Source organism: Methylobacterium sp. HMF5984 (genome assembly GCF_045033435.1).
In the GTDB taxonomy this organism is placed as follows: Bacteria; Pseudomonadota; Alphaproteobacteria; order Rhizobiales; family Beijerinckiaceae; genus Methylobacterium.
Map to the genome: position 1 here is coordinate 3,797,514 of NZ_JBJFLN010000001.1, position 110,098 is coordinate 3,907,611.

Annotated in this window: 111 protein-coding genes, 1 tRNA gene and 1 pseudogene (2 of these 113 only partly in view); 59 read left to right on the forward strand and 54 right to left on the reverse strand. The window is 70.6% G+C overall.

The genetic code is table 11. The annotated features are described in order from the left end of the window. From ACFZ8E_RS18435 to folK, 5 genes are all read left to right on the forward strand, one after another. Positions 1-21 carry the 3' portion of a hypothetical protein gene (locus tag ACFZ8E_RS18435; protein WP_147725786.1) on the forward strand. The gene continues 708 nt to the left of window position 1, outside the view, so 21 of the gene's 729 nt are visible here — the last part of the coding sequence; the start codon falls outside the window, past its left edge; its stop codon occupies positions 19-21. After that, a complete protein-coding gene (locus tag ACFZ8E_RS18440) occupies positions 2-367 on the forward strand; it encodes a hypothetical protein (RefSeq protein WP_405043440.1) in 366 nt (121 codons plus the stop codon). Before ACFZ8E_RS18435 ends, ACFZ8E_RS18440 begins: the two co-directional genes overlap by 20 nt. Before the next feature lie 206 nt (positions 368-573). After that, a complete protein-coding gene (folP, locus tag ACFZ8E_RS18445) occupies positions 574-1,353 on the forward strand; it encodes a dihydropteroate synthase (RefSeq protein WP_243934691.1) in 780 nt (259 codons plus the stop codon). Further along, positions 1,350-1,724: a dihydroneopterin aldolase gene (folB, locus tag ACFZ8E_RS18450; RefSeq protein WP_147725789.1), complete on the forward strand. Its 375-nt coding sequence runs from the start codon at positions 1,350-1,352 to the stop codon at positions 1,722-1,724. Before folP ends, folB begins: the two co-directional genes overlap by 4 nt. Then, complete coding sequence (folK, locus tag ACFZ8E_RS18455; protein WP_243950346.1) at positions 1,721-2,194, forward strand: 2-amino-4-hydroxy-6-hydroxymethyldihydropteridine diphosphokinase; 474 nt, start codon at positions 1,721-1,723, stop codon at positions 2,192-2,194. The genes folB and folK overlap by 4 nt, the downstream gene beginning before the upstream one ends. Positions 2,195-2,271: 77 nt before the next feature. On the opposite strand, the gene xoxJ is transcribed toward folK, so the two are convergent. From xoxJ to rnd, 5 genes are all read right to left on the reverse strand, one after another. Beyond that, a complete protein-coding gene (gene xoxJ / locus ACFZ8E_RS18460) occupies positions 2,272-3,126 on the reverse strand; it encodes a rare earth element methanol dehydrogenase accessory protein XoxJ (protein ID WP_405043441.1) in 855 nt (284 codons plus the stop codon). Further along, on the reverse strand, positions 3,126-3,671 hold the full coding sequence (locus ACFZ8E_RS18465) for a c-type cytochrome, methanol metabolism-related (RefSeq protein WP_210247496.1): 546 nt from the start codon (positions 3,669-3,671) through the stop codon (positions 3,126-3,128). The genes xoxJ and ACFZ8E_RS18465 overlap by 1 nt, the downstream gene beginning before the upstream one ends. A gap of 206 nt (positions 3,672-3,877) precedes the next feature. Further along, complete coding sequence (gene xoxF1, locus ACFZ8E_RS18470; RefSeq protein WP_405043442.1) at positions 3,878-5,680, reverse strand: lanthanide-dependent methanol dehydrogenase XoxF1; 1,803 nt, start codon at positions 5,678-5,680, stop codon at positions 3,878-3,880. 684 nt (positions 5,681-6,364) lie between these two features. Beyond that, positions 6,365-6,655, reverse strand: a complete 291-nt coding sequence (locus ACFZ8E_RS18475) for a hypothetical protein (protein ID WP_243949454.1) — start codon at positions 6,653-6,655, stop codon at positions 6,365-6,367. 127 nt (positions 6,656-6,782) lie between these two features. Then, positions 6,783-7,937 carry a ribonuclease D gene (gene rnd, locus ACFZ8E_RS18480; protein WP_147728090.1) on the reverse strand — a complete coding sequence of 385 codons (1,155 nt, stop codon included), beginning with the start codon at positions 7,935-7,937 and terminating at the stop codon, positions 6,783-6,785. 230 nt (positions 7,938-8,167) lie between these two features. On the opposite strand from rnd, the gene aspS reads away from it, so the two are divergent. The 4 genes from aspS (at position 8,168) to ACFZ8E_RS18500 (ending at position 12,331) form a co-directional block, all read left to right on the forward strand. Beyond that, a complete protein-coding gene (gene aspS / locus ACFZ8E_RS18485; protein WP_147728091.1) occupies positions 8,168-9,982 on the forward strand; it encodes an aspartate--tRNA ligase in 1,815 nt (604 codons plus the stop codon). Between the two features lie 68 nt (positions 9,983-10,050). Continuing rightward, positions 10,051-10,920, forward strand: coding sequence for a glycosyltransferase family 2 protein (locus tag ACFZ8E_RS18490; protein WP_243949455.1), 870 nt, complete (start codon positions 10,051-10,053; stop codon positions 10,918-10,920). Further along, positions 10,917-11,996, forward strand: coding sequence for an acyltransferase family protein (locus ACFZ8E_RS18495; protein WP_405043443.1), 1,080 nt, complete (start codon positions 10,917-10,919; stop codon positions 11,994-11,996). The genes ACFZ8E_RS18490 and ACFZ8E_RS18495 overlap by 4 nt, the downstream gene beginning before the upstream one ends. Beyond that, on the forward strand, positions 11,993-12,331 hold the full coding sequence (locus ACFZ8E_RS18500) for a hypothetical protein (protein WP_243949457.1): 339 nt from the start codon (positions 11,993-11,995) through the stop codon (positions 12,329-12,331). The genes ACFZ8E_RS18495 and ACFZ8E_RS18500 overlap by 4 nt, the downstream gene beginning before the upstream one ends. Here the strand turns inward: ACFZ8E_RS18500 and ACFZ8E_RS18505 are convergent. Together ACFZ8E_RS18505 and ACFZ8E_RS18510 are read right to left on the reverse strand one after the other, a co-directional pair. Further along, positions 12,301-12,552 (reverse strand): DUF3297 family protein, encoded by a 252-nt coding sequence (locus ACFZ8E_RS18505; protein ID WP_147726094.1) that lies wholly within the window; start codon positions 12,550-12,552, stop codon positions 12,301-12,303. The two genes, ACFZ8E_RS18500 and ACFZ8E_RS18505, sit on opposite strands and share 31 nt — an antisense overlap. Positions 12,553-12,605: 53 nt before the next feature. Continuing rightward, the gene (locus ACFZ8E_RS18510; protein WP_187274811.1) at positions 12,606-13,226 is read right to left on the reverse strand and encodes a CatB-related O-acetyltransferase; all 621 of its coding nucleotides are present in this window, start codon (positions 13,224-13,226) and stop codon (positions 12,606-12,608) included. Between the two features lie 54 nt (positions 13,227-13,280). Here ACFZ8E_RS18510 and ACFZ8E_RS18515 point away from each other — a divergent pair, with 54 nt between their 5' ends. Both ACFZ8E_RS18515 and ACFZ8E_RS18520 read left to right on the forward strand, forming a co-directional pair. Then, positions 13,281-15,611, forward strand: a complete 2,331-nt coding sequence (locus tag ACFZ8E_RS18515; RefSeq protein ID WP_279603731.1) for an NADP-dependent malic enzyme — start codon at positions 13,281-13,283, stop codon at positions 15,609-15,611. Between the two features lie 65 nt (positions 15,612-15,676). After that, complete coding sequence (locus tag ACFZ8E_RS18520) at positions 15,677-17,122, forward strand: acetamidase/formamidase family protein (RefSeq protein WP_405044408.1); 1,446 nt, start codon at positions 15,677-15,679, stop codon at positions 17,120-17,122. Between the two features lie 42 nt (positions 17,123-17,164). On the opposite strand, the gene ppx is transcribed toward ACFZ8E_RS18520, so the two are convergent. The 4 genes from ppx to ACFZ8E_RS18540 all read right to left on the reverse strand — a co-directional run bounded on the left by ppx (position 17,165) and on the right by ACFZ8E_RS18540 (position 23,171). After that, entirely contained in the window at positions 17,165-18,706 is a 1,542-nt protein-coding gene (gene ppx / locus ACFZ8E_RS18525; protein ID WP_147726092.1) for an exopolyphosphatase, read from the reverse strand. A gap of 109 nt (positions 18,707-18,815) precedes the next feature. Next, a complete protein-coding gene (locus tag ACFZ8E_RS18530) occupies positions 18,816-21,176 on the reverse strand; it encodes an RNA degradosome polyphosphate kinase (protein ID WP_243938422.1) in 2,361 nt (786 codons plus the stop codon). A gap of 145 nt (positions 21,177-21,321) precedes the next feature. Beyond that, entirely contained in the window at positions 21,322-22,032 is a 711-nt protein-coding gene (locus ACFZ8E_RS18535; RefSeq protein ID WP_405043444.1) for a hypothetical protein, read from the reverse strand. 47 nt (positions 22,033-22,079) lie between these two features. Beyond that, a complete protein-coding gene (locus ACFZ8E_RS18540) occupies positions 22,080-23,171 on the reverse strand; it encodes an AI-2E family transporter (protein WP_243938412.1) in 1,092 nt (363 codons plus the stop codon). Between the two features lie 182 nt (positions 23,172-23,353). Here ACFZ8E_RS18540 and purM point away from each other — a divergent pair, with 182 nt between their 5' ends. Both purM and purN read left to right on the forward strand, forming a co-directional pair. After that, a complete protein-coding gene (gene purM, locus ACFZ8E_RS18545; RefSeq protein WP_243949458.1) occupies positions 23,354-24,421 on the forward strand; it encodes a phosphoribosylformylglycinamidine cyclo-ligase in 1,068 nt (355 codons plus the stop codon). Continuing rightward, positions 24,421-25,077, forward strand: a complete 657-nt coding sequence (gene purN, locus ACFZ8E_RS18550; protein WP_147841662.1) for a phosphoribosylglycinamide formyltransferase — start codon at positions 24,421-24,423, stop codon at positions 25,075-25,077. Before purM ends, purN begins: the two co-directional genes overlap by 1 nt. A gap of 55 nt (positions 25,078-25,132) precedes the next feature. Here the strand turns inward: purN and ACFZ8E_RS18555 are convergent, their stop codons facing one another. Together ACFZ8E_RS18555 and ndk are read right to left on the reverse strand one after the other, a co-directional pair. Continuing rightward, a complete protein-coding gene (locus ACFZ8E_RS18555; protein ID WP_147726087.1) occupies positions 25,133-25,495 on the reverse strand; it encodes a hypothetical protein in 363 nt (120 codons plus the stop codon). 178 nt (positions 25,496-25,673) lie between these two features. Then, a complete protein-coding gene (gene ndk / locus ACFZ8E_RS18560) occupies positions 25,674-26,096 on the reverse strand; it encodes a nucleoside-diphosphate kinase (protein WP_147726086.1) in 423 nt (140 codons plus the stop codon). Positions 26,097-26,326: 230 nt separating this feature from the next. On the opposite strand from ndk, the gene ACFZ8E_RS18565 reads away from it, so the two are divergent. Continuing rightward, complete coding sequence (locus ACFZ8E_RS18565; protein ID WP_147841661.1) at positions 26,327-26,833, forward strand: DUF2147 domain-containing protein; 507 nt, start codon at positions 26,327-26,329, stop codon at positions 26,831-26,833. A 64-nt stretch (positions 26,834-26,897) separates the two neighbouring features. Here ACFZ8E_RS18565 and ACFZ8E_RS18570 read toward each other — a convergent pair whose 3' ends face one another. Next, positions 26,898-27,533: a glutathione S-transferase N-terminal domain-containing protein gene (locus ACFZ8E_RS18570; RefSeq protein ID WP_405043445.1), complete on the reverse strand. Its 636-nt coding sequence runs from the start codon at positions 27,531-27,533 to the stop codon at positions 26,898-26,900. A gap of 243 nt (positions 27,534-27,776) precedes the next feature. Between ACFZ8E_RS18570 and ACFZ8E_RS18575 the strand changes: the two genes are divergently transcribed. The 6 genes from ACFZ8E_RS18575 (at position 27,777) to ACFZ8E_RS18600 (ending at position 32,485) form a co-directional block, all read left to right on the forward strand. Next, entirely contained in the window at positions 27,777-28,076 is a 300-nt protein-coding gene (locus ACFZ8E_RS18575) for a hypothetical protein (RefSeq protein WP_405043446.1), read from the forward strand. A gap of 59 nt (positions 28,077-28,135) precedes the next feature. Then, positions 28,136-28,576 carry a DUF4345 domain-containing protein gene (locus ACFZ8E_RS18580; protein WP_243938404.1) on the forward strand — a complete coding sequence of 147 codons (441 nt, stop codon included), beginning with the start codon at positions 28,136-28,138 and terminating at the stop codon, positions 28,574-28,576. Continuing rightward, a complete protein-coding gene (locus tag ACFZ8E_RS18585) occupies positions 28,573-30,606 on the forward strand; it encodes an FUSC family protein (protein WP_405043447.1) in 2,034 nt (677 codons plus the stop codon). The genes ACFZ8E_RS18580 and ACFZ8E_RS18585 overlap by 4 nt, the downstream gene beginning before the upstream one ends. A 25-nt stretch (positions 30,607-30,631) precedes the next feature. Next, positions 30,632-30,826 (forward strand): DUF1656 domain-containing protein, encoded by a 195-nt coding sequence (locus ACFZ8E_RS18590; RefSeq protein WP_147729829.1) that lies wholly within the window; start codon positions 30,632-30,634, stop codon positions 30,824-30,826. Further along, positions 30,826-31,884, forward strand: a complete 1,059-nt coding sequence (locus ACFZ8E_RS18595; protein WP_405043448.1) for a biotin/lipoyl-binding protein — start codon at positions 30,826-30,828, stop codon at positions 31,882-31,884. Before ACFZ8E_RS18590 ends, ACFZ8E_RS18595 begins: the two co-directional genes overlap by 1 nt. Positions 31,885-31,987: 103 nt before the next feature. Continuing rightward, positions 31,988-32,485, forward strand: a complete 498-nt coding sequence (locus tag ACFZ8E_RS18600) for a DUF3280 domain-containing protein (protein ID WP_405043449.1) — start codon at positions 31,988-31,990, stop codon at positions 32,483-32,485. A 447-nt stretch (positions 32,486-32,932) separates the two neighbouring features. Here the strand turns inward: ACFZ8E_RS18600 and gatB are convergent, their stop codons facing one another. The 5 genes from gatB to ACFZ8E_RS18625 all read right to left on the reverse strand — a co-directional run bounded on the left by gatB (position 32,933) and on the right by ACFZ8E_RS18625 (position 36,970). After that, complete coding sequence (gene gatB / locus ACFZ8E_RS18605; RefSeq protein WP_405043450.1) at positions 32,933-34,405, reverse strand: Asp-tRNA(Asn)/Glu-tRNA(Gln) amidotransferase subunit GatB; 1,473 nt, start codon at positions 34,403-34,405, stop codon at positions 32,933-32,935. A 64-nt stretch (positions 34,406-34,469) separates the two neighbouring features. Continuing rightward, complete coding sequence (locus tag ACFZ8E_RS18610) at positions 34,470-34,772, reverse strand: hypothetical protein (protein WP_405044409.1); 303 nt, start codon at positions 34,770-34,772, stop codon at positions 34,470-34,472. Then, the gene (gatA, locus tag ACFZ8E_RS18615) at positions 34,769-36,259 is read right to left on the reverse strand and encodes an Asp-tRNA(Asn)/Glu-tRNA(Gln) amidotransferase subunit GatA (RefSeq protein ID WP_405043451.1); all 1,491 of its coding nucleotides are present in this window, start codon (positions 36,257-36,259) and stop codon (positions 34,769-34,771) included. Before gatA ends, ACFZ8E_RS18610 begins: the two co-directional genes overlap by 4 nt. A 97-nt stretch (positions 36,260-36,356) precedes the next feature. Then, complete coding sequence (gene gatC / locus ACFZ8E_RS18620; RefSeq protein WP_147727679.1) at positions 36,357-36,644, reverse strand: Asp-tRNA(Asn)/Glu-tRNA(Gln) amidotransferase subunit GatC; 288 nt, start codon at positions 36,642-36,644, stop codon at positions 36,357-36,359. A 134-nt stretch (positions 36,645-36,778) separates the two neighbouring features. Beyond that, a complete protein-coding gene (locus tag ACFZ8E_RS18625; RefSeq protein ID WP_243983520.1) occupies positions 36,779-36,970 on the reverse strand; it encodes a hypothetical protein in 192 nt (63 codons plus the stop codon). 117 nt (positions 36,971-37,087) lie between these two features. On the opposite strand from ACFZ8E_RS18625, the gene ACFZ8E_RS18630 reads away from it, so the two are divergent. Continuing rightward, positions 37,088-37,669 carry an SMI1/KNR4 family protein gene (locus tag ACFZ8E_RS18630; protein WP_405044410.1) on the forward strand — a complete coding sequence of 194 codons (582 nt, stop codon included), beginning with the start codon at positions 37,088-37,090 and terminating at the stop codon, positions 37,667-37,669. A gap of 22 nt (positions 37,670-37,691) precedes the next feature. Beyond that, a complete protein-coding gene (ruvX, locus tag ACFZ8E_RS18635; protein WP_405043452.1) occupies positions 37,692-38,183 on the forward strand; it encodes a Holliday junction resolvase RuvX in 492 nt (163 codons plus the stop codon). 29 nt (positions 38,184-38,212) lie between these two features. Here ruvX and dprA read toward each other — a convergent pair whose 3' ends face one another. From dprA to ACFZ8E_RS18655, 4 genes are read right to left on the reverse strand one after another with little or no spacing between them, the layout of a single operon-like run. Further along, the gene (gene dprA / locus ACFZ8E_RS18640; protein WP_147841650.1) at positions 38,213-39,391 is read right to left on the reverse strand and encodes a DNA-processing protein DprA; all 1,179 of its coding nucleotides are present in this window, start codon (positions 39,389-39,391) and stop codon (positions 38,213-38,215) included. Between the two features lie 21 nt (positions 39,392-39,412). Then, positions 39,413-40,033 carry a glycerol-3-phosphate 1-O-acyltransferase PlsY gene (gene plsY, locus ACFZ8E_RS18645; RefSeq protein ID WP_147841649.1) on the reverse strand — a complete coding sequence of 207 codons (621 nt, stop codon included), beginning with the start codon at positions 40,031-40,033 and terminating at the stop codon, positions 39,413-39,415. Continuing rightward, entirely contained in the window at positions 40,030-41,340 is a 1,311-nt protein-coding gene (locus ACFZ8E_RS18650; protein WP_405044411.1) for a dihydroorotase, read from the reverse strand. The genes plsY and ACFZ8E_RS18650 overlap by 4 nt, the downstream gene beginning before the upstream one ends. 5 nt (positions 41,341-41,345) lie before the next feature. Continuing rightward, complete coding sequence (locus ACFZ8E_RS18655) at positions 41,346-42,293, reverse strand: aspartate carbamoyltransferase catalytic subunit (protein WP_147859268.1); 948 nt, start codon at positions 42,291-42,293, stop codon at positions 41,346-41,348. A gap of 143 nt (positions 42,294-42,436) precedes the next feature. Between ACFZ8E_RS18655 and ACFZ8E_RS18660 the strand changes: the two genes are divergently transcribed. The 3 genes from ACFZ8E_RS18660 to topA all read left to right on the forward strand — a co-directional run bounded on the left by ACFZ8E_RS18660 (position 42,437) and on the right by topA (position 47,169). Continuing rightward, positions 42,437-43,291 carry a cytochrome b/b6 domain-containing protein gene (locus ACFZ8E_RS18660; RefSeq protein ID WP_405043454.1) on the forward strand — a complete coding sequence of 285 codons (855 nt, stop codon included), beginning with the start codon at positions 42,437-42,439 and terminating at the stop codon, positions 43,289-43,291. Beyond that, on the forward strand, positions 43,288-44,199 hold the full coding sequence (locus ACFZ8E_RS18665; RefSeq protein ID WP_405043455.1) for a molybdopterin-binding protein: 912 nt from the start codon (positions 43,288-43,290) through the stop codon (positions 44,197-44,199). Before ACFZ8E_RS18660 ends, ACFZ8E_RS18665 begins: the two co-directional genes overlap by 4 nt. Before the next feature lie 207 nt (positions 44,200-44,406). Continuing rightward, entirely contained in the window at positions 44,407-47,169 is a 2,763-nt protein-coding gene (gene topA, locus ACFZ8E_RS18670) for a type I DNA topoisomerase (RefSeq protein ID WP_405043456.1), read from the forward strand. Between the two features lie 51 nt (positions 47,170-47,220). On the opposite strand, the gene ACFZ8E_RS18675 is transcribed toward topA, so the two are convergent. Next, entirely contained in the window at positions 47,221-47,406 is a 186-nt protein-coding gene (locus tag ACFZ8E_RS18675) for a hypothetical protein (RefSeq protein WP_147729298.1), read from the reverse strand. A 278-nt stretch (positions 47,407-47,684) separates the two neighbouring features. Here ACFZ8E_RS18675 and parE point away from each other — a divergent pair, with 278 nt between their 5' ends. Continuing rightward, positions 47,685-49,805 (forward strand): DNA topoisomerase IV subunit B, encoded by a 2,121-nt coding sequence (gene parE / locus ACFZ8E_RS18680; RefSeq protein ID WP_405043457.1) that lies wholly within the window; start codon positions 47,685-47,687, stop codon positions 49,803-49,805. 155 nt (positions 49,806-49,960) lie between these two features. Here the strand turns inward: parE and ACFZ8E_RS18685 are convergent, their stop codons facing one another. Then, complete coding sequence (locus ACFZ8E_RS18685) at positions 49,961-50,854, reverse strand: outer membrane protein (RefSeq protein ID WP_405043458.1); 894 nt, start codon at positions 50,852-50,854, stop codon at positions 49,961-49,963. A 399-nt stretch (positions 50,855-51,253) separates the two neighbouring features. Between ACFZ8E_RS18685 and ACFZ8E_RS18690 the strand changes: the two genes are divergently transcribed. The 3 genes from ACFZ8E_RS18690 to ACFZ8E_RS18700 all read left to right on the forward strand — a co-directional run bounded on the left by ACFZ8E_RS18690 (position 51,254) and on the right by ACFZ8E_RS18700 (position 54,478). After that, positions 51,254-51,520, forward strand: coding sequence for a hypothetical protein (locus ACFZ8E_RS18690; protein WP_405043459.1), 267 nt, complete (start codon positions 51,254-51,256; stop codon positions 51,518-51,520). A 204-nt stretch (positions 51,521-51,724) separates the two neighbouring features. Continuing rightward, the gene (locus ACFZ8E_RS18695; protein ID WP_405043460.1) at positions 51,725-53,305 is read left to right on the forward strand and encodes a DEAD/DEAH box helicase; all 1,581 of its coding nucleotides are present in this window, start codon (positions 51,725-51,727) and stop codon (positions 53,303-53,305) included. A gap of 111 nt (positions 53,306-53,416) precedes the next feature. Next, positions 53,417-54,478 (forward strand): GGDEF domain-containing protein, encoded by a 1,062-nt coding sequence (locus tag ACFZ8E_RS18700; RefSeq protein ID WP_147726386.1) that lies wholly within the window; start codon positions 53,417-53,419, stop codon positions 54,476-54,478. Positions 54,479-54,486: 8 nt separating this feature from the next. On the opposite strand, the gene sufA is transcribed toward ACFZ8E_RS18700, so the two are convergent. The 8 genes from sufA to ACFZ8E_RS18740 all read right to left on the reverse strand — a co-directional run bounded on the left by sufA (position 54,487) and on the right by ACFZ8E_RS18740 (position 62,016). Then, positions 54,487-54,864: a Fe-S cluster assembly scaffold SufA gene (sufA, locus tag ACFZ8E_RS18705; RefSeq protein ID WP_147726385.1), complete on the reverse strand. Its 378-nt coding sequence runs from the start codon at positions 54,862-54,864 to the stop codon at positions 54,487-54,489. Between the two features lie 105 nt (positions 54,865-54,969). Then, a complete protein-coding gene (locus ACFZ8E_RS18710; RefSeq protein WP_147726384.1) occupies positions 54,970-55,353 on the reverse strand; it encodes an SUF system Fe-S cluster assembly protein in 384 nt (127 codons plus the stop codon). A 52-nt stretch (positions 55,354-55,405) separates the two neighbouring features. Continuing rightward, positions 55,406-56,650: a cysteine desulfurase gene (locus tag ACFZ8E_RS18715; protein WP_405044412.1), complete on the reverse strand. Its 1,245-nt coding sequence runs from the start codon at positions 56,648-56,650 to the stop codon at positions 55,406-55,408. 226 nt (positions 56,651-56,876) lie between these two features. Next, positions 56,877-58,199 (reverse strand): SufB/SufD family protein, encoded by a 1,323-nt coding sequence (locus tag ACFZ8E_RS18720; protein ID WP_405043461.1) that lies wholly within the window; start codon positions 58,197-58,199, stop codon positions 56,877-56,879. Between the two features lie 4 nt (positions 58,200-58,203). Further along, on the reverse strand, positions 58,204-58,956 hold the full coding sequence (gene sufC / locus ACFZ8E_RS18725) for a Fe-S cluster assembly ATPase SufC (protein WP_147726382.1): 753 nt from the start codon (positions 58,954-58,956) through the stop codon (positions 58,204-58,206). A gap of 50 nt (positions 58,957-59,006) precedes the next feature. Next, positions 59,007-59,297 (reverse strand): DUF1640 domain-containing protein, encoded by a 291-nt coding sequence (locus ACFZ8E_RS18730; RefSeq protein WP_405043462.1) that lies wholly within the window; start codon positions 59,295-59,297, stop codon positions 59,007-59,009. Between the two features lie 10 nt (positions 59,298-59,307). Next, entirely contained in the window at positions 59,308-60,777 is a 1,470-nt protein-coding gene (sufB, locus tag ACFZ8E_RS18735) for a Fe-S cluster assembly protein SufB (protein WP_147726380.1), read from the reverse strand. Between the two features lie 69 nt (positions 60,778-60,846). After that, a complete protein-coding gene (locus ACFZ8E_RS18740) occupies positions 60,847-62,016 on the reverse strand; it encodes a cysteine desulfurase family protein (RefSeq protein ID WP_405043463.1) in 1,170 nt (389 codons plus the stop codon). A 294-nt stretch (positions 62,017-62,310) separates the two neighbouring features. Between ACFZ8E_RS18740 and ACFZ8E_RS18745 the strand changes: the two genes are divergently transcribed. Then, on the forward strand, positions 62,311-62,967 hold the full coding sequence (locus ACFZ8E_RS18745; RefSeq protein WP_147726378.1) for an alpha/beta hydrolase: 657 nt from the start codon (positions 62,311-62,313) through the stop codon (positions 62,965-62,967). Positions 62,968-63,052: 85 nt separating this feature from the next. Here ACFZ8E_RS18745 and ACFZ8E_RS18750 read toward each other — a convergent pair whose 3' ends face one another. Both ACFZ8E_RS18750 and ACFZ8E_RS18755 read right to left on the reverse strand, forming a co-directional pair. After that, positions 63,053-67,141 carry a Pls/PosA family non-ribosomal peptide synthetase gene (locus ACFZ8E_RS18750; RefSeq protein WP_405043464.1) on the reverse strand — a complete coding sequence of 1,363 codons (4,089 nt, stop codon included), beginning with the start codon at positions 67,139-67,141 and terminating at the stop codon, positions 63,053-63,055. 206 nt (positions 67,142-67,347) lie between these two features. Continuing rightward, positions 67,348-67,944, reverse strand: a complete 597-nt coding sequence (locus tag ACFZ8E_RS18755; RefSeq protein ID WP_147728844.1) for a histidine phosphatase family protein — start codon at positions 67,942-67,944, stop codon at positions 67,348-67,350. A gap of 189 nt (positions 67,945-68,133) precedes the next feature. Between ACFZ8E_RS18755 and ACFZ8E_RS18760 the strand changes: the two genes are divergently transcribed. After that, positions 68,134-69,132, forward strand: a complete 999-nt coding sequence (locus tag ACFZ8E_RS18760) for a polyphosphate kinase 2 family protein (RefSeq protein ID WP_405043465.1) — start codon at positions 68,134-68,136, stop codon at positions 69,130-69,132. Positions 69,133-69,156: 24 nt separating this feature from the next. Beyond that, positions 69,157-69,438, forward strand: coding sequence for an AAA family ATPase (locus ACFZ8E_RS18765; RefSeq protein WP_405043466.1), 282 nt, complete (start codon positions 69,157-69,159; stop codon positions 69,436-69,438). A gap of 95 nt (positions 69,439-69,533) precedes the next feature. Here the strand turns inward: ACFZ8E_RS18765 and fabI are convergent, their stop codons facing one another. From fabI to ACFZ8E_RS18780, 3 genes are all read right to left on the reverse strand, one after another. Continuing rightward, on the reverse strand, positions 69,534-70,400 hold the full coding sequence (gene fabI / locus ACFZ8E_RS18770; protein ID WP_405043467.1) for an enoyl-ACP reductase FabI: 867 nt from the start codon (positions 70,398-70,400) through the stop codon (positions 69,534-69,536). Between the two features lie 139 nt (positions 70,401-70,539). Then, the gene (locus tag ACFZ8E_RS18775; RefSeq protein ID WP_243932344.1) at positions 70,540-71,442 is read right to left on the reverse strand and encodes a DnaJ C-terminal domain-containing protein; all 903 of its coding nucleotides are present in this window, start codon (positions 71,440-71,442) and stop codon (positions 70,540-70,542) included. 171 nt (positions 71,443-71,613) lie between these two features. Continuing rightward, on the reverse strand, positions 71,614-72,144 hold the full coding sequence (locus ACFZ8E_RS18780) for an RT0821/Lpp0805 family surface protein (protein WP_405043468.1): 531 nt from the start codon (positions 72,142-72,144) through the stop codon (positions 71,614-71,616). A 167-nt stretch (positions 72,145-72,311) separates the two neighbouring features. Between ACFZ8E_RS18780 and pdxH the strand changes: the two genes are divergently transcribed. Then, entirely contained in the window at positions 72,312-72,890 is a 579-nt protein-coding gene (gene pdxH, locus ACFZ8E_RS18785; protein WP_279603455.1) for a pyridoxamine 5'-phosphate oxidase, read from the forward strand. A gap of 7 nt (positions 72,891-72,897) precedes the next feature. Here pdxH and ACFZ8E_RS18790 read toward each other — a convergent pair whose 3' ends face one another. Further along, entirely contained in the window at positions 72,898-73,449 is a 552-nt protein-coding gene (locus ACFZ8E_RS18790) for a carboxymuconolactone decarboxylase family protein (protein WP_244030504.1), read from the reverse strand. Between the two features lie 260 nt (positions 73,450-73,709). Between ACFZ8E_RS18790 and ACFZ8E_RS18795 the strand changes: the two genes are divergently transcribed. From ACFZ8E_RS18795 to ACFZ8E_RS18815, 5 genes are all read left to right on the forward strand, one after another. Beyond that, a complete protein-coding gene (locus tag ACFZ8E_RS18795; protein ID WP_147728807.1) occupies positions 73,710-74,432 on the forward strand; it encodes an SDR family NAD(P)-dependent oxidoreductase in 723 nt (240 codons plus the stop codon). Further along, positions 74,425-75,531, forward strand: a complete 1,107-nt coding sequence (locus tag ACFZ8E_RS18800) for a hypothetical protein (protein ID WP_405043469.1) — start codon at positions 74,425-74,427, stop codon at positions 75,529-75,531. Before ACFZ8E_RS18795 ends, ACFZ8E_RS18800 begins: the two co-directional genes overlap by 8 nt. A gap of 26 nt (positions 75,532-75,557) precedes the next feature. Then, positions 75,558-75,992 (forward strand): NUDIX hydrolase, encoded by a 435-nt coding sequence (locus ACFZ8E_RS18805; protein ID WP_405044413.1) that lies wholly within the window; start codon positions 75,558-75,560, stop codon positions 75,990-75,992. A gap of 26 nt (positions 75,993-76,018) precedes the next feature. Beyond that, positions 76,019-76,456, forward strand: coding sequence for a TIGR02301 family protein (locus ACFZ8E_RS18810; protein ID WP_243932991.1), 438 nt, complete (start codon positions 76,019-76,021; stop codon positions 76,454-76,456). Between the two features lie 160 nt (positions 76,457-76,616). Further along, positions 76,617-76,871: a hypothetical protein gene (locus ACFZ8E_RS18815; protein WP_147728485.1), complete on the forward strand. Its 255-nt coding sequence runs from the start codon at positions 76,617-76,619 to the stop codon at positions 76,869-76,871. Between the two features lie 25 nt (positions 76,872-76,896). Here the strand turns inward: ACFZ8E_RS18815 and ACFZ8E_RS18820 are convergent, their stop codons facing one another. After that, positions 76,897-78,234 (reverse strand): dihydroorotase, encoded by a 1,338-nt coding sequence (locus tag ACFZ8E_RS18820; RefSeq protein ID WP_405043471.1) that lies wholly within the window; start codon positions 78,232-78,234, stop codon positions 76,897-76,899. A 118-nt stretch (positions 78,235-78,352) separates the two neighbouring features. On the opposite strand from ACFZ8E_RS18820, the gene ACFZ8E_RS18825 reads away from it, so the two are divergent. The 6 genes and pseudogenes from ACFZ8E_RS18825 to dxs form a co-directional block, all read left to right on the forward strand. Then, entirely contained in the window at positions 78,353-79,201 is an 849-nt protein-coding gene (locus tag ACFZ8E_RS18825) for a YgfZ/GcvT domain-containing protein (RefSeq protein WP_405043472.1), read from the forward strand. Next, a complete protein-coding gene (locus tag ACFZ8E_RS18830) occupies positions 79,202-79,837 on the forward strand; it encodes a DNA-3-methyladenine glycosylase I (RefSeq protein WP_147859691.1) in 636 nt (211 codons plus the stop codon). 29 nt (positions 79,838-79,866) lie between these two features. Continuing rightward, positions 79,867-80,427 (forward strand): hydrolase, encoded by a 561-nt coding sequence (locus tag ACFZ8E_RS18835; protein WP_405044414.1) that lies wholly within the window; start codon positions 79,867-79,869, stop codon positions 80,425-80,427. 26 nt (positions 80,428-80,453) lie between these two features. After that, positions 80,454-80,966 carry a tyrosine phosphatase family protein gene (locus ACFZ8E_RS18840; protein WP_147728481.1) on the forward strand — a complete coding sequence of 171 codons (513 nt, stop codon included), beginning with the start codon at positions 80,454-80,456 and terminating at the stop codon, positions 80,964-80,966. Between the two features lie 144 nt (positions 80,967-81,110). Then, positions 81,111-81,371 (forward strand): exodeoxyribonuclease VII small subunit, encoded by a 261-nt coding sequence (locus tag ACFZ8E_RS18845; protein ID WP_147728480.1) that lies wholly within the window; start codon positions 81,111-81,113, stop codon positions 81,369-81,371. A gap of 9 nt (positions 81,372-81,380) precedes the next feature. Further along, positions 81,381-83,429 (forward strand): annotated as a pseudogene (dxs, locus tag ACFZ8E_RS18850) (1-deoxy-D-xylulose-5-phosphate synthase); the annotation flags it as partial. An 18-nt stretch (positions 83,430-83,447) separates the two neighbouring features. Here the strand turns inward: dxs and ACFZ8E_RS18855 are convergent. Further along, positions 83,448-85,295: a chloride channel protein gene (locus tag ACFZ8E_RS18855; protein WP_405044415.1), complete on the reverse strand. Its 1,848-nt coding sequence runs from the start codon at positions 85,293-85,295 to the stop codon at positions 83,448-83,450. A 131-nt stretch (positions 85,296-85,426) separates the two neighbouring features. On the opposite strand from ACFZ8E_RS18855, the gene ACFZ8E_RS18860 reads away from it, so the two are divergent. Further along, positions 85,427-85,503: transfer RNA gene (locus ACFZ8E_RS18860), tRNA-His, on the forward strand. A 153-nt stretch (positions 85,504-85,656) separates the two neighbouring features. On the opposite strand, the gene ACFZ8E_RS18865 is transcribed toward ACFZ8E_RS18860, so the two are convergent. The 3 genes from ACFZ8E_RS18865 to ACFZ8E_RS18875 all read right to left on the reverse strand — a co-directional run bounded on the left by ACFZ8E_RS18865 (position 85,657) and on the right by ACFZ8E_RS18875 (position 89,673). Further along, positions 85,657-86,703, reverse strand: coding sequence for an SIS domain-containing protein (locus ACFZ8E_RS18865; RefSeq protein ID WP_405043475.1), 1,047 nt, complete (start codon positions 86,701-86,703; stop codon positions 85,657-85,659). Positions 86,704-86,854: 151 nt separating this feature from the next. Next, positions 86,855-88,270: a cytochrome P450 gene (locus ACFZ8E_RS18870; RefSeq protein WP_243948881.1), complete on the reverse strand. Its 1,416-nt coding sequence runs from the start codon at positions 88,268-88,270 to the stop codon at positions 86,855-86,857. A 152-nt stretch (positions 88,271-88,422) separates the two neighbouring features. Continuing rightward, complete coding sequence (locus tag ACFZ8E_RS18875; protein ID WP_405043476.1) at positions 88,423-89,673, reverse strand: NupC/NupG family nucleoside CNT transporter; 1,251 nt, start codon at positions 89,671-89,673, stop codon at positions 88,423-88,425. Positions 89,674-89,884: 211 nt separating this feature from the next. Between ACFZ8E_RS18875 and ACFZ8E_RS18880 the strand changes: the two genes are divergently transcribed. The 3 genes from ACFZ8E_RS18880 (at position 89,885) to ACFZ8E_RS18890 (ending at position 91,533) form a co-directional block, all read left to right on the forward strand. Beyond that, complete coding sequence (locus tag ACFZ8E_RS18880; RefSeq protein WP_405043477.1) at positions 89,885-90,763, forward strand: alpha/beta hydrolase; 879 nt, start codon at positions 89,885-89,887, stop codon at positions 90,761-90,763. Between the two features lie 120 nt (positions 90,764-90,883). After that, positions 90,884-91,012, forward strand: a complete 129-nt coding sequence (locus ACFZ8E_RS18885; RefSeq protein WP_147726177.1) for a TFIIS helical bundle-like domain containing protein — start codon at positions 90,884-90,886, stop codon at positions 91,010-91,012. An 89-nt stretch (positions 91,013-91,101) separates the two neighbouring features. Then, the gene (locus ACFZ8E_RS18890) at positions 91,102-91,533 is read left to right on the forward strand and encodes a CsbD family protein (protein WP_147841036.1); all 432 of its coding nucleotides are present in this window, start codon (positions 91,102-91,104) and stop codon (positions 91,531-91,533) included. 76 nt (positions 91,534-91,609) lie between these two features. Here the strand turns inward: ACFZ8E_RS18890 and ACFZ8E_RS18895 are convergent, their stop codons facing one another. The 4 genes from ACFZ8E_RS18895 to pdxY all read right to left on the reverse strand — a co-directional run bounded on the left by ACFZ8E_RS18895 (position 91,610) and on the right by pdxY (position 94,984). Further along, on the reverse strand, positions 91,610-92,395 hold the full coding sequence (locus ACFZ8E_RS18895) for a 3-hydroxybutyrate dehydrogenase (protein WP_405043479.1): 786 nt from the start codon (positions 92,393-92,395) through the stop codon (positions 91,610-91,612). An 85-nt stretch (positions 92,396-92,480) separates the two neighbouring features. Further along, the gene (locus ACFZ8E_RS18900) at positions 92,481-93,236 is read right to left on the reverse strand and encodes an NUDIX hydrolase (RefSeq protein ID WP_405043480.1); all 756 of its coding nucleotides are present in this window, start codon (positions 93,234-93,236) and stop codon (positions 92,481-92,483) included. Beyond that, positions 93,229-94,113 carry a PhzF family phenazine biosynthesis protein gene (locus ACFZ8E_RS18905; protein ID WP_405043482.1) on the reverse strand — a complete coding sequence of 295 codons (885 nt, stop codon included), beginning with the start codon at positions 94,111-94,113 and terminating at the stop codon, positions 93,229-93,231. The genes ACFZ8E_RS18900 and ACFZ8E_RS18905 overlap by 8 nt, the downstream gene beginning before the upstream one ends. A gap of 22 nt (positions 94,114-94,135) precedes the next feature. Continuing rightward, positions 94,136-94,984, reverse strand: coding sequence for a pyridoxal kinase PdxY (gene pdxY / locus ACFZ8E_RS18910; protein ID WP_147726182.1), 849 nt, complete (start codon positions 94,982-94,984; stop codon positions 94,136-94,138). Between the two features lie 93 nt (positions 94,985-95,077). Here pdxY and ACFZ8E_RS18915 point away from each other — a divergent pair, with 93 nt between their 5' ends. The 6 genes from ACFZ8E_RS18915 (at position 95,078) to ACFZ8E_RS18940 (ending at position 99,717) form a co-directional block, all read left to right on the forward strand. Continuing rightward, complete coding sequence (locus ACFZ8E_RS18915; protein WP_243934627.1) at positions 95,078-95,599, forward strand: DedA family protein; 522 nt, start codon at positions 95,078-95,080, stop codon at positions 95,597-95,599. Then, the gene (locus ACFZ8E_RS18920; RefSeq protein ID WP_405043484.1) at positions 95,599-96,387 is read left to right on the forward strand and encodes a cobalamin-binding protein; all 789 of its coding nucleotides are present in this window, start codon (positions 95,599-95,601) and stop codon (positions 96,385-96,387) included. Before ACFZ8E_RS18915 ends, ACFZ8E_RS18920 begins: the two co-directional genes overlap by 1 nt. 83 nt (positions 96,388-96,470) lie before the next feature. Then, positions 96,471-96,998, forward strand: coding sequence for an MmcB family DNA repair protein (locus tag ACFZ8E_RS18925; RefSeq protein WP_243936545.1), 528 nt, complete (start codon positions 96,471-96,473; stop codon positions 96,996-96,998). Between the two features lie 143 nt (positions 96,999-97,141). Further along, entirely contained in the window at positions 97,142-98,248 is a 1,107-nt protein-coding gene (locus ACFZ8E_RS18930; protein WP_405043485.1) for a branched-chain amino acid ABC transporter substrate-binding protein, read from the forward strand. 235 nt (positions 98,249-98,483) lie between these two features. Beyond that, entirely contained in the window at positions 98,484-98,759 is a 276-nt protein-coding gene (gene infA / locus ACFZ8E_RS18935; protein ID WP_147025743.1) for a translation initiation factor IF-1, read from the forward strand. 55 nt (positions 98,760-98,814) lie between these two features. Further along, positions 98,815-99,717 (forward strand): DMT family transporter, encoded by a 903-nt coding sequence (locus ACFZ8E_RS18940; RefSeq protein WP_405043486.1) that lies wholly within the window; start codon positions 98,815-98,817, stop codon positions 99,715-99,717. 37 nt (positions 99,718-99,754) lie between these two features. On the opposite strand, the gene ACFZ8E_RS18945 is transcribed toward ACFZ8E_RS18940, so the two are convergent. After that, positions 99,755-100,057 (reverse strand): hypothetical protein, encoded by a 303-nt coding sequence (locus ACFZ8E_RS18945; protein WP_147841045.1) that lies wholly within the window; start codon positions 100,055-100,057, stop codon positions 99,755-99,757. A 174-nt stretch (positions 100,058-100,231) separates the two neighbouring features. Next, positions 100,232-100,981 carry a class I SAM-dependent methyltransferase gene (locus tag ACFZ8E_RS18950; RefSeq protein ID WP_405043487.1) on the reverse strand — a complete coding sequence of 250 codons (750 nt, stop codon included), beginning with the start codon at positions 100,979-100,981 and terminating at the stop codon, positions 100,232-100,234. A gap of 128 nt (positions 100,982-101,109) precedes the next feature. Between ACFZ8E_RS18950 and ACFZ8E_RS18955 the strand changes: the two genes are divergently transcribed. Continuing rightward, positions 101,110-101,715, forward strand: coding sequence for a sulfite oxidase-like oxidoreductase (locus ACFZ8E_RS18955; RefSeq protein WP_405043488.1), 606 nt, complete (start codon positions 101,110-101,112; stop codon positions 101,713-101,715). Next, positions 101,708-102,424, forward strand: a complete 717-nt coding sequence (locus tag ACFZ8E_RS18960) for an FAD-binding oxidoreductase (protein WP_243948902.1) — start codon at positions 101,708-101,710, stop codon at positions 102,422-102,424. The genes ACFZ8E_RS18955 and ACFZ8E_RS18960 overlap by 8 nt, the downstream gene beginning before the upstream one ends. Positions 102,425-102,487: 63 nt before the next feature. Here ACFZ8E_RS18960 and ACFZ8E_RS18965 read toward each other — a convergent pair whose 3' ends face one another. Both ACFZ8E_RS18965 and ACFZ8E_RS18970 read right to left on the reverse strand, forming a co-directional pair. Beyond that, positions 102,488-102,700 (reverse strand): hypothetical protein, encoded by a 213-nt coding sequence (locus tag ACFZ8E_RS18965; RefSeq protein ID WP_243936550.1) that lies wholly within the window; start codon positions 102,698-102,700, stop codon positions 102,488-102,490. Between the two features lie 189 nt (positions 102,701-102,889). Further along, complete coding sequence (locus tag ACFZ8E_RS18970) at positions 102,890-104,002, reverse strand: calcium:proton antiporter (RefSeq protein ID WP_405043490.1); 1,113 nt, start codon at positions 104,000-104,002, stop codon at positions 102,890-102,892. 225 nt (positions 104,003-104,227) lie between these two features. Here ACFZ8E_RS18970 and ACFZ8E_RS18975 point away from each other — a divergent pair, with 225 nt between their 5' ends. Further along, positions 104,228-105,964 (forward strand): DEAD/DEAH box helicase, encoded by a 1,737-nt coding sequence (locus ACFZ8E_RS18975; protein ID WP_147841051.1) that lies wholly within the window; start codon positions 104,228-104,230, stop codon positions 105,962-105,964. Between the two features lie 48 nt (positions 105,965-106,012). On the opposite strand, the gene ACFZ8E_RS18980 is transcribed toward ACFZ8E_RS18975, so the two are convergent. Both ACFZ8E_RS18980 and ACFZ8E_RS18985 read right to left on the reverse strand, forming a co-directional pair. Then, complete coding sequence (locus ACFZ8E_RS18980; RefSeq protein WP_405043491.1) at positions 106,013-106,999, reverse strand: hypothetical protein; 987 nt, start codon at positions 106,997-106,999, stop codon at positions 106,013-106,015. 283 nt (positions 107,000-107,282) lie between these two features. After that, on the reverse strand, positions 107,283-108,179 hold the full coding sequence (locus ACFZ8E_RS18985) for a DUF6925 family protein (protein WP_405044416.1): 897 nt from the start codon (positions 108,177-108,179) through the stop codon (positions 107,283-107,285). Between the two features lie 132 nt (positions 108,180-108,311). Between ACFZ8E_RS18985 and ACFZ8E_RS18990 the strand changes: the two genes are divergently transcribed. Next, entirely contained in the window at positions 108,312-109,775 is a 1,464-nt protein-coding gene (locus ACFZ8E_RS18990) for an ATP-binding protein (RefSeq protein WP_405043492.1), read from the forward strand. A gap of 46 nt (positions 109,776-109,821) precedes the next feature. Beyond that, positions 109,822-110,098: the beginning of a response regulator transcription factor gene (locus ACFZ8E_RS18995; protein ID WP_147726003.1), read on the forward strand. The gene runs 398 nt beyond the window's last position; the window shows 277 of its 675 coding nt (coding positions 1-277); the start codon lies at positions 109,822-109,824; its stop codon lies beyond the right edge, outside the window.

A 110,098-nucleotide genomic window follows, 5' to 3' on the forward strand; every position in this document is an offset into this window, starting at 1 on the left:
TATGATCAGAAAGCTGGTTGAGGGCTTTGCCCTGTCCGGTTTCGCGCTGACGATGCTGGCGATGCCGGTCGTCGCGGCGGATGCCGAGAACGACTACCCGACCGACGCGCGCGTCGATTACGTCTTCGGCTGCATGGCCGCCAACGGCCAGACCCGCGAGGCGATGCAGCGCTGCACCTGCTCAATCGACCAGCTCGCGGCGATCCTGCCCTACGACAAGTACGTGCAGGCGAGCACCGTGCTCTCGATGCGCCAGGGCATCGGCGCGCGCTCGAACGAGTTCAAGTCGACCAAGGTGTTCGACGACAAGGTCGCCGACCTCCGCCGCGCCCAGGCCGAGGCCGAGATCCGCTGCTACCGCGGCTGAGGCGTCGCCCAGGAACCTTGGAGAGGCCGCCCGGTACCGGGCGGCCTTTTCTCATGGCAACGGGCGCCGTTGCTTCGCCCGGAAAAACCGGCCACATCGACGCGGCGGGAGCCGCCCGCGACGAGCCAGAGAAGCGACGCCCCTTGAGCCATCGACCCGCCGCCCTCGCCGGCTTGCTGCCCGAACTGGGCCGGCGGACCCTCGTGATGGGCATCCTCAACGTCACGCCAGATTCCTTCTCGGATGGCGGCCGCTTTGTCGGCGAGGAAGCCGCCTGCCGGCAGGCCGACGCGCTGGCTGCCGAGGGCGCCGCGCTGGTCGATATCGGCGGCGAGTCCACCCGCCCCGGCCATGTTCCGGTGCCGGCCGAGGAGGAGCAGGCCCGCGTCCTTCCGGCGATCCGGGCCCTGGCGAACCGGCTCTCCGTCCCGATCTCGATCGACACCTACAAGGCCTCGACCGCCGAGAGCGCGCTGGCGGCCGGCGCCCGCATCGTCAACGATGTCTGGGGCCTGCAGCGCGAGCCCGACATCGCCCTCGTCGCCGCCGACCACGGCGCGCCGGTGATGATCATGCACAACCGCGAGACGATCGACGCCGGCCTCGACATCGTCTCGGACATGCTGCGCTTCTTCGAGGTCTCGCTCGGCATCGCCCGCCGGGCCGGCATCCCCGACGGCGACATCGTGCTCGATCCGGGCATCGGCTTCGGCAAGAGCTGGAACCAGCACCTCGAAGCACTGCGGCGCCTGCCCGAGATCCGCGCCCTCGGCTTCCCCATCCTCGTGGGCGTCTCGCGCAAGTCGCTGCTCGGCCGGCTGCACGACCGCGAGACCGCGCCGGCCGACCGGCTCAACGGATCGCTCGCGGCGCATGCGCTTGCCGCGACGCTCGGCGCCGACATCGTCCGCGTCCACGACGTCGCCGCCCATGTCGACGCGATGCGCGTGGTCGACGCCGTCCTGCGCCCGGGAGACCGCCGATGAGCGACCGCATCCTCGTCGAGCGCATCGCGGTCTTCGCCCATCACGGCGTGCTGCCCGAGGAGACGCGCCTCGGGCAGCGCTTCTACCTGTCGCTCGATGCGGCCCTCGACCTGGCGCCCGCCGGCCGCTCCGATGACGTGACGCGGACGGTGAGCTACGCCGACCTCGCCGCCATCGCGGTCTCGATCGCCACCGAGCGGCGCTTCGACCTGATCGAGGCGCTGGCCGAGGCGATCGCCGGCGAGATCCTGGCGCGGTTTCCGGCTCTCGAGGCGATCACCGTCCGGGTCGACAAGCCGAGCGCGCCGGTTCCCGCGAACCTCGACGGGATCGCGGTCCTGATCACCCGCAGGCGGGAGGCCCGGGCATGATGCAAGCCTATCTCGGCCTCGGCAGCAACATCGGCGACAAGGCCGGGCATCTCGCCGCCGCGGTGCGGGGGCTCGCGGCGGTTCCCGGCATCCGGATCACCGCGCGGTCGTCCGACTACCGCACCCCGCCCTGGGGCGAGACCGATCAGGACTGGTTCCTCAACGGCGCCCTCGCCATCGAGACCGACCTCGACCCGCACGCCCTCCTCGATGCCTGCCTCGGCGTCGAGCGCGATCTCGGCCGCATCCGCGAGCGCCGCTGGGGGCCGCGCGTGATCGACATCGACGTGCTGTCCTATGCCGGCGCCGAGGTCTCGGACGAGCGCCTCGTCCTTCCGCACCGCTACGTCCGCGAGCGCGCCTTCGTGCTGGTGCCGCTCGCCGAGATCGCGCCCGACCTCGTCATCGGCGGCGAGACCGTCGCCGACGCGCTGGCCAAGCTCGACCGCAGCGGCATCGAGCGGAACTGAACGCATCCCGGAACGACGAAGGGCCGGGCGTTCGCCCGACCCTTCGCGAGTGTTATGATATCCTGTCGACGATGCGTTCAGTGCGCGTTCGGCGCGAGCAGCTTGTTCTCTTCCTCTTCGAGCAGCGGCACGTCGAAGTCGCGAAGCACCGCTTCGATGTCGGAGCGGCGCTTGCGCAGGATGGTGTTCAGCGACCGCTTCCAGTCGTTCTCGCCGATCCGTACCGCCATGGCGATGCGGTAGCTCATCGGCGGGCGATCCGGCTCCTTCAGGAGCGGGATCACGTCCATCGCCGTGCCGCTCTGCTTGGCCAGCCACCCGGCGGACGGTCCCCAGAGCACCGCGGCGTCGATCTGCCCGGCCGCGAGGTCGGACACGATCTCGGCACCCACCGTCTGGTTCTTGCGGGCCGGGTCGAGCTGATACGGCGCGTAGGCCTTCATGCTCGAGATCAGGCCGAGGTCGCCCATCCGGTTGACCGGCGGCGTCCCGGCGATGACGCCGATGCGCTTGCCCTTGAGCTTGGGGTCGTCGAGCCCGGTCACCCCCGCCAGATCGCCCTGCTTCACGATGAGCGTGTAGACCGAGCGATAGTACGGATTGGTGTTCTGCACGCCCTCGCTGCCGAGAGCCGACCCGACGATCAGGTCGCACAGGCCGGTGCCGAGGGTGTTGCGGACGAAGCCGGGCCCCTGGGTCAGCCAGTAGTAGCGGACCTTGATCTTCAGCTCGTCGGCGATGATCGCCGCGATGCGGTACTCGAAGCCGTCCTCCTTGCGCTCGGAGAACGGCATGTTGCCCGGGTCGCCGCAGACGCGAAGCACGTCGGCAGTGACGAGATCGGGGACGTTCTGCGCCGCCGCGTCCCGCACCCCTGCCAGGAGAGGCAGGAGCGCGATCGCGACGGCGGCGTGGGTGCGTGCGCGGCGCATCAGCCGCCCATGCACTCCTTCTCGGCTTTCTTGGCGGCTTCGGGCTTGTCTTCCTTGTCGCCCGGGCGGACGCGACCCATCGCGCCGGAAGCGCGGGCCTTCAGGTAGACGTAGAGGTCGTCCGAGTAGCACATGACGTTCTTGTTATCGCCGAAGGCGGGCATGACCTTCTGGTCGGACGAGCTAACGTCCTGCTTGCCGCCGGCCAGGATGCCGATGAACTCCTCGTAGGAGAGGTGCTTGAGCGAGTCCTTGAGCGCCGGCGCGTAGGTCGAGCCCATGCCGTCCGGGCCGTGGCAGACGTGGCACTCGGCGTGATAGCGGCGGTAGCCGGAGTAAGTGTACCAGTCGAACTTCTTGCCCGCGTCGGTGATGTGGAAGGTCGGGTGACCTTCGGCATCGAAGTACTTGCCCTCTTCGACCTTCACCGCGGCATCCTTCTTGAGGAGCTTGTCGTCGGGCTCGGCCGACTTGTCGTCGGTGTTCAGCGAGTTGGCGAGGGCGGGATCGGCGGGCTTGGCATCCTCAGCATGTACGGCGACCATCGAGACGGACGCTAGGGCGAGGGCGGCCAGGAACGGCCGCGTGACGGATTTGCTGAGGTAATGCAACGCAAAAATCTCCCTGGGACCTGAAGGTCGAGCCGCTCTCAGGCGGCCTTTCGCAGCCTTCTTGAGGGCATTCTAATCATAAGAATGCCGGCGCGGAAACCCGCGCCGGCACTCATTTCAGAGCGGCTTCGTGCGACCGATTAGTTCGGCAGCGCGAAGACGGTGAGCTGACCACCGAGGTTGGTGTAGCTCGAGAGGGCGGCGTAACCACCCACCGCGCCGAGACCGGCGTTCGGGTCGGTCAGGCCGGCCGCGAGGCCGATGCCGGCCCAGCCACCGACACCCGACAGGATGCCGACGTACTGCTTGCCCTTGTGCTGGTAGGTCATCACGTTGCCGATGATGCCCGACGGGGTCTTGAACTTGTACAGTTCCTTACCCGTCTTGGAGTCGACGGCCTTCAGGTAGCCCTCGAGCGTGCCGTAGAAGACCACGTCGCCGGCGGTGGCGAGAGCGCCCGACCAGACCGAGAACTGCTCGGCGTTCGACCACTTGATCTTACCCTCGACGCCGTCCCAGGCGATGAAGTTACCCATGCCGCCATGGCTGTTCGGCGCGGGGTACATCGACAGGGTCGCACCGACGTAGGGCTGGCCCGGGGTGTAGGTCACCCGGAACGGCTCGTAGTCCATGCAGACGTGGTTGGTGGGCACGTAGAACAGGTTGGTCTTCGGCGAGAACGCAGCAGGCTGCTGGTCCTTGGTGCCGAGGGCCGCCGGGCAGATACCCTTGGAGTTGGTATCCTCGCCGTTCTGCTCGGTGGAGTACTTGGCCTGGACGAGGGGGCGACCGTAGGTCTTGGAGCCCTTGTCCATGTCGACCTTGGAGGCCCAGTTGACGACCGGGTCGAACTTCTCGGCGACGAGGAGCTCGCCGGTGGCGCGGTTGAGGGTGTAGCCGAAGCCGTTGCGGTCGAAGTGGGTCAGCAGCGGGGTCTCCTTGCCGCCGACCTTCTGATCCGTGAGGATCATCTCGTTGATGCCGTCGTAGTCCCACTCGTCGTGGGGGGTCATCTGGTAGACCCACTTGGCCACGCCCGTGTCGGGGTTACGCGCCCAGATGGTCATCGACCAGCGGTTGTCGCCCGGACGCTGCTTGGGGTTCCAGGTCGAGGGGTTGCCCGAGCCGTAGTACATCAGGTCGAGCTTGGGGTCGTAGGAGAACCAGCCCCAGGTGCAGCCGCCGCCGGTCTTCCACTGGTCGCCTTCCCAGGTCTTGGTCGACGAGTCCTTGCCCACCGGCTTGCCGAGGTAGGTGGTCTTCTCCGGGTCGACCAGCATCTGGTCGTCCGGGCCGATCGAGTAGCCGCGCCAGACCTTCTTGCCGGTCTTGGCGTCGTAGGCGGTCACGTGGCACTGCACGCCGAACTCGCCGCCCGAGATGCCGACGATGATCTTGTCCTTCACCGGCAGGACCGTGGCGGTGTTGGTCTCGCCCTTCTTGGGGTCGCCGTTCACCACCGACCAGTTCACCTTGCCGGTCTTGGCGTCGAGCGACACCACCGTGGTGTCGGCCTGGTGCAGGATGATCGCGTTGTCCGAGTAGGCCAGGCCGCGGTTGACCGTGTCGCAGCACATCACCGGGATCACCGACGGGTCCTGCTTGGGCTCGTACTTCCACACGATCTTGGCCTCGTGGTCGAGGTCGAGCGCGTAGACGATGTTCGGGAACGGCGTGTGGACGTACATCATGTTGCCGACGACGAGCGGCGAGCCCTCGTGGCCGCGCAGAACGCCCGTCGAGAAGGTCCAGGCCACCTGGAGGTTCTTGACGTTGCCCGCGTTGATCTGGTCGAGCTTCGAATAGCGCGTGTTGGCGTAGTCGACCGTCTGCAGCACCTGCTCGGCCGGGTTCGCCAGATGCTTCATCAGATCGTCGTTCGCGATCGCCGGGGCGGCAACCGCAAGGCTCGCGCCAAGCGCGAGAAGATGAACCGCTCTCATGTGTGTTCCTCCGACAAGTCTTGATGCCTTCCAGACACGACGCAGACCGCGTCGAGAAGACCTGACCTGACTCTTTGCGACAGGGATCGATTTGCTTCGGTAGCGGGCAGGAAATCGACGACTTTGGGTCGCCGAGCCAGAGGCCGCCATCCCTGAGGCGGCCCCCTCGAAACCGAAGCTTGAACGAACTCTAAGAGATTTTTGAGCCTCGTCAACTCGGTTCGGGCGCCTCCGATAGGGTTGTGCGCAAGTCGCCGCACCCTCGCGGGAAGACCAGGGTCGTTGACGCGCCGCAAAAACTTATTGTGCATCGCACAATAAGAGGTCGTGCCCAGGTGTTGTGCTTCGGCGTGAGCGGCAAACACATGCGCCGTTTGCAGCTTGAGCTTCGGCATTCGCGTTTTTCATGCGTTCGGTGCACGGTGCGCTGCCGCTTCGCGCGGCATGACGCGGCATCGCCTTGGCAATGGGCAGATGCGCTGCAAAATCCGGTCGCGACACCGCTGAGGATGCTTCGCGGTCAAGCTTCGGTGATTTCCTGCCGCTTCTGCGCGCTCTGGTCGCACGAAACCGCCGTCGGCGACCCAGAACGGCATTTTTCTGCGCCGAGCGATGTCGAGAATCGCCGTCTCGACGGTGGTCATCCGGGAAGGAGGATTGCCTCGCGGGCCGGCCGCGACGATCTCAGGCGAGGGTCCCGACGGCGCCGGTGCTCTCGAACTCGGCAGCGTCGCCGACGAGGTCGGTGAGCGAGATCGCGAGGGTCCGGCCGGTCTTCAGGCGCAGGGTGGAGTCCGGGATCAGCCAGATCGGGCGCAGGCCGGCATGGCTTCCGTGAAGGCTGCCATGGGCCGTGACGACGGATGCCCGCCGTTCCACGATCACCCGGTAGCGGACGCGGACGGTTCCGCAGCCCTCCGCCGAGACGGTGCCCCGCCCGGTCAGCGTCTGGAGGACTTCGTTGCGTTCGTGCATCGGATGCGACGTGGGGCCCTGGGACGTTTCGGCAATCGCATTGCCATTTAGTCCCGGTCCGTCCCGGTGTCACGGGTTCGCCTGCGATGGTCTCGCGTCGATGACCGGATGCCGGCCGATCGCCGGTTCAGGCCAGCGACCGCACCACGATGCGCCCGCCCTCGGCGGAGAGCGCGAGGCGACCGTGCTTCAGGTCGAGCGCCTTGCTGCCGAAGAGCTCGCGGCGCCAGCCCTGGAGCAGCGGCACGTCGGCCGCGTCGTCGTCGGCCACCGCTTCGAGATCGTCCACCGTGGCGATGATCTTCGGCGCGACGCCCTCGGTCTCGCACACCGCCTTCAGAAGCACCTTGAGCAACTCGACCAGCGCCCCGTTGCCGCCGCTGCGGCCGCGGCCGCGCTCGGGCAGCGCGATCTCGCCGACGTCGCGGGCGAACCCGCGCTCGACGGCGGCGAGGATGTCGGTGCCGGTGCGCGAGCGCTCGAAGCCCGCCGGGATCGAGCGCAACCGCCCGAGCGCCTCGACGCTGCGCGGCGCCGAGGTCGCGACGTCGATCACCGCCTCGTCCTTCAGGATGCGCCCGCGCGGCACGTTGCGCGTCTGCGCCTCGCGCTCGCGCCAAGCCGCCACCTCCATCAGCACCGCGATCTCGCGCGGCTTGCGCATCCGCCCCGACAGGCGGCGCCAGGCCTGAGCCGGGTCGGCGCGATAGGTGTCGGGCGAGGTCAGCACCGCCATTTCCTCGTCGAGCCACTGCCCGCGGTCGTCGCGCACGAGGTCGGCGACCAGCTTCTCGTACACGGTCACCAGATGGGTGACGTCCGACAGGGCGTAGGAGAGCTGCGCGTCCGAGAGCGGGCGCCGCGACCAGTCGGTGAAGCGCGAGGACTTGTCGATCTTCGCCTTGGCCACGTCGTTGACCAGCTGCTCGTAGGACACGGAGTCGCCGTAGCCGCAGACCATCGCCGCGACCTGGGTGTCGAAGAACGGCTGCGGCAGCAGCCCGCCCATCAGCCAGATGATCTCGAGATCCTGGCGGGCGGAATGGAACACCTTCACCACGCCCTCGTCCGCCATCAGGTCGACGAAGGGCTGGAGGTCGATGCCGTCCGCCAGCGGATCGACCAGCACGCCGGTCCCGTCCGGCGCCGCCATCTGGATCAGGCAGAGCTTGGGGTAGTAGGTCGTCTCGCGCATGAACTCCGTGTCCACGGTGACGAAGCTCTGCGCGGCGAGGCGGTCGCAGGCGTCGCGGAGCGCCTGCGTCGTACTGATCAGATCCATGCCCCCGGCTATATCGGAGGTTTCTTGTAAAGTGGAGCCGGATGCGCCGGCATCCCCATCGATCCTCAGGTTCGACGTCCCCGAGGACCTGCGCCGTCTTCGCTGGGCCCGCGGTTCCGCCGGGCATCCGCGACGGCGAGGCTCGGCACCCGGCCGCCCGGTCCCGCGGCGCGCCTTGACTTCGCCCCCCTCGCGTGAATGGTGCCGCGCTTCCATTCCAAGGTTTTGCGATGCACCGTTACCGGACCCATACCTGCGGGGCGCTGCGCCCATCCGATGTCGGCGCATCCGTCCGCCTCTCCGGCTGGTGCCACCGCATCCGCGACCATGGCGGCGTGCTCTTCATCGACCTGCGCGACCATTACGGGCTGACGCAGTGCGTGGTCGATTCGGATTCCCCGGCCTTCAAGGCGGCCAACACCGTGCGCTCGGAATGGGTCGTGCGCCTCGACGGGCGCGTCCGCACCCGGCCGGCCGGGACCGAGAACGCCGAGCTGCCGACCGGCGCGGTCGAGGTCTACATCGACGAGCTCGAGGTGCTGGGCGCGGCCGCCGAGCTGCCGCTGCCGGTCTTCGGCGACCTCGAGTACCCCGAGGAGACCCGCCTGCGGTACCGCTTCCTCGACCTGCGCCGCGAGAAGCTGCACGCTAACATCATGAAGCGCGGCGCGATCGTCGACTCGCTGCGTCGGCGCATGCGCGAGGGCGGGTTCTTCGAGTTTCAGACGCCGATCCTCACGGCATCGAGCCCCGAGGGCGCACGCGACTACCTCGTCCCCTCCCGCGTCCATCCCGGGAAATTCTACGCGCTGCCGCAGGCGCCGCAGCAGTTCAAGCAGCTGACGATGATCGCCGGCTTCGACCGCTACTTCCAGATCGCGCCCTGCTTCCGCGACGAGGATGCGCGCGCCGACCGCTCGCCGGGCGAGTTCTACCAGCTCGACATTGAGATGAGCTTCGTCACGCAGGAGGACGTGTTCCAGGCGGTCGAGCCGGTTCTGCACGGGGTGTTCAAGGAGTTCGCCGGCGATAAGCGCGTCACCGACGTGTTTCCGCGCATCACCTACGCCGACGCGATGCTGAAGTACGGCGTCGACAAGCCCGACCTGCGCAACCCGCTGCTCATCGCCGACGTCACGGCCGAGTTCGCCGAGGACGCGGTCGAGTTCAAGGCGTTCAAGGGCGTGATCAAGTCCGGCGGCGTGGTCCGCGCGATCCCGGCGACGGGCGCGGCGACGCAGCCGCGCTCGTTCTTCGACAAGCTCAACGACTTCGCCCGCGCCGAGGGCGCGCCCGGGCTCGGCTACGTGGTGTTCGAGGAGGTCGACGGCGCCCTCACGGGCAAGGGCCCGATCGCCAAGTTCATCCCCGCGCCGATCCTGGCGCGGATCGCCGAGAAGACCGGGACGAAGGCGGGCGACGCGGTCTTCTTTTCCGCCGGCACCGAGGCGAAGGCCGCGGCGCTCGCCGGCAAGGCGCGCATCCGCATCGGCGACGACCTCGGCCTGTCCGACAAGGACCAGTTCGCGTTCTGCTGGATCACCGACTTCCCGATGTTCGAGTGGAACGAGGACGAGAAGCACATCGACTTCTCGCACAACCCGTTCTCGATGCCGAACTTCGACCACGACGCCTTCCTGGCGCTCGGCGAAGGCGACGACGCCAAGATCCTCGACATCAAGGCGTTCCAGTACGACATCGTCTGCAACGGCATCGAGCTGTCGTCGGGCGCGATCCGGAACCACAAGCCCGAGATCATGGAGAAGGCCTTCGCGATCGCGGGCTACGGGCGCGACGTGCTCGAAGCCAAGTTCGGCGGCATGCTCAACGCGCTGCGCCTCGGCGCCCCGCCGCACGGCGGCATCGCGCCGGGTGTCGACCGCATCGTGATGCTGCTCTGCGAGGAGCCGAACATCCGCGAGGTGGTGCTGTTCCCGATGAACCAGCGCGCCGAGGACCTGATGATGGGCGCGCCGTCCGAGGCGACCCCGAAGCAGCTTCGCGAGCTGCACATCCGCCTGAACCTGCCTGAGAAGAAGGCGTGACCCCACGCGTCCTTCCCTCCCCCCGCAGAGGGGGGAGGGAAAAGCGGTCGCCCCGGGGAGTCCGTTAAGTGCCCAGCCTCGTCGCCGTCGTCGTCGCGCATGACAGCGCCGAGGCTCTGCCGGCCTGCCTGTCGGCGCTCGCGGCCGAGCATGTGCCGGCGATCGTCGTCGACAATGCGAGCCGCGACCGGTCGGCGGAGATCGCGGAGGCGGCCGGCGCGCAGGTGGTCCGCAACGCCCGGAACGAGGGCTACGGCCGCGCCAACACCCTCGGCGTCCGCGCCGCCGCGCAGGCCCGCTACGTGCTGATCCTCAACCCCGACGTGATCCTGCGGCCGGGCGCGGCCGACGCCCTGCTCGCCGCCGCCGAGCGCTGGCCGGAGGCCGGATTGTTCGCGCCGCGCATCGTCGAGCCGGACGGCCGGTTCTTCTACCAGTCGCGCTCCCTGCTGGCGCCGTACCTCACCAACCCGCGCGGGCGCCGCGACCTGCCCGCGGGCGATGCCTGCGCGCCGTTCCTGTCCGGCGCGTGCCTGATGATCGAGCGGACGTTCTTCCTGGCGCTCGGCGGCTTCGACGAGCGGATCTTCCTGTTCTACGAGGACGACGACCTCTGTCGCCGCATCGCCGATGCGGGCCGCGCCCTCGTCCACGTGCACGGCGCCGAGGTCCTGCACGGGCGCGGGCGTTCCTCGGCGCCGGAGCGCGGCCGGGTGTTCCGCACCCGCTGGCACCAGGCGTGGTCGCGCGCCTACGTCGCCCGCAAGTACGGGCTCGCCGACCCCATCCTGCCGGGGCTCGCGGCCAACGCGCTCAAGGCCTGCCTGTCCCTGCTGGTCCTGCGGCCTGCCGGCGTCGAGCGCTACGGCGGCTCGGCCGCGGGCGCCTGGGCCGCGCTGCTGGGACGGTCCGCGCTGGCCCGCGAGGGCCTCGAATGACCCGCGCCGCGACGGTGGCGGACGCGCTGGCCCGCCCGCACAACGGCTTCTCCGGCCTTCGCCTGGCGCTCGCGCTGGCGGTGGTGGTCTCGCATGCCTTCAGCGTCACCAACGGCAACGCCCTCGACGAGCCGCTGGCGCGGGCGACCGGCTTCACTCTCGGCGAGCACGCGGTGAACGGCTTCTTCGCGGTGTCGGGTTTCCTCGTGACGATGAGCTTCGACCGGCGCGGCCTCGTCGACTACCTCATCGCCCGGACCCTGCGCATCCTGCCGGGGCTCGTCGCCGCGACGCTGGTGGTCGCCCTCGTCCTCGGCGCCGCGATGAGCACGCTGCCGCTCGGCGAGTATCTGCGCGATGGCGGCGTCTGGCGCTTCGTGCGGGGCACGCTGACCACCTTCAAGAGCAACGCGTCGCTGCCGGGCGTCTTTCCCGACAACCCGTATCGCAGCCCGCTCGGCACGGTCTGGACCCTGAAATACGAGACCCTGTGCTATCTGGGCGTCGCCGCCGCCGGCCTCGTCGGCGCGTTGCGGACGCGCTTGGTGGTGCCGCTGATCGCCGCCGGCTTCGCGATCGCGCTCCTGATCGCGGATGCGAGGCATCCCGACCTGCCGAAGGGCCTTGAGACGGCGTTGCGGCTGCCGCTGATCTTCGCGATCGGCGCGGCGCTCTACGCCGGAAGGGCATCCGTGCGCCTCTCGGTCGTCCCGCTCGCGATCCTGGCGCTGTCCTGCCTCCTGGCGCGCCACACCCCGCTCTACCGCACGCTGCTGTTCACGGCGGAAGGCTACGGCGCAATCTGGCTCGGGCTGTCGCCCTGGCTGGCGCGCAAGGCCTTCGACCCGGCCGCGGACCTCTCCTACGGGATCTATCTCTACGGCTGGCCGGTGCAGCAGAGCCTGCATGCTTCGTGGCCCGGTGCTTCCCCGGCGCTGCTGCTGATCCCGGCGCTCGCGCTCACGATCCCGGTGGCCGCGGCCTCGTGGTACGCCATCGAGCGGCCGGCGCTGCGGCTGAAGACGCGGACCCTGGGACGCCGCGCCCTCGGCACCATCGAGCCGGCCGGTCCGTGACCGGCTCGGGCGCACGCGCCCTGCCCCCGGCCGCGGCGCTCGCGCACGCGGCGCGGCTTCTCGCCGAGCACGGTTTCCGGGTGACCGCGCGCAACGAGCGCGGCGACAGCCTGTACCTCCAACGCGCGGGATGCGGCTTCGCCCTGCGGCTCTCGAACCACGCGCGGACGGCCAAGCAGCGGCAACGCCGCACCGACGTGCTGGCGAGCCTCGTGGTCCGGGATGCGCGCCGCCCGGAGCAGGTCGCGGCCCTGGTCGCGGGTGCCCTGCGCGATTTCGACCTGGCGCGCGGCCGGCGCGAGGCTCAGGCCTCGGGTGCGGCGTCGCGGAAGTAGGGCTCGACCGTGCCCTTGAGCTTCACCGTCATCGGGTTGCCGGCGCGGTCCAGGGTCTTGCCGGCGCTGAGGCGGACCCAGCCCTCGCTGACGCAATATTCCTCGACGTTGGTCTTCTCGACGCCCTTGAAGCGGATGCCGATGCCGCGCTCCAGAATGGTTTCGTCGTAGAATGGGCTGTTCGGGTTCACGGCGAGGCGGTCGGGGGGCGTCTGGGACATCGGTCGGACCTTCGGGCGGGCGCTCAAGTGCGATCGGCCCGCGCGTAAGGGATTCAGGCAGGCGGTGCAACGGCGCGGGCGGCGGCGATCAGCTCGGGGATGCGCCCGCTCTGCAGCAGCGGCACCAGCGTCGCCACCGCCGCATGCGGCAGGTCCCACCAGGCGCAGGCGACGAGGTCCGCCACCGTCGCCGCGTCGAAGCGGGTGCGCACGACCCGGGCCGGGTTGCCGGCGACGATTGCGTAGGGCGGCACGTCGCGCGTGACCACGGCGTGCGCCGCCACCACCGCGCCGTGCCCGACCGTGACCCCGGACAGGATCAGGCAGCCCGAGCCGAGCCAGACGTCGTGCCCGATCGACACGTCCCCGCGCGAGGCGTGGTACCCGGCCGGCGCGTCCGCATCCGGCCACAGCCCGCGCATCGCGGCGAAGGGATAGGTCGAGGCCCAGTCGAGGCGATGGTCGCCGCCGAGCAGGATCTCGACCTTGTCGGCGATGGAACAATAGCGGCCGATCGTCAGCCTCCGCCCGGATTCGGCGAATCGCACCTTCGGGCGGCCGTACGAATAGGCACCGATGGAGAATCCGTGGGCGCGCACCAGCTTTTCCAGGTGGATCCGCGTCTCGTTGTTCGGGTTGCGCCCGCTGCGCAGCCGGTGCAACAGGGCCTTCATGCGAGGGCGTTCGGCGCCACACGACGTACGCGCCTGATCGAGGGAGAATGGGCCATGGGCGACAACATGTCCGAGGATCTCAAGTCAGGGGCTCTCGTCTATCACCGCCTCCCGCGCCCCGGAAAGCTCGAGATCCAGGCGACCAAGCCGCTCGGCAACCAGCGCGACCTGGCGCTGGCCTACTCGCCCGGCGTCGCCGCCGCCTGCGAGGCGATCGCGGCTGACCCGCAGGAGGCTGCGACCCTCACCATCCGCCAGAACCTCGTCGCCGTGCTCACCAACGGCACCGCCGTGCTCGGCCTCGGCAACATCGGCCCGCTCGCCTCGAAGCCGGTGATGGAGGGCAAGGCGGTCCTGTTCAAGAAGTTCGCCGGCATCGACGTGTTCGACATCGAGGTCGACCAGCTCGACGTCGCCAAGCTCGTCGACGTGGTGTGCTCGCTGGAGCCGACCTTCGGCGGCATCAACCTGGAGGACATCAAGGCGCCGGAATGCTTCGAGGTCGAGGAGCAGTGCCGCGCCCGTATGAACATCCCGGTCTTCCACGACGACCAGCACGGCACCGCGATCATCGTGGCGGCGGCCGTGCTCAACGCGCTCGAGCTCGCCGGCAAGCAGCTGTCGGACGTCCGCATCGTCACCTCGGGCGCCGGCGCGGCGGCCCTGGCCTGCCTCAACCTGCTGGTCTCGCTCGGCGCGACCCGTGAGAACATCACGGTCACCGACATCAAGGGCGTGGTCTACAAAGGCCGCACCGAGCTGATGGACCGGTGGAAGGACGTCTACGCCCAGGAAACCGAGGCGCGGACGCTGGCCGAGGTCATCCCCGGCGCCGACGTGTTCATCGGCCTCTCGGCCGGCGGCGTGCTCAAGCCCGAATACCTCGAGAAGATGGCCGAGAAGCCGCTGATCATGGCGCTGGCCAACCCCTATCCCGAGATCATGCCCGACCTGGCGCAGGAGAAGCGCCCCGACGCGATGATCTGCACCGGGCGCTCGGACTTCCCGAACCAGGTCAACAACGTCCTGTGCTTCCCCTACATCTTCCGCGGCGCGCTCGACGTCGGCGCGCGCAGCATCAACGAGGAGATGAAGAAGGCGGCGGTGAAGGCCATCGCCGCGCTCGCCCGCGAGACCCCCTCCGACGTGGTGGCCCGCGCCTATGGCGGCGAGGCCCGGCCGTTCGGGCCGCGCTCGCTGATCCCGAGCCCGTTCGACCCGCGGCTGATCCTGCGCATCGCGCCGGCCGTCGCCCAGGCGGCGATGGATTCCGGCGTCGCCGGCCGCCCGGTGGAGGACATCGCGGCCTACGCCGAATCCCTCGATCGGTTCGTCCACCGCTCCGGCTTCATCATGAAGCCGCTGTTCTCCAAGGCGAAGGAGAATCCCAAGCGCGTGATCTACGCCGAGGGCGAGGACGAGCGCGTGCTGCGCGCGGTCCAGGCCATCGTCGAGGACGGCGTCGCCAAGCCGATCCTCGTCGGCCGCCCGCGGGTGGTCGAGACCCGGCTCAAGCGCTTCGGCCTTTCGATCCAGGAGGGCCGCGACTTCGAGCTGATCGATCCCGAGGACGATCCGCGCTACCGCTCCTACGTCCAGACCTACCTCGACATCGCCGGGCGCCGCGGCATCACGCCGGATGCGGCCCGCACCCTGGTGCGCACCAACACCACGATCATCGGCGCCATCGCCGTGCGCCGCGGCGAGGCCGACGCGCTGATCTGCGGGCTCGAAGGCCGGTTCGAGACGCGACTGCGCATCATCCGCGACATAATCGGGCTGTCGCCCGGCGTGACGCAATGCGCCGCGATGAGCCTGATCGTCACCAAGAAGGGCGCCTACTTCCTCGCCGACACGCATGTGCGCCAGGATCCGAGCGCGGAGGAGATCGCCGAGCTCGCCGTCGCCTGCGCCGGGCACGTCACGCGCTTCGGCATCACCCCGAAGATCGCGCTGCTCAGCCATTCCGACTTCGGCCAGTCCGACACGCCCTCGGCGATGAAGATGCGGGCGGCTCTGGGCCTGATCAACGACCGTGCGCCCGAGCTTCAGGTCGACGGCGAGATGCAGGCCGATTCCGCGCTGTCCGAGATCGTCCGCGATCGGGTGCTGCCGGGCTCGCGCCTGAAGGGCGCGGCCAACGTGCTGATCTTCCCGAACCTGGACGCGGCCAACATCGCCTACCAGTTCGCCAAGGTGCTCGCCGACGCCCTCCCGGTCGGCCCGCTGCTGATCGGCCCGGCCAAGCCCGCCCACATCCTGACGCCGTCGGTCACGGCGCGCGGCATCGTCAACGTGACGACCGCGGCGGTGGTCGAGGCCCAGGCGGGCGGCGGCCAGATGCTCGACTCGGCCGAGCCCGGCGCGGGCATGCTGTCGGAGTAGCGGCCCGGGACTCTGGCCGTGTCCTTGCATTTCCCGATCCGAGTGGGATGCCGGGGGTCGAGACGATGTGCCAGGGCGACGATCCGAACTGCGCGGCGTTCGCGGAGCACCGCCGCCGCTTCCTCGGCGATCTCGCGCCCGAGCGACGCGCCTTCCTGAAGAGCGGCTTCGTCGCCACGGGCGGCGCTGCCGCGCTCGCGGCCGGCGGCTTGTCCCTGGTCACGCCCGCGCTCGCCCAGACCAGCGCGGCGCGCGGACCGCGGCAGGCGACGCACCAGGTGCTTCCGGCCAACGCCGACACGGTGCACTGGGGCTACTTCAGCAAGAACCTGAAGCCGCAGGTCGAGATCGCGTCGGGCGACTTCGTCACGATCGAGACCCTCACGCACCAGGCCAGCGACGATGCCGAGCGGATGATCCAGGGCGATCCGGGTGCCGAGAGCGTCTATCTGTGGACCAAGGACAAGAAGGGCGTCGCGCGGCGCGGGGCGGGCCCGGAGGATGCCAAGCTCGGGCCGGGCGGCGGTCTCGGCGTCCACATCTGCACCGGCCCGGTGGCGATCCGCGGAGCTGAGCCGGGCGACGTGCTGGAGGTCCGCATCCTCGACGTCGCGCCGCGGCCCTGCGCCAACCCGAAGTTCAAGGGCCTAGCGTTCGGAAGCAACGCCGCCGCCTGGTGGGGCTACCACTACAAGGACCTCATCACCGGCGACCGGCCGCGCGAGGTGGTGACGATCTACGAGGTCGACGCCACCGGCACGCGCGACTGGGCGAAGGCGGTCTACAGCTTCCGCTGGCCCGGCGTGACCGACCCGAACGGGATCGCGCACCCGACGATCGACTATCCGGGGCTGCTGGTCGATCACACGAAGACCGAGCGCAACTTCGACGTCCTGAAGGGCATCCGCGTGCCGATCCGCCCCCATTTCGGGACGATGGGCCTGGCGCCGGCCGAAGCCGACATGGTGAACTCGATCCCGCCGAGCTACACCGGCGGCAACATCGACAACTGGCGCATCGGCAAGGGGGCGACGATGTACTATCCGGTCGCCGTGCCGGGTGCGCTGTTCTCGGTCGGCGATCCGCATGCCAGCCAGGGCGATTCGGAACTCTGCGGCACCGCGATCGAGTGCTCGCTCACCGGCACGTTCCAGTTCGTGCTGCACAAGAAGCAGGACCTGCCCGGCACCGCGCTCGAGAGCCTCGACTTCCCGATGATCGAGACGCGCGACGAGTGGGTCCTCTCGGGCTTCAGCTATCCGAACTACCTCAAGGACCTCGGGCCGGCCGCGCAGGACGCGATCTTCCAGAAGTCCTCGATCGACCTCGCGATGCGCGACGCCTTCCGCAAGATGCGGCAGTTCCTGATGCACGCGAAGGGACTGACCGAGGACGAGGCGATCTCGCTGATGTCGATCGCGGTTGATTTCGGCATCACGCAGGTGGTCGACGGCAACTGGGGCGTCCACGCCATCGTGAAGAAGGCGATCTTCGCCGAGCGAACGGCTTGAGCCCCGACCGGAGCGCCACGCTCCGGTCCCGTACTCGGATTGTCACCCGACGCGGACGCGCCCTTCCAGGCCGGCGATGCGGGCGAGGCCCCGGACGCGGTTGAGCAGGCGGTCGCCGTTCAGCGCGTCCCATTCGGGCGGCAGGCTCAGGACGACGCGGCCGTCCTCGATGCTGAGCGGCATGCGGCGGAGCGCGCCTTCCATGCCGGCGGTCATCGGGAAGGCGACGCGCAGCAGCGCGCCGATGAGGCGGGCGCGCTCGAACAGGCGCGGGCCTGCGAGCGCCCGCAGCATCGGGTTCGCCTTCTCAGGGGCGACGCCCTCGTGGCGGAAGTAGATCGCCAGGGCGAGGAAGCCGCGGCCGGGATGGTCGATGCCGACGAAGGCCGCGTTCTGGATGATCGCGATGCTCTGCTCGCCGCGGTAGTCGGGATGCGCCCGCCAGCCGATGTCGGACAGGAGGCAGGCGGCGTGGCGCAGCCGGCGCTCGTCGGCGGTCTCCGGCCCGTCCAGCGCCGCCACGAACCGATCGGTCCAGGCGATCAGCTCGTCGGCGTGGCGCGGCGAACGCGCGCGCAGCTGATTCAGCTCGGCGCAGGAGGCGAGCAGCGGATCGAGCGCCCGGGTCTCGCGGTCGACCTGCTCGTAGAGCAGGCCCTCGCGCACGCCGGAGGCCGAGATCGCGACCTCGCGCGGGCGGCCGACGCGGATGATCTCCTCCAGCACCACCGCGCCGTAGGCCAGGAGCGGTCGCCGCGCCTCGGAGATCGCCTCGACGTCCTGCAGCGTCGCGGCGTCGGATTGCTCGACGACCTGGAGGAAGCTCAGCTCGTCCGTCGGCTCGACGCTGTAGCCGTGCATCACGTGGACGGGATATTGCCGCGCGGCCTGGTGCAGGCGGGCGAGCGCCCGCCAGGTGCCGCCGACCGCGTAGAAGGTGCGGCCGCGCAGGGTCTCGAGCTGCGGCGCAGCCTTCTTCATGTGCTCGCGCACGATCTTGCCGGCCTTCTTCAGCGAGCCGCCGGAGAGGTCCTGCAGCGCGAGGCCGCCGAGCGGCATCGTCACGCCCTGCCCGACCACGGCGCCGCGCACGTCGACGAGTTCCAGCGAGCCGCCGCCGAGGTCGCCGACGACGCCGTCCGGCGCATGGAAGCCCGAGACCACGCCGAGCGCCGACAGCTCGGCCTCGCGCCGCCCCGACAACAGCTCGATGCGCGTGCCGCAGGCCGCCTCGGCGGCCTCGAGGAAGGCGGGCCCGTTGGAGGCGTCGCGGGCCGCGGCGGTGGCGAGCACGAACAGGCGCGAAACCCGCATGGTCTCGCACAGCACCCGGAAGCGGGCGAGCGCGGCGAGCGCCCGGCGCACCGCCTCGTCGTTGAGGCGGCCGGTGGTGAGGACGTTGCGGCCGAGCCCGCACAGGACCTTCTCGTTGTAGAGCGGCGTCGGGGCCCGGCTCAGGCCGTCATAGGCGACGAGGCGGACCGAGTTCGAGCCGATGTCGATGATCGCGACGGGCGCGTTGACCAAGGCCGGCTCCCGGTCGGCGGAATGGGCGAGCGTGAGGTTGGCGCGATGGGGACCCAAGCAACGACCTCGCTGTATGATACCGATCGGCTCGTCGAACGCACGTCTGGATGACCCGGCGGCGCGATCCGCACCGCCCGATCCGTGTATCCGGCCGGGGGCCGGACGATCAGCCCCGCTGCGCGCGACGGCTGAGAGCCCGCGGGCTCGACTTCTTCGACGACTTGCCGCGACCGGACAGGCTCGGGTTCGTCATGAAGTACTTGTGCGCGTTGAACGGTTCCTCGCCCTCGGCGGGGTGGATGCGCTCGGCGCCGCCAGATGCCAGTACACGCCAGCTCTGGCGGTTGTCGAGAAGGTTGGCCAGCATGATCTGGTCGAGAACCTGTTGATGGACCGTCGGGTTGCTGATCGGCAGCAGCGACTCGACGCGGCGGTCCAGGTTGCGGCTCATCAGGTCGGCCGAGGAGATGTAGACCGTCGCCTTCGGGTGCGGCAGCCCGACGCCGTTGCCGAAGGCGTAGATGCGCCCGTGCTCGAGGAAGCGCCCGACGATCGACTTCACGCGGATCGTCTCGGACAGGCCAGGCACGCCCGGCCGCAGGCAGCAGATGCCGCGGACCACGCAGTCGATCTGCACGCCCTCCTGCGAGGCATCGTAGAGCGCGTCGATGATCTGCGCGTCGACCAGCGAGTTGCACTTGATCCAGATCGCGGCCGGCCGGCCCGCCCTGGCGTGGGCCGCCTCCGCCTCGATGTCGGCCAGCAGCCGCGCCTTGGCGGTCAGGGGCGAGACCGACATCCGCTCCAGCTGCGCCGGCTCGGCGTAGCCGGTGATGAAGTTGAAGATCCGCGAGACGTCGCGCGCCACCGCCGGGTCGGCGGTGAAGAACGACAGGTCGGTGTAGATGCGGGCGGTGATCGGGTGATAGTTGCCGGTGCCGACGTGGCAGTAGGTCACGAGCTTGTCGCCCTCGCGCCGCACCACCATCGACAGCTTGGCGTGGGTCTTCAGCTCGACGAAGCCGAACACCACCTGCGCGCCGGCCTTCTCGAGGTTGCGCGCCCAGCGGATGTTGGCCTCCTCGTCGAAGCGCGCCTTCAGCTCGACCAGCGCGGTGACCGACTTGCCGAGCTCGGCGGCCTCGGCGAGCGCCGCGACGATCGGCGAGTTCGACGAGGTGCGGTAGAGCGTCTGCTTGATCGCGACGACGTTCGGGTCGCGCGCGGCCTGGGCCAGGAACTGCACCACCGAATCGAACGATTCGTAAGGGTGGTGGACGCAGAAATCCTTCTGGCGGATCGCCGCGAACACGTCACCGCCGCTCTCGCGGATGCGCTCGGGGAAGCGCGGATTGTACGGCTTGAACTTGAGGTCGGGCCGGTCGATCCCGACGATCTGCGACAGCTCGTTGAGCGCCAGCATGCCCTCGACGATGAACACCGCGTCCGCGCCGATCTCGAGCTCGTCGCAGACGAAGCTGCGCAGGTCCTCCGGCATGCCGGACTCGACCTCGAGGCGGATGACGATGCCGCGGCGGCGCTGCTTCAGCGCGGTCTCGAAATGCAGGACGAGGTCCTCCGCCTCCTCCTCGATCTCGAGGTCCGAATCCCGGATCACCCGGAAGGCGCCCTGCCCCTTCACCAGGTAGCCCGGGAACAGGCGCCCGGTGAACAGCACGATCACCTGCTCGATGGCGATGAAGCGCGCGACCGTGTCGTCCTCGATCGCCGGAAGCCGCACGAAGCGGTCGAGCACGCCCGGCATGCGGATCAGCGCGCGCAGCACGCGGCCGTCGCGCGGACGCATCAGCATCAGCGCGATGGTGGTGCCGAGGTTCGGGATGAACGGGAACGGGTGGGCCGGGTCGATCGCCAGCGGCGTCAGCACCGGGAAGACGTGGTTGAGGAAGTACTCCTCCAGCCACGCGGCGTGCTCCGGGCGCAGGGCGTCGGGCTCGACCAGGGCGACGACGCCGTCGAGCTCCTCGCGCAGCTCGCGCCAGCGCGCCTGCTGGTCCTCCGCGAGCTTCGACACGCCGGTGCCGATGCGCGCAAGCTGCTCGGACGGCGACAGCCCGTCCTGCGACGGCAGCGTCAGCCCGGCGCGGACCTGATCGTGCAGGCCGGCGACGCGGACCATGAAGAACTCGTCGAGGTTGTTGGCGGAGATCGAGAGGAAGCGCAGCTTCTCCAGCAGCGGATGCGACGGGTTCGCGGCCTCTTCGAGAACGCGCCGGTTGAACTGCAGCCACGACAGCTCGCGGTTGACGAAGCGCTCCGGCGAAAGCCGCAGGGCGCGGCCGGCCTCGAGGATCGTCTCACGCGCGGCCTTGTCGTCGTCGGCCGCCGGCGGCTCGGGGATCTCGGCGGTGGTCGGCCACTCGTCGCCGGCGGCCTCGGACGCTGAGGGACGGCGCGAGGTCCGTGCGGATGCCGGCGCCCGGCGCGGCGCGCGCTTCGGCGCCGCGTCGTCTCCGGCTTCGGTGACGTCGTCCGCACGATCGAGGGCGTCCACGTTCGATTCGATGTCCGACAACCCTGCCACTCCTCACCTGCCGCCTGTCGCGGCGTCCCTAACATGGGTGCTCTGCCGGAATGCGACACTGCCGTGACGGTCGGCGACGGGCGAGCCCGTTCCTCGGCGATGGCCGGCGGCGTCCGACCGATCGCGATCAGTCGTCCTCGTCGTCGCCGCCATCCGCGATCCCGAGGCGTTCGAGGACCGCGAGCGCCAGCGGCCGCGTGATGCGGCGGCCGCGGCCGAGGGCGTCGCGGTCGAGCTCGGTCACCACCTCGCGGGCGCGCCCGAGGGAGCGGTCGATGCGCAGGGCGACGGCGTCGATCACCCGGAGATCGACCACGAGCTGCCGATCGACGAACAGCTTGACGATGACCGCGCGCAGCAGGGCGTCGTCGGGCTCGCGGATCGCGACGCCCGGCGCCAGCCTCAGGCGCGAGCGCAGGTCGGCCACCGTCAGGCCGATCTGGTCGACCGCCGCGCCGCTGGTCAGCAGCACCGGGCATTTTCGCTCGCGGGCGAGGTTGAGCAGGTGGAACAGGGCGGCCTCGTCGCGGCCCGGGCGGTCGATGTCCTCGATCACCAGGGCACCGTTCGAGATGCAGTGGGTCACGGTCTCCGCCGTGACCTCGGCCGCCGGCACGGTCCAGGCATGGGCCCGCGTCGCCCAGATCGAGGCGAGATGGCTCTTGCCGCTGCCCGGCGGGCCGGTGAGCACGAGCACGGTGTCCGGCCAGTCGGGCCAGGCCTCGATCGACGCGTAGGCGGCCTCGTTGGCGGTGCCGACCAGGAAATCCTCGCGGCCGTAGCGCGGATCGAGCGGCAGGTCGAAGGCCAGTTGCTTCGGGGGGGCGTTCTCGCGCATGCGGCGCCCAGGGTGACCGTGCCGGCCCGACAGTCAAGCGCCAAGGCTCAAGGCCGCGGCACCTCGATCAGCACCGGCTGCTCGGCGTGGTAGAGCCGGCTCTGCAGGTAGCGCGACAGGGCGAAGCGCACGACGACGCCGATTGAGGCCGCAACCGGCACTGCGAGCAGCAGCCCGAGGAAGCCGAACAGCGAGCCGAAGGCGAGCAGCGCGAACATCAGCCAGACCGGATGCAGACCGACGGATTCGCCGACGAGCTTGGGCGCGATCACGTTGCCCTCGAGGAACTGCCCGACGAGGAACACGCCCACCGTCAGCCCGAGATGCAGCCAGTCCGAGCCCGGCCAGAACTGCACCAGCGCGACGCCGACCGAGAGCAGGAAGCCGGTGAGCGTGCCGACATACGGGATGAAGGTGAGGAAGCCGGCGATCAGCCCGATCAGCACGCCGAAGTTCAGACCGACGAGCCAGAGGCCGACCGCGTAGAAGGTGCCGAGGATCAGGCAGACCAGCGTCTGGCCGCGGACGAAGCCGATGATCGCGCGATCGATCTGCGCGGCGAGCCGGCGCACCGTCGTGCGGTGGCGCGGCGGCACCCAGGTGTCGAGCGTCGCGATCATCCGGTCCCAGTCGACGAGGATGTAGAACGCGACCACCGGCGTCACCACCAGCAGCGAGATCACCGAGATCACGGCCTGCGAGCCGGACCAGATCGACTTGAGGAAGGCGAGCAGCCACGCGCCGCCCTGCGTCGCGAGGGTCCCGACGGAGGATTGCAGCTCGTTGACCACGTCGGCGCCGCCGAGCCGCTGCAGCACCGGGCCGGCCCGCTCGGCGATGATGCCCTGCAGCCGCCCGATCATGCCGGGCAGGCTGTTGATCAGCGCCGCCACCTGATTGGCGGCGAGCGGCACCAGGATCAGCAGCGACACGATCAGGCCGGCGACGAACATCGCCAGGATCAGCAGGCTCGCCGTCAGCCGACCGAGGCCGAGGCGCTCGAGCCGGTCGGCCAGCGGATCGAGCAGGTAGGCGAGCGCGATGCCAGCCACGAAGGGCAGCATCACCTCCCGCAGCAGGTAGACCACGATGCCGAGGGCGACGAGCGCCGCCAGACCGATCACAGCCCTGCCGCGCATCGACGCCCTCCCCTGCGAACTCGCGTGGGGACAGTGGGAAGGCGGTTCCAAACGGTCAAGGCGGCCGCCGGTGTCCGCCGTGCCACGGAGCGGCCGCAGTGCGTCATTTTCTTGTGGCCCGACGGGTTCGGTCGGCGCGAATCTCGGCTAAAGCAGCCCCGGACCACAGGAACGGAACGCCGATGACGGCCGAGACCACGAACGGGCTGACCTACGCGCATGCGGGCGTCGACATCGATGCCGGCAACGCGATGGTCGAGACCATCAAGCCGCTGGTGCGCGCCACGCGCCGGCCCGGGGCCGACGCGGAGATCGGCGGGTTCGGCGGCCTGTTCGACCTCAAGGCCGCGGGCTTCAAGGACGCGATCCTGGTGGCCGCCAACGACGGCGTCGGCACCAAGGTGAAGATCGCGATCGAGACCGGTCGGCACGACACGATCGGCATCGACCTCGTGGCGATGTGCGTCAACGACATCATCGTCCAGGGCGCCGAGCCGCTGTTCTTCCTCGACTACTACGCCACCGGCAAGCTCGTGCCGGGCGTCGGCGCCGACATCGTCCGCGGCATCGCCGAGGGCTGCCGCCAGGCCGGCTGCGCCCTGATCGGCGGCGAGACCGCCGAGATGCCAGGCCTCTACGACGGCGCAGACTACGACCTCGCCGGGTTCTCGGTCGGCGCGGCCGAGCGCGGCACCCTGCTGCCGAAGCCCGGCATCCGCGCCGGAGACGCGGTGCTCGGCCTGCCCTCCTCCGGCGTGCACTCGAACGGCTTCTCGCTGGTCCGCCGCATCGTCGCGCGCACCGGCCTGGCCTGGGACGCGGCCGCGCCGTTCGCCCCCGGGAGGACGCTGGGCGAGGCGTTGCTGGAGCCGACGCGGATCTACGTGAAGCCGCTGCTCGCGGTGTTGAAGGCGACCGACGGGATCAAGGCGCTCGCCCACATCACCGGCGGCGGCTTCCCGGACAACCTGCCCCGTGTCCTGCCCGACGACGTCGGCATCACGATCGACCTCGACGCGGTCCGCCCGCCGCCGGTCTTCGGCTGGCTCGCGCGGGAGGGCGGCGTCGCCGAAGCCGAGATGCTGCGCACCTTCAACTGCGGCATCGGCATGGTGCTGGTGGTCGCCGAGGAGCGCGCCGAGGCGGTGATTCGGGCCCTCGCCGAGGCCGGCGAGGCACCGGTGCGGCTCGGGGCGATCACCGCCCGCGGCCCGGAGCCCGTCGCGTTCACCGGCCGCCTCGCGCTTTAATGGCGGCGAAGCCCAGAACGCGCGTCGCCATCCTGATCTCGGGCCGCGGCTCGAACATGGTCTCGCTGATCGAGGCGGCGAAGGCGCCGGATTACCCGGCCGAGATCGTGCTGGTGCTCTCGAACCGGCCGGAGGCCGGCGGCCTCGCCCATGCGCGTTCCGTCGGCATCCCAGCGCACGCGATCGACCACACCACGTTCTCCGACCGCGCGACCTTCGACGCCGCGCTCGACGCCGAGCTGCGCGCGGCCGGCGTCGAGCTGGTGTGCCTCGCCGGCTTCATGCGGATCTTCTCGGCGGGCTTCGCCGAGGCCTGGGCCGGGCGGATGATCAACATCCACCCGTCCCTGCTGCCGCTGTTCAAGGGCACGCACACCCACGCGCAGGCGCTCGCCGCCGGCGTCCGCCTCCACGGCTGCACGGTGCATTACGTGGTGCCGGAACTCGATGCCGGCCCGATCGTGGCGCAGGCGGCGGTCCCGGTGCGTTCGGGCGACGATCCCGACAGCCTCGCGGCGCGGGTGATCGTGCAGGAGCACAGGCTCTACCCGGCAGCGCTCGCGCTGGTGGCTGGGGGGCGTGCCCGGTTGGAGGGCGAGCGCGTCGTGATCGACGACGATCGCGGCGCGGCCGACGCGGCCCTGCTGAGCCTGTAGCGTTCCGCGCCTTCCCTCCCCCGCAGAAGGGAGAGGGAAAGCCTCGTACTTGTTTCTAGACCGGCCGCTGCAGCTTGCACGAATCCAGTGCGTTCAGCGCCTTGGCGCGGGCGGAATCGTTGAAGTAGCCGGTGGCGCGGTAGGCCTCGATCTCGGACTCGTCGAGCGAGCGCATGGTCTGCTTCGCGTAGCAGCCGCAGGGGCGCTCCAGCGAGGCTTCCGGCGCGTTGGTGATGCGGGCCTGGACCACGGCGCAGGCGTGGCGCACGCGGCCTTCGAGGTTGGCCTTCGGCACCGTGCGCAGCGCCGGGTCGGGCTGGTACTGATCGAACGGCGCGGAGGACCCGCTGGCGAGGGCGGCGGTCGCGGCGAGCGAGAGCAGGCCGGCGGCGATCAGGGACAGGCGGCGGGTCGTCATGGCAGGTCCATTGGCGAGATCTGGAAATCCGACGCCGTTGGACTCTCTGGCCGCCTGCTTCGTCAATGACGGTGCGGCCACACCGCCCTCCATTCCGGGCGATGTGGCGTTCTACCGAGCCGAAGGCGTCCCCGGTGTGTTCCGGCGACCACCCTCGGGCACGCGGTTCCCGCGTTCCTCAGCCGACGATGTCGGAATCCTGGAAGAACTGCGCGATTTCCATCTTGGCGTTGTCGGCACTGTCAGAGCCGTGGACGGTGTTCTCGCCGACCGATTCCGAGAAGGTCTTGCGGATGGTGCCCTCGGCGGCCTGGGCCGGGTTCGTCGCACCCATCACTTCACGGTACTTCGCGACGGCGTTCTCGCCCTCGAGCACCTGAACCACCACCGGGCCCGAGGTCATGAAGGTCACGAGCTCGCCGAAGAACGGGCGCTCCTTGTGGATCTCGTAGAACTTCTCGGCCTGGGCCTGGCTCATCTGGATGCGGCGCTGGCCGACGATCCGCAGGCCCGCCTTCTCGATGACCGCGTTGACGGCGCCGGTGAGGTTCCGCTTGGTCGCGTCGGGCTTGAGGATGGAGAAGGTGCGCTCGGTGGCCATGGTCAGTCCGCTTCGGATGAAAATAAAAAACGCCAGCAAGCGCGTCGCGAAAAACGCTTTGGCGCCGGGCTTATAGCGAGGGCGCCGGACACCCTCAACCCGAGCCTGCCCGATGCTTGGCCATGGCAACGCTGCAACACTGCCGAAAAATCGCCCGAATGCGGTGGCTGAGTGATCTCACGAACTCCACCCGCCCCGCGCCGTCAGGCGCCAGCTTCGGAGCTACCTGCATGCGTCTCGCCCTCGCCGCCACCCTCCTCCTCGCCGGCATCGCCTCGGCGCACGCCCAGTCGAGCAAGGATCCCTCCGGCACCTGGCTGACCGAGGACGGCCGCGCGAAGATCCGCATCGACCGCTGCGGCGCCGGCCAGGCTCAGGTCTGCGGCAAGGTGGTGTGGCTCAAGGTCGCCACCACGGAAGCCGGCGCGCCGCGCACCGACATCAAGAACCCCGATCCGAAGAAGCGCTCGCGCCCCGTACTCGGCCTGCCGCTGATCGAGGGCCTGCAGCCGGACGAGGCGAAGTTCTCCGGCAGCATCTACAACATCGAGGAAGGCAAGATCTATCAGGTCAGCCTCGAGCGCGAGAACGCCTCGGAGCTGTCGGTCTCGGGCTGCCTGCTCAAGGTGCTGTGCGGCTCGCAGACCTGGACCAAGGTGCCGGACGTGAACCAGCAGGCCGCGAATGTCGGCGCCGAGCCGGCGCCGCAGAAGCCGGCCAAGCCCGCCGCCAAGTAGGCGGGACCGCTCTCCTGCGGACGCCGTCGATGGCGGCGTCCGATCAGCATGCCGGCGCACCCGATCAGATCGCGGAGAGGCCTCTCTGCACGGCGGGCCGTGCCAGGACCCGGTCGAGCCACGCCTTCACGTTCGGCAGCGCCCCGAGGTCGACGCCCTGCTTGCCGGTGAACTTCGCCCACGGCACCGTCGCCATGTCGGCGATGGAGTAGTCCCCGGCGAGGTACTCGCGATCCGCCAGCCGCCGGTCGAGCACGCCGTAGAGCCGGTTGGTCTCGGCGATGAACCGCTCGATCGCGTAGGGGATCTTCTCCTTCGCGTAGATCTTGAAATGGTGGGTCTGGCCGAGCATCGGCCCGAAGCCGGCGCATTGCCAGAACAGCCACTCGTCGACCGCGACGCGCGCCCGCTCGTCGGCCGGATAGAAGCGGCCGGTCTTTCGCCCGAGGTATTGCAGGATCGCGCCGGATTCGAAGATCGAGACCGGCTCGCCGCCCGGCCCGTCGTGATCGACGATCGCCGGGATCTTGTTGTTGGGCGAGATTTCGAGGAACGCGGGCGCCATCTGCTCGCCCTTGGCGATGTCGACCGGGACGACCCGATACGGCAGGCCGCACTCCTCCAGCATGATCGGGATCTTCCAGCCGTTCGGCGTGCTCCAGGTGTGGAGATCGATCGGTTTGCCGGTCACGGCCGCCATCGCTTGCCTTCGCTCTCAACGGATCGGCCGGCCGTCACGACGGGCCCCGTCTGCCGACGGTAGCTACCTCGGAACTCGGCGCGTACTCAAGGGCGGCCGATCACCGCTCAAGTTTTTGAGAGATCACCGGGTCGCCTGTTGCCGCTCGGTCGTTCGGCCTTGTCCTCGGCCAAGCTTGGCGATGTGGTGGGGCGAGGTAGCGCACGTCGCGATTCGACGTGCCGCCCCGGAGGGTCCGCCGTCATGTTCGCCCGTTTCCTCGCGATCGCCGCCTTCGCCGTTCCGCTGGCCCTCGCCCAGCCGGTCCTGGCCAAGGATCCGCCCCCGGCCAAGCCGACCGAGACGCCGATGGCCGCGCCGGCCGCGCCAGCGGCCAAGCCCGACGCCGCCCCGAGCGCGGGGCAGATGGCGGCGGGCCAGCGCCAGAAGACCTGCGGCGCGCAGTGGCGGGCGCTGGCCGACGCCGAGAAGGTGTCGCAGGGCCCGAAGTGGCCGCAATACTGGAGCAAGTGCAACAAGCGCCTTAAGGGCGAGAAGGCCTGACGGATCGTCCTGCGTTCCGGCGGGTTGTGCGTTCTGGTACCCAAGCGTAACCGAACGCGATGATGACGGAACGACAGGCGCTGCAGCGCACGGTGGCGGTGGCGGCGATCGTTCCGATCGCGGCCGGATTGTATGGCGTGGTCTTCGGCATGAACGGCCTGGAGGCCGGCCTGCCCGACATCTCGGCCGACAGCCATTTCCGCTACCTGTCCGGCCTGCTCACGGGCATCGGCATCCTGTTCCTGACCTGCGTCGCCGGGATCGAGGAGAAGGGCCGGCTCTTCCGGTTCCTCACCCTCGTCGTCGTGCTCGGCGGGCTCGCGCGCCTGCTTGGCCTGTGGCTCACCGGCGTCCCGTCGCTGACGATGCTCGCGGCGCTCGGCATGGAGCTCGGCGTCACGCCGCTGCTCTGCCTGTGGCAGGCGCGGATCGCCGGGCGGGCGCGGGACGCCGCCGCGACCGTGGAGACAGGGGCCGCCCCCGGCACGCCGGCGCGATGAGCGAGGCCGCCACCGAAACCACGCCCTGGCTCGGCCGGATGGTCGACCGGCTCGACGCGATCGTGCCGAAGCCGGCCGCCTGGGCCTTCGCCCTACGGATCTGGCTGGCGATGATGCTGGCGCTCTACGCCGCGTTCTGGTTGCAGCTCGACAGCGCGTCGTCGGCCGCCACCGGCGTGGCGATCCTGGCGCAGCCGAAGCGCGGGCAGGCGATCTCGAAGGCCGCCTACCGCTTCCTCGGCACCGTGATCGGCGGCATCGTCGCGATCGTGTTCATGGCGCTGTTCGCGCAGGACCGGGTGACGCTGCTGGTGGCGTTCGCGGTTTGGATCGGGGTCTGCGTCTTCATCGCCCAGTACCTGCAGGACACCCGCGCCTACGGCGCGATGCTGTCCGGCTACACCGTGGCGATCATCGCGCTCGCGCATATCGATGCGCCGCAGACGACGTTCGACGCGGCGGTCGGGCGCCTGGCCGCGATCACGGTCGCGATCGTCACCATCACCTTCATCAACGACGCCCTCGCCTCCCCGAGCACGTGGCGAACGTTGCTGCCGACGCTGGCCTCGGCCTATGCGGGCACCAGGACCTTCGCCCGCGAGGCGTTCACCTCGGGCGATCCCGGGCCGCTGCGGACCGCCGCGCTGATCCGGACGATCGCGCCGATGCGGGCGGATGCCAGCGCCATCGCCGGCGAGCTCGACGACGGCCCCTACCGGGCGGCCGGCGCCCGCAGCGCCATCGCGGCGCTCTACGTGATGGCGGCGGCGAGCCGTGCCGCGGCGAACGCGGCCGCGTCCCTGCGCCATCCGAGCTCGGCGGTCGAGGAGGCGATCGGGCTGTGCCGCGAGGTCGCGTCCGGCGGGGTCGGCGAACCGGATGCCGGCCGCCTCGACCGGATCGATGCACGCCTGCGCGACCTCGTCGATGCGGCGGTCCGCGATGGGCGCCGGCCGCTGGACGAGCTGGTGGCGCTCCAGCGCTGCCTCGACTTCGTCAACGCCGCGACTTTCGCTGACGACGGCCTGCGCGCCCTCGCGGACGGCCACGTGCCGCTGCGCGACGTCAAGCTTCCGACGCACCGTGACTTCCCCGTGGCCCTGCGCGCCGCGTTGCGGGTGGCGATCGGCTTCGGGCTCACAGCCGCCTTCATGGTCCTCTCGGGCCTGCCGCAGACCTCGTTCGCGCTGGTCCAGGTCGCCTCGACCTGTGCGCTGTCCTCGACCGCGCCCGATCCGAAGAAGTTCGCCGTCGGCGTCCTCATCGGCATGCCGCTGGCCTCGCTGTTCGCCGGCATCGTGCTGTTCGGCTTCCTCAACGGGAACCAGGGTTTCCCGTTGCTCGCGATCGCGATGATCGTGCCGGTGTTCGTCGCCTGCTTCCTGTCGCTGAACCCGTCCACCTTCGGCATCGGCTTCATCGCGCTGGTGTTCACGCCCGTGCTGATCGCGCCCGAGAACCCGCAGAGCTACGACCCGCAGACCTTCCTGATGAACGCGGTGCTGGTGATGGCCTCCGCGGTCATCCTGTTTCTCGCCGTCCGGCTGGTGCTGCCGATCTCGGCCTCGCAGCATCGCGCCTTTGCCCTCGATTCCGCCAAGCGCGCCCTGGCGGAAGCGCTGGCGGGCGAAGGCGGCGACGCGACCACGCGGACCAGCCTGAACGCCGACCGCTTGTTCCAGTTCGCGGGATACACCTCCGGCAGCCGTGCCGTGCGGCACATGGCGATGGTGCACGCCTTCGCCCTGTCGCAGCTCGAATCCGCGGCGGCGCGCGCCCACGCCCAGATGCGGCTGCTGAGCGGCACCGAGGCGATGCGTGCCCCCGTCGCGAAGGGCCGCGAGGCTTTGGCGCGCGGCGATGCCTGGCGCCTGCAGGACGCGGCCCGCGACCTCCTCCGCGCCGCCGCCGATCACGAGCGCGGCACGTGCATGACGGTCGCGCGCGCGGCGACCGACCTGGTGGCCGCCGCACGCGTTATCGAGCGTCATCGGCGCTTCCTCGTGCGCCTCGACATGCCCGGTTTTTGAAACGAAGGGGTCCCGGAAGGCGACGATGCGTCACGAACTGCAAATCGGCGGGATCCTGGTCTCGCCCTTCGTCGCCTATGCGCTCGGCGCCTTCGCGATCCTGATCGCGCTACGCTTCGTCTTCGCGCGCATCCGCTTCAGCCGCTACGTCGCCAACCCGCCGCTCGCCGAGGCCGGGATCTACGTCTGCGTGCTCGCCCTCCTGATCGTGTTGCTGTGATGGCCGACGAGGACGACCCCAAGGCCTCGACGGCCGATCGCGCGGACGCGACGCGCGCCGACCCGCCGGCGCTCGCCGACGACCGCCCGGCCCGTGCCCGGCGCGGGCGCATCGGAAAGGTCCTTCGGCTCGCCGCGACCGGGGTGATCCTGCTGCTCGCCTTCCTCGCCGCGGCGGTCGTCTGGTCGTACTACGTCACCGCGCCGTGGACGCGCGACGGGCGGGTGCGGGTCCAGGTCGCCAGCATCGCTCCGCAGGTGTCGGGGCAGATCGTCGAGCTTCGCGTCGGCGACAACCAGACCGTGAAGCGCGGCGACGTTCTCTACGTGATCGATCCGTTCGACTTCGAGGTGAACGTCGCCTCGGCCGAGGCCGAGGTGAAGAACCGCGAGGCCGACCTTTCCGTCAAGAACGCCCAGTCGGCGCGGCGGCAGGCGCTGACCACGGTCTCGACCTCCGTCGAGGAGAAGCAGCAATACGCGGGCACCGCCAAGATCGCCGAGGCGGCCTTGGAGACCGCCAAGGCGCAGCTGTCGCAGGCCAAGACCAACCTCACGCGCACCCAGGTGAAGTCCACCGTCAACGGCCGGGTGACCAACCTGCTGCTGCGCACCGGCGACTACGCCTCGACGGGCACCTCGAACATCTCGGTGATCGACACGGACTCGTTCTGGGTCGACGGGTATTTTGAGGAGACCAAGATGGAGAACATCCATGTCGGCGATCCGGCCGAGATGGCGCTGATGGGCTATTCCGGGCACCTGCGCGGCACAGTCGAGAGCATCACGCAGGGCATCTCCACCGCGAATGCGGCACCGAGCACGCAGGGCCTCCCCAACGTCGATCCGGTCTACACCTGGGTGCGGCTGGCGCAGCGGGTGCCGGTGCGGATTCGCATCGGCCACGTGCCGCCGGGCGTTCCCCTGGTCGCCGGCATGACCGCGACGGTCGTCGTCGGCGAGGGCGGCACGCCGCCGCCGGCCTGGTTCATGGATCTGCGCCGGCGCATCACCGGCGAGCCGGCGCCGACCCGGGAGGCGGAGGCCGAGAAGCGCTGAGGCCGGCGCCGTCCGAGCCCGCCGGGCCGTGTTGCAGAGAACCGCGGCCTGCCGCGTATCCCTGTACCGGCGCGCCCGGATGCGCGGGCTCGCGAGGAACGCCATGACACGCCGCCCCCTGCACGTCCTCATCGCCGCCGCCGGGCTGGCGCTGGCGGCGACCGGCGCCCGGGCCGCGCCAGCCAAGGCGGCGGTGTTCGACATCCAGTTCGCGAACCTGTCGCCCGTCGCCCCCGACGCGGCCGAGATGGGGCGCCTGAAGCGCATCAGCACCGAGTTTCGCGACTTTCTGCAGAAGGAGGGCCTGTTCACGGTGGTCTGGGCCGAGCCGGACCACGAGGTGGCCGCCAGGAGCGCGGACCTGCCTCGCCGCAACGGCTGCGCCGTCACTGTCGCGAAAAGGCTCGGGGTCGACACCGCGATCACCGGCGAGGTCCAGAAGGTCTCGAACCTGATCCTCGACCTCGATGCCTACGTGAAGCCGGTCGCCGACGACGCGCCGAAGCAGGCCTGCAGCGTCGACCTACGCGGCAACACCGACGAATCGTTCAATCGCGCCGTGCCCCACATGGTCGAGAACAACATGAGCGCCGGGCCGTAGGACCGGTCGATTTTAATGATCTCGCAGAGCTTGCGACGCCGACCCGATCGATGTCGCGACGCATCAAGAGGTCGCCCATCATCGTCCAGGCGATCTTTTGCGGTGCGATCGACTATTCGCAAATGCGAAGACTGAAAAGAGCAGCCGAAATGCACGCTTGACGTCGTGGTCTGTCGGGATCAGTCTATCTCCGTGCTTCGCCGATGGCGAAGCCGAGGCCGACCGGTGGGGTGAGCCTTCCGCCGGAGCAGGCAGGAGGAGACGAGCATGACTCCACCGCAGCGCGACGCCGCCACGACGACTTCGTGACCCGTTCGGCCCGAGGTCCAGCGGCATCAGGCGGACGACGGACGGAAGCGGCCTCAGGGGCGCAGAAGCGGCCGGCACGGCTCGCCTTCGAATGCGCGAAATGCCCCGGCTCGGCCGCTTCCGCCCGGTTCTCAGATTCTACTCGATCCCGAGCTTGCTCTTGAGCAGGGCGTTGACCGCCGCCGGGTTCGCCTTGCCGCCGGTGGCCTTCATGGTCTGGCCGACGAACCAGCCGAGCAGCGTCGGCTTCTCCTTCGCCTGCTGAACCTTGTCGGGATTCTTGGCGATGATGTCGTCGACCGCCGCCTCGATCGCGCCGGTATCGGTGACCTGCTTCATGCCGCGGGCCTCGACGACCGCGCGCGGGTCTCCGCCTTCCGTCCAGACGATCTCGAACAGGTCCTTGGCGATCTTGCCCGAGATGACGCCCTCGCCGATCAGGTCGATGATCCGGCCGAGCTGGTCGGCGGAGACCGGCGTCGCGTCGATGCCGAGGCCTTCCTTGTTGAGGCGGCCGAACAGCTCGTTGATCACCCAGTTCGCGGCCGCCTTGCCGTCACGCCCGCGCGCCACCGCCTCGTAGTAGTCGGCCGACGCCCGCTCGGCCACGAGCACGTTGGCGTCGTAGGCGCTGAGCCCGAAATCGGCGACGAAGCGCGCCTTCTTGGCGTCCGGCAGCTCGGGCAGGCCCTCGGCGAGGGCGTCGACGTAAGCCTGGTCGAACTCGAGCGGCAGCAGGTCCGGATCGGGGAAGTACCGGTAGTCGTGCGCCTCTTCCTTGGAGCGCATCGAGCGGGTCTCGCCCTTGGCCGGATCGTACAGGCGGGTCTCCTGGGAGATCGTGCCGCCATCCTCGATGAGCGCGATCTGGCGCCGCGCCTCCGACTCGATCGCCTGGCCGATGAAGCGGATCGAGTTGACGTTCTTGATCTCGCAGCGGGTGCCGAGCGGCTGGCCGGGACGGCGCACCGAGACGTTCACGTCGGCGCGCAAGCTGCCCTTCTCCATGTCGCCGTCGCAGGTGCCGAGGTAGCGCAGGATGGTGCGCAGCTTGGTCACGTAGGCGCGGGCCTCCTCGGAGGAGCGCAGGTCCGGCCGCGAGACGATCTCCATCAGCGCGACGCCGGAGCGGTTGAGGTCGACGAAGCTCTGGGTCGGGTTCTGGTCGTGCAGCGACTTGCCGGCATCCTGCTCGAGGTGCAGCCGCTCGATCCCGACGGTGATCGACTCGCCGTCGAGCAGGTCGACGACGACCTCGCCCTCGCCGACGATCGGGTCCTTGTACTGCGAGATCTGGTAGCCCTGCGGCAGGTCCGGGTAGAAGTAGTTCTTCCGGTCGAACACCGAGCGGTGGTTGATCCGCGCCTTGAGGCCGAGGCCGGTGCGCACCGCCTGGGCCACGCATTCCTCGTTGATCACCGGCAGCATGCCGGGCATCGCCGCATCGACCAGCGAGACGTGGTCGTTCGGCTCGGCCCCGAACTCGGTGGAGGCGCCGGAGAACAGCTTCGAGCGGCTGGTGACCTGGGCATGGATCTCCATGCCGATCACCACCTCCCAGTCGTGCTCGGCGCCCTTGATGAGCTTCTTCGGGTTCACGGGAGCCGTCATGCTCGGACTTTCATGCAACGGGGCGCCGGGGCGCCGCGGAGTGTCGTGGCGGTGCGGGGACCGGTCAAGGCGCGTGCGGCCGCAGGATCCGCCGGGCGGTGAAGCCGAGGATCGACCACAGGATGGCCGCGCCCACCCGCACCGGAAAGAAGGTCGGCCCGTCGTGGCTGACCGGCGCCGGCCACGGGACGCCGATCGCGGTGACCGCCCAGGAGAACAGCACCGCGGCGACGAAGCCGGCGATGACCGCGACGAACAGCTTGCCGAACTGATCGGCCGACCAGCCGAGATAGAGGCAGACCGCGATCAGGACCGGGTCGAACCCGGCCCAGATCCAGACCGTCCAGGTATAGTAGGGGACCGTCACCACCAGGCCTTCGGCAGCACCGTGCGTCCGGCGGCGCGCTCGATCGCCTCGGCGGTGGCGAACAGGGTCTCCTCGTCGAAGGGGCGGCCGATGAGCTGGAGCCCGAGCGGCAGGCCCTGGCCGTCGAGGCCGGCCGGCACCGCGATGCCGGGAAGACCGGCCATGTTCACCGTCACGGTGAAGACGTCGTTGAGGTACATCTCGACCGGGTCGGCCGAGGCCTTCTCGCCGACGCCGAAGGCGGCCGACGGCGTCGCGGGCGTCAGGATCGCATCGACTCCGGCCGCGTATACCTCCTCGAAGTCGCGCTTGATCAGCGTGCGGATCTTCTGGGCGCGGACGTAGTAGGCGTCGTAGTAGCCGGCGGAGAGCACGTAGGTGCCAATCATGATCCGGCGCTTGACCTCGCGGCCGAACCCCGCCGCGCGGGTGTTCTCGTACATCGCGGCGATGTCCTTGCCGGGCACCCGCAGGCCGTAGCGCACGCCGTCGTAGCGGGCGAGGTTCGAGGAGGCCTCGGCCGGCGCGACGATGTAGTAGGCCGGCAGCGCCAGCTTGGTGTGGGGCAGCGAGATCTCGCGGATCGTCGCGCCGGCATCCTTCAGCCAGGCGGCGCCGTCGTCCCAGAGCTTCTGGATCTCGGCGGGCATGCCCTCGACCCGATACTCCTTCGGGATGCCGATGGTCAGGCCCTTTACCCCGCGCGAGACCGCGGCCTCGAAATCCGGCACCGGGAGGTCGACGCAGGTGGTGTCGCGCGCGTCGGGGCCGGCCATCGAGCCGAGCAGGATCGCGCAGTCGCGCACCGTGCGGGCGATCGGGCCGGCCTGGTCGAGAGAGGAGGCGAAGGCCACCGTGCCCCATCGCGAGACGCGGCCGTAGGTCGGCTTGATGCCGACGGTGCCGGTGAAGGCGGCAGGCTGCCGGATCGAGCCGCCGGTGTCGGTCGCGGTGGCGCCGAGGCAGAGATGCGCGGCGACCGCCGCCGCCGAGCCGCCCGACGAGCCGCCCGGGACGATCTTGGCGTCGGAGAGGACGCCCATTTCCTGCCGGCGCCACGGCGAGATCACGTCGCCGTAGGCGCTGGTCTCGTTCGAGGAGCCCATCGCGAACTCGTCGAGGTTGAGCTTGCCCAGCATCACCGCGCCGTCGCGCCAGAGGTTGGCCGAGACGGCGGATTCGTAGTGCGGCTCGAAGGTCTCGAGGATCCTGGAGCCTGCGGTCGTGACGACGCCCTCGGTGCAGAACAGGTCCTTGATGCCGAGCGGCAGCCCTTCGAGCGGGCCGGCGTCGCCCTTGGCGATCTTCGCGTCGGAGGCGTCCGCCATCGTCAGGGCGCGGTCGGGCGTCTCCAGCAGGTAGGCGTTGAGGACCCGCGCCTTCTCCAGCGCCGCGATGTGCGCCTGCGCGATCTCGCGGGCGGAGAAGGTCTTGGCCTTCAGGCCGTCGCGCGCCTCGGCGAGGCTGAGTTCGTTGAGGTCTGTCACGCTGTTCGTCCTCGGCCGTTCGGCCGCGATGCGGGTCGGGGGCGTTCCGTCGGGCGGGGCCGGCGGGCGCGGCAGGCGTCCTTCGCGGAAGGGGCGCCTACTCGACGACTTTCGGGACCAGGAAGTAGTGGTCCTCCGTCTCGGGCGCGTTGGCGACGACGTCGACCGCGCGGCCGCCGTCGGTGACCACGTCCTTGCGCTTCTTCATCGCCATCGGCGTCACCGAGGTCATCGCCTCGACGCCGGTCACGTCGACCGCACCGAGCTGCTCGACGAAGGCGAGGATGGCGTTCAGCTCGCCCTGCAGCGGCGCGACCTCGTCTTCGGCGACCGCGATGCGGGCCAGATGCGCGATGCGCCGGACTGTCTTCTCGTCGACCGACATGCTGCCTGTTCGTCTCGGCTGTTCGTCCCGAAGGACCCGGCGCGCTGCGGCGGAGATGCGCCGCGTCGGCCCGGTCCCTCGACGGTCCGGGCGCTATAGCACCGGGCTTCGCGACGCCGCAACGCGCCGGGGCGTCAGGTGACAACGTGGTTCGGCGTCACCGTCGTCTCGACCACGATGCCGGCCGGGCGGATCGGGAAGCACGCGGCCAGGGTGAAGCCGAGCACCAGGACCTCGAAGGCGACGAGCAGCATCACCTTGTGCCGCCGCGGCAGCGGGCGGCGAGGAGGGGACGCGTGGGGGACGAGAGAACCGATGGCGCGCACGATTGCCTCCGCAGCGGGCTTAACGAAACCTTAACCATCGTTATGAGGGAAGCGCTGCGTTGTCGGCTACGGCAAGCTCGCGACGCGGTTAACGGTTGTGGATGGAGCGTGAGCGCGATGTGGAACACGGTGTTCGAGCGGCTTCATCCGGGCGCACGCTCGAGCGACGCCGAGATCGCGCGGGCGGAGGCCGAGCTCGGCTTCGCGCTGCCCGAATCGTATCGCAGCTTCTGCCGCGACTGCGGCGCCGGCCTCGCCAACGGCCATTTCCGGATCGCCACGCCCCAGCCCTACCCGGCGGCCGACCTGGTGACGCGGGCGGAGATCATCGCCGACAGCATCAACGCGGCGATCGCGGCGCTCTCGGCCGCCGACGCGCCGCACCGGTTCGCGATCGAGGACGACGACCTGTCGCGGCTCGCACGCGCCTGCTTCTTCGGCGAGGGCGAGGACGGCAGCTTCCTGTTCTGGGACGTCGCCGGCGCGGGCGAGTACCCGATCTGGGTGATGGCCGCGGATCTCGAAACCGTCCGCTTCGGCGGCGACAGCCTCGACGCGTTCTTCCGGCGCACGCAGGGCCTGGCGATCCTCGACGTGCTCGGCGACGGCACCCCGCCGCTGGCCTCGACCTTCGAGGGCATCGAGGCGGCGGTGCTGGCGCGGGCCGGCGAGGCGAGCCCGCCCGGCGAGCCGGCATAGGGCGCGAGCGGAACGGGATACGATGGACACGGACACCTTACGCGCCTTCGCCGAGGCCTCGCGCGGCGGGCCCCGGCTGATCGGCATCGATCTCGGCACCAAGACGATCGGGCTCGCCCTGTCGGATCTCGGCCGACAGATCGCGTCGCCCTTGGAGACGATCAAGCGGGTGAAGTTCACGCCCGACGTCGCGCGGCTGCGCTTCCTCTGCGAGCAGCACGCGGTCGGCGGGCTGGTGATCGGGCTGCCGCTCAATATGGACGGCAGCGAGGGCGTGCGGGTGCAATCGACGCGCTCGTTCGTGCGCAACCTCAAGCCGCTCCTCGACCTGCCGGTCCTGTTCTACGACGAGCGCCTTTCGACCGCCGTCGTGACGCGTGCGCTGATCGCGGCCGACACCTCGCGGGCCAAGCGCGGCGCGCTCGTCGACAAGCTCGCCGCCGCCTACATCCTGCAGGGCTGCCTCGACCGGATGCGGGGGCTGGTCGAGTCCGAGGACGACGACTCGTTCTGAGCGCTTGCGCGCGTCTCGCCGGCCGCGGCTCAGCCGATCAGCGACACCATCCCGCTGCCGTGCCGCTCGATCCGCCCGTCGAGTTCGAGCTCGAGCAGCGTGGTCTGGACGCGGCGCACGGAGAGCCCGGTGGCACGCGCAAGCTCGTCCGTGCCGACCGGCGTCGGGCTGAGCGCGGCGACGAGCGTCTCCCGGTCGCCCACCGGCTCTGCCGGTTCCGGCGCCTCGAACGGCGCAGCCGGCATCGGCGCGGCGCCGTCATCGAGGTCGATCTCGTCCCAGAAGTCCGGCTGGTCGGCGAGGTCCGGTCGCGGGAGCGCCGGCACCCGGTCGGGGTCGTCGCCGCGCTCGATCAGCGGTGCGATGGCGGCGAGGACGTGCTCGACCTCGGCGACGAGCGTCGCCCCCTGTCGGATCAGGTCGTTGGTGCCCTCCGCCCGCGGGTCGAGCGGAGAGCCCGGCACCGCGAAGACCTCGCGACCCTGCTCGAGGGCGAAGCGCGCGGTGATCAGCGAGCCCGAACGGCGTGCCGCCTCGACCACCACGGTGCCGTAGGCCAGCCCCGAAATGATGCGGTTGCGCCTCGGGAAGTCGCGCCCGCGCGGCACCCAGCCCATCGGCATCTCGGCGATCACCGCTCCGCCCGCCTCCAGGATCGCCTCGACGAGGCCGGCATGGTTGGCCGGATAGATCTTGTCGTGGCCGCCCGCGAGCACCGCGACGGTGCCGGTCGCGGCGGACGCCTTGTGCGCGCGGGCGTCGATCCCGCGGGCCAGGCCGGAGACGACGACGAGCCCCGCTTCGCCGAGACCGCGAGCCAGCCGCTCGGTGAAGGCGAGCCCGGCGGCCGAGGCGTTGCGCGAGCCGACGATCGCCACCGCCGGCCTTGAAAGCGCGTCGGCGGATCCGCGCACCGCGACGAGGGGCGGCGCGGAATCGGCCGCCTGAAGGATCTTCGGGTAGCCCGCCTCGCCCATCGCGACGATGCGGGCACCGAGGCGGCACGCTGCCGCGATTTCCGCCTCGGCCTCGGCCCGCGCCGGCGGCACGACGCGCCGTCCCCGGCGCGCGGTCAGGTCCGGCAGGGCCGCGAGGGCGCCGGCCGCGCCGCCGAAGCGGTTGATCAGGCTGCGGAACGTGCGCGGCCCGACCCCTTCGGTTCGGATCAGGCGGAGCCAGTCGAGCCTTTGTGCGTCGGTGAGCTGCACGGGCCTTCCCCCGAAGGGGTCTCAGCCCTTCTGACCGATCCGTCCCTCGGTGCCGTCGACCAGCCGGCGGATGTTGGGCGCGTGCTTCCACCATAGCAGCAGGCCGAGGACGAGGAAGAGGCCCGCGCGCGCCGGATCGTTCAAGGCCCACAGAATGATAGGGGTCGCGGCCGAGGCTGCGAGCGCCGCGAGCGACGAGTAGCGCAGGGCGAAGGCGAGGCCGAGCCAGATCGCCGCGAAGGCGAGCAGCGCCGGCGGGCTCAGGGCGAGCAGCACCCCGAGGAAGGTCGCGACGCCCTTGCCGCCCCTGAACCCGAGCCAGACCGGGAAGAGATGCCCGAGGAAGGCGCCGAGCCCGGCCGCGAGCGCCGGCCACGCGCCGGTCCCTTCGCCGAACCGCTGCGCGATCAGCACCGCCGCGGTGCCTTTCAGGGCGTCGCCGAGCAGCGTCGCGGCGGCGAGCCCCTTGCGGCCGGTGCGCAGCACGTTGGTCGCGCCGATGTTGCCCGACCCGATCGCCCGCACGTCGCCGAGGCCGGCAAGCCGCGTGAAGACGAGCCCGAACGGGATCGAGCCGAGGGCGTAGCCGAGCGCCAGGCAGCCGAGGACGACCGGCCAGGCCATGTCCGACAGCGCGCTCATGCGGCCCCCGCGAGGTCGGCCGAGCGGTGGACGATCCGGCCGCCGACGAGCGTCAGCACCGCGGCGCCCTGCATCCGCGCCTCGTCGAACGGCGAGTTCTTCGAGCGCGACTTCAGGGTCCGCTTGTCGAGCACGTAGGGCACGTCCGGATCGATCAGCACGAGGTCGGCCGGGGCGCCGACCGCGAGCCGACCGGATTCGCGCCCGAGGATGCGCCCCGGATTCGCCGACAGCGCCGCGAGCAGGCGCGCGAGCGTGACGTCGCCGGCGCGCACGAGGCGGAGCGCGGCGCCGAGCAGGGTCTCGATCCCGAGCGCGCCGTCGGCGGCCTCGGCGAAGGGCAGGCGCTTGGTCTCGACGTCCTGCGGGTTGTGATCGGAGACGACGACGTCGATCACACCCTCGTTCAGCGCCGCCGCCAGCGCCTGCCGGTCGGCCTCGCCGCGCAAGGGCGGCGAAAGCTTGCAGAAAGTGCGGTAGTGCCCGATGTCGCCCTCGTTCAGGACGAGGTTGTTGATCGAGGCGGCGCAGGTCACCGGCAATCCGTCGTGCTTGGCCCGGCGCACGATCTCGACCGAGTCGGCGCAGGATATCATCGCCGCGTGGTAGCGCGCGCCGGTGAGGCGGACGAGGCGGAGGTCGCGCTCCAGCATCATCGTCTCGGCCTCGCGCGGGATGCCCATCAGCCCGAGCCGCGAGGCCAGCTCGCCCTCGTTCATCACGCCCTCGCCGACGAGGTCGGGCTCCTCGACGTGCTGCATCAGCAGCGCGCCGAAGTCGCGGGCGTAGGTCATCGCCCGCCGCATCACCTGCGCGTGCGTCACGGCGCGGAGTCCGTCGGTGAAGGCGACGGCGCCGGCTTCCTGGAGCAGGCCGAACTCGGTCATCTCGTGGCCGGCAAGCCCCTTGGTGATCGCCGCCGCCGGCAGGACGTTGACGCAGGCCGTGTCGCGGGCGCGGCGCAGCACGAAGTCGACGATCGCCGGCCCGTCGATCAACGGATTGGTGTCCGGCATGCAGACCAGCGTCGTGACCCCGCCGGCTGCCGCCGCAGCGCTGGCGCTCGCCAGGGTCTCGCGGTGCTCGGCGCCGGGCTCGCCGACGAAGGCGCGCATGTCGATCAGGCCCGGCGCCAGCACGTGGCCGGCGCAGTCGATCGTCCGCGCGCCCTCCGGCAGGCCGGGCGCCGCGCCCCAGGCGATGTCGGCAATGCGGCCGTCGCGGATCAGGACATGGCCCGGCCCTTCGCGGCCGTCGGCCGGGTCGAGGAGGGTGGCGTTGGTGAGGATCTGAGCTTGTTCGGTCATGGCCATCACGCGTTCGGCAGATGCGAGGCCAGCGCTTCCATCACCGCCATGCGCACGGCGACGCCCATCTCGACCTGCTCGCGAATCAGCGACTGCGCCCCGTCGGCGATGTCGGAGGCGATCTCGACGCCGCGGTTCATCGGGCCGGGATGCATCACCAGGGCGTCGGGAGCGGCGAGCGCGAGCTTGTCGGCGTCGAGGCCGAAATAGCGGAAATACTCCTTCACCGAGGGCACGAACGAGCCGTTCATGCGCTCGCGCTGCAGGCGCAGCATCATCACGATGTCGCAGCCGTCGAGGCCCTTGCGCATGTCGGTGAAGACCTCGACGCCGAAGCGCTCGATGCCGGCGGGCAGGAGCGACGACGGGGCGATCACGCGGACGCGCGCACCCATCGCCTGCAGCAGGATCAGGTTCGAGCGCGCGACGCGGCTGTGCAGCACGTCGCCGCAGATCGCGACGCGAAGCCCCTCGATCCGCCCCTTGTTGCGGCGGATGGTCAGCGCGTCGAGCAGCGCCTGCGTCGGGTGCTCGTGGGCGCCGTCGCCGGCATTGACCACCGAGCAGTCGACCTTCCGCGCGAGCAGGTGCACGGCGCCGGCCGAATGGTGGCGCACCACGATGATGTCGGGCCGCATGGCGTTCAGCGTCGCCGCGGTGTCGATCAGCGTCTCGCCCTTCTTCACCGAGGACGAGGCCACCGACATGTTCATCACGTCGGCGCCGAGGCGCTTGCCGGCGAGCTCGAACGAGGATTGCGTGCGGGTCGAGGGCTCGAAGAACAGGTTGATCTGGGTGCGACCGCGCAGCGTCGCGCGCTTCTTCTCGACCTGACGGGAGATCGCCACCGCCGCGTCCGCTCGGTCGAGCAGCCCCTCGATGTCGGGGCGCGACAGGCCCTCTATCCCGAGGAGATGCCGGTGGGGATAGTTCGGGTGCGTCGGCTGGCTCATCGCCTCGCGTGATAGGTCGCGCCCGATGCGACGGCAAGCGCGCGGCGCGGGACCGGGCTGGCAACTTTCGGCGGCGGCGATACGTAACCAGCCGAGACGAGGTGGCGAAGTGGTCGCCACGCGGACAATCAGGTGACACTCCCTTGGCAGCTTCCCCGGCGATTCCCTCCGGCACCGCGACGCCCCGCCGCGAGGCGATCTACCGGCATCCGCTGGTGATCCGCGTCGCGCACTGGCTCAACGCCGCCTCCCTGCTGATCCTGCTGATGAGCGGGCTGCAGATCTTCAACGCGCATCCGGCCCTGTACTGGGGCGCGAAGTCGACCTTCGACACCCCGGCGCTGGCGATCACCAGCGACACCGACGCCAAGGGCAACGCCCGCGGCATCGTGACGATCGGCGGCCGCACCTTCGACACCACCGGCGTGCTCGGGCTCTCGAAGGACCAGGGCCAGATGGCCGACCGGGCCTTCCCGTCGTGGAGCACGATCCCCTCGGGGCAGGATCTCGCCACCGCGCGACGCTGGCACTTCCTGTTCGCCTGGGCGCTGGTGATCAACGGGGCGATCTACCTGCTCTACGGGCTGGTGACGGGGCAGCTTCGCCGGCGGGTGATCCCGGACGGCGACCAGATCCGCGACTTCGGCGGCTCGGTGCGCGAGCACCTCACCCTGCACTTCCCCAAGGGCGAGGAGGCCAAGCGCTACAACGTGCTGCAGAAGCTGACCTACCTCGCCGTGATCGCCGGCCTTCTGCCGGTGATGGTGCTGGCCGGCCTCGCGATGTCGCCGGGCATGGACGCCGCCTGGCCCTGGCTGGTCGACGTGTTCGGCGGCCGGCAGTCGGCGCGCACGATCCACTTCATCGTGGCCAACCTCCTGGTGCTGTTCGTGATCGTGCACGTGGTGCTGGTGCTGGTGTCGGGCTTCTGGAACAACATGCGCGGCATGGTCACCGGCTGGTTCGCGATCGAGAAGGACGGAGCGACCCCGCGATGAGCAACCTCGACCGCCGCCGCTTCCTCACCACCGTCGCCGCGCTCGGCGGCACCGCGATGCTCGCCGGCTGCGACCGCTTCGCCGGGTCCGCCTACGGCCCGCGGACGCTGAAGGCCGGCGAGGACGCCAACCTGTTCGTGCAGCGCTTGCTGCTCTCGAACGCCTCGCTGGCGAAGGAATTCCCGGATTCCGAGATCTCGGCGGTGTTCAAGCCGAACGGCACGATCGACCCGCCGGACAAGGCCTACAAGGCGCTTGCGGCCTCGAACTTCTCGACCTTCAAGCTCGAGGTCGGGGGCCTCGTCGAACGACCGCAGAGCTTCGGCCTCGCCGACCTCCGCGCGCTGCCGTCGCGGACGCAGACGACCCGGCACGATTGCGTCGAGGGCTGGAGCTGCATCGGAAAATGGTCCGGCGTGCCGCTGGCCGAGGTGCTGAACCGCGCCGGGCTGAAGCCGCAGGCGCGCTACGTCGTGTTCCACTGCGCCGACACGCTCGAATATGCCGGCGGCGGCCTCGAAGCCGGCAAGGACGGCGCGTTCCTGCAGCCGGAGAACCCGAGCGCGGTGCGCCACGTCCAGGTGGCGGCCGCGGGCAACGATGCCGACGCCTGGGGCGGTGCCCCGGCCGAGGAGCCCGAGGAGACGCGCACGCCGATCCGCTACTACGAGAGCATCGACCTCACCGACGCCTTCCACCCGCAGACGATCCTCGCCTACGACCTCAACGGAAAGCCGCTCCCGGTCTCGAACGGCGCGCCCCTGCGCCTGCGGCTCGAGCGGCAGCTCGGCTACAAACAGGCCAAGTACGTGATGCGGATCGAGGTGGTCGAATCGCTGGCCAGGATCGGCGACGGCCAGGGCGGCTACTGGGAGGACCGCGGCTACGAATGGTACGCCGGCATCTGAGACCGGCCCCCTCCCCCCCCGCAGAGGGGGGAGAATGCCCACCCGTACGCGCCTCCCGGCAGGCGCCCCGAACAGCCCCCCATTTGACAACCCGCGGGGCATGAACCACTTCATGCCCCGCGCAGGTCCGGCCCGGCCGCGGCGCGAAACCCAACAATTGGTGCGTTCCTGCCGCTGCTCGGGCTTTGACGAGAGGCTGTTTCGTCCATGAAAGTCGTCGTCGTCGAGTCGCCGGCCAAAGCCAAGACCATCAACAAGTATCTTGGCCGCGACTATGAAGTCATCGCCTCGTTCGGGCACATCCGCGACCTTCCGGCCAAGGACGGGTCGGTCGATCCCGAAGCCGATTTCAACATGATCTGGGAGCTCGACGCCCGCGGCTCGAAGCAGGTGTCCGAGATCGCCCGCGCCGTGAAGGGCGCGGACAAGCTGATCCTGGCGACCGACCCGGATCGCGAGGGCGAGGCGATCTCCTGGCACGTGCTGGAGGCGCTGACCGCCCGCAAGGTGCTGAAGGGCATCCCGGTCGAGCGCGTCACCTTCAACGCGATCACCAAGGCGTCGGTCGAGACGGCGATGCGGCAGCCGCGCCAGATCGATCAGGCGCTGGTCGACGCCTACCTGGCGCGCCGGGCGCTCGACTACCTCGTCGGCTTCAACCTGTCGCCGGTGCTGTGGCGCAAGCTCCCCGGCGCCCGCTCGGCCGGCCGCGTGCAGTCGGTGGCCTTGCGGCTCGTCTGCGAGCGCGAGGTCGAGATCGAGCGCTTCAAGCCGCGCGAGTACTGGTCGCTGGTCGCGACCCTCTCGACCGCAGACGGCGGCGTGTTCGAGGCTCGCCTCGTCGGGGCCGACGGCAAGCGCATCCAGCGCCTCGACGTCGGCAACGGCGAGGATGCGGCCGCGTTCAAGCGCGACCTCGAGCTCGCGACGTTCCAGGTCGCCTCGGTCGAGGCGAAGCCCGCCAAGCGCCATCCCCAGCCGCCCTTCACGACGTCGACGCTGCAGCAGGAGGCGTCGCGAAAGCTCGGGATGGCGCCGGCGCAGACCATGCGCGTCGCCCAGAAGCTCTACGAGGGCGTCGACATCGGCGGCGAGACGGTGGGCCTGATCACCTACATGCGGACCGACGGCGTCGACATGGCGCCCGAGGCCATCGCCGACGCGCGCCGGGTCATCGGACGCGAGTTCGGCGACAAGTACGTCCCGGGCGTGCCGCGCCGCTACAGCGCCAAGGCCAAGAACGCGCAGGAGGCCCACGAGGCCGTGCGCCCGACCGACATGGGCCGGCTGCCGAAGCAGGTCGCGCGGATGCTCGATCCCGAGCAGGCCAAGCTCTACGACCTGATCTGGACGCGGACCGTCGCCAGCCAGATGGAGTCGGCCGAGCTGGAGCGCACCACGGTCGACGTGACCGCCAGCGTCGGCCCGCGCCGGATCGACCTGCGCGCGACCGGTCAGGTCGTGAAGTTCGACGGCTTCCTCACCCTCTACCAGGAGGGCAAGGACGACGAGGAGGACGAGGACGGCAAGCGCCTGCCGCCGATGAAGGCCGGCGAGGCGCTGAAGCGCGAGCGCATCGCCTCGACCCAGCACTTCACCGAGCCGCCGCCGCGCTTCTCCGAGGCCAGCCTCGTCAAGCGCATGGAGGAGCTCGGCATCGGCCGGCCCTCGACCTACGCCGCGGTGCTCCAGACCCTGCGCGACCGCGAATACGTCAAGATCGAGAAGAAGCGCCTGCAGCCCGAGGACAAGGGCCGGCTCGTGACCGGCTTCCTCGAGAGCTTCTTCAAGCGCTACGTCGAGTACGACTTCACCGCGGACCTCGAAGGCCAGCTCGACCGGGTCTCGAACGCCGAGATCGACTGGCGCGACGTGCTGCGCGACTTCTGGCGCGACTTCTCGGCCGCCGTCGGCGGCACCAAGGAGCTGCGCGTCACCGAGGTGCTGGAGGCGCTGAACACGCTTCTCGGCGACCACATCTTCCCCGAGAAGGCCGACGGCTCGAACCCGCGCACCTGCCCGACCTGCGGCTCGGGCCAGCTCTCGCTGAAGCTCGGCAAGTTCGGCTCCTTCGTCGGCTGCTCGAACTACCCGGAATGCAAGTTCACCCGGCAGCTCTCGGCCGCGGGCATCGAGGGCGAGGGCGACGGCTCATCGCCGGACGGCAGCCCGCCCGGCACGCGGGTGCTCGGCAACGATCCGGTGAGCGGATTGCCGGTGACGATCCGCGACGGCCGGTTCGGCCCGTTCGTCCAGCTCGGCGAGGCCTCGACCGAGAAGGACGCGGCCAAACCCAAGCGCTCGTCGCTGCCGAAGGGCGTGACGCCGTCGATGGTCGACCTGGAGAAGGCGCTGCGGCTGCTGTCGCTGCCGCGCGAGGTCGCCCGGCACCCGGAGACCGGCGAACCGATCCTGGCCAATCTCGGCCGGTTCGGGCCCTACGTCCAGCACGGCAAGACCTACGCGAACCTGGGCAAGGACGACGACGTGCTCGAGGTCGGCGCCAACCGGGCGATCGACCTGATCGTCGCCAAGGAACAGGGCGGCGGCCGCGGCCGCCCGTCCTCGGATCCCGGCCGACCGATCGGCAAGGACGAGGCGACGGGTCGCGAGCTGGTGGTGAAGGCCGGCAAGTACGGCGCCTACGTCACCGACGGCGAGGTCAACGCGACTCTGCCGAAATCGATGGCCGCCGAGGCGCTGACGCTCGCCGAGGGCATCGACCTCGTCAACGCCAAGCGCGCGGCCGGCGGGGGCAAGCCGAGCCGCGGCCGCAAGGTCGCGCCGGCGCGGGGTGCGAAGGCCACGGCGCGCAAGCCGGCGAAGGCGGCCAAGGACGGCGAGGTCGGGACGGTGAAGACCGCTTCCAAAACCTCCGCCAAACCCGCCGCGAAGAAGCCCGCCACGCCGAAGGCCGCTGCGGGCAAGGCCGCTGCGAAGCCGGCTTCGAGCAAGAAGGCCAACGGCTGAACCGCCGGCGGCGCGGCTTGCCGGCGGTCCGCGCCAGGCGCGTCGCAGGTCTCAGACGAGGTAGCTGATCGTCGCGGCGAAGGCCGTCGCGAAGGTCGCCAGGGCGACCGTCGTCGGATTGACGAAGGCCGCGCGAGAGACGGGTGCCGCGTCCTGCTCGCATCCGAAGGCTTGCCCGGCGGCGCGCTCGAGGCGGGCGAGGATCAGGGTTCGGGCTTCGATCGAAGCAGTCGTCATCGTCGGCGTCCCAGCCATCGTTACGGCAAAGATCTTGTGATATAATGCATGATCATGCCGCCGGTTCCGCGCGAAATTGCAGCGTGAGGCGATCTTAACCGGATCTGCGCATCACCCCGATGACGGTTGCATCGCAGCGTTTGGAGGGTTCGCGCGGCACATGCGAAGCTGCATAACGGATTCGGCCTGCGATCGCCTTTGATGTTTCCGTTTTGTTCCGGTATCGTGAGCGGATGAAAGCCCATGCGAGACGTGACCCGAAGCCTGGAGCCCGTCGGTTGAGCGACGCCCCCATCGACCTGTTCGGGCCGGGCGCGAAGGCCGCTGCCCATTCTTCGCCCGCCCATTCTTCGCCGGCCAAGCCTTCGGCCACGGATCCCTCGCCCGCCGCGCCCCTGCCCTCGTCCGAGCGCCGGCGCAAGCCGATGGCGCCGATGGCGGCGCTCGAGCCGCTCGCCGGTCCGGAGGCCGGCTACACCGCATCCGATATCGAGGTGCTGGAAGGGCTGGAGCCGGTGCGGCGCCGGCCCGGCATGTATATCGGCGGCACCGATGAGCGGGCGCTGCACCACCTGTTCTCGGAGGTGATCGACAATTCGATGGACGAGGCGGTGGCGGGCCACGCCAGCTTCATCGAGGTCGAGCTGGAGGAGACGGGTGCGCTCGTCGTCACCGACAACGGCCGCGGCATCCCGATCGACCCGCACCCGAAGTTTCCCGGCAAGTCCGCGCTCGAAGTCATCATGACGACGCTGCATGCGGGCGGGAAGTTCGACTCGAAGGTCTACGAGACCAGCGGCGGCCTGCACGGCGTCGGCATCTCGGTGGTGAACGCGCTGTCCGACCTCCTGGAGGTCGAGGTCGCGCGCAACCAGACGCTCTACCGCCAGAGTTTTTCGCGCGGTCATGCGCAGGGCGGGTTGGAAACCGTCGGGCGGGTGCAGAACCGGCGCGGCACGCGCATCCGCTTCCATCCCGACGCGCAGATCTTCGGCTCGCTGGCGTTCGACCCGCGCCGCCTGTTCAAGATGGCGCGCTCGAAGGCCTACCTGTTCGGCGGCGTCGAGATCCGGTGGCGGTGTGCGCCGGCGCTGATCGAGGGCACCGACATCCCGGCCGAGGCGGTGCACCGCTTCCCCGGCGGCCTGCGCGACTACCTCGCCCGCGACATCGAGGGCAAGGAGCTCGTCACCGACGCGATCTTCTCCGGCAAGATCACAAAGCCCGGCTCGCACGGCTCGCTCGAATGGGCCGTGGCCTGGATGGTCCACGACGACGGCGTCTCCGCCTCGTACTGCAACACCATCCCGACGCCCGAGGGCGGCACCCACGAATCCGGCCTGCGCGTCGCGCTGCTGCGGGCGCTGCGCGAGCACGCCGAGCGGGTGAACCAGGCCAAGCGCATGACGGCGGTGACCACCGACGACGTGATGGCGACCTGCGCCTCCATGCTGTCGGTCTTCATCCGCGAGCCGGAGTTCCAGGGCCAGACCAAGGACAAGCTCGCCACCGTCGAGGCGTCGCGCATCGTCGAGACCGCGATCCGCGACGCCTTCGACCATTGGCTCGCCGCGTCGCCGGCCCAGGCCAACAAGGTGCTCGACTGGGTGATCGACCGGGCCGAGGAGCGCCTGCGCCGACGCCAGGAGAAGGAGGTCGCGCGCAAGACCGCGACGCGCAAGCTGCGGCTCCCCGGCAAGCTCGCCGATTGCTCGGCCGCCGGCACCGCGGGCTCGGAGATCTTCATCGTCGAGGGCGACTCGGCCGGCGGCTCGGCCAAGCAGGCGCGCGACCGGGCCACGCAGGCGATCCTGCCGCTGCGCGGCAAGATCCTGAACGTCGCCTCGGCCAGCCGCGACAAGCTCGGTGCGAACCAGCTCATCGGCGACCTGACCCTGGCGCTCGGCTGCGGCACGGGCGGTCAGTACCGCGACGAGGAGCTGCGCTACGACAAGGTGATCATCATGACGGACGCCGACGTCGACGGCGCCCATATCGCCTCGCTGCTGATCACCTTCTTTTACCGGCAGATGCCGAAGCTCATCGACAAGGGCCACCTCTACCTCGCGATGCCGCCGCTCTACCGGCTGCAGCAGGGCACCAAGACGGCCTACGCCCGCGACGACTCCCACAAGGAGCAGCTGATCAAGACGGTGTTCAAGAACGGCAAGGTCGAGATCAGCCGCTTCAAGGGACTGGGCGAGATGATGCCGGCGCAGCTGAAGGAGACGACGATGGACCCGAAGAAGCGCATCCTGATGCGCGTCGCCGTCCTCGACGAGGCGCGCGAATCGACCGGCGACGCGGTCGAGCGCCTGATGGGCAACAAGCCGGAAGCCCGCTTCACCTTCATCTCCGAGCGAGCCGCCTTCGCCGAGAAGACCGACCTCGACATCTGAGCGGCCCGGCACGGCGGTCCGATCGGAGCCCGGCCGCGAGGCCGAGCTTTTTCTTGCCCGCGATCCGACGACGAAAAAAGCCCGGCCTTTCGGCCGGGCTTCTCGGGTCGGGTCGAACCGCGGCTCTGGGCGAGCCGCGGCCGATCCGGCAGGTCCTAGTACGAGCCGAACTTGTAGTTCAGGCCGGCGCGCACGACAGCGAACTCGGTGCTGTTGTTGCGGTTCAGGCCGCTCTGCACGACGGTCACGCCCGGCGAGGTCAGGGTCACGGTGCCGGTCGAGTTGGAGGCGAAGGCGCCGTTGTTGCGGCCGCCCTGGTCGAGGTTCACGTACAGGCCTTCCACCTTCAGCGTCACGGCCGAGGAGCGGAAGAAGTTCAGGAACGAGTCGGTCGGCAGGGCGTACTCGACGCCGGCGCCGGCGGCCCAGCCGGTCTGGAAGTCGTTGCGGGACACGCCCGAACCGAAGTCACGGCCGCCGCCGCTGCCGTAGGCGAAGCCGCCGGTGCCGTACACGAGGGTGCGGTCGAAGGCGTAGCCGAGGCGACCGCGCACGGTGCCGAAGTAGTCGAGGCTGGAAAGGCCCGACGGGTTGTAGATCAGGTTGCCGGGCAGGATGCCGCCGCCGACGACGCCGGGGGTGGCCGAGAAGCGGTTGCGGTTCTGGCCGAAGTCGACGTACTGCGCGTCGGCCTCGATGCCGATCACGACGCCCGAGCCCGGGGTGAACTGGTAGTTGTAGCCGACCTGGCCACCGCCGGTGAAGCCGTCGTTGCCGCGGCTGCCGCCGAAGGCAAGCACGCCGCCGGTGTTGCCGCCGGCCGGGCCGGCGAAGATCGCGTTGCCGGGCGAGACGCCGACGACGGTGGCGCCGCGGCGATCGCTGGCATCGAAGCCGTAGCCGGCGTTGATACCGAAGTACGCGCCCGTCCAGGTGAACACCGGAACCGGGGTGAACACCGGCGGCGGAGCGCGACGCGGAAGGTCGGCGGCGGACGCGACGGCGGTGAGGCCGGCGAGAACGGTGGTGGCGAGGAGAAGGCTCTTCATTTTTTTCCAGGTCCTGGTTGGCAAAGCCGAGTTTGTTCTAAGCCGGGTTGCCCGCTCGGTCTGTCGCTTTCCTGCAACAAGCTCGCTCAGATGACCCGGAAGCGGTCAACGAAAGATGAAGGTTACGCCCGGCTTACGCGATGTCGTTCGCAGGTGTGTCTTGGCGCACATGGTTCGGCAGGAAAGATCAGGGTTCGCCCCACGCCTCGTTCTGTTGTCCGGGATTCACGATCGATTTACCGAAGACCGGAGCCGTGCTTATCATATGTCATGACCCTGCTCGGGCGGTGGCATTTTATTTCCTCCCTCGGAAGCCGTTGCGGCCGTAAGGCGAAGATTAACCACGAGCCTTCACCGTCGATCTCCGAGAGGGGCCGGAATTCGGCGGAAAGGTGCGTGATGAGCGAAGGCATCGGGTCGGCGAAGTCGCACGGCATCCTGCGCTGGACGATCCAGACCACCGGCATCGCCGCGATCGTCGCCCTCGCGGCGGCCCATCACTTCGCGCGGGCCGATCGGAACGCCGAGCCGACCCGTATGGCCCAGGCGACGTCGAGGGGGACGATCGCCGATCCGGAGACGACCGGCTCGATCGCGCAGGGTGTTCGCGCCGTGAGGCTCGATCCCTGCAACCTCCCTTCGGGCATGCGTGGCCTCCGCCCATAGGGGGCAGTCTTCGCGGCTTTCGGAGGGGGAAACCCCGGCTCGTCCGGGTGCATCAGATTGACAAGTGGTTGCAAGGGCCTAAGTGTCCCGCGCACTCGCAGGCGCGGCGGGCCGTCGACCCGACCGGCCGTCGCTGCCGTCGCCGCGACGATGTCCTCCGCGCCGGCCCTGCCCGACCCCGCGCGCAACGGTTCTCAAAAGATTATGTCATTTGCCGATCTCGGATTGAGCGACAAGGTCCTCCAGGCCGTCACCGCCGCCGGCTACACGGAACCGACGCCGATCCAGAGCCAGGCGATCCCGCACGTGCTCGCCCGGCGCGACGTCCTGGGCATCGCACAGACCGGCACCGGCAAGACGGCCGCGTTCACCCTGCCGATGCTGACGATGCTCGAGAACGGGCGGGCGCGGGCGCGGATGCCGCGGACGCTGATCCTCGAGCCGACCCGCGAGCTGGCGGCGCAGGTGGTCGAGAACTTCGATCGCTACGGCACCAACCACAAGCTCAACGTCGCCCTGATCATCGGCGGCGTCTCCTTCGCCGACCAGGACGCCAAGCTGACCCGCGGCACCGACGTGCTGATCGCGACGCCGGGGCGCCTGCTCGACCATTTCGAGCGCGGCAAGCTGCTGCTCAGCGGCGTCGAGCTCCTGGTCATCGACGAGGCCGACCGCATGCTCGACATGGGGTTCATCCCCGACATCGAGCGCATCGTGAAGATGGTGCCGTTCACCCGCCAGACGCTGTTCTTCTCCGCGACCATGCCGCCGGAGATCGAGCGGCTCGCCGACATCTTCCTGCACAATCCCGAGCGGATCGAGGTGGCGCGCGCCGCCTCCACCGCCTCGACCATCGTGCAGCGTCTGGTCGCGACCTCGTCGGACGGCAGCGCCAAGCGCGAGCGCCTGCGCAAGCTGATCCGCGGCGAAGCGGACCTGAAGAACGGCATCATCTTCTGCAATCGCAAGCGCGACGTCGCGCTGCTGCAGAAGTCGCTGGTGAGCCACGGCTTCGATGCCGCCGCGCTTCATGGCGACATGGACCAGCGCTCGCGCACCACCGCCCTCGATGCCTTCCGCGGCGGCGAGACGGCCTTGCTGGTCGCGAGCGACGTCGCGGCGCGCGGCCTCGACATCCCCGCGGTGAGCCACGTCTTCAACTTCGACGTTCCGAACCATCCCGAGGATTACGTCCACCGCATCGGCCGCACCGGCCGCGCCGGCCGCTCGGGGGCGGCCTTCACCCTGGTCAGCCGCAGCGACGACCGCTCGCTCCAGGCGATCGAGTCGCTGATCGGGCAGCCGATCCCGTGGATGGACGGGGACCTCGACACCGCCGCGCCGAGCCAGGAAGGCACCGACGAGGGCGAGACGCGCACCCGCCATCGCGGACGCGCCGGCGATTCCGCGCGACGCGGCCGAAAGGTCCCCGCCGAGGCCGAGGCGCCGCGGGAGGCGCGGTCGTCGCGTGGACGGAGGGATTCCTTCAAGACGGAGCCTTCCGCCAACCTAGAGTCCGACTCGGTTGCGGAGACCTCGCCTCGGCGCGAGCCTCAGCGGCGACCGGACGAGGCGCGGCGGGAGGCACCGCGCCGTCCGGCAGCCGAGGCGCGGCCGCGTCCCGAGCGAACTCCCGCCCCCGCGGCTCGCCCGCCGCAGGAGCGGTCGCGCGACGAGCGCGGCTATGGGCGCCGCCGCGACGAGGACGGCGATACGCCGGTCGGTCTCGGCGAGCACGTTCCGGCCTTTATGCTGCGGCCGGCGGTGATCAAGAAGCAGGATTGAGCCGCAGATCGCGACCTCGGCCTTAACCCTCTGTCCACGCTCCTTAAGGTAGCTTGCGGCGGCCGACCCGAACGCCGACGCGACGGGGCGGCGATGGACGATGGGGATCGGATGAGCGAAGGGCTTTATGCCGACCGCGATCGCAGCTTCGCCCTGGCGCGCCGCGCCCAGGAGCTGATGCGCGATTACGGGCCCTCGGCGACACCGCGGGCCTACGCCGTCTGGTACACCTACGTCTCCGGCGATCAGCCGCTGATGAACGACGCGATCAAGCGTCTCACCGCGACGAACGCGGGATTGTCCGCCTCGGACGTCGACGATCTCTACGACAGCTATCTCGGCGGCTCGCGCTACGTCACCGCCGCCGGAGAGACCGGCGCGACGATGCTGACCGAGATCGAGGGCGTCATGGAGATGCTCGACCTCTCGCTCGGCTCGGCCGCGCAGTACGGCGAATCGTTGCGTGCGCTGAGCCACGACCTCTCGGTCTCGACGCTGAACCGGGCGCGCCTGCGCGAGATCGTGGCCACCCTGGTCGCGACGACGCGGGAAGTCGCCTCGAACAACCGGACCCTCGAGGCGCGGATGCGGGAAAGCCGCACCGAGGTCGAATCCCTGCGCGAGAAGCTCGAGGCGACGCGGATCGAGAGCCTGACGGATCCCCTGACCGGGCTGGCGAACCGCAAGCATTTCGAGGAGATGCTGCACAAGGCGCTCGATCGCGCCTCGCTCGGCACGTCCTCGAGCCTCGTCGTGCTCGACATCGATTTCTTCAAGCGCTTCAACGACCTATACGGCCACCTCACCGGCGATCAGGTGCTGCGCCTGGTCGCCGTCGTCATGCGAGAAAGCGTCGAGAAGGGCGCGATGCTCGCCCGTTTCGGCGGCGAGGAGTTCGGCATCCTGCTGCCCGGCACGAACCGGGAAACGGCCTACGCCATCGCGGAGAAAGTCCGAACCAGCGTGATGGGTCGGGAGCTGATCAAGCGCTCGACCGGGGAATCGCTCGGGAAGGTCACGATCTCGCTCGGCGTGGCGTGCTACCGCCGCGGCGACACGCCGGTCTCGTTGCTGGAGCGTGCGGACCTGTGCATGTTCGCCGCCAAGCGCGCCGGCCGCAACCGCACGCTCGACGATGCAACCACGGCGGACCTCGTCGCCGCGGTCGCCTGATCGTGGGTTCAGGCCGAGGCGAGCAGCCGCTCCGGGCCGACCGGCGTGATCGCGACGGACTCGCCGCAGCCGCAGGCCGAGGTCTGGTTCGGGTTGTTGAACACGAACTGCGAGGCGAGCTTGCTGGACTGGAAGTCCATCTGCGTGCCGAGCAGGAACAGCAGCGCCTTCGGATCGACGAAGACCTTCACGCCGCGATCCTCGACCATGTCCTCGCCGGGCTTGCGATCCTCGGCATATTCCATCGTGTAGGACATCCCGGCGCAGCCGCCGTTCTTCACGCCGACCCGCAGGCCCGCGATCGGCCGGTCGGCGTCGGCGATGATCGCCTTGATGCGGTCGGCTGCCGCATCCGTCAGCGACATGACCTTGAAACTCGTGGACATCGGTGTCTCTCCGGCAGCCGGGTTCAAGGCCCGGGCGGTTGAGGGTGCGCGTACGGTCTTAAGATAAGGATCGCGCGGAGCACGGTCCATACCGCTCGGTGACGCTCACCACATGTCGAGGGCGACGCGGGCCTCGTCGGACATGCGGCTCTGATCCCACGGCGGATCGAACACCATCGTCACCGCGCAGGATTGGACGCCCGGGACCTTGGCGACCGCATCCTCGACCCAGCCCGGCATCTCGCCAGCGACCGGGCAGCCCGGAGCCGTCAGCGTCATGTCGATCGCGACCTTGCGGTCGTCGTCGATGTCGACCTTGTAGATCAGGCCGAGCTCGTAGATGTCGGCTGGGATCTCGGGATCGTAGACCGACTTCAGCGCGGCCACGATATCGTCGGTCAGCCGGTCGAGCTCGGCGGGCGGCACGCCCTCGGCTCCGGCGACCTTCGGCGTGTTGGCGCCTCCGGTGATCGTCGCGTCGCTGCTCATGTCCATCTCCTCATCGGGCCGCCGCGGCGGGGCGGCGACCCAGTCCAAACGCTCAGGCGAACATCATCTCGGCGCGGGCGAGCGCCTCGGCCAGCACGTCGATCTCGGCCAGGGTGTTGTACATCCCGAACGAGGCGCGGCAGGTCGAGGTGACGCCGAAGCGGGTGAGCAGCGGCATCGCGCAATGCGTGCCGGCCCGGACCGCGACGCCCGAACGGTCGATCACCGTCGCGATGTCGTGGGCATGGGCGCCCTTCATCTCGAAGGCGATGACGCCGCCCTTGCCCTTCGCGGTTCCGATCTGCCGGATCGCATTCATCGCGCCGAGCCGTTCCTGGGCATAGGCGGTGAGCGCGGCCTCGTGCGCCGCGATCTTGTCGCGCCCGACCGACATCATGAACTCCAGCGCCGCGCCGAGGCCGACGGCCTCGACGATCGCCGGCGTGCCCGCCTCGAACCGATGCGGCGGATCGTTGTAGGTGATCGCCTCCTGGCTGACCGTGCGGATCATCTCACCGCCGCCCTGGTAGGGCGGCAGGCGCTCCAGCCATTCCTTCTTGCCGTAAAGCACGCCGATCCCGGTCGGGCCGTAGACCTTGTGGCCGGTGAAGACGAAGAAGTCGCAATCGAGCGCCCGCACGTCGACCGGCTGATGCACCGCGCTCTGCGCGCCGTCGAGCAGCACCGGCACGCCGTGGGCGTGGGCGATGCGGACGATCTCGGCCGCCGGCGTGACCGTGCCCAGCACGTTCGACATCTGCGTGATCGCGACCATCTTGGTGCGCGGCGTGAACAGCTTCTCGTAGTCCTCGACGAGGAAGTTGCCCTCGTCGTCGACCGGCGCCCACTTGATGACGGCCCCGCGGCGTTCGCGCAGGAAGTGCCAGGGCACGATGTTTGAATGGTGCTCCATGATCGAGAGGATGATCTCGTCCCCCTCCCCGATCATCCCGGCCCAGCCCATCGACGCGGCCACGAGGTTGTAGGCCTCTGTGGCGTTGCGAGTGAAGATGATCTCGTCGGTCGACGCGGCATTCAGGAACTGCCGCGTGGTCTCGCGGGCACCCTCGAACCCCTCGGTCGCGGCGTTGGCCATGAAGTGCAGGCCGCGATGGACGTTGGCGTAGCCGGTCTCCATGCACGCGACCATCGCGTCGATCACCGCGCGCGGCTTCTGCGACGAGGCGGCGTTGTCGAGGTAGACCAGCGGCTTGCCGTAGACTTTTTCCGACAGGATCGGAAATTGCGCCCGGATCGCCTCGACGTCGTAGGTAGGCTGGCGGAGAGGAGCGTTCATGGTGTCGGCCTCGAACCGGCGGTCTTTCGCAAGCATCGCCCCTCCAACCTGCAGCCTCGTCCAGAGGTGCCGAAGCGAAGCGGAGGCCTCGACGGAGGTCTCCAGAGATAGTGCGACCCCTCGTCCCCTCCTTCGAGGCCCACCGATGTGGGCGCCTCAGGATGAAGGTCTGGGAGGGATCGTTGTCACATCACCCATTTTCCAGGATGCACGCGACCGGGGCCGATCACCCCCGCGAGGCCAGCCAAGCCTCGATCTCGCTGATGAGCGCCGCGCGGGCGCCCTCGTGCGTGACCGACTCCACCGCCTCGCCGACGAAGGCCTGCACCAGCAGGCTCTCGGCGATCGGCTTCGGCAGGCCGCGGGCCATGAGGTAGAACAGCAGGTCCTGGTCCGGGGCGCCGCAGGTGGCGCCGTGGCCGCAGGCGACGTCGTCGGCGAAGATCTCGAGCTCCGGCTTGTTCATCATCTGCCCCTCGTCGGAGAGGAGCAGGCAATCGGACTTCATCTTGCCGTCGGTCTTCTGCGCGATCTGGCGGACGATGATCTTGCCCTGGAACACGCCGGTGGCGTCACCGTCGATCACCGTCTTGAACATCTCGCGGCCGACGCCGCCGACCGCCGCATGGTCGGCCAGCAGCGTCGAGTCGGCGAGCTGCCCGTCGCCGAGCATCGCCGCGCCGTTGACGACCGCGTTCACGTTCTCGCCGGCCACGTGCATGTAGATCTGGTGGCGCGACAGCACGGCGCCGGTGACGAGGTTCACCGTCTCCAGCCTCGACTCGTCGTCGAGCCGCACGCTGATGGTCGAGAGCGCGATCGCCTTGTCGCCCTCGCGGTTGATCCGCGCGTGCCGGAAGGCGGCATGCTTGCCGACATGGACGTCGAGGGCGTCGTTCGGCTGGTAGGTCAGCCCGTTCGGGCCCTCGTGCGTCTCGAGCAAGGTGAACTCGGCGCCGTCGGCGACCTCGACCAGAACGCGCGTCGCGGTGGAGAAGCCCTCCGCCCCGGCGCCGACGAAGCGCAGGTGCAGCGGGGTGTCGACCTTCGCGCCGGCCTCCACCGAGATCAGCGCGCCGTCGGCAAGGAAGGCGGTGTTCAGCTGATAGATCGGGTTCTCGCGGGCCTGCGCCACCGGCGCAAGGTTCTTCAGGCGCGCATCGCCCCGGCTCAGGGCCTCGTTCAGCGGCGATACCGAGACGCCGGGGGGCACGCGATCGAGATCGGACAGCTCGCGGATCAGGTGCCCGTTGACGAAGGTCAGTCGCACCGCCTCGATTGCCGAGAACGCGGTCGCGGAGGCGACGGCGGACGTGGCGAGGTCGAGCGCCGGCGTCTCGGCCGGCGGCGCGGCTTCCTGCATCGCGGCACGTAGGTCGGTGTACTTGAACGCCTCGACGCGGCGGCTCGGCAGGCCGGCGGCCTCGAAGAAGCGGAACGCCTCCTCGCGGGAGATCGCGGTTTCGCTGCCGAACCCCTTGCGGGCGGTCTCGAACAGGGTCGAGAGACCGGTCTCGGCGCTGGTGCGGAGATTGGCGATGTCGGCCATGGGCTTACGCAGCCTCGTTGGTGCGGTACTCGGCGTAGCCGGAGGCCTCGAGTTCCTTGGCGAGCTCCTTGCCGCCGGTCTTCACGATGAGACCCTTCGACATGACGTGCACGGTGTCGGGCACGATGTAGTCGAGCAGGCGCTGGTAGTGGGTGATGACCAGGAACGAGCGGCCCTGCGCGCGCAGGGCGTTGACGCCCTCGGAGACGATGCGCAACGCGTCGATGTCGAGGCCGGAATCCGTCTCGTCGAGCACGCAGAACTTCGGCTGCAGCAGCGCCATCTGCAGGATCTCCATGCGCTTCTTCTCGCCGCCGGAGAACCCGACGTTGAGGGCGCGGCGGAGCATGTCCTTGTTGATTTCGAGCTTCTCGGCCGCCGCGTTGACCTGGCGGATGAAGTCCGGGGTCGCGATCTCGGCCTCGCCGCGGGCGCGGCGCTGGGCGTTGAGGCAGGCCTTGAGGAAGGTCATCGTGCCGACGCCCGGGATCTCCAGCGGATACTGGAAGGCGAGGAACACGCCGGCCGCGGCGCGCTCGTCCGCGCCCATCTCCAGCACGTTCTGGCCGTCGAGCAGGATCTCGCCGTCGAGGACCTCGTAGTCCTCCTTGCCGGCGATGACGTAGGAGAGCGTCGACTTGCCGGAGCCGTTCGGACCCATGATCGCGGCGACCTCGCCGTCGTTCACGGTGAGGTTCAGGCCGTTGAGGATGCGGTTGTCCTCGATCTGCACGACGAGGTTCTTGATTTCGAGCATGTTCGCGTAGTCCCGAAGATGGTGTGCGACGGTATCGCCCTGCGGTCCCGTCAGAGAAATTTTTGAAGCGCTGCGATCATTGCGGCGGCGGCCGCGATGATCGCCCCGAGCTTCACGGTCATTCGGAGTTCGAGTTCGCGCAGCGAACCGTCGATCCCCGCCTTCAACGCCTTGAGGTCCAACCTCAGCGTCTTCTCCATATCGGCCAAATCCACCTTGGTCGCGGAATCAGCGATGATCATGTCGCGTGCCGGTTCAGCGCGCGCGACGGCCTGCTCGCGTCCGACACCCACCTGTTCGAGCCGTTGGGTGAACTGCAGGGTGTCGAACGCGAAGGCCATCGCGTGTTGCCTACCCCACCGAGCCTTCGAGGCTGATCGAGATCAGCTTCTGAGCCTCGACGGCGAACTCCATCGGCAACTGCTGCAGCACGTCGCGCACGAAGCCGTTGACGATGAGCGCGGTCGCCTCCTCCTCGGAAAGGCCGCGCTGCAGGCAGTAGAACTTCTGGTCCTCGGAGATTTTCGAGGTGGTGGCCTCGTGCTCGAACACCGCGGACGCGTTCTTCGACTCGATGTAGGGCACGGTGTGCGCCCCGCACTGGTCGCCGATCAGCAGGCTGTCGCAATTGGTGAAGTTGCGCGCGTTCGAGGCCTTCTTGTGCGCCGAGACGAGGCCGCGATAGGTGTTCTGCGAGCGGCCCGCCGAGATGCCCTTCGAGATGATCCGGCTGGTGGTGTTCTTGCCGAGGTGGATCATCTTGGTGCCGGAATCGACCTGCTGCATGCCGTTCGACACCGCGATCGAGTAGAACTCGCCGCGGGAATTGTCGCCGCGCAGGATGCAGGACGGGTACTTCCAGGTGATCGCCGAGCCGGTCTCGACCTGCGTCCACGAGATCTTCGAGTTGTCGCCGCGGCAATCGCCGCGCTTGGTCACGAAGTTGTAGATGCCGCCCTTGCCCTCGTTGTCGCCCGGGTACCAGTTCTGGACGGTCGAGTACTTGATCTCGGCGTCCTCCAGGGCGACGAGCTCGACCACCGCGGCGTGCAGCTGGTTGTCGTCGCGCTTCGGGGCGGTGCAGCCCTCGAGATACGAGACGTAGGAGCCCTTGTCGGCGATGATCAGCGTGCGCTCGAACTGGCCGGTGTCGCGCTCGTTGATGCGGAAGTAGGTCGACAGCTCCATCGGGCAGCGCACGCCCGGCGGGATGTAGACGAACGAGCCGTCCGAGAAGACGGCCGAGTTCAGCGTGGCGAAGAAGTTGTCCGTCACCGGCACGACCGAGCCGAGGTACTTCCTGACGAGGTCCGGGTACTCGCGGATCGCCTCCGAGATCGGCATGAAGATCACGCCGGCCTTCGACAGCTCGGCCTTGAACGTCGTCGCGACCGAGACCGAGTCGAACACGGCGTCCACGGCGACGCGGCGCTCGGGGGCGATGCCCTCCAGCACCTCGACCTCGCGGAGCGGGATGCCGAGCTTCTCGTAGGTCTTCAGGATCTCGGGGTCGATCTCGTCGAGCGACATCGCCGCCGGACGCTTCGGCGCGGCGTAGTAGTAGATGTTGTTGTAGTCGACCTTGTCGTAGGCGACGCGGGCCCAGTCCGGCTCCTGCATGGTCTGCCAGCGCTTGTAGGCGTCGAGCCGCCAGGCGAGCATCCACTCCGGCTCGTCCTTCTTGGCCGAGATGAAGCGCACCACATCCTCGGAGATGCCCTTCTCGGACTTCTCCATCTCGATGGTGGTCTCGAAGCCGTACTTGTACTGGTCGAGGTCGATCGAGCGGACCCGATCGATGGTTTCCTGCACGGCAGGCATCAGCGTCTCCTAAGCATCGCCGGTTTCAAGGACCGGAGGCTTCCATGTGAGATGGCGTCGGCGCGGCGCTCAGGCCGCCAGCCCTCGCCGTCTATATAGGGTCTCGACGACCCGTTCGAAGGCACCGAGGAAGCGCGCAGTGTCGCCCTCCCCCGTATTCCAGCCGAGGCTGACGCGTAGCGCCCCCGCGGCCAGAGCAGGGCTCACGCCCATCGCGGCCAGGACCGGCGACCGCGCCACCTTGCCCGACGCGCAGGCCGATCCCGACGACACCGCCACGCCGGCGAGATCGAAGGCAATCAGGGCGGTCGGCGCATCGAGCCCCGGCACCGCGAAGCACAGTGTGTTCGGCAACCGCTCGGCGCCACCGCCGAACACCACCCTATCCGGCGCGCGGGCCAGCACCGCCTCCTCCAGCGCGTCGCGCAGCTGCGCGAGGCGCTGGGATTCCGTATCGAGCGCGAGGCGGGCGATCTCCGCCGCCTCGCCCATCCCGACGAGCCCGGGAAGGTTCTCGGTGCCGCAGCGCAGCCGTGCCTCCTGGCCGCCGCCGCGGACGAAGGCCGCGTCGAGTTGCGCGTCGTCCCGCAACACCAGCGCGCCGACGCCCTTCGGCGCCGAGAACTTGTGCCCGGACAGGGTCAGCGCATCGAGCCCGAGCGCAGCGAAATCGACCGGGATCTTGCCGACCGCCTGCACCGCGTCGCTGTGCACGAGGGTGCGGCCGTGCCGCCTCGCCAGGGCCACGACGGCGGCGATCGGCTGCATCACGCCGGTCTCGTTGTTGGCCGCGTGAACCGAGACGAGCACGTCCCGGTCGCGAAGGGCGTCGAGCCGCGCCGCCAGCGCATCGAGGTCGAGCACGCCGGAAGCCAGGACCGGAAGCGCCTCGACGGCGTCGGCCGGGAAGCGGTGGCCGGCGGTGACGCAGGGGTGCTCGGTCGCGCCGATCAGAAGCCGCGTCGGTGCGGCGCTCCCCCGCCGGCGGAGCGCGCCGGACAGGACGGCGTTGGCCGCCTCGGTGCCGCCACTGGTGAAGGTGACCTGAGACGCCGCGGCACCGACGAGGCGGGCGAGCTTGTCGCGGGCATCCTCGAGCATCGCCCGGGCCGCACGCCCCTCGGCATGGACGGAGGACGGGTTGCCGGGCAGCGCCAGCGCCCGCACGACCGCGTGCGACACCGCCGGTCGGACCGGAGACGTGGCGTTGTGGTCGAGATAGGCGCGGTCCGCTGTCATCCGTTCTCCAACTGGCGAAAGATGCGACATTTCCTTGCTTTGGCACCGGGTCGGCGTGCTAAGCCGCGCCGTCGACACGGTTTCGAACCGCCGAACGGCGTTTCCAGGCTGGTCGGGGAAGACCCCGCTGCCGCGCTGTTTAGAACAGTTCTAATCGCCTAGAATTATTCTAAGAGCGCTTTTACGTCGGGCGCGGGGCGAGTCAAGGCGGTCGCGCGACCGCGCAGGTCGAGGCGTACACGGCCATCCGGGCAGGCGGACTCGCCCGGCATGGCCACAGGAGTCGAGGACACTATGCCCGAGGTCATCTTCACCGGTCCCGCCGGCCGACTGGAGGGTCGCTATCAGGCCCCCAAGAAGCGGGGCGCGCCGATCGCGATCGTGCTGCATCCGCACCCCCAGTTCGGCGGCACGATGAACAATCAGATCGTGTACAACCTCTTCTACACGTTCGCCAATCGCGGCTTCGCGGCCCTGCGCTTCAACTTCCGCGGCGTCGGCCGCAGCCAGGGCGCCTTCGACCACGGCTCGGGCGAGCTGTCGGACGCCGCCGCCGCGCTCGACTGGGTGCAGTCGGTCAACCCCGAGGCCAAGTCCTGCTGGATCGCCGGCGTCTCGTTCGGCTCGTGGATCGGGATGCAGCTGCTGATGCGCCGCCCCGAGATCGAGGGCTTCATCTCGATCGCCGCGATGGCCAACCGCTACGATTTCACTTTCCTCGCGCCCTGCCCCTCCTCCGGCCTGTTCGTGCACGGCTCCGAGGATCGCGTGGCCCCGGCCCGCGAGGTCATGCCGGTGATCGAGAAGGTGAAGACCCAGAAGGGCGTCATCATCGAGCACCAGATGGTCGAGGGCGCCAACCACTTCTTCGACGGGCGCGTCGACGAGCTGACCCAGACGGTCGACACCTACCTCGACAAGCGCCTCGGCAAGAAGGACGAGGTGGCCTGAGGCCACCTCTTTCGAGCGGGCCTCGCAGCGGGCAGGCGCCGTACGGGCGGCCTGCCCTTTTTCCCGCCTCGCGCCCGCGACCGGATCACGCCACCGCGCGATCGGCCGGTGCGGTCAGCACCACCGGCACGGCCGGTGCGCCTTCCCATTCCGAATGCGCCGGGATCGATTCGCCCTTCATCACGATGGTGAGGGGCCGAAGCCGCGCATAGTCGCCGACCTTGGTGTCGTAGAGCACCGTCGAGAACGCGCCGACCGAGACGCCGCGGCCGATCACGACTCGGCCGACCTTCATGATCCGGTCCTCATAGAGGTGGGTCTGCAGGGCGGCGGTGCGGTTGATGGTGGCGAAGTCGCCGATCGTCACGCAGTCGAACTCGGTGATGTCGGTGGTGAGCATGCACACGCCCTCGCCGACCTTCACCCCGAACAGCCGCAGCGCCCAGGGCAGGAACGGCGTGCCCTGGAGATGCTCCAGCAGCACCTTGCCGGCCAGGCCCCAATAGGCGACCGCGATGGCCTCGGTGCGCATCGCCCACCACGACCACATCGGCCGCATGCCGGGCTGATAGACGCCCATCAGCGCCCACTTCATGCCGATGACGGCGGCGGACTGGATCAGCGCGATCGCGACGCTGACCGTGACGAAGCTGACGGCGAGCCCGCTCCAGTCGCGCTCGAGGATCGCCGGGTAGAAGTACCAGTCGATCGCGGTGATCGCGAGGGTGATGTACAGCATCGGCGAGAACGAGGTCGCGAACGCCTCGAACACGCCGCGGCGGAGCTTGACCAGCGTGCCCGGCTCGTAGGTCTGAGCCAGCGTTCCGACGTCGACGCGCTGACGCGACGGCAGCTTGATCGGCGGCGAGCCGAACCAGGTGTCGCCCGGCGCCATCTCCTCGTTGGCCGGCGGCTTCGACTTGATGCCGATCAGCACGTCGTCGGGGATGTCGGCGCCCGGCGGCACCACCGCGTCGTTGCCGACGAACACCCGCGCGCCCGTGCGGGCCGGCTGGAGGTGCATCCAGCCGCGGCGGATCTCCTCCTCGCCGTAGACCACCTCGTCGGCGATGAAGTTGCGGCTGCCGACCTCGGCGAGGTCGTGGCGGCTGCCGAGGTTGGTCGAGATCTCGGCGCCCTCCCCCATCCGGGCGCCCATCAGGCGGTACCACGCCCGCATGTAGACGGTGGCGAACAGCGAGGAGAGCGTCTCCAGCGTCACCTCGGCGGCGAGCGCCACCGACCACTTGCGCAGGTAGAAGCCGGACCAGATCGAGTAGGTGCCCGAGCGCCGCCGCGGCAGCACCAGCCAGCGGATGCCGGCGATGAGCAGCACCGTGCCGGCGGTCATCAGCATGGCGGTGGGCCATGTCAGCAGCGGCAGGTACCAGTGGTAGTCGATGTCGGTGATGTCGGAGAGCGAGTCCGAGATCTGGTCGAAGATGAAGAACGCCGGAAAGATCGGCAGCAGGCCGACGGCGGGGATCGCGCCGAGCAGCAGGAGGTAGATCGCCCCGAAGCCGGCCCGGCGCCGGGCCGAGGCCGGGGCCTGCTCCGGAAGCTCCGCGACGTCGGCCATCCCGACCTTTCGTCCGGGCGAGCCGTCCCAGCGCTCTGCGGCGCCGATGCGCGTGCCGGCCGGAACGGTGGTGAGGTCGGCGATCTCGGCGTTGTCGGCGATCACCGTGTCATGGCTGAGGACGCAGGAGGTGCCGACCGCCACGTCCCGGCCAATCTCGACCCGTCCGATCACCAGCTCGTTGCCGACGATCTCGGCGTTGGCGACGACGAGGCGGCCGCCGAGCGACGCGCCGTCGCCGATCGAGAGCAGGTCCGGGGCACCGATCTCGATGTCGGAGATCAGGGTGTCGCGACCGACCTTCGCGCCCATCAACCGGAGGTAGACGGCGATCGCGGGCGAGCCCTGCAGCCACTTGACGTGGACCAGCGGCGCCAGGCGCTGCGCCAGCCACCAGCGGAAATAATACGCGCCCCAGAGCGGGTAGCGGCCGGGCTTCGTGCGGCCGAGGACGAGCCACTTGGCCGCGACCGCGATGGTCGCCGTCACCGCGTTGATCGCCACGTAGACGAGGAGCAGCACGCCGAGCTCGCCGAAGAAGCCGAGGCCGCCGCCGGTGAGCAGCAGGTAGGTGACGAAGATGCCGAGCCATTGCGCGGTCGCGAGCGCGATCACGAACGGCAGGGCCACCGCCTGGGCGAGCCCGCACAGCGCGCGGCGCCGGAGCGGCGGCGGCACGAAGGCGAGGTCGCGGATCGCGGTCTCGATGCCGGCGCCGCCGGTGCGGGCGATCAGCGCGTCCGAGATCCGGCGCAGGGTGCGCTCGCGGTAGACGTCCTGCAGCGTGATGCCGGCGAGCGCCGGGGCCTCGCGCACGGCTCCGACGAAGCGGGCGGCGAGCAGCGAATGGCCGCCGAGGTCGGAGAAGAAGTCGCCCTCGAGCGCGATCGGCTGGTTGCCGAAGACCTGCTTGGCGGCGGCCAGCAGCGCCGCCTCGGTCTGGTTCTCCGGGGGCTCCTGCTCGTCGTCGGCATCGACGATGGTGAGCGTCGCGACGCGAAGCGCCTTGCGGTCGACCTTGCCGGAGGTGAGGCGCGGCAGAACCTCGGCCGCCTCGAAATGGCCGGGCACCATGTAGGGCGGCATCTGCTCGGCCAGCGTCCGGCGCAAAGCCGCGCGGTCGAGGTCGTGGCCGCGGTCCGGCACGATGAACGCGACCAGCCGGTCGACGCCGTCGTCGTTGCACAGCACCACCGCGGCCTGGGCGATCCCGGGCTGGGCCTGGATCCGCGACTCGATCTCGCCGAGCTCGACGCGGAAGCCGCGGATCTTGACCTGGTCGTCGATGCGGCCGTGGAACAGGATGTTGCCGCCGGCGTCGAGCGAGACCGCGTCGCCCGAGCGGTAGAGCAGCGGGTCGGCGCCGTCCGAGGCGTAGGGGTTGGCGATGAACTTGTCCGCGGTCAGCTCCGGCCGCTGCAGGTAGCCCTTCGCGACGCCGGGGCCGCCGATCAGCAGCTCGCCCGGCTCGCCGCGCCCGAGCAGGCGCAGGTCCTCGCCGGCGACGTAGACCGAGTAGTTCGCGATCGGGCCGCCGATGGTCACCGGCACGCCCGGGCGCATTTCGGCGGCGGTCGCGACCACCGTGGCCTCGGTCGGCCCGTAGGTGTTGAACAGCTTTCGCGAAGGCGTCGCCCAGCGTGCGACCAGCGGCTCGGGAAGCGCCTCGCCGCCGAGCAGGATCAGCCGCACGCTCGGCAGCTCTGCGGTGATCATCGCCAGCAGCGTCGGCACGGTGTCGATCACCGTGACCCCGGCCTCGGCGATGATCCGGGGCAGCGACTCGACGTCGCCCATCATCGCCGGGCTCGCGACGAACAGCGTCGCGCCGACGAGGTACGGGACCCAGATCTCCTCCATCGAGAGGTCGAAGGCGACCGAAGCGCCCTGGAAGACCACGTCATCCGGCGCCATCCCGTAGAGCGCGTTTCCGGAGCGCAGGAAGTGGCAGATGTTGGCGTGGCTGATGACGATGCCCTTCGGCACGCCGGTCGAGCCGGAGGTGTAGATCAAGTAGGCGGAATGCTGCGGCGTCAGGCCGCCGGCGCGAAGGTCCGGCGTCGCCGCGTCCGCGGGCGTGCCGGCGAGCAGCGCATCGAGCGTCAGGGCCGGCGCGACGTCGGGCGCGCCCGGGGCCAGCGCCTCGGAGACCAGCAGGGCCTTCGCGGCGGCGTCGCCGAGGCAGACCGCGACCCGGTCGGCCGGCGCCTCGGCGTCGAACGGCAGCCAGGCGGCGCCGGACAGCGTGATCCCGATCTGGGCGGTGAGCAGGTCCGGCCCGCGCGCCATCCACAGGCCGACCACGTCGCCCGGCCCGATCCCGCGATGTGCGAGACCCGCCGCGATCCGTCCGGCGCGGGCGAAGACCTCGGCATAGGTGAGATGCGGGTTCCGGCCCGACGCGTCCTTGGCGGCGCCGTCGATCAGCGCCGGATGGTCCGGCCGTGCCCGCGCGGTCTCGGCGAAGATCTCGCCAAGAACCTCGTCGCGGATCAGGTCGGGACGCACCGGGCCGCGCAGCACGGCCCGGTCGGACGGGGTCGCCGCGGGGTGCCGGTCCGCTTCGGGCCGGATCATCTCGCCGAGGCTACTCATCGCATGCTCCGCTGCCAGCTCCGGGCGGAGCTGGGTTCCCGTCTGTCTCGCATGCGCACCCGGCCGGCGATCGGAGCGCGTTCCTGACGCGGGATCGTGCCGTTATCGAGGCAGTCCGCCGATCGGGTCGAGGCCGTGCGAACCGGCCCCGAGACCTCGCTGTATACCGGACCTTTGAACGGGTCTTGAACGGTCGGCGACAAACCTCAGGCCCAGCGCCATCCGGCCGCGTCCACGACGAGCACCGAGCCCTGGCGGACGGCGATCCGCGGGGCGGCCTTGATGTCGAGGTGGCCGAGCGCCACCAGCATCGCGCGGGCGACGCCGCCATGGGCGACCACGACGGTGGCCGGCGCCAGGTCGGAAAAGACCGGCGCGACGCGCTCGGTCAGCATCGCGTAGCTCTCGGCGCCGGTGCCCGAGGGGCGATAGCCCCAGCGGTCGCGGTCGCGGGCGCCGGCGCCGCCGGGATCGCGGCGGCGGATCTCGGCCCAGGTCTGCCCTTCCCACGCCCCGAAATGGATCTCCATCAGCCGGGGATCGCTGCGGTACTCGGTCGGCGCGAGGCCGAGGCGGTCGCGCAGGATCTCCATGGTGCGCCGCGTGCGGCTCAGGGGGCTCGCGATGAAGTCGGCCTCGGCGAGCCGGTCGCCCGCGAGCGCCGCGAGCCGGTCCGCGGCGTCAGCCGCCTGCCCCTGACCGACGGCGTTGAGGCCGATGTCGCGCTGCCCCTGCAAGCGCCCCTCGGCATTCCAGTCGGTCTGCCCGTGCCGGATGAAGTAGATCGTCGGGATGGGCCTCACGCTCCGGCGGTTCCAGTCGGCGCCCTCACCGGTCGCGTCCTGAGCGAAGGTCTCGCGGCGGCTGCGCGGGCGGGTTCATGAGGGTGGCGTCCAACGGGCATGGCGGTCTGAAGGGCTCGGGTCGCCCTCGGATGCAAGGCGGGTGCCCGATCTAGGCCGGGACGCGATCGGTCGGTAGAAGGTCTGTCCATGAGCAAGAAGCACCGCAAGACGGATCGGCGCCATAAGGCGGGGACAGCCGGTGTGACAAAGTCGCCGGACCGTTCCGCCCAGGATGCCCGGCGCAAGGCGCCTTCCTCTTCTCTCTGGGCGGCCGCGACGGCCGAGATCGCAGGCATCGCGCCCGCGCTGATCGATGCGCACGCGCCCGCCACCGTCGCGGCGGCCGACGGCATCGTCACCGTCGTGCCGGGCAGCCGGTTCGATCTCGCGAAGGTCGACGCCGACGCCGACGGCGGCTTCGACAAGGACTGGGCGAAGGCGGCGCTCGCCACCGAGCGCACGCGGATCCAGGCGCTTCAGGAAAAGCTCTACGCCGAGCGGCAGCGCAGCCTGCTCGTGGTGTTCCAGGCGATCGACACCGGCGGAAAGGACGGCACCATCCGCGCGGTCCTGGAAGGCGTGAACCCGCAAGGCTGCACGGTCGCCTCGTTCAAGGTACCGTCGACCGAGGAGCGCGAGCACGACTTCCTGTGGCGCTACCATCAGCGCACGCCCGGGCGCGGGATGATCGGCGTGTTCAACCGCAGCCACTACGAGGACGTGCTGGTCGTGCGCGTGAAGGGCCTGGTGCCGGAGCCGGTCTGGCAGGCGCGCTACGGCTTGATCAACGACTTCGAGCGCCTGCTCACCGAATCGGGGACCCACATCCTGAAATTCTTCCTGCACATCTCGAAGGACGAGCAGAAGCAGCGCCTGGAAGCGCGGATCGCGAACCCGGACAAGCACTGGAAGTTCGATCCGGCCGACCTGGTCGAGCGCAAGTCCTGGGATGCCTATCAGGCGGCGTTCTCGGACGCGCTGACCCGATGCTCGACGCCGCACGCGCCCTGGCACGTGGTGCCGGCCAACCGGAAGTGGTTCCGCAACCTCGTCATCGCCCGCACCATCGCCGACACGCTGGACGCGATGGACCCGCAGTTCCCGGAAGCAGTGGCGGGCATCGCGGATCTGGTCGTGCCGGACTGACGGCGCCGCGAGGCACGGTTCGGGATGGTGTTTCCCGATTATCCGAAGCGGATCTTCGAAGCCTCCGAGCTCTCCGATGGGACGCTCCGGTTCCTCGCCCTCGCGGGAGCCCTGCTCGCCTACCGGCTTCCGCCTTTCGTCGCCCTGAACGAGCCCGAGGCGAGCCTGCACCCTGACCTGCTGGCTCCCCTCGCTCGCATGATCGTCAAGGCGGCCGAACGCACGCAGGTCTGGCTCGTGACCCATTCCGAACGGCTGGCCGACGCAATCCTCGACGAGCGGGGCGCGCGAAGCCCCACCGCGTGATCAAGCGCCAGGGCGCGACCTGGATCGCCGGGCTGAAGCTGTCGGGGAATTTCGAGGACGGTGATTGACGCCGGCCTTCGCCGGCGCGCCCGCCCTCAATCCTTGTCGAGGCTCAGGTCCGGCGCCTCGGGGTTCTTCATGCCGACCACGTGGTAGCCGGCGTCGACGTGCAGGATCTCGCCGGTCATGCCGCGGGACATGTCGGAGATCAGGTAGGCGGCGGTCTCGCCGACCTCGCCGATCGTCACCGTGCGCCGCAGGGGGGCGTTGTACTCGTTCCACTTCAGAATGTAGCGGAAGTCGCCGATGCCGGAGGCGGCGAGCGTCTTGATCGGGCCGGCCGAGATCGCGTTGACGCGGATGTTCGAGGGGCCGAGATCGGCGGCGAGGTAGCGCACCGAGGCTTCGAGCGCGGCCTTGGCGACGCCCATGACGTTGTAGTGCGGCATCCACTTCTCGGCGCCGTAATAGGTCAGCGTCAGGAGCGAGCCGCCGTTCGGCATGATCTTCTCGGCGCGCTGCGCGACGGCCGTGAACGAGTAGCACGAGATTATGAGCGACTTGGTGAAGTTCGCCTCGGTCGTCTCGACGTAGCGCCCGGTCAGCTCGTCCTTGTCCGAGAAGGCGATGCAGTGGACGACGAAGTCGATGCCCTCGGGGAAGATCTCGGCGGTCGCCGCGAACACCGCGTCGATCGAGGCCGGGTCGGTGACGTCGCAATGGCCGACGACGTGGGCGTCGAGCTCGCGCGCCAGGGGCTCGACGCGCTTCTTCAGGGCGTCGCCCTGGTAGGTGAAGGCCAGCTTGGCACCGTGGGCATGCGCGCTCTTGGCGATGCCCCAGGCGATCGAGCGGTTGTTGGCGACGCCGAGCACGAGGCCGCGCTTGCCCGCGAGCAGGTTGCTGCCCGGCGCGGCGTCCCTGCCCGCGCCCTGCTCGTCCGTTGCGTCGAAAGCCGCCATGCCACACCCGAAAATTCGCTTCGGCACCCGGGACTCCCGGCCGCCCCGCTCGACGGGGCGGCGGTCTCGCGCCGGAGGCATCCTTAGCGGAGGCGCGTCGGGGACGGAAGTCCGCCGGATCGGCGCGATACGCCGCCGGCTACTCGGCCCGCGCGGTGCGCCGGCTCCTCACGAACTCGGTCAGGGCCGCGTCGTCCGCGGGCAGCTGGATCGCGGTGACGGCGAGCAGGTCGCCGCGGGTGCCGTCCTTCTTCGGCAGGCCCTTGCCGCGGAGGCGGAAGGTGCGGCCGGACGAGGTCATCGGCGGCATCTTCATCTCGACCGCGCCGGTCAGGGTCGGCACGCGGATCGCGCCGCCGAGCACCGCATCCTCGAGCGGCAGGTCGACGGTGGCGCGCAGGTCGGCGCCCTCGACGGTGAAGCGGGCATGCGGCAGCACCCGGATCGTCAGAAGCGCATCGCCCGGCTCGGAGCGCGGGCCGCCGGGCGAGCCGAGGCCGCGCAGGCGGATCGTCTGCCCGTCCACGACGCCCTTCGGGATCATCACGTCGAACTCGCGGCCGCCCGGCAGGCCGACCCGCAGCTTCTCCTCGCTGCCGATCTGCTCGAGGGTGACGCCGAGCTCGGCCGCCACGTCCTCGCCGCGGGCGGGCGGGCGCTGGCCCGGCCCGGCGCCACCGGCGCGGAACGCCTCGCCGAACAGGTGCGAGAAGATGTCCTCCCCGACGCCCCCCGCCGGGCCGCCACGGCCGCGGGCCGCGTTGTTGAAGTCGAACCCGCCGGCGCGGCCGCCGCCGAAGCCCTCGAACCCGGTTGCGCGCGGCTTGCCGTCGGCGTCGATCTCGCCACGGTCGAACTGGCGGCGCTTCTCCGGCTCACCGAGGATCTCGTAGGCGGCGTTCGCCTCGGCGAAGCGATCCTTCGCCTTCGCGTCCTTGTTGGTGTCCGGATGGTAGGTCTTGGCGAGCTTGCGGTAGGCCTTCTTGATCTCAGCCTCGCCGGCGCCCTTGGGGACGCCCAGCACCTCGTAGGGATTGCGCATCGGTCTCTTGAACTTCGTGGTTTCGCGCCGGCTGTGGAGCAGCGGCCATCCAGGCCGCATGTGGGCGGCCTGTTGCTCTCGCGCAACGTAGGGGCGACGAGACTCGGCGCAAGCGCGGCCGGCGTCAACCCGAACGCGTCACGCGGCCGAGCCGCCTCGCATCGTTCGCGCTCAGCTCGTCTTGCCCGATCCGGCCTTGCCGGTGCGGATGCGCTTGAGTTCCCACTCGCCGCCGGACGGCTTGCAACCGGTGCCGCGCACGAAGCGGTTGTTCCCGGGAGCGATCACGCTGGCGAGGAAATCGCGGCAGATCAGGTCGTGGGCGACGTAGGGCAGCCCGGTCGGGTTGATCGTGCCGCGCAGGCTGGTCTCGGGGTTGTCCCACTTCACCGGCTTGCCATTGCCCTGCGGGTCGAGGGCGACCGAGAGTGCGGCGTAGGCGCGGCGCCAATCCTCTTCGCCCAGGTCCGAGCCGAAGCTCGTCGGGCGCCGGCTGATGCTGCCGGTGACGATCGGCTCGTCGGCGGCGGTCTCCGTTCTGGCCTCGGGATTGGCATCCGCCCGGAAGATCAGGAGCGGCTGGCTGCAGCCGCAGAGCATCGACGCGAGACCCGCGGCCAGTGCCACCGGCGCGAGCCGCCCCGCCCGCGCTTCCGCCCGCGGCATCGCCGCAGCCCCTTCCTTCTTGTCGCGACGACGCATTACACCTGAACCCGAGACCCTGAACCCAAGACGAGATGGCGCGTAAGTGTGCTCCAACGTCGGTGCCCCCCGACCCGGATCTCACAACGGAGGATTAAGTCGTGGACGCGTTAAAGATCGATGAGTCGGGCGGGCGCGATGCGGTCCCGGATGCCGCCGACTTCACCCTGAGCGACGATCCGTTCGGCCTGTTCGCCGCCTGGATGGCCGAGGCGACGGAATCCGAGCCCGAGGACGCCAACGCGATCGCGCTGGCCACCACAGGCGCGGACGGCCTGCCCGACGTGCGGATGGTGCTGCTGAAGGGCTTCGATGAGCGCGGCTTCGTCTTCTACACCAACGTCGAATCGGCGAAGGGCGAGGAGCTCGCCGCCAACCCGCAGGCCGCCTTCGTGCTGCACTGGAAGAGCCTGCGCAGGCAGATCCGCGTCCGCGGTCCGGTGTCGCGAGTGACGCCCGAGGAGGCGGACGCCTACTTCGCCAGCCGCCACCGCGACAGCCGGCTCGGCGCCATCGCCAGCCGCCAGTCGCGCCCGCTCGCGGGCCGCGACGCGCTGATGGCGGAGGTGGCGGAGCTGTCGGCCCGCTACGAGGACGGGCCGGTGCCGCGGCCGGAGAACTGGACCGGGTTCCGGATCGCCCCGGTGGCGATGGAGTTCTGGCGCAACGGCGACTACCGCCTGCACGACCGCGTCCGGTTCACCCGCAACGGCGAGGGCTGGGATCGGTCGCGCCTCTATCCCTGAGAAGCCGCTACGGGATCAGGGGCGGCAGCGGCGGCGCGACACCCTCCGGCAGGGCGGTGCGGGCGACGTTCATCGTCATCGCGAGCAAGGCGTAATAGCCGTTGATCCCGGTGAGATCGATCGCGCCCTGCTCGCCGTAGAGCGCGACGAGGGCCGCGTAGGTCGGGTCGCTCACCGCCTTGTTGCGCTGGAGCTCGGTCGAGAACGCGTAGACCGCGGCTTCCTCGGCCGACATGCCCTCCGGCCGCCGGCCTTCCGCGATCGCCTGCGCCACGTCCGCGTCGACGCCGGCCTTCAGCGCGATCGGATGGTGGATCTGCCACTCGATCTGCTGGCTCCACTCGCGGGCGACGATCAGGATGGCGAACTCGCTGATCCTGAGCGGCAGAACGCTGTCGTAGCGCAGGTACAGGCCCATATCGCTCGCGCGCAGCATCAGGTCGGGGCTGCGCAGCAGCGGCACGAACGGGCCGAAGACCGGCGTCTTGCGCGCTGCGAAGAACGCGTCCGACGCCGCGAGCTGCGCCGGGGTGAGCCGATCCGCGGAAATGGCGGGCATGCGATCGGTGGGGCGGGCCGTGGTCGGCATGAGGGGGCGATCCGGTGCGAGGGGCTGCGGAGCCCCGGTGATCCCGCCGCATCGGTGCCTGGTCAAGCGTCCCCGCCGGTGTTGCGACGCGGCGAAGTCCCTGGATTTTCGGGCCGGCTGCGCTTAGACCTTGGGCTCAGCGCGGCGGCCCGCCGGGGTGCCCCGGCGCCGACCCCGATCGGAAGCGAGGCACGGCCTTGGCCATACCCGGAAACGAACGCCGTCGCGTCATGCTGCTTACCGGGGCGAGCCGGGGCATCGGCCACGCCACCGTCAAGCGCTTCTCCGCGGCGGGATGGCGGGTGATCACCTGCTCGCGCCACGCCTTTCCCGAGAACTGCCCATGGGAGATGGGCCCGGAGGACCACCTCCAGGTCGACCTCGCCGACGCCGAGGATACCGTGCGCGGGGTCCGCGAGGTCGCCGAGCGGCTGTCGATCGAGGGCGGCCTGCTCCACGCGCTGGTCAACAATGCCGGCATCTCGCCGAAGGGGCCGAACGGCGAGCGCCTCGGCGCCCTGCCGACCGACTTCGCGACCTGGCAGCGGGTGTTCCAAGTGAACTTCTTCGCGCCCGTGCTGCTCGCCCAGGGCCTGCGCGACGAGCTCGCCCGCGCCAAGGGGTCGATCGTCAACGTCACCTCGATCGCCGGGTCGCGCGTCCACCCGTTCGCGGGCGCGGCCTACGGCACCTCGAAGTCGGCGCTGGCCGGCCTGACCCGCGAGATGGCCGCCGATTTCGGGCCGCTGGGCGTGCGCGTCAACGCGATCTCGCCCGGCGAGATCGACACCGCGATCCTGTCGCCCGGAACCGACAAGCTGGTCGAGCAGATCCCGCAGCGCCGCCTCGGCACGCCCGACGAGGTCGCCAAAGCGATCTACTTCCTGTGCACCGAGGCCTCGTCCTACGTGAACGGCGCTGAGCTGCACATCAACGGCGGGCAGCATGTCTGACCGGCTGTCCCGCTGGTTGCTCCTCGTCGTTCTCGCCGCCACGCCCGCCGCCGCCGAGCCGGCGGTCACGATCCTCGATCTGCCGTTCCAGGCGACCGCGATGCGCGGGCCGCGGAGCGAGGTCGCCGTCGCGGTGGCGACGTCCGGGCTGATCCCGCTCGCCCGGCCGACGGCGGCGCCGGCCGCGCCGGACGTCGGCGAGGAGGAGAGCGCGCCCCTCGTCGTGGTCTGGGGCAAGGAGGGCGGCGCGGCCCTGAGCCTCGTCGACGGCGCGATCAGGACGACGCTGCTCGGTGCCGAGGCGATCGCGGGACTGACGGCAGCCGAGACGCCGCGCGGGGCCGTTCCGGGCTCGCGCCGTATGCTGTCGGGTGCGGCCTCCGCCTACCTGACCGGGGCCACCCGCGCGATCGGCGCCGCCCCCTCGGCGGCGGGCCTCACCATCCGCGAGCGCCAGCCGGTGGCGATGGGCGGCGATCCGAAGCCGGTGCCGGTCTCGACCGTGACGGTCGCCGCCGGCCCGGACGCGACCTTCGCCCTCGCGAGGCCGCGCGCCGTGCGCCTCGCCGCACGCCAGGCCTTCGTCGTGGCGACGCTCCACGGCGGCGATGCGTCGGGTCTGGCCCTCGTCACCCGCGCCGGCATCGGCGACTGGGCTGTCACCGCCCGGACGCCGTTCCAGAACGGCGCTCCGCTGCGGATCGCCGCCGTCGCCGACTTCGCCGGGACCGGATCGCCGCAGGTCGCCGCGGTTCTCGCGAAGGGCGGGCGCCTCCAGCTCTGGACGCCGGCCGTCGACGCCTTCACCCTCGCCGGCGAGGCGCCGGGCTACGCCTCCGGCCCGGACGACGTCGATCTCGCCGCCGCGGTCGAGGGCGAAGGCAGCGCGCAGGCGGACCTCGCTCTGCCCGTCGCCGACAATTCGGCCATCGCCCTCGTCTCTCTGAAGGGCGGCATCAGGGAGCGCGCGCGGATCGCGCTGCCCGCCCCCGCCGCCTACGGCGTCGCCGCGCTCGGGCGCGGGACGAAGGTGCGCATCCTCGTCGGCCTGTCCGACGGACGCGTCGCGGTCGTCGCGCCGGATGGGACGAAGCCGTGAGCGAGGCCGATGCGCGATTGTTTCCCATGCGCCCCTTCGTCGGCGCGTCGATCGCGGTGATCCGCGGCGACCGGGTGCTGCTGGCGGCGCGCGCCAACGCGCCGATGCGCGGCGTCTGGACCCTCCCCGGCGGGCTGGTCGAAGCCGGCGAGGCGATCGCCGACGCCGCCCTGCGCGAGCTCAAGGAGGAGGTCGGCCTCGACGCCGAGATGATCGGCGTCCTGCCGCCGACCGAGATCATCCAGCGCGAGCCCGACGGTCGCGTGCGCCATCACTACGTCGTCCACCCCCATGCGGCCGTCTGGATCGGCGGCGAGCCGGAGGCCGGCCCCGAAGCCCTCGCCGTCCGCTGGGCGACGCGCGACGAGATCGCCGACCTCGAAACGACGCCGGGTCTCGCCGACACGCTGGCGGACGCCTTCGCGAAGGTCGCCGCCCGTCGACCCGGGGACCGCCCGTGATCGGCAAGCCGTCCTTCCTGCATCTCATCCTGCCGGTCCTCGCGGTCGGCGCCGGCTTCGCCGTTTCCGCGCACGCTCCGGCGCTTGCGCAGCAGCGCCCCCCGGCGCGGCAAGCCCCGAAGCCTGCCGAGAAGGAGCCGCCCCCGCCACCCCCGGAGCAGGCCGCCCCCTACGACCGCGACCTGACGCGGCTGTCCGAGATCATCGGATCGCTGGCCTTCCTGCGCGAGCTGTGCGCGGGTGCCGACGCCGCCGAGTGGCCGAACCGGATGAAGGCGCTGATCGAGGCCGAGGGCGTCACCCCCGGACGGCGCGACCGCCTCGCCGGGGCGTACAACCGCGGCTACCGCGGCTACGCCTCCACCTACCGCGTCTGCACGCCGGCCGCGCACGAGGCGGCGGGCCGCTTCGTGGCCGAGGGGGAGCGCCTGTCGCACGCGCTGGCCGGCCGTTTCGGCGGTTGATGCAAACCGGCCACACGGCAGAAGCATCCGGGGAAACCGTCGTATTCGACCATCCGCGTTAACCGCTTCGCAATTCCCGGCTGGTCGCGGACCCGTGAGCCGCCTATCATCCTTTCCGTACGCCGGGCCTCCAGCCCGCGCGCAACGGATCCGACGCGCCATGCAGAACAGCACTCAGACCGCCCCGTTCGAAGCCGACGTGGACGAGAAGCGCGCCGCCCTGGGCTACGTGTCCGAGGCGTTCGCCGAGGGCTGCCTCGACGGTCTCGACGGCGACTGCATGGCGCAGGCGGCCCTGTTCGCCGCCTTCCAGGAACTGGTCATGACCTACGGCGAGGAGGCCACCGCCCGCTACGCCGAGGGATTCCCCGAGCGCATCCGCGGCGGCGCCTTCACCACCGCGCTCCAGCACTGATCCCGATGCCGCGGCTGGCGCGGGCTCAGGCCCGTGCCAGCGCCTCCTCGAAGGTCACGGCCTCGCCGCGCGACGGCGCGGTCAGCACACCGTCCCACATCACGCGGGCCCCGCGCACCACCGTCCCCACCGGCCATCCGGTCACGGTCTTGCCGTCGTAGGGCGTCCAGGCACTCTTCGAGGCGATCCAGGCATTGCGGATCGTCTCGCGGCGCTTGAGGTCGACCACCGTCACGTCGGCGTCGTAGCCGATCGCGAGCCGCCCCTTGCGTGCGATGCCGAACAGGCGCTTCGGCCCGGCGCTCGTCAGGTCGACGAAGCGCGCGAGCGACAGCCGTCCGGCCGCGACGTGGTCGAGCATGATCGGCACCAGCGTCTGCACCCCGGTCATCCCCGAGGGCGAGTCCGGATAGGGCTTGGCCTTCTCGTCGAGCTGGTGCGGCGCGTGATCCGAGCCGAGGATGTCGGCGACGCCCTGCCCGAGACCCCACCAGATCCTTCGGCGATGCGCATCGCCGCGGACCGGCGGGTTCATCTGCACGAGCGTGCCGAGCCGCGCATAGGCCTCGTCGCCGTCGAGGGTGAGGTGATGCGGCGTCACCTCGACGCTCGCCACGTCCTTGTGGTCGGCGAGGTAGTCCATCTCGTCGCCGGTCGAGATGTGCAGGATGTGGATGCGGGCGCCGGTCTCCCGCGCCAAGGCCACCAACCGCCGCGTCGCCGCCATCGCCACCTCCGGCGAGCGCCAGACCGGGTGCGAGGACGGGTCGCCGGGGACGCGGAGATCCTTGCGCGCGCGCAGCATCGGCTCGTCCTCGGAGTGGAAGGCGGCGCGGCGGCGGATCGCCGTGAGGATGGCGCGCACGCCCGCATCGTCCTCGACCAGCAGCGACCCGGTCGAGGACCCGACGAACACCTTGATGCCGGCGGCGCCGGGCAGCCGCTCCAATTCGGCGAGCTGCGCCACGTTCTCGTGGGTGCCGCCGACCCAGAACGCGAAATCGCAATGCATCCGGTGATGCGCGCGGGCCACCTTATCGGCGAGCGCGTCCGCGCTGGTGGTGAGCGGGTTGGTGTTCGGCATCTCGAACACGGCGGTGACGCCGCCCATCACGGCCGCCCGCGAGCCGGATTCGAGATCTTCCTTGTGGTCGAGGCCGGGCTCTCGGAAATGCACCTGGGTGTCGATCACGCCGGGCAGCAGATGCAGGCCGGCGCAATCCTGCCGCTCGGCACTGGCTGCCTGCGCGAGGTCGCCGATCGCCGCGATGCGCCCGCCGCGGATGCCGAGGTCGGCAAGGTGCGTGCCGTCCTGGTTCACCACCGTGCCGCCGGAGAGGACGAGGTCGAAGGGCTGGTCCATCGGGGATGCCATCGGAAACGCCTTGGTTGAGGCCGGGTCCCGGGCGGCTTATGTCACGCCTCATCCTCGCGCAATCGCGCGGCCTGGAAGGCCCGATCGGGCCGAGTGAGGACTTGCCATGCCGATTGCCCTGCTGCCGGACCGCGCCCTCGTCACCGTGACCGGGCCGGACGCCACCGCCCTGCTCCAGGGCGTGATCACATGCAACGTCGAGACGCTGGGCGAGGCGGAGGCGCGCCTCGGCGCCCTGCTGACGCCGCAGGGCAAAATCCAGTTCGACTTCCTGATCTCGCGGATCGCCGACGGGTACCGCCTAGACGTGCCGGCTGAGCAGGCTGCGGCGCTCGCCAAGCGCCTGACCCTCTATCGCCTGCGCGCCAAGGTCGAGATCGCGGTCGATCCGACCATCGCCATCGCCGCATCCTGGGACGGCGCCACCACTGCCGTCGAGGTCGACGCCGTGGCCGACGCCCGGGCCGAAGGCCTCGGCGCGCGGCTCTACGCGGCGGCGGGCGCCTTCTTCGCGGACGCGTCCGAAGCGGAGTACCACGCTCACCGCATCGCGCTCGGGATCCCCGAGGGCGGGCGCGACTTCCCGTTCAGCGACGCCTTCCCGCACGAGGCGCTGATGGACCAGCTCGGCGGCGTCGACTTCCGCAAGGGCTGCTACGTCGGCCAGGAGGTGGTCTCGCGGATGCAGCACCGCGGCACAGCCCGCACCCGCATGCTGCCCGCCACCTATCCCGCGAGCGAGGCGGCCGCCCCCGGCTCCGAGATCACCGCCGGCGCCAAGGTGCTCGGCGTGACGGGGAGCCGTGCCGCCGGGCACGGCCTCGCGATGCTGCGCCTCGACCGCCTCGCCGACGCGATCGCGGCCGGCGAGCCGCTGCGCGCCGACGGCAAGGTGCTGACCGTGGAGCGCCCGGCCTTCGCCAGCTTCGCGATGCCGGACGCCGCGGCGGGCTGAATGACCGAGGCATCGCATCCGGTCGAAGGCCTCGTCCGCCATCCCGACGGATGCGCCCGGTGCTGGTGGGCGGGGCTCGATCCGCTCTACGTCGCCTATCACGACGGCGAATGGGGCGTGCCCGAGCACGACGGCCGCGCGCTCTACGAGAAGCTGATTCTCGACGGCTTCCAAGCCGGGCTGTCGTGGATCACGATCCTGCGCCGGCGCGACGGCTTCCGCCGCGCCTTCGCCGCCTTCGATCCAGAGGCCATCGCGCGCTTCACCGAGGCCGACGTGGAGCGGCTGATGCAGGACACCGGCATCATCCGCAACCGCGCCAAGATCGTCGGCACCGTCGCCGGCGCCCGCGCCTGGCTGCGGATCGAGGAGCGCGGCCCCGGTTTCTCGCGCTTCCTGTGGGATCACCTGCCGGACGGCCGGCCGATCCAGGGCAGCGCGCGGACCCGCAGCGAGATCCGGACCGAGACCGACGTGTCGCGGCGGATCGCCAAGGCGCTGAAGGCCGAAGGCTTCGCCTTCTGCGGCCCGGTGATCGTCCACGCCTTCATGCAGGCGGTCGGCATGGTCAACGATCACCTCGTCGGCTGCCATCGCCACGCGCCCTGCGCCGCGCTGGCGGAGCCGGGCCGTTGAGCGCGCTGCAGCCGCGGGCGTGGCAGCGGATGCTGTCGGGCCGCCGGCTCGACCTGCTCGACCCCTCCCCCCTCGACATCGAGGTGGCCGACATCGCCCACGGGCTCGCCCGCGTCGCCCGCTGGAACGGGCAGACCGCGGGGCCGCACGTCTTCTCGGTGGCGCAGCACTCGCTGCTGGTCGAGGCGGTCGGCCTGCATCTCACGCCCGGGTGCACGCCTGCACAGGGCCTCGAGCTGCTGCTGCACGATGCACCGGAATACGTCGTCGGCGACATCATCTCGCCGTTGAAGGCCGCGATCGGCGATTCCTACAAGGGCGTCGAGCGCCGCCTGCTCGCTGCGATCCGCCGGCGCTTCGGGCTCGAGGCGCCGACCCCGGCCTTCGCCCGCCTGGTCAAGCGTGCGGACCGGTTGGCGGCGCATGCCGAGGCGGTGCGGCTCGCTGGATTCGCGCCGGACGAGGCGACGCGCTACTTCGGGCGGCACGAGACCCTGCCCGAGCCGGTCCTCGCCCTGCTCGACCCCTGGCCGACCGCGCAGGCGCAGGCCCGTTATCTCGACCGTTTCGCCGAGCTCGCGAAATCCTGACACCCGACTCAGAACCCGGACCCGAGATGCCGACGCTGCACGTCTGCCCCCTGTCGCGCCTGCCCGAGACCATCGCGGCGACCGGGGCGAGCCACGTCCTGACGCTGCTCAACCTGCCCTCGGCGCCGGAGCGGCCGGCGACGATCGCCGAGGGCTGCCACGCGGTGGTCGGCGTCAGCGACATCGCGGTCGCGACGGACGGGTACGTTCTCCCGGCCGAGGACCACGTGCGCGCCATCCTCGACTTCGTCGCGGCGTGGCCGCGCGAGAAGCCGATGGTGATCCACTGCTACGCCGGCATCAGCCGCTCGACCGCCGCGGCCTACATCGCCGCCTGCGCCCTCGATCCCGCCCGCGACGAGGCCGAGGCCGCCGCGGCGTTACGCCTCGCCTCGCCGTCGGCGACGCCGAACCGCCTGTTCGTCGAGATCGCCGACCGGCTGCTCGGCCGCGACGGCCGGATGGTCTCGGCCGTCGCCGCGATCGGCCGCGGGGCGGACGCCTTCGAGGGCACGCCGTTTCGTTTCGAGCTCGGCTGACCGGTCGAGCCCACCGGCATACCGGTGTGGCGCAAACGTCGCCGCCGGCTGGAAAAACCGCGTGTCTCCGCCCGCCGCGAAGGCACGTGGGGTTGTGGCGGTCGCCGCCTCCGCCTTAGAACCGCACCAAAGGATCCTGTAGGGATGACCGAAAGCCGACCCGACGCGACCGCGATCGCCGCCGACACGCCCTTCGAGAAGGCCCTGGAGCAGCTCGAGGACATCGTCCGCCGCCTGGAGAAGGGCGACGTGGCGCTGGACGAATCGGTGACGATCTACGAGCGCGGCGAGGCGCTGAAGCGCCACTGCGAGATGCTGCTGAAGCGGGCCGAGGCCCGCATCCAGCGCATCACCCTGACACCCGACGGGCGCGCCGAAGGCGTCGCACCCCTGGACGTCGATTGAGATGCGCCGTGCTCGAGCACCGCAGCCTCGTTCGGCGTTCGAGATCGATATGAGGCCGAACCCGTGACGCAGACCCCCTCGATGCCGGCCCCCTCGATTTTGGACGGTTTGTCCGAGACGTCCGCGTTGCGGTTGCTTCCGGAGAGCGATCTCCGGGCGGTGGCGGACGCGGTTCGCTCGGAGATGATCGAGGCCGTGTCGGTGACGGGCGGTCATCTCGGGTCGGGGCTCGGGGTGGTCGAGCTGACGGTGGCGCTGCACCACGTGTTCGACACGCCCGACGACCGGATCGTGTGGGACGTCGGGCACCAGGCGTATCCGCACAAGATCCTGACCGGGCGGCGCGAGCGGATGCGGACGCTGCGCCAGGGCGGCGGGTTGTCGGGCTTCACCAAGCGCTCGGAGAGCGAATACGACCCGTTCGGGGCGGCGCATTCCTCGACCTCGATCTCGGCCGCCTTGGGCATGGCGGTGGCGCGCGACCTGCACGCGGCCTCGGCGAAGGCCAAGGGCCACGCCGAGCCCAAGCGCCGCAACATGATCGCGGTGATCGGGGACGGCTCGATGTCGGCGGGCATGGCCTACGAGGCGATGAACAACGCCGGCGCGCTGCATTCGCGGCTGATCGTGATCCTGAACGACAACGACATGTCGATCGCGCCGCCCGTGGGCGCGATGTCGGCCTACCTGGCGCGGCTGGCGTCGGGCGGGGCGTACCGGGGCCTGCGCGAGACCGCCAAGCAGCTCGGCAAGCTGCTGCCGAAGGCGATCTACCAGCGGGCGGCGCAGGCCGAGGAGTTCGCCCGCGGGCTGATCGTCGGCTCGGGCACGATGTTCGAGGAGATGGGCTTCCACTACGTCGGTCCGGTGGACGGGCACAACCTCGACCACCTGCTGCCGGTGCTGAAGAACGTGCGCGACTCGGAGCAGGGCCCGATCCTGCTGCACGTGGTGACGCAGAAGGGCAAGGGCTACGCGCCGGCGGAGGCGTCGGCCGACCGCTACCACGGCGTGGTGAAGTTCGACGTGCTGTCGGGCGTGCAGACCAAGGCCAAGGCCAACGCCCCGGCCTACACGCGGGTGTTCGGCGAGAGCCTGATCAAGGCGGCGGATGCCGACGACAAGGTGGTGGCGATCACAGCGGCGATGCCGGGCGGCACCGGGATCGACCTGTTCGGCAAGGCGCATCCGGACCGGACCTTCGACGTCGGGATCGCCGAGCAGCACGCGGTGACGTTCGCCGGCGGCCTGGCGACGGAGGGCTACAAGCCGTTCGTGGCGATCTACTCGACCTTCCTGCAGCGGGCCTACGACCAGGTGATCCACGACGTGGCGCTGCAGAACCTGCCGGTGCGCTTCGCGCTGGACCGGGCGGGGCTGGTGGGGGCCGACGGGGCGACGCATGCGGGGGCGTTCGACTTGGCGTACCTGTGCTGCCTGCCGAACATGACGGTGATGGCGGCGGCCGACGAGGCCGAGCTGGTGCACATGGTGGCGACCTGCCACGCGCACGACGACGGCCCGATCGCGCTGCGCTACCCGCGCGGCGAGGGGGTGGGCGTCGAGATGCCGGAGGTGGGCGTTCCGCTGGCGATCGGCCGGGGCCGGATCGTGACGCGGCCCGAGGGCGCGCGGGTGGCGCTGCTGTCGCTGGGCACGCGTCTGTCCGAGGCGCTGAAGGCGGCCGAGACGCTGGAGGCGGCCGGCATCGCGGTGACGGTGGCGGATGCGCGCTTCGCCAAGCCGCTGGACGAGGCGCTGATCCTGGACCTGGCGGCGAGCCACGAGGTTCTGATCACGCTGGAGGAGGGCTCGCGCGGCGGCTTCGGGGCGCAGGTGCTGCACCTGCTGACCGAGCGCGGCGTGCTCGACGCGATGCGGCTGCGGGTGCGCACGATGACCCTGCCCGACAGCTACCAGGACCACGACAGCCCGGACAAGATGTACGCCGAGGCCGGCCTCGACGCCGCCAGCATCGTCCGGAAGGTCGAGGACATCCTCCCCGAGCGGAAGGCCCGCCCGAGCAACGTCGTCAGCGTCGGGCGCCGCCCGCGCTGAGCGCGGGTCGGCCGTCGATCAGTCCGCCTCGCCCTGCATCGCCCGGCGCTGGCGGTCGAGCTCGTCGCTGTAGCGCTTCAAGGTGTGGCTCTCCGTGAGCATGCCGATGACCTGCCGGTCGCCGATCGAGTCGACCACGGCAAGCGCCTCGCTCTCGGTGCGGTCGAAGGCCGCCGAGGCTTCCTTGGCGTTCAGCTCAGGCGTCAGGATGTCGTCGGGGTGGCGCAGCACGTCGGCGAGCGTCGCCGGCGTCTCGCTCGCGTCGCGCGCGGCGGCATGGGCCTCGGGCACCAGGACGATGCCGGCGTAGCGGCCTGCCTCGTCCACCACGATCACCCGCGAGGGCGATCCGAGCGGGTGCGCCCGCAGGAAGGTCGCCATCGGCGTGTCAAGGGGGATGGTGCGCACGTCCTTGCGCATCAGCCGACCGACCGTCAGGCTGCGGATCCAACCGACGTCGTGGGCGCTGCGGATGCTCTCGCCGCGCAGGTGGAATCGCCAGGTGGCGAAGGAATAGCCGAAGGTCTTCCGCACGGTGAGCGACGAGGCGATCACCGCGACGAGGACGAGGCCGGTGATCGGCAGGCTGCCGGTCACCTCCAGCGCCAGGAACGTCATGGTGAGCGGGCCGCCGATGACGGCGACCGCGAGCGCGCTCATGCCGATCACCGCATAGGCGAGCGGCGTCAGCCCGAAGGCGGCGAGCCCCGGGATCACCGCCGGCGCAACCATCGCGAACAGCTTGCCGGCGAGCGCACCGAGGAACAGTGAGGCGAAGAACAGGCCTCCGCGGAACCCCGATCCGATCGAGATCGCCGAGGCCGTCGCCTTGCCGACGAACAGCAGAACGAGCGCCGCCGTGCCGTAGCCCTCGGCCCCGTCCGCGAAGTGGACGTGGAGAGCGCCGTGCCCGCCGGACAGCACCTGCGGGCCGATCGCGAGCGCCAGCGCGCCGACGCAGAGGCCCCCGAGCGCGGGGCCGGCCACCCGCGGGATCCGCGTCGCCGCCACGCCCTGCTCGACCAGCGTGACGCCGCGCATGATCAGGATGCCGAGGCCGGCGCAGAACAGGCCGAGGACGAGGCTCGGCAGGGTGTCGGCGCCGGTCACCGCGGCCGTCGTCACCGCCTGGACGTTGTCGGGGGCAACCAGAGGCTGGGCCGCGACCAGGCTCCGCGAGACCAGGCTGCCGCACAAGGCGGCCACCACCACCGGCGTCAGCGTCGCGATCGAGTAGGTGCCGATGATCAGCTCGAAGGCGTAGAACGCGCCGGTCAGCGGCGCCCCGAAGGCGGCGGCGATCGCCGCGGCCGATCCGCAGCCGACCAGCGTGCGCAGGTCGTTGCGCCGCATCTCGAAGGCGATGCCGAGGCGCGAGGCGAGGCCGCCGCAGATCTGCGTATATCCCGCCTCGAGCCCGACCGAGGCGCCGCTTCCGTTCGAGATGACGTTCTGCACGGCGACGTAGACGCTGTCGCGCAGCGACATCCGGCCGCCATGGAGCGCGTTGGCCTCGATCGGATCGATCACCGGCCGCCTCCGCCGCCCGCGGATCGCGTTGGCTGCGAGGATCACGAGGCCGAGCAGGATGCCGCCGAGGCAGGGGCCGACGAGCAGGGCGAGCGGCGTCACGGCGTCGGCCGCGCTGAGGCGGGTCCCGTGCGGCAGGCGGTACAGCGCCTCGCGAAGGCCCTGCGTCGCGACGTTCATCCCCGCCACCGCCGCGCCGGCGACGCATCCGGTCAGGCCGGAGAGCACCACGAGCCCGACCTCGCTGCGGCGGACGAGGACGCGGAGCCGGCCGGGCGCCTGGACCAGGGTCGCGCGGCCCCAACGGCGGCGCGGGGTCTCGGCGGTCTGGCTCATCGCGGCGCGGGCATGGGACGACAGGACACGCCCGATCCTTACGGGTTCGCGCACGCCTCCGTCCACAGGCGCAGGCGTGGTGTCGAACCCGCTTGAAATGCCGCCGCCGCCACGATACACCCCGCCGCAGTGCCGCCGTAGCTCAGTTGGTTAGAGCGCTTGATTGTGGATCAAGAGGTCCCCCGTTCGAGCCGGGGCGGTGGTACCATCGAATTTCGACGGGCGATGCGAGGGGTTGGCGAAGCGCCGGCCCCTTTTTCGTTTGTGTAGGATCGGCACCTCCCCCGCCCCTTGCTCAAGCCCGACTGCGCTTTCGCAGACGAAGCTTCGAGCCGCATCCGCGAGGGTGCGGCCGCGGGGGTCACACCACGCCGGCGCGGAGCAGGTCGTGGATGTGCAGGATGCCGGCGGGGCGGCCGGCTTCGACCACGAAGATCGCCGTGATGCGCTTGCGGTTCATCACCTCGAGGGCGGCGCTCGCCAGAAGGTCGGCCTCGACCACGACCGGGGCGGCCGTCATCACCTGCCGAACGGTGGTGTCGAGGATCGCCGGGCCCATGTGGCGGCGCAGGTCGCCGTCGGTGACGATGCCGATCAGGTGCCCTTCCGCGTCGACGACGCCGACGCAACCGTAGCGGCGCCGGGTGATCTCGATCAGGACGTCGGACATCACCATCGCGTCGGGCACGAGCGGCACCTCGTCGCCGGTGTGCATGAGCTGGCGCACGGTCTTCAGGCGTGCGGCGAGGGTGCCGCCGGGATGGAGCGTCTTGAAGCGCGCCGAGGTGAAGCCGCGCTGCTCGACGAGCGCCACCGCGAGGGCGTCGCCGAGCGCCAGCTGGATCAGGCTCGAGGTGGTGGGCGCGAGGTCGTGGGGGCAGGATTCGCGCACCTTCGGCAGGGCGAGCAGCACGTCCGCCGCGCGGCCGAGCGTGCTGTCGGCGTTGCAGGTGATCGCGATCAAGGGGATCGAGAAGCGGAGCGAGAAGCTGACGAGGTCGCCGAGCTCCACCGTCTCGCCCGACCACGACAGTGCGACGATCACGTCGTCGGCGGCGATCATGCCGAGGTCGCCGTGGCTCGCCTCGGTGGGGTGGACGAAGAAGGCGTGCGTGCCGGTGGAGGCCAGCGTCGCGGCGAGCTTGCGCCCGACATGGCCGCTCTTGCCGATGCCGCAGACGATGACGCGGCCCTTCACCGACAGGATGGTCTCGACCGCCCGCTCGAACGCGACGCCGAGGTCGCCGTCCAGAAGCGCGATGACCTCATCGAGCGCCGACATGCCGAGGCGAAGGCTGCGCACCGCGATGGCGCGCGGATCGCCGTCGCCTGCGGCGACCGCATGAAGGCGCGGCGACGCCGCTTTGGAGGGCTTCTGCGCGATCGGGAACGCGGTGACGTGCGACATGGGGCATCCGCATAGGATCCCGGCATCGAGAACGCGCACCGGGCAGGCTGGAACGGCATCGTGCCCGGTCGTCGGGCGACGCTACGCCTAGGTTCGGGCCGTGGTTTAAATATGACGGCGCGATGTCGCAGCGGGCCGGCACGGGGGGCCGTCAGCGCGGCACCAGGTGGAAGTCCGGTGCGTGCTCGGGCTGGGTCGTCACGACGGCCGCCGGCAGCACCGGGCGGGTATCGGCGAGCGAGATCCTGAACCGGCCGACGATGCGGGCGAGCGCCAGCACCGCCTCGGTCAGGGCGAAATGCGCGCCGATGCAGACCCGCGGGCCGACGCCGAAGGGGAGATAGGCGTAGCGCGGGATCGCCGGGGCGCCGGGCAGGAAGCGGCCCGGATCGAAGGCGTGCGGGTCGTCCCAGAGGCGGCGGTGCCGGTGCAGCACCCAGGGCGAGATCATCACGATGTCGCCGGCCGCGATCTCCACGCCGGCGACGCGGTCGGCTTCGAGCGCGCGTCGCACGATGACGAAGGCCGGCGGATAGAGCCGCATCGTCTCGTCGATCACCGCGCGGGTCAGCGGCAGGCGCCCGTCCTGGGCGCAGCCGGCCGGGGCGGCGAGGTCCGCGCCCTGCACCTCGCGCGCCACCTGCTCCTGCAGCTCGGGCGCCAGCGCCAGCATGTAGGCGGCCCAGAACAGCAGCACCGCGGTGGTCTCGTGCCCGGCCAGGATCATGGTCGCGACCTGGTCGCGGACCTCGGCGTAGCTGAAGGCCGCCCCGGTCTCGGGATTGCGGGCGGCCATCAGCAGGTCGAGCAGGTCGCGATGGGTGCGTGGGGTCCCGTCGGCGGCCCGCGCTTCGATGATCTGGCCGAGGAAGGGCGTCCAGCGCTTCCGGAACCGGGCGCGCGGAAAGTCGAGGGGCGCCCGCCAGGTCGGCGGCATCAAGATGTCGAGGAGGTGGGGCCGGCCGAGGCGCTCGGAATACTCGGCGATGAAGCCGCGCAGCGCGTCCCCATGCCGATCCATCGCCACCGAGAACATGCTGCGCCCGGCGATCTCGAGGGCCAGCCGGTGAAGGGCGGCGAACAGGGCGACGGGGCCGCGCGCGGCGGCGACGTCGAACTCGCCGAGCGCGTCGCCGATCGCGCGGTCGATCAGCGGGACGAGGCCGTCGATCGCCTTCGGGGTGAAGGCCGGTGCCAGCGAGCGTCGCTGGTGGCGCCAGGACGCGCCCTCGCTGATCAGGACGCCGTCGCCGAGGATCGGGCGCAGGATCCGCACGGAGCCGGCGGTGCGGGCATAGTTCGCCTGGTTGTCGACGAGCACCCGGCGGATCGCATCCGGATCGCTCAGGGTGAAGCTCGACCGCCCGAGCAGGCTGCGGCGGGTGATCAGATCGTCGTAGGCCCGGCGCGGCCAGCCGACGAGGGCATTGGTGCGCAACGCGCCGAGATAGGAGAGGATCGGCGGCTCGCGCTCCGGCGGAACTCGGAACGGCGGCACGATCCGCGACGTCGCGGCGCGCGCGCCATCGGAGGCCTGCGCCGCCGTAGGGTCGAGAACCGTCGTCATGTCCGTCCTCCGCCGATGGCGACGCGCCCCGGTCCACCGTCCGCGACCCGTTCGCCGGGGCCGATCCCTCGCGAGGGATCTGTCGCCGACATCGGGTCTTCGGGCGCCGTTCTACACGTTCGCAGCCGCCGGCGTGAGGCCGGCAAACCGCCTCACGCGGCGATGAACAGGCCGGCGATGGCCGCGCTCGTCAGGTTCGACAGGGTGCCCGCTAGGATGGCGCGCAGGCCGTAGCGGGCGATCTCGGACCGGCGCTCGGGCACGAGGCTGGAGAAGCTCGCGAGCTGGATCGCGATCGACGACAGGTTGGCGAAGCCGCAGAGCGCGAAGCAGACGATCGCCTGGCTGCGTGGATCGAGGGTGCCGCCCTTCAGCACCGGCGAGAGGTTGGCGTAGGCGAAGAACTCGTTGAAGGCGAGCTTCTGCCCGATCGCGCCGCCGACCAGCGTCGCGTGCTCCCACGGCACGCCGAGGAGCCAGGCGAGCGGTGCCAGCGCGAACCCGAGGACGCCCTGGATCGAGGCCGCCGGATATCCGGCGAGGCCGCCCAGGTAGCCGACGATGCCGTCGGCGAGCGCGATCAGGCCGACGAAGGCGATCAGCATCGCGCCGACCGCGACGGCGACGGCGAGCCCCTTCTGCGTGCCGTCGGCCGCGGCCTCGATCAGGTTGGCCGCGCGCGTCTCGCCGAACTCGACCCGGGTGGTGGCGATCCGCGTCGGCTCGGTCGAGGGCACCAGCAGCTTGGCGAAGAGCAGCCCGCCGGGGATCGCCATCAGCGAGGCGGCGAGCAGGTAGGTCATCGGCACGCCGAGCGCCGCGTAGCCGGCCAGGATCGAGCCCGCGGTGGAGGCGGCGCCGCTCGTCATCACCGCGAACAGCTCGGCCCCGGTCAGCAGCGCGAGGAACGGGCGCAGCGCCACCGCAATCTCGCCCTGCCCGATGGCGATGGTGATCACCGCCGAGAACGACTCGATCGGGCTGGTACCGACCAGCCTGCGCAGGCCGGCGCCGACGATGCGGGCGGCGGCCTGCATGATCCCGAGGTGATACAGCACGCCGATCAGCGCCGACACGTAGAGGATCTGCGGCAGCACCCGAAGCGCCAGGATGAAGCCGCTGCCGCCGAACAGCTCGAACATCCGCGGCTCGACGAGGCCGCCGAACAGGAATGCGGTGCCGCGGTCGCCGTAACCGAGCACGGTCTGGACGAAGCCGGCCGCGGCAGAGAGGCCGGCCTGGCCGGACGGGACGAACAGGATCAGCACGCCGAGGCCGACCTGCAGACCGAGCGCGGCGAGCACCACGCGGGGCCGGATCGCCCGCCGGTTCGTCGAGAGCAGGACGGCGACGGCGAGCAGCAGAAGGATGCTGAGGCCGGCATGCAGGAGGCGGTCGAACATCGGATCTCGGAACTCGGCTGGCTGATCGGGACGGCCATGGAAGCTTCGGGCCAAGCTTTTCCCGGCGCGATCGACACGCGGTCGTTTCCCCGCGGGTGCTGGATCGATCCCGGATCGGAACGTGACCCCGGCTGTTCATCGCCGGCGCCCGGACCATATCGTGCCGGGCGCCGTCCCGTGGCCCAATCGAAGATCCGGAGCAGATGACATCATGGCGAGCCTGCGTGCGCATCTCGCGTCCTACATGGTCAGGCGCAACGTCCGGAACCGCCTCGGCGCGATGGACGACGTGGGCAAGATCCGGGCGGTCTTCGGCGGCCGGACGTTCCCGGATCCGTCCGGCGCGACCTACGAGGCCGGCGCCGTCGGCGGGATACCCGGCGAATGGGTCAGGCCGGTCCGCCCCGAGGGACCGGAGCGGCGGCTGCTCTACCTGCACGGCGGCGGCTTCGTCGCCTGCTCGCCGAAATCGCATCGCCCGGTGACGGGCGCGCTGGCCGAGCGCGGCTTCACGATCTTCGCCGCCGATTACCGGCTCGCACCGGAGCACCCGTTTCCGGCCGGCGTCGAGGATGCGTGCGCGGCCTGGAACGCCCTCGCCGCGCTCGGGCCGGCGGCGATCGCCGGCGATTCCGCCGGCGGCAACTTGGCGCTCGTCGCGATGCTGGCGGCCCGCGACCGCGGGCTGCCTCTTCCGACGGCCGCCGCCCTGTTCTCGCCGGTCACCGACTTCCTCGCCGAGGACGGCTCGCGCGTCAGCAATGCCCGGCGCGACGCGATGTTCGACCCGCGGGCGCTGATCAACCTCGGGCCGATGTATCTCGGCGGGGCCGATCCCGCCGACCCGCGGATCTCGCCGCTCTTCGCGGATCTCGCCGGCCTGCCGCCGCTGCTGTTCCACGTCGGCGAGCGGGAGGTGCTGCGCGACGATTCGGTGCGGATGGCCGAGAAGGCGCGGGCGGCCGGCGTCACCGTGTCCCTGACGGTGTTCCCGGTGGTCGCCCATGTCTGGCAGTTCGCGCACAGCATGTTGCCGGAGGCGCGCCGCTCCCTCGATGCGGCGGCGGAGTTCCTGCGGAGCCACCAGTAGCTCCAGCAAGACGCCGGCCCGCGCCGCGACCACCTCCGTTGCGACGGAACGGGCTGCGGCGATCGGCCGTTGAGAGGTCAAGCTGCGCCGCCCGGCGGCGCCCATCGCGCGGAGAGAACCATGAGCCTGATCGGACGCATCGTCACGAAGCTTCTCGGGAACGAGGATCGCCAGGTCGTTCGCGACGACCGCAACGCGAGCTCCGCCTCGCCGATCGGGCGCCTCGTGACCAAGATCCTCGGCAAGTAGCCGGCACCCCGCTCGGGCGGGCACGGATCGACGGGCGGCGTGGGTCACGCCGCCATCAAACGCGCAGAACTGACGGGTAGGAGATGACCATGGTCGATACGGATCGCATCGTCGGCGGTGCCAAGGAGCTTGGCGGCAAGATTCAGGGTGCGGCCGGCGACTTCGTCGGGTCCAACCGCGACTCGGCGGAAGGCCGCCTTCGCGAGGCCGGCGGCAAGACGCAGGAGGCCTACGGTCAGGCCAAGGACACCGTGCGCAACGTCGCCGACGAGGCCGGCGACCGCGCCCAGGAGGCCTACGGTCAGGCCAAGGACGCCTACGGGCAGGCACGCAGCAAGCTGCGCGACGTCGCCGACAACGTCACGGACTACGCCTCGGACGCCTACGACCGCCGCGGCGACTACCTGCGCGACGGCCGCCAGGCGGTCAGCTCGCGGGTCGAGGAGAATCCGCTGATCGCGCTGGTGCTCGCCGGCGCCGTCGGTTACGGCCTCGCCCTGCTGCTGCACGGGCGCCGCTAAACGCAGCCCGCGTTGCAAAATCCTGCGCCATCGAAGCACCCCGCCGGTTGACCGGCGGGGTGCTTTCGCCTGCGGGCTACTGCGCCGTCCAGCCGCCATCCATGGCGATGTTGGTGCCGGTGATCTGGCTGGCGGCGTCCGAGCACAGGAACAGGGCGAGCGCGGCGACCTGGTCGACGGTGACGAACTCCTTCGTCGGTTGCGCCTTCAGCAGCACCTCGTCGATCACCTGCTCCTTGGTCAGCCCACGCGCCTTCATCGTATCGGGGATCTGCGCCTCGACGAGCGGCGTCCAGACGTAGCCGGGCGAGATGCAGTTCACCGTGATCTTGTGCGTGGCAAGCTCCAGCCCCGCGGTCTTGGTCAGGCCGGCGATGCCGTGCTTGGCCGCGACGTAGGCCGACTTGTACGGCGAGGCGACCAGCGAGTGGGCCGAGGCGGTGTTGATGATCCGCCCCCAGCCGCGCGCCTTCATCCCCGGGATCGCCGCCTGCATCGCGTAGAAGGCCGAGGACAGGTTGATCGCGATGATCTGCTCCCACTTCGCGCCCGGGAACTCCTCGATCGCCGACACGAACTGGATGCCGGCGTTGTTGACGAGCACGTCGACGGAGCCGAAGCGGGCTTCCGCCTCGCGCACCATCTCGCCGATCTCGGTCGGCTTCGTCATGTCGGCGGCCGAATGATGCGCCCGCACGCCGAACTCGGATTCGATCTTAGCGCGCGCCGTCTCGATCGCGTCGGCCTCCCCGAAGCCGTTCAGCACCACGTTCGCCCCGTCCCGCGCCAGGGCTCGTGCGATGCACAGCCCGATCCCGCTGGTCGAGCCGGTGACGATCGCGGTCTTGGATTTCAGGGTCATGCGGAACTCCGGGATGGCGACGAAACGGCGAAGAAAGCCTGCCCGATGCACCGCCGGTTGTCGACGCATCCGGGTCACGGACGGATCAGGGCGTCACCTCGGCGGCGCCGGTCTCGGCCTCGAAGGCGGTGGCGAGGTAGGCGCGCACGAAGCCGGGCATCGCCGCCTCGATGTCGGCGGCCTCGCGCACCGCCACGATCCCGGCGAGCTCGGGCTCGTCCTCGCCCAGCGCGTGGATCTCCATGCGTTCGATCAGGGCGGCGGCGTCCTCGGCGAAGCGGACGGGCCGCAGGAAGGCGAGCTGGCCCTCGCCGCGCAGGCAGACCCAGTCCTCGGTCGCCCCGTCGGGCACCCGGAGGCCGGTCTCCTCCAGAAGCTCGCGCGCGGCGCTCCCCGAGAAGTCGACCGCCTCGCCGCGCACGTCGTCGAGGTCCGGCGTGCCGCAGGGAAAGTAGATCTGCCCGGCATTGGCCGTATGCACGCCCATCCGCCCGAGCAGGACCGCGCCGTCGGCGCTCCACGGCACGATCGCCGCGAAGGCGTTGGCGACGTGCCCGTCCGGCGATCCGCCGTCGCGATAGGCCAGGAAGCGCGAATACGGCGTCTCGAACAGGTCCAGGCGGCAGCTGTCGCCGTCGATCGCGCAGCCGCAGGCCACCAGCACCGGCCCGTCGAACAGGGCGGGCTGCGCCGCCCGCCGCCGCATCCAGTTCTGCTCGATGCGCTCGGCGTTGTCGCGCGCCCAGGCCCAATCGTAGGTCACCAGCCGGGCTTCGAGGCGCGCGAGGCGGACGACCTCGAAACCGTAGGGCCGTGAGTCCGGCGTCGCCGCATCAGACATGGAGCACGCCTTCCGACACGATCACCGCCGCCCCGCCGATCTCGACCGAGCGCAGGCCGCCGGCCTGGACCACGACCTGCAGCGCGATCGCGCTCGGGCGGCCCATCGCGACCCCTTGCGTGATCGCGACGTCGTGCGTGCCGTCGCCGAGCGGCTCGAACTGCATCAGCACGCCGGCGAAGGCGGCGGCCGCGGAGCCCGTCGCCGGGTCCTCGGCCACGCCGAGGGCGGGGGCGAACATCCGGGCCTGGAAGGCCATACCGGTCTCCGCCGTGTCCGGCGCGTAGAGCAGGAAGCCGTCCGAGGTGCCCGCCAGCGTGCCCGGTCGCGCCGCGTCGAGACGGTCCGGCGAGGCGACCGGAACGAAGGTGAAGCTCGGGCCGACGCCGTGCCGGCTCGGCCGGTGCCGCCCGAAGCCGATATCCTCCTGCGCCAGCCCGAACGCGGCCGCGAGCGCTGTGGCGTCGGCAGCCTCGCCGAGGTAGTCCGGCAGGATCGGGAGCCTCAAGCGGGCCCGGCCCCCTCCGTCGCCGGTCTCGACCACGCAGGGGATCGTGCCGACCGCCTCCTCGAGGCCGAACGCGACGGCGTGGGCCCCCTCGGGCCGCGCCTCGCGCAGGGCCAGCAGGACCGCAGTGCCGATGGTCGGATGCCCGGCGAAGGGCAGCTCGCGGGTCGGCGTGAAGATGCGGAGCCTCGCCCGGTGCCGTGGCTCGTCCGGCGGCATCACGAACACCGTCTCCGACAGGTTGAACTCCCGGGCGATCGCCTGCATCGCCCCGTCGTCGAGCCCGTCGGCCTCGAGCACCACGGCGAGCGGGTTGCCGGCCAGGGCCTGCGTAGTGAACACATCCAGGGTGACGAAGCGGCGCGGCATCAAGAGGTTCCTTCTCTCGCTCTCAGACCGTCTCCACCGGAAACGTCTCGGTCGGCGCCACGAACTCGTCCTGCGCCGCCACGGTGAGGATCTCGCGCGAGCCTTCCGCCAGCGTGCGCCGCAGGACGCCGTAGACCGAGGCCGCCGCCATGCCGAGCGCCAGCGCCGCCGAGCCGGTGCGGGCGTAGTGGACGAGGAACAGCGCGGCGATGCAATCGCCTGCTCCGTTCACCGACAGGTCGAGGCGGGGCGTGCGCACCCGCCAGAACGTGCCGCCCTCCCCGGCCAGCAGGTCGATGGCGTCGGGCGGCGTCGCGTCGGTGACGAGCGAGGTGACGAGCACCACCCGCGGTCCGCGTTCCTGCAGGGCGGCGACCGCGCGCTTGGCCTGCGCCAACGTGCCGGTCGGCAGGCCGGTGAGCAGGTCGAGCTCGAACTGGTTCGGCGTCACGATGTCGGCGGCGGGCACCGCGCGCTCGGCCATGAACTCGGCGATGCCGGGGCGGACGTAGACGCCGCGGCCGGTGTCGCCGATCACTGGGTCGCAGGCGTAGAGCGCCCGGGCGTTCTCGGCCCGCACCGCATCGACCGCGCCGAGGATCGCGGTGCCGATGTCGGCCGAGCCCATGTACCCGGACAGGACGCCGTCGCAGGTGCCGAGCACCCCGCGCTCGCGGATGCCGGCCACCAGATCCTCGACCGCCGGCCCGTCGAAGACGCGTCCGCGCCAGGCCCCGTAGCCGGTGTGGTTGGAGAACTGCACCGTGTGGATCGGCCAGACCTCGACCCCGAGCCGCTGCATCGGAAACACCGCGGAGGCGTTGCCGACATGGCCGTAGGCGACGTGGGACTGGATCGACAGGATGTTCATCGCGATCTCCCCGGCACGCGTGGCCTCCGCGGCGTGTTACCGGCTTTCGGCATCCCGCGCACCCGGCACCCCCCATCCTCGACAAGGCGGACCATGGATTTCGAATCGCTGCGCGTCTCCGCCCTCGCGTTCGTCGAGGCGCACCGGGCGTGGACGCCGCTGATCGTCGGCGCGTTGGCCTTCTGCGAATCCATCGCCTTCCTGTCGCTGCTGGTGCCGGCCACCGTGATCCTGATCGGCATCGGCGCGATGATCGGGGCGACCGACATCGCGTTCTGGCCGGTGGTGGCCGCGGCGGCCGTCGGCGCGGCCCTCGGCGATTGGCTCTCCTACGAGTTCGGCCGGTCCTACGGCGAGGGCGCCAAGCGCCTGTGGCCGATGCGGCGCTACCCCGAGATGGTCGCCAAGGGCGAGGTCTTCCTGAAGCGCTGGGGCGCGGCGGCGGTGGCGCTCGGGCGGTTCTTCGGGCCCGCCCGCGCGGTGGTGCCGCTGATCGCCGGCATGTTCGGGGTCGCCCGGCTGCCGTTCCAGGTGGCCAACGTCCTCTCGGCCCTCGTCTGGGCCTTCGTGCTCCTGGCACCGGGTGCCGGGCTGCTGGCGTGGTTCCAGGGCTGATGCGCCAGTTTCCGCCCGAGCGCATCGTCTGCCTCACCGAGGAGACCGTCGAGACGCTGTACCTGCTCGGCCAGGAGCGCCGCATCGTCGGGGTGTCGGGCTATGCCGTGCGTCCGCCGCGGGTCCGGCGCGAGAAGCCGCGCGTGTCGGCCTTCACCAGCGCGGACCTGCCGAAGATCCTCGCGCTCGAGCCCGATCTCGTCCTCGCCTTCTCCGATCTCCAGGCGAACATCGCCGCCGACCTCGCCCGGGCCGGGATCGCCGTGCACCTGTTCAACCAGCGCGACGTCGCCGGCTGCCTCGCGATGATCCGCACGCTCGGCGCCCTCGTCGGCGTGCCGGACCGAGCCGACGCCCTGGCGCAGGGTTATGCCGACGCGTTGGCACGGGCGGCCGCCGAGGTCGCGGGCCGTCGGCGGCCCCGCGTCTATTTCGAGGAATGGGACGAGCCGATGATCTCCGGCATCGGCTGGGTCTCGGAGCTGATCGGCCACGCCGGCGGCGACGACGTGTTTCCCGACCGCGCCCGGATGGCCGCCGCCGTCGACCGGATCGTCGCGCCCGAGGCCGTGATCGCGGCGGCGCCCGACGTCGTCCTGGCCTCGTGGTGCGGGAAGAAGGTCAACGTCCCGCGCATCGCATCCCGCCCGGGATGGGCGGCGATCCCGGCGGTGCGGGACGGCCGCATACACGAGATCAAGTCGCCGCTGATCCTGCAGCCCGGCCCGGCCGCGCTCACGGACGGGTTCGCCGCGATCCGCGCGGCGCTGGCAGGATCGCTCGCGTGATCTCCGGCCGCAGGTGACAAGCGCAGTCCGGGCTTGGCAAGATGCGCCGTCCCGATTCGGCACAGGCCGCCACACGAGAGATGATGTCGTCAGCCCTCGCCCATGCTCTTCCGGCCGAAGCCCGCACGGTCGCCCCCGCGTCGGACCTGATCCTGCCGCCCGACCGGCGCCAGTCGCCGACGGCGCTGAAGATCCAGCGCGGGGTGCGCCGCCTGTTCTCCGAGATGGGCTGCGCCACCCTGCCCGAGTTCTCGCTGGTCAACGGGCGGCGCGCCGACGTGATCGCCCTGTGCGGCGCCGGGCGCCTGACCATCGTCGAGATCAAGTCGAGCGTGGCGGACTTCCGCGCCGACCGGAAATGGCCCGACTACCGCGACTTCTGCGACCGCTTCTTCTTCGCGATCCCGGACACGGTGCCGGAATCGCTGATCCCGGACGAATGCGGCCTGATCGTCGCCGACGCCTTCGGCGGGCTGGTGATCCGCGAGGCGCCCGAGCACCCGCTCTCCGGCCCGCGCCGCAAGGCCGTGACGCTGCGCTTCGCCCACAGCGCCGCCCGGGTCTTGCACAGCCTCGCCGATCCGGGCGCGATCCGCGACGGCGCGCTCTGAAAGCCTGGTCGTCATGCCCGGAAACACGGCGTGCTGATCGACCGTCGGATCGGCGCCGCTTCGCTTTCGCCGGCGCGGCGCGGCGGCTAAGCTGTCCCGAGGTCATCGCGGCCGCCGCTCCGGCCGCTGCAGTATGGGTTTCGATGCGCGCGCTGATCGGGATCGTCACGGCACTTCTGCTCGCTGCGCCGGCCGCGGCCCAGACGGTCTCCAAGATCGGGCTGTCGGCTCCGCTCACCGGGCCGGACGCCGCCTTCGGCCAGGGCATGCGGCTCGGCGCCGAGCAGGCCGTCGCCGACCTCAACCGCGCGGCCGGCGCGTCCGGCCGCAAGCTTGCGCTGGTGGTCGCGGACGATGCCGGCGACGCGAAGCAGGGCGTCGCGGTCGCCAAGCGCTTCGCCGCGGACGGCATCCGCCTCGTGGTCGGGCCGCTCGAATCCTCAGTCGCGGCCGCCACCGCCGCGATCTACGACGATGCCGGCATCGTCGTGGTCACGCCGGGCGCGTCCTGGGCCGCGCTGACGCGCCGGGGCTACGCGACCCTGTTCCGCATCGTCGCCGGCGACGCGCAGCAGGGCGAGGCCGCCGGCCGCTACCTGCTCGCGCACGAAGCGGGGCGCCGCGTCGCCATCGTCCACGACCGAACCACTTTCGGGCGGGGCCTCGCGGACGCGGTCTCCGCGACGCTCAAGGCCGCCGGCAGGCCCGAGGTCGCGTTCGAGAGCCTGCCGCGCGGCAGCCGGGACGCTGCAGACCTCGCCGCGACGCTGAAGGCCGCCCGCGTCGACACGGTCTACTTCGGCGGGCTGGCGCCGGAGGCGGCGACGCTCGCGCACGCGATGCGCGACGCCGGGTCGACCGCCCGGCTGGTGGCGAGCGACGGCATCCTCGACCAAGACTTCGCGACGCTCGCGTCGGCCGCCGGCGAGGGGACGGTGATGACCGTCCCGGCCGAGCCGGCGCGGCTTCCCGAGGTCAAGGGCCGCCCGCCCCGCACCGCGGAAGCCGATGCGCTCGCCGGGCCGACCTATGCGGCGGTCGAGGTGCTGGCGCAGGCGATCGACCGGGCGAAGTCTCGGGACGGGCGCACGGTCGCCGCAGCACTCCGGGGCGCGCCCTTCCGCACGATCCAGGGCGAAATCGCCTTCGATGCGCAGGGCGACCCGAGCTCGGGTGCCGTAGCCCTCAAGGTCTGGAAGCGTACTCCGGACGGCCGGCTCGATTACGCGGGCAACGAGACGGCGCCGTAGGATCAACCGTTTCGCACAGGAATCGTCCGGGAACGGCGCTTTTTGTGTCGACGCCGCCGTGGTCGCGAGGCGGCGAAGCTTGCTTGCGTGGCGGGAGGCCCCTACATCGTGCCCGACGCTCGATGGCTTGGCGCCTCCGGATACGGACCCGCCGCCGCCGCGTTCATCGAATTGCCGTGACGAAAGATCGTGCGCCGGAACGCCTGCTTCCAGACGGTCCGACTGGAGAGGGTGAATGGCGAAAGAAGAATTGATGCAGTTCGACGGTCTCGTTCTCGAGATCCTGCCGGATGCGCGTTACCGGGTGCAGCTCGACCAGGGCCACGAGATCGTCGCCTACACTGCCGGCAAGATGAAGAAGAACCGCATCAAGACGCTGGCCGGCGACCGCGTCACCGTCGAGATGTCGCCCTACGACCTCGAGAAGGGCCGCCTCGTGTTCCGTCACAAGGACGAGCGCTCGGCCGGCCCACGTCCGCCGGTGCGCGGCGGCCAGTTCCGCCGCCGCTGAGCGGCCGGCGATTCCCACGCCTCCCCGGACCGTCGCGGCCTATCCCCTCCTGACGTTGACCGCCCTGCTCTGGGCGGGCAACGCGGTGGCGGGGAAGTGGGCGCCGGGCCACGTCTCGCCGCAGGCGATCACGTCGCTGCGCTGGGCCGTGGTCTGCGTTGTGCTGTGGCTGTTCGCCCGGCGCCGCATCGTGGCCGATTGGCCGGGCATGCGCGGCCATTGGCGGCTCGTCCTGCTGATGGGCGGCCTCGGCTACACGGCGTTCAACAGCCTGTTCTACGCCGCCGGGGCCTACACCAACGCGATCAACCTCGCCCTGTTCCAGGGCTCGATCCCCGTTCTGGTGATTCTGATGAACTACGGTCTCTATCGGACCCGGGTCACGTCCGGCCAAGCGATCGGCGTGCTCGTGACCCTCCTCGGCGCGGCGGTGGCCGCGACGCACGGCGACTGGCACGTGCTCGCCACCCTCGGCTTCAATCGCGGCGACGTGCTGATCTTCATCGCCTGCCTGTTCTATGCCGGCTACACCATCGCCCTGCCGCACCGCCCGGCCATTTCCGGGCTGAGCTTCTTCGCGGCGATGGCGCTGATGGCGTTCGTCACCTCCCTGCCGCTTCTGGCGATCGAGGCGGCGTCCGGCCGGGTGATCTGGCCGGGGATCGAGGGCTGGGCGATCGTGGTGTTCGTCGCGCTCGGGCCGTCGCTGGCCGCGCAGCTGTTCTTCATGCGCGGTGTCGAGCTGATCGGGCCGAACCGGGCCGGCCTGTTCGTCAATCTCGTGCCGATCTTCGGCGCCGGGCTCGCCGTGCTCGTGGTCGGCGAGCCCTTCGGTACCAATGAGGCCGTCGCGCTGGCCCTGGTGCTCGGCGGCATCTTCTGCGCGGAACGGCTCGGGCGCGGCCCAGGCCCGGCCATCGTCGAGCCCGCCGCGCCGCGGGACCAGCCGAGACCTTGAGCGCGGCCGGTGCTGCCACCGGCCGCGGATCGATCGCTTATTCGCAGACGCGGACGCGGCGGATGAACACGTCGCCGTAGGCGTCGATCGTCCGGCGGCGCTCGAAGTGGCAGACCGGGCCGTAATCTTCCTCGACGTAGACCGGGCGCGGGGCGCGGTAGACCGGCTGGCCGGGATAGTAGCCGTTCTGCGAGGAGGCGATCGCGCCGCCGACGGCGAGGCCGCCGAGCACGCCGAGCGCGGCTGCGCCGCCGGCGCCGATGCCGTCACGGGCTTCAGCCGCGGGTGCTGCGGCGACGAGGCTCCCGGCGAGGAGAGCAACGGAAAGAGTTCGGATCATGGTTCGTCCCCTCGGGATCTGTCGTGGTCGCAATGTCCGGCCAGTTCGTAAACGAAATGCGAACGCCGCAGGCTTCGAAGCCCATCGCACGATCACGTTCGTGTTGGGCCGCGGATCGCAACACAGATCAGCGTGCTTTGAGGCAAATCTTCGACGCTTGGTTGACGCTGTCGCTCACAGCCGCGCGAGACGCAACGCCAGCGGCCAGCGTACGGTGCGGCGGTGCTCGGCCGGCCCCCACGACGCGGCGAGCGCATCCTGGAACGCGTCGACCGGCGCCCGGCCGACCGCCGTCTCGAGCCCCCGCAGCGCCGACCATGTCTCGACGTAGCCGACGAGGTCGGAAAGACGCCACGCGACGGCGATCGCGAGGTCCGGCGCGACGAACTCCGCGAAGGGGAACGGCAGCAAGCGGTATCCCTCTTCGACGTGCCTGCGCTCCGGCGGCCAGTACGGTCCGGCGACGTTGCGGTAGAAATGCTGCACCACCGCGTCGGGTGCGCCCTCGACGTGGAGGATGCCGTAGCTGACGAGCGCCAGCACGGCGCCCGGGCGGGCGACGCGGCGGACCTCCGCGTAGAAGGCGTCGAGGTCGAGCCAATGGGCGGCCTGCGCCACGGTGATCAGATCGACGCTCGCCGCCGGCAGGCCGCTCCTCTCGGCCGCCCCGATCCGGTACGCGACGCGGGGATGCGGCGTCGCGTTCGCGATCTGCGCGGCGCTGGCATCGGTGGCGACGACGGCGTCGAAATGCTCGGCGAGCGGCGTCGAGAGTTGGCCGGTGCCGCAGGCGCAATCGAGCGCGCGGGCTCGACCGGGCGCGCATTCGGCGAGGAACGCGGCGAGCGCCGGCGGATAGGTCGGCCTGTGCGCGGCGTAGCCGGCCGCATGGGACGAGAAATGATCCTTGAAGGCCGGGTCCATCGTCGCCGCCCTGTCGATTGCGTGCCGCGGGGCGAGCGTAGCGCCGCCGTTGCGTTCGCTGAAGCCGGTGCTTGACGGCGCCGGCCATTCCGGCTGCAACCGGCGCAAGCAGCATCGGAGCGATACGAATGGCGACACGAGGCTTCGTCGGCCGGCGCAGTCCGGAAGAGACGCAGAAGTGGCTGCCTCCCGGGCAGCATCGCGTCGAGGATTTCCCGATCCTCCAGATCGGGCCGAACCCGGTGATCGATCTCGCCACCTGGCGCTTCACGCTGCGGGACGGCGCGAAGCCGCTGAAATCCTGGGACTGGGACGCGTTCCAGGGGCTGCCGCGGACCACGTGGCAGGGCGACATCCACTGCGTCACCAAGTGGTCGAAGTTCGACACCGGCTGGGAGGGCGTGAGCTTCGACGACCTCCTCGCCGATGCCGGCATCGCGGCCCCGACCGATTTCCTGCTTGCCGAGGGCTACGACGACTATTCGACCAACGTTCCCGTCGCCGACCTCGTCGGCGGCCGCGCGATGATCGCGACGCATTACGAGGGCGCGCCGATCGAGCCGGACCATGGCGGCCCGGCCCGTCTGCTCGTGCCGCACCTCTACCTGTGGAAGAGCGCGAAATGGGTGAAGGGCCTGCGCTTCACCAAGAAGGACGAGGCCGGCTTCTGGGAGATGCGCGGCTACCACATGTACGGCGACCCGTGGCGCGAGCAGCGCTACACCGGTGACTGAGGCCCCCAATTTTCGCTGGCGCGAGGGCGTGATCAGGGCGATCGGGCCGGTCACCGCGCGGGTGAAGAGCTTTCGCCTGCGCACCGGGATCGCCGACGCCTACCGGCCGGGCCAGCACGTCGACGTGCGCCTCACCGCCGAGGACGGCTACCGGGCGCAGCGCAGCTACTCGATCGCCTCCGCGCCGGACGGCTCGGGGACGATCGAGCTGATGATCGAGGGGCTGGAAGGCGGCGAGGTCTCGGGCTTCTTCCACGAGATCGCCGAGGTCGGCGACGCGATCGAGCTGCGCGGGCCGATCGGCGGCTCGTTTTCCTGGGGGCCGGCCGATGGCGGGCCGCTGCTGCTCGTCGGCGGCGGCTCCGGCGTGGTGCCGCTGCTCGCCATGCTGCGCCACCGCGCGGTCGCCGCGCCCGAGATCCCGGCGCTGCTGCTCTATTCGGCCCGGACGCGGAGCGACGCCGTCGCGCTCGCCGAGATCGAGGCGCGTGCCGGCGCCGAGCCGGGCCTGTCGCTGACATTCACCGCGACGCGTGAAGGCGGACGCCGGATCGACGCGGCGATGGTCGCCGAAGCCCTCGCCAGGCTCGGCCAGCCGGCCCGGGTCTTCGTCTGCGGCGCCACGCCGTTCGTCAGCACGGCCGCGACGCTGCTTGTCGAGGCGGGCGTCGCGCCGGGCCTGATCCGCACGGAGCGGTTCGGCGGCTAGGGTCTTTCGCGCGGTGGCGGCCGGTGCGCGCGAGACGGGTGCGACCTCGCGATGCTCCGGGATTCAGGAGCGGACGATCTGGCTGCGCCGTTTGATGTCGGGGCTCGATGCGCCGCAGGTCGGCAGGCTTTCCACCGGGCCGTGCACCGCCGAGGTCGTCGCCGAGAGGTCGTGGTAGCACACGCAGCCCTCGGCGAAGTAGTGGTGCACCAGCGCCTTGCGCGACCGGCTCACGTCGTTGCGCGGCGAGCCGCTGTCCGACGTGCAATCCGACATCCGATTCGGGCTATGCTGAGGCCGTCGGCCGACGGATATCGTCCGTTGCCGCCCCGGGAAAGCGGCTTGGAGGAACGGCAATCCTGCCTTCATCGATCGATCGACGAAGCCGGGACGCCGGACGCCCCGGCTGCGATCCGTCGGCACGATCCCATCGCCCCGCGCGACGACATGGTCGGGGCGGGAGGTTCAGGGACTGAAGATCAGGACCAGATAAACGAAGAACACGATCAGGTGCACCGCGCCCTCGAGCACCGTGGTGCGCAGGCCCGAGAAGGTCAGCGTGCTCAGGATCAGGGTCACGGCGAGCAGGGTCATCTCGGTCGGCTTGAGCCCGAGGACCACGGTCTGCCCGGTGATCAGGCCGACCGCGAGCACGGCCGGCACGGTCAGGCCGATGGTCGAGGTCGCGGCGCCGAGGCAGAGATTGATCGCGCGCTGCAACTCGTTGCGGGCGATCGCCTTCAATGCCGAGATCGCCTCGGGCGTGAACACGATCGCCGCGATCAGCACGCCCGATAGGGCGGACGGGGCGCCGAGGGCGGCGATGCCGTGGTCGAGGATGGTCGCGAGGCTCTTCGACAGGAGCACGATCGGCAGGATGTTGGCGATCAGCAGGATCGTGTGCCGGACGATGCTCCCGGCGGATGCCTTTTCGCCCTCGGGCCCCTCGCGTTCCGCTCCGGCGGCTCGGCCCCGCGCCGCGTGGCCCTCCTCCTGGAAGAAATCGCTGTGCCGCCCGGTCTGGATCAGCAGGAACACCGCGTAGAGCGCGAGGGTGAAGCCCGAGAAGGTCACCGCCTGGAGCGTGGTCAGGGTCCCATCGCGCGTGGAGGTGGTGAAGTTCGGGATGATCAGCGCGAGGGTCGAGAGCGGGATGATCACCGACAGGAAGGCCGACGCCCCTTGCAGGTTGTAGCTTTGCTGGTGATGCCTGAGCCCGCCGACCAGCAGGCCGAGCCCGACGACGCCGTTCAGCACGATCATCAGCACCGCGAACATCGTGTCGCGCCCGAGCGTCGGCGCATCCTTGGCACCGAGCATCACCGCGGAGACCAGGGCCACCTCGATCACGACGATGGAGAGCGTGAGCACCAGGGTGCCGAGCGGCTCGCCGAGCAGGTCGGCAAGCTCCTCCGCCTCATGCACCACGCCGAAGGCGCACCAGAAGATCGCGACGAGCAGCCAGGCGAACAGGGCCAGGGCCCAGAGCGGCCGGTCGAGGTCGCCGAGCCACTCCTTGCCGAACCATGCGAAGGCGCCGACCGTCGCCCACGCCACCGCCAACCGCGCCATGCCCATCTACCGTCCGATCCGCCCGGATGCCCCACGCACCCGAAAGACCTTTAGGCGATCGGGAAAGCTTGCGCACACGCAACCGCCCCATGCGGGGCGGGACGTGGCGGAACCGCCGCGAAGCCGCTAGAGGATAGGGCTTCGCAACCCGAGTCGAGACCGGTGAGCCTGATAGAGAACCGCGCCCTGCGCCGGTTCCGACGGGACGGACGGTCGTGAAAGCCCCGCACCGTGCCGTTTCCGACCCTTCCCGCCCCGTTCGCGCGGGCGCTCGCCGACCATGACTACGCAGAACCCACACCGGTGCAGAGCGCCGTCCTCGAAGCGGCCGCCGACGGCAGAGACCTTTTGGTCTCGGCGCAGACCGGTTCTGGCAAGACCGTGGCCTACGGCCTCGCCATGGCCGGCCTGCTGCTCGACGGTGCCGAGATGCTGGCGCCGGCCGGTGCCCCGCTGGCGCTGGTCATCGCGCCGACGCGCGAGCTGGCGCTGCAGGTTCAGCGCGAGCTGATGTGGCTCTACGGCCCGGCCGGCGGCCGCGTCACGGCCTGCGTCGGCGGCATGGACCCGCGCCGCGAGGCGCGCGCGCTCAACGAGGGCACGCACATCGTCGTCGGCACGCCCGGGCGCCTGCGCGACCACCTCGAGCGCCGCACCCTCGTTACCGACCAGATGAGGGCCGTCGTGCTCGACGAGGCCGACGAGATGCTCGACCTCGGCTTCCGCGAGGACATCGAGTTCATCCTCTCGGCGACGCCGAACGAGCGCAGCACCTTCCTGTTCTCGGCGACGCTGCCGAAGGCGATCGACAGCCTCGCCGCTCGCTACCAGCGCGACGCGCTGCGCCTCGCGGTGAAGAGCGAGACCCGCGGTCACGCCGACATCGCCTACCGGGCGATCCGCGTGGTTCCGCGCGAAATCGAGCACGTCGTGCTCAACCTGCTGCGCGCCGCCGACGCGCCGACGGCGATCGTGTTCTGCAACACCCGCAACGCGGTGCGCCACCTCCAGGCGAGCCTGACCGAGCGCGGCTTCTCCACCGTTGCCCTGTCGGGGGAACTCGGCCAGGGCGAGCGCAACGCCGCGCTCCAGGCCTTGCGCGACGGCCGCGCGAAGGTCTGCGTCGCGACCGACGTCGCCGCCCGCGGCATCGACCTGCCGGGCCTGTCGCTCGTCATCCACGCCGACCTGCCGCACGACGCCGAGGTGCTGCAGCACCGCAGCGGCCGCACGGGCCGCGCCGGCAAGAAGGGCACCAGCATCCTGCTGGTGCCGAACGCCCGCCGCCGCCGGGCCGAGCAGATGTTCCAGCTCGCCAAGATCAGCCCCGAATGGGGCGGTCCCCCGTCGGCCGACGAGATCCGGCGCCTCGACGGCGAGCGCATGCTGGAAGACCCGCTGTTCACCGAGGCGCCCGGCGAGGAGGATCTCGCCCTCGCCGAGACGCTGGTCACCGGCCGCACCCCGCTCGAGCTCGCCGCCGCCCTCGCCCGCGTCTACCGCACCCGCTTGCCGGCGCCGGAGGAGGTCACCGATCCGGGCGACCAGTCCGGCCGCGGCTCCGCGAGCCGGCCGCCCTACGATCCGATGGACCCCGAGCGCATCGCGGCGATGGGCCCGGCGGTGTGGTTCCGGCTCAACCTCGGCCGGCGCGACAACGCCGACCCGCGGCGCCTGCTGCCGATGCTGACCCGCCGCGGCGGTATCGACCGCCAGGAGATCGGCGCGATCCGCATCTTCGACCGCGAGACCAAGTTCGAGGTGCGCGGCAACGCCGCCTCGCGCTTCGCGCAGGCTTTCGCCCGCAACGGCTCGCCGGAGATTCAGGTCGAGGCCCTGGTCGGCGATGCCCCGGTCGCCGAGCGCAAGGGGCCGGCCGGCTTCAAGAGCCCGCGCGCGGCCAAGCACGAGCGCCACATCGGCAAGCCAGAGGCGGCGAAGCCTTACGCCCGCAAGCCGCGCGCCTGAGCGCGGCGTCGGCCCGCGGCCGACGTTGCCTCGCAGCGACCCGACCGGTCAGAACCGGTCGGGAATGCCCTTCACCGCATCGCCGAGCGCCTCGACGCTCTCGCGCAGCTTGCGCCCGGCCGGCGCCAGGGACGGCACCTTGATTCCGAACACCTCGGTGTCCTCGTCTTGCGCTTCCGCGGGCACCGCCTTGGCTTCGACCGCCGCGGGCTTGCGGGCGGCCGACTTTTCCGCGACCGCCTTGCTCGCCGCTGGTGCCGCCGTGGCGGCGGGAGGCTTCGCGTGTGCCTCGATCCGCGGCTTCGCCTTCGAAGGCTCGGGCTTCGCGGCCTCGCGCTTCGCCAGCTCAGGCTTTGCCGCTTCGATCTCTGCGGCTTCGTCGACCGTCGATGCCGGACGGGTCGCGACCGCCTTCGGGGGCTCCGGCGGCAGGGCCGCGTAGGTCGCGGTCTCGGTCTTGGCGCGCACGGTCTCGGCCGCCAGCGGCGCGATACCGGGCACGGTGCGGGCCGGCGCGACCAGGGTCGCCTGACGGGCCGGGCCGATCACCGGCACCTCGACGAGCGCCGGGACCGGTTTCGGCGCGGGTGCCGGCGTCGCGAGCTTGCTCGCGGCGACGGGCGGGTTCGGGGTGATGGCGGGCGTCGCCGGTGTCGGTACGGCGTCGGTGGCGACGGAGCCCGCGCGCAGCATCGGATCGATCCGCGCTTCGACGACCGGGGGCTCAGCCGGCTCGGGCGGCAGGATCTCGCGGATCTTCGGGATCGACGAGGGGCTGCCCGTCGCCAGAGCCGGCAGCCCGTCCTTCAGATCGGGCCAGTCGGCGGCCTGCCGGCTCGTCACGATCGGCTTGGCGCGCTGCGGTCCGGCGAGGCCTGAGAGGTAGGTGCTGGCCGCGGCGGCGAAGGCCCCGGTCCCGGCCACCCCGATCGCGCCGAACAGCGCGATGCGGGCCCAGGGGCGTCGTGCGGCCGGACGCGGCACCCTCTTCGGCGATTGCCGGGTCTCGGACGGGTCGAGGGCGAGATCATTCATCGGGGGGCGATCATGGCAGGAGGTTGCATCGGGCACGCGAGGCGGATGCGACCGATCTCCCCATCACGGCCGCATCGCCTCCGAAGATGTTCCGCACGCGGAACTCGAGTGTGGATCAAGAACCGGCAATACGGCGCAACGATGTCGCCCCGCTTCGCGGCGCAGAGCCCCGGGCTTCGACCTGTCGCATCTTCTGTGGAGAAGTCGTCGTCGCGCCGAGGTCTTGCGTAGACGGTGTGTGTTTAAGAACTCGTATCGGCGGGCGTCCTGCCCCGGTCGAGCCTCAGGGCCAACCTGCGAGGTGCACGGCCTGCGCCCGTGCCACGCGCTCGACCGCGCGGGTCCATCGGCTCGCCGGCCGAACGGGCGACGATGCGCCAGCCGCGACGGCCGCCTTCAGCGTCAAGCCGTCCCGATCGCCCCAGCGCGCGAGCAGAACCTGGAACGCGTCGTGCCGCGCACGCTCGAAGGGGATCGGCCGCAAAGCGGAATCGCGACAGGGATGGGGCGGGTAGAGATGGGCCACCGGCACCAGGCCGGCCGGGATCGGCGCCGTGGCCACGTGGGTGCGGCGGCGGCGCAGGATCTTCGGCACGACGTAAGCCCGCGGCCCGAACGGATCGCCGGCGCCGGACGACACCTCGATCCGCCCGAGCGGTCCCACGACGACCAAGTCTGCCCCGCCGCCCAACGCCTCCGGCCCGATCGCGCCATCGAAATGCGGCGGTGCGCAGCCGAGATGCGCGCGGAGCCGCGCGAGCGGTCCCGGCCGATCGGTCCTGACCCGGACGGAGACCTGCGCCGAGCCGAGACCCAGATCGAAGCTCACGGCCGCCCGCCGAGCCGGATCGAGCGCTTCGCGATCGGGGCCGAGCTCGGTGAACCGCGAGCAGGCGACGGCGCCGAATTCCGCAGCCGGCAGGCACAGCGCGACCGCGTGGCTCCATCCGTCGCCCACCGGCATCTCGTAGGCGATCGGTCGCACCGCATCCATCAGCGTCAGCGCGATGCCGCCCCTGGCGGTTCGAAGGCCAATCCGGTCCTCTCCAAGGATCCGGAACGGTTCGTCCGGCCGCCGGCGGAACTCGGCGGCCGCCCCGAACGCGCCGAGGTTCCACGCGCTCGCGGGATCGGCGAGCGCGGCGCAGAGGATGTCGCGATCGGTCGCGTCGAGGGCCATGGTGGGCACGGCTACGCCGGTCGTCGCTGAGGCTCAAGCGCGGTCTGCAACCGAAGGCTGCGATGTGGACCGCATGCCGAGCGCGCCTGCGCGGCATGGACTTCGCCACGCGTCGCCGCCACCCTGCGCGGCGTGAGCGCCAGACCGATCTCCCTCCCGACACCGCCGGACGACGCGCCCGGCACCGCCTCCCCTGTTCCACCGCAGGCGATCCCGGCGGCCGGGTTCTGGAGCGGCTGGTCGACCCGCGCGCGGCTGATCGCCGTCGTCCTCGCCATCGACGTCGTCGCGGCTCTGGTCTCCTGCGGCGTCATCGTGATCAACGCGCGCACGGCGGTGAAGGTCGAGACGCGGGCATCGCTCTCCACCGTGGAATCGCTCGTCGCCGACACGATCCGCCTCCTCGACGCGGCTCCGCCCGAACGCCTGCTCCAGACCCTCGACCTGCGCTTCCAGATCCTGCGCCACGTCCGCGTCACGGTGCGCGACGCCGCCGGCGCGACGGTGGGCGCGCCGATCGGCCAGCCGCGTCAGGAGAAGACGGCGCCGGCCTGGTTCGCAGACCTGATCATGCCGAAGGTCGAGCAGCACGAGCTGCCGATCGTCACCGCCGGCCGCACGATCGGCACCGCGCGGATCACCACGCAGCCGATGGACGAGATCGACGAGATCTGGGTCTATGCGCGCGCCCTGTCGCTGACGACGTTCTGCATCAACGCGGCGATGCTGGCAGCCCTCTACCTTGCGCTCGGGCGCGTGCTGGCACCGCTGGGCCGCCTCGCCGACGGCCTGACTCAGCTCGAGCGGCACGATTACACCGCGCGGCTCGAGAACCCGGCGACCCACGAGTTCGCGGTGATCGCCAGGCGCTTCAACCAGGTCGCGGAAGCGCTGAGTGCCGTCCGGGCCGCCAACGGCCGCCTGAAGCGGCAGCTGCTGACCGCGCAGGACGACGAGCGCCGCAGCACGGCACTGGAACTGCACGACGAGTTCGGCCCCTGCCTGTTCGCCCTGGAAGCCAACGCGGCTTCCGTGAAGCGGCTCGCGACCGGCACGGCCGAGCCCGACCGGGACAAGCTCCTGGCGCGCGCCTCCGAGATCGCGGCGATCGTCGGCCAGGTGCAGAGCCGCAACCGCGACCTGCTCAACCGTCTGCGTCCGCACGCGCTCGGCCAGGTTCCGCTCGCCGACTGCCTCGACCTGCTGTTGCGCGACTTCGCCCGCCGGCACCCCGAGACCCGATTCACCGGTCGGTTCCAAGGGCTCGCTCGCGGCTACGGCGATCTCGCCGACCTCACCGTGTTCCGTTGCATCCAGGAGAGCATGACCAACGCCGTGCGTCACGGCCACGCCGCGACGGTCACCGCCGAGGCGCGCGAGGGGAACGGCTCGCTGGTCGTGTCGATCGCCGACGACGGCACCGGGTTCGCGCCCGATCACGGCACCGGCCTCGGGCTCTCGGGCATGCGCGAGCGCGTCGAAGCGCTGGACGGAACGTTTGTTCTTGACAAGCACCCCCCGGGCGCCGTTGTCCGCATTATGATTCCCGTGGATGCGCAAAGGGGCGACGATGCCGACCCGGTGCGATCCGCATGAGCGGCCTCGCCATCCCGAGCGATCCCCCGATGAAGTTCCCGGCTCGATGAACGCCTTTGCCATGAAGCCCGTCGCCGTCGAGACCCGGATGCCGGTCCTCGTGATCGACGATCATCCGATCGTGCTCCAGGGCTGCCGCCGGGTGCTGGAGGATGCCGGCATCGAGACGGTGGCCGAGGCGACCACCGTGGTCGACGGCTACCGGGCGTTCCACCGCCTGCGCCCGCCGATCGTGATCTGCGACCTGACGTTCCAGGGCAGCGGCCTGGCCGGCCTCGGCCTGATCCGCCGCATGTGCGCGGTCGAGCCCAAGACCCGCATCC

Coding starts and splice junctions, on each gene's coding strand:
- ACFZ8E_RS18905 (WP_405043482.1), bottom strand. CDS start 94,113: ATGCCGCGCCGCTTCGTCACCCTGGATGTGTTCACTACGCAGGCCCTG.
- gatB (WP_405043450.1), bottom strand. CDS start 34,405: ATGACGGCTCCCGTGAACCCGAAGAAGCTCATCAAGGGCGCCGAGCAC.
- ACFZ8E_RS18830 (WP_147859691.1), top strand. CDS start 79,202: ATGACCGAGGCATCGCATCCGGTCGAAGGCCTCGTCCGCCATCCCGAC.
- ACFZ8E_RS18985 (WP_405044416.1), bottom strand. CDS start 108,179: ATGGCCCTCGACGCGACCGATCGCGACATCCTCTGCGCCGCGCTCGCC.
- ACFZ8E_RS18805 (WP_405044413.1), top strand. CDS start 75,558: ATGCGCCCCTTCGTCGGCGCGTCGATCGCGGTGATCCGCGGCGACCGG.
- ACFZ8E_RS18710 (WP_147726384.1), bottom strand. CDS start 55,353: ATGAGCAGCGACGCGACGATCACCGGAGGCGCCAACACGCCGAAGGTC.
- ACFZ8E_RS18520 (WP_405044408.1), top strand. CDS start 15,677: ATGTGCCAGGGCGACGATCCGAACTGCGCGGCGTTCGCGGAGCACCGC.
- ACFZ8E_RS18800 (WP_405043469.1), top strand. CDS start 74,425: ATGTCTGACCGGCTGTCCCGCTGGTTGCTCCTCGTCGTTCTCGCCGCC.
- ACFZ8E_RS18595 (WP_405043448.1), top strand. CDS start 30,826: ATGGCCGACGAGGACGACCCCAAGGCCTCGACGGCCGATCGCGCGGAC.
- ACFZ8E_RS18585 (WP_405043447.1), top strand. CDS start 28,573: ATGAGCGAGGCCGCCACCGAAACCACGCCCTGGCTCGGCCGGATGGTC.
- ACFZ8E_RS18665 (WP_405043455.1), top strand. CDS start 43,288: ATGAGCAACCTCGACCGCCGCCGCTTCCTCACCACCGTCGCCGCGCTC.
- ACFZ8E_RS18890 (WP_147841036.1), top strand. CDS start 91,102: ATGGTCGATACGGATCGCATCGTCGGCGGTGCCAAGGAGCTTGGCGGC.
- ACFZ8E_RS18765 (WP_405043466.1), top strand. CDS start 69,157: ATGGTGTTTCCCGATTATCCGAAGCGGATCTTCGAAGCCTCCGAGCTC.
- ACFZ8E_RS18815 (WP_147728485.1), top strand. CDS start 76,617: ATGCAGAACAGCACTCAGACCGCCCCGTTCGAAGCCGACGTGGACGAG.
- ACFZ8E_RS18965 (WP_243936550.1), bottom strand. CDS start 102,700: ATGTCGGATTGCACGTCGGACAGCGGCTCGCCGCGCAACGACGTGAGC.
- purN (WP_147841662.1), top strand. CDS start 24,421: ATGGCGGCGAAGCCCAGAACGCGCGTCGCCATCCTGATCTCGGGCCGC.
- ACFZ8E_RS18925 (WP_243936545.1), top strand. CDS start 96,471: ATGTCGTCAGCCCTCGCCCATGCTCTTCCGGCCGAAGCCCGCACGGTC.
- ndk (WP_147726086.1), bottom strand. CDS start 26,096: ATGGCCACCGAGCGCACCTTCTCCATCCTCAAGCCCGACGCGACCAAG.
- ACFZ8E_RS18790 (WP_244030504.1), bottom strand. CDS start 73,449: ATGCCCGCCATTTCCGCGGATCGGCTCACCCCGGCGCAGCTCGCGGCG.
- ACFZ8E_RS18780 (WP_405043468.1), bottom strand. CDS start 72,144: ATGCGTCGTCGCGACAAGAAGGAAGGGGCTGCGGCGATGCCGCGGGCG.
- ACFZ8E_RS18855 (WP_405044415.1), bottom strand. CDS start 85,295: ATGAGCCAGACCGCCGAGACCCCGCGCCGCCGTTGGGGCCGCGCGACC.
- infA (WP_147025743.1), top strand. CDS start 98,484: ATGGCGAAAGAAGAATTGATGCAGTTCGACGGTCTCGTTCTCGAGATC.
- ACFZ8E_RS18650 (WP_405044411.1), bottom strand. CDS start 41,340: ATGACCGAACAAGCTCAGATCCTCACCAACGCCACCCTCCTCGACCCG.
- ACFZ8E_RS18950 (WP_405043487.1), bottom strand. CDS start 100,981: ATGGACCCGGCCTTCAAGGATCATTTCTCGTCCCATGCGGCCGGCTAC.
- ACFZ8E_RS18795 (WP_147728807.1), top strand. CDS start 73,710: ATGCTGCTTACCGGGGCGAGCCGGGGCATCGGCCACGCCACCGTCAAG.
- ACFZ8E_RS18685 (WP_405043458.1), bottom strand. CDS start 50,854: ATGAAGAGCCTTCTCCTCGCCACCACCGTTCTCGCCGGCCTCACCGCC.
- ACFZ8E_RS18475 (WP_243949454.1), bottom strand. CDS start 6,655: ATGCACGAACGCAACGAAGTCCTCCAGACGCTGACCGGGCGGGGCACC.
- ACFZ8E_RS18565 (WP_147841661.1), top strand. CDS start 26,327: ATGCGTCTCGCCCTCGCCGCCACCCTCCTCCTCGCCGGCATCGCCTCG.
- ACFZ8E_RS18895 (WP_405043479.1), bottom strand. CDS start 92,395: ATGACCCTGAAATCCAAGACCGCGATCGTCACCGGCTCGACCAGCGGG.
- pdxY (WP_147726182.1), bottom strand. CDS start 94,984: ATGAACATCCTGTCGATCCAGTCCCACGTCGCCTACGGCCATGTCGGC.
- ACFZ8E_RS18700 (WP_147726386.1), top strand. CDS start 53,417: ATGAGCGAAGGGCTTTATGCCGACCGCGATCGCAGCTTCGCCCTGGCG.
- ACFZ8E_RS18980 (WP_405043491.1), bottom strand. CDS start 106,999: ATGAATGATCTCGCCCTCGACCCGTCCGAGACCCGGCAATCGCCGAAG.
- ACFZ8E_RS18495 (WP_405043443.1), top strand. CDS start 10,917: ATGACCCGCGCCGCGACGGTGGCGGACGCGCTGGCCCGCCCGCACAAC.
- ACFZ8E_RS18945 (WP_147841045.1), bottom strand. CDS start 100,057: ATGATCCGAACTCTTTCCGTTGCTCTCCTCGCCGGGAGCCTCGTCGCC.
- xoxJ (WP_405043441.1), bottom strand. CDS start 3,126: ATGCGCCGCGCACGCACCCACGCCGCCGTCGCGATCGCGCTCCTGCCT.
- ACFZ8E_RS18695 (WP_405043460.1), top strand. CDS start 51,725: ATGTCATTTGCCGATCTCGGATTGAGCGACAAGGTCCTCCAGGCCGTC.
- ACFZ8E_RS18440 (WP_405043440.1), top strand. CDS start 2: ATGATCAGAAAGCTGGTTGAGGGCTTTGCCCTGTCCGGTTTCGCGCTG.
- ACFZ8E_RS18465 (WP_210247496.1), bottom strand. CDS start 3,671: ATGGTCGCCGTACATGCTGAGGATGCCAAGCCCGCCGATCCCGCCCTC.
- ACFZ8E_RS18880 (WP_405043477.1), top strand. CDS start 89,885: ATGGCGAGCCTGCGTGCGCATCTCGCGTCCTACATGGTCAGGCGCAAC.
- folP (WP_243934691.1), top strand. CDS start 574: ATGGGCATCCTCAACGTCACGCCAGATTCCTTCTCGGATGGCGGCCGC.
- sufC (WP_147726382.1), bottom strand. CDS start 58,956: ATGCTCGAAATCAAGAACCTCGTCGTGCAGATCGAGGACAACCGCATC.
- ACFZ8E_RS18515 (WP_279603731.1), top strand. CDS start 13,281: ATGGGCGACAACATGTCCGAGGATCTCAAGTCAGGGGCTCTCGTCTAT.
- ACFZ8E_RS18555 (WP_147726087.1), bottom strand. CDS start 25,495: ATGACGACCCGCCGCCTGTCCCTGATCGCCGCCGGCCTGCTCTCGCTC.
- purM (WP_243949458.1), top strand. CDS start 23,354: ATGACGGCCGAGACCACGAACGGGCTGACCTACGCGCATGCGGGCGTC.
- plsY (WP_147841649.1), bottom strand. CDS start 40,033: ATGAGCGCGCTGTCGGACATGGCCTGGCCGGTCGTCCTCGGCTGCCTG.
- ruvX (WP_405043452.1), top strand. CDS start 37,692: ATGGACACGGACACCTTACGCGCCTTCGCCGAGGCCTCGCGCGGCGGG.
- ACFZ8E_RS18775 (WP_243932344.1), bottom strand. CDS start 71,442: ATGCGCAATCCCTACGAGGTGCTGGGCGTCCCCAAGGGCGCCGGCGAG.
- aspS (WP_147728091.1), top strand. CDS start 8,168: ATGCACCGTTACCGGACCCATACCTGCGGGGCGCTGCGCCCATCCGAT.
- ACFZ8E_RS18870 (WP_243948881.1), bottom strand. CDS start 88,270: ATGACGACGGTTCTCGACCCTACGGCGGCGCAGGCCTCCGATGGCGCG.
- ACFZ8E_RS18570 (WP_405043445.1), bottom strand. CDS start 27,533: ATGGCGGCCGTGACCGGCAAACCGATCGATCTCCACACCTGGAGCACG.
- ACFZ8E_RS18835 (WP_405044414.1), top strand. CDS start 79,867: ATGCTGTCGGGCCGCCGGCTCGACCTGCTCGACCCCTCCCCCCTCGAC.
- ACFZ8E_RS18575 (WP_405043446.1), top strand. CDS start 27,777: ATGTTCGCCCGTTTCCTCGCGATCGCCGCCTTCGCCGTTCCGCTGGCC.
- topA (WP_405043456.1), top strand. CDS start 44,407: ATGAAAGTCGTCGTCGTCGAGTCGCCGGCCAAAGCCAAGACCATCAAC.
- sufA (WP_147726385.1), bottom strand. CDS start 54,864: ATGTCCACGAGTTTCAAGGTCATGTCGCTGACGGATGCGGCAGCCGAC.
- ACFZ8E_RS18845 (WP_147728480.1), top strand. CDS start 81,111: ATGACCGAAAGCCGACCCGACGCGACCGCGATCGCCGCCGACACGCCC.
- ACFZ8E_RS18720 (WP_405043461.1), bottom strand. CDS start 58,199: ATGGCCGACATCGCCAATCTCCGCACCAGCGCCGAGACCGGTCTCTCG.
- ACFZ8E_RS18505 (WP_147726094.1), bottom strand. CDS start 12,552: ATGTCCCAGACGCCCCCCGACCGCCTCGCCGTGAACCCGAACAGCCCA.
- ACFZ8E_RS18600 (WP_405043449.1), top strand. CDS start 31,988: ATGACACGCCGCCCCCTGCACGTCCTCATCGCCGCCGCCGGGCTGGCG.
- ACFZ8E_RS18865 (WP_405043475.1), bottom strand. CDS start 86,703: ATGTCGCACGTCACCGCGTTCCCGATCGCGCAGAAGCCCTCCAAAGCG.
- ACFZ8E_RS18715 (WP_405044412.1), bottom strand. CDS start 56,650: ATGAACGCTCCTCTCCGCCAGCCTACCTACGACGTCGAGGCGATCCGG.
- ACFZ8E_RS18580 (WP_243938404.1), top strand. CDS start 28,136: ATGATGACGGAACGACAGGCGCTGCAGCGCACGGTGGCGGTGGCGGCG.
- ACFZ8E_RS18745 (WP_147726378.1), top strand. CDS start 62,311: ATGCCCGAGGTCATCTTCACCGGTCCCGCCGGCCGACTGGAGGGTCGC.
- gatC (WP_147727679.1), bottom strand. CDS start 36,644: ATGTCGGTCGACGAGAAGACAGTCCGGCGCATCGCGCATCTGGCCCGC.
- rnd (WP_147728090.1), bottom strand. CDS start 7,937: ATGGATCTGATCAGTACGACGCAGGCGCTCCGCGACGCCTGCGACCGC.
- ACFZ8E_RS18915 (WP_243934627.1), top strand. CDS start 95,078: ATGGATTTCGAATCGCTGCGCGTCTCCGCCCTCGCGTTCGTCGAGGCG.
- ACFZ8E_RS18955 (WP_405043488.1), top strand. CDS start 101,110: ATGGCGACACGAGGCTTCGTCGGCCGGCGCAGTCCGGAAGAGACGCAG.
- ACFZ8E_RS18690 (WP_405043459.1), top strand. CDS start 51,254: ATGAGCGAAGGCATCGGGTCGGCGAAGTCGCACGGCATCCTGCGCTGG.
- ACFZ8E_RS18920 (WP_405043484.1), top strand. CDS start 95,599: ATGCGCCAGTTTCCGCCCGAGCGCATCGTCTGCCTCACCGAGGAGACC.
- folB (WP_147725789.1), top strand. CDS start 1,350: ATGAGCGACCGCATCCTCGTCGAGCGCATCGCGGTCTTCGCCCATCAC.
- ACFZ8E_RS18740 (WP_405043463.1), bottom strand. CDS start 62,016: ATGACAGCGGACCGCGCCTATCTCGACCACAACGCCACGTCTCCGGTC.
- sufB (WP_147726380.1), bottom strand. CDS start 60,777: ATGCCTGCCGTGCAGGAAACCATCGATCGGGTCCGCTCGATCGACCTC.
- ACFZ8E_RS18510 (WP_187274811.1), bottom strand. CDS start 13,226: ATGAAGGCCCTGTTGCACCGGCTGCGCAGCGGGCGCAACCCGAACAAC.
- ACFZ8E_RS18760 (WP_405043465.1), top strand. CDS start 68,134: ATGAGCAAGAAGCACCGCAAGACGGATCGGCGCCATAAGGCGGGGACA.
- ACFZ8E_RS18840 (WP_147728481.1), top strand. CDS start 80,454: ATGCCGACGCTGCACGTCTGCCCCCTGTCGCGCCTGCCCGAGACCATC.
- ACFZ8E_RS18630 (WP_405044410.1), top strand. CDS start 37,088: ATGTGGAACACGGTGTTCGAGCGGCTTCATCCGGGCGCACGCTCGAGC.
- ACFZ8E_RS18970 (WP_405043490.1), bottom strand. CDS start 104,002: ATGGGCATGGCGCGGTTGGCGGTGGCGTGGGCGACGGTCGGCGCCTTC.
- ACFZ8E_RS18590 (WP_147729829.1), top strand. CDS start 30,632: ATGCGTCACGAACTGCAAATCGGCGGGATCCTGGTCTCGCCCTTCGTC.
- ACFZ8E_RS18675 (WP_147729298.1), bottom strand. CDS start 47,406: ATGACGACTGCTTCGATCGAAGCCCGAACCCTGATCCTCGCCCGCCTC.
- ACFZ8E_RS18535 (WP_405043444.1), bottom strand. CDS start 22,032: ATGCGCGAGAACGCCCCCCCGAAGCAACTGGCCTTCGACCTGCCGCTC.
- folK (WP_243950346.1), top strand. CDS start 1,721: ATGATGCAAGCCTATCTCGGCCTCGGCAGCAACATCGGCGACAAGGCC.
- ACFZ8E_RS18900 (WP_405043480.1), bottom strand. CDS start 93,236: ATGTCTGATGCGGCGACGCCGGACTCACGGCCCTACGGTTTCGAGGTC.
- fabI (WP_405043467.1), bottom strand. CDS start 70,400: ATGGCGGCTTTCGACGCAACGGACGAGCAGGGCGCGGGCAGGGACGCC.
- ACFZ8E_RS18875 (WP_405043476.1), bottom strand. CDS start 89,673: ATGTTCGACCGCCTCCTGCATGCCGGCCTCAGCATCCTTCTGCTGCTC.
- ACFZ8E_RS18730 (WP_405043462.1), bottom strand. CDS start 59,297: ATGGCCTTCGCGTTCGACACCCTGCAGTTCACCCAACGGCTCGAACAG.
- ACFZ8E_RS18655 (WP_147859268.1), bottom strand. CDS start 42,293: ATGAGCCAGCCGACGCACCCGAACTATCCCCACCGGCATCTCCTCGGG.
- ACFZ8E_RS18825 (WP_405043472.1), top strand. CDS start 78,353: ATGCCGATTGCCCTGCTGCCGGACCGCGCCCTCGTCACCGTGACCGGG.
- ACFZ8E_RS18540 (WP_243938412.1), bottom strand. CDS start 23,171: ATGCGCGGCAGGGCTGTGATCGGTCTGGCGGCGCTCGTCGCCCTCGGC.
- xoxF1 (WP_405043442.1), bottom strand. CDS start 5,680: ATGAGAGCGGTTCATCTTCTCGCGCTTGGCGCGAGCCTTGCGGTTGCC.
- ACFZ8E_RS18820 (WP_405043471.1), bottom strand. CDS start 78,234: ATGGACCAGCCCTTCGACCTCGTCCTCTCCGGCGGCACGGTGGTGAAC.
- ACFZ8E_RS18885 (WP_147726177.1), top strand. CDS start 90,884: ATGAGCCTGATCGGACGCATCGTCACGAAGCTTCTCGGGAACGAGGAT.
- ACFZ8E_RS18930 (WP_405043485.1), top strand. CDS start 97,142: ATGCGCGCGCTGATCGGGATCGTCACGGCACTTCTGCTCGCTGCGCCG.
- ACFZ8E_RS18750 (WP_405043464.1), bottom strand. CDS start 67,141: ATGAGTAGCCTCGGCGAGATGATCCGGCCCGAAGCGGACCGGCACCCC.